The organism is Cellulomonas fimi, assembly GCF_028583725.1.
Classification (GTDB): domain Bacteria; phylum Actinomycetota; class Actinomycetes; order Actinomycetales; family Cellulomonadaceae; genus Cellulomonas; species Cellulomonas fimi_B.
Window position 1 is genome coordinate 1,204,365 of sequence record NZ_CP110680.1, and the last position, 114,180, is coordinate 1,318,544.

103 protein-coding genes, 5 pseudogenes and 2 riboswitches (2 of these 110 running past the window's edge) are annotated in these 114,180 nt (G+C 74.4%); of the genes and pseudogenes, 67 read left to right on the top strand and 41 right to left on the bottom strand.

Going from position 1 to position 114,180, the window contains the following annotated elements; all coding sequences use genetic code 11:
* On the top strand, positions 1-272 hold the final stretch of the coding sequence (locus OOT42_RS05565) for a hypothetical protein (protein WP_273653911.1). 358 nt of this gene lie to the left of the window's left edge; only the last 272 of its 630 coding nucleotides appear in the window; the start codon falls outside the window, past its left edge; it ends in the stop codon at positions 270-272.
* Positions 273-275: 3 nt separating this feature from the next.
* Here the strand turns inward: OOT42_RS05565 and coaA are convergent, their stop codons facing one another.
* Positions 276-1,226: a type I pantothenate kinase gene (gene coaA, locus OOT42_RS05570; protein WP_273654786.1), complete on the bottom strand. Its 951-nt coding sequence runs from the start codon at positions 1,224-1,226 to the stop codon at positions 276-278.
* 177 nt (positions 1,227-1,403) lie between these two features.
* On the opposite strand from coaA, the gene glmS reads away from it, so the two are divergent.
* Both glmS and OOT42_RS05580 read left to right on the top strand, forming a co-directional pair.
* Positions 1,404-3,260 carry a glutamine--fructose-6-phosphate transaminase (isomerizing) gene (glmS, locus tag OOT42_RS05575; RefSeq protein ID WP_273653912.1) on the top strand — a complete coding sequence of 619 codons (1,857 nt, stop codon included), beginning with the start codon at positions 1,404-1,406 and terminating at the stop codon, positions 3,258-3,260.
* Positions 3,261-3,291: 31 nt separating this feature from the next.
* Entirely contained in the window at positions 3,292-3,645 is a 354-nt protein-coding gene (locus tag OOT42_RS05580; protein WP_273653913.1) for a holo-ACP synthase, read from the top strand.
* 3 nt (positions 3,646-3,648) lie between these two features.
* Here the strand turns inward: OOT42_RS05580 and OOT42_RS05585 are convergent, their stop codons facing one another.
* Complete coding sequence (locus OOT42_RS05585) at positions 3,649-5,154, bottom strand: hypothetical protein (RefSeq protein WP_273653914.1); 1,506 nt, start codon at positions 5,152-5,154, stop codon at positions 3,649-3,651.
* Between the two features lie 67 nt (positions 5,155-5,221).
* A complete protein-coding gene (locus OOT42_RS05590) occupies positions 5,222-6,208 on the bottom strand; it encodes an LLM class F420-dependent oxidoreductase (protein ID WP_273653915.1) in 987 nt (328 codons plus the stop codon).
* 30 nt (positions 6,209-6,238) lie between these two features.
* On the opposite strand from OOT42_RS05590, the gene OOT42_RS05595 reads away from it, so the two are divergent.
* The 7 genes from OOT42_RS05595 (at position 6,239) to OOT42_RS05625 (ending at position 12,464) form a co-directional block, all read left to right on the top strand.
* Entirely contained in the window at positions 6,239-7,783 is a 1,545-nt protein-coding gene (locus OOT42_RS05595) for an NAD(P)H-hydrate epimerase (RefSeq protein ID WP_273653916.1), read from the top strand.
* Complete coding sequence (locus OOT42_RS05600) at positions 7,780-8,415, top strand: nucleoside/nucleotide kinase family protein (protein WP_273653917.1); 636 nt, start codon at positions 7,780-7,782, stop codon at positions 8,413-8,415. Before OOT42_RS05595 ends, OOT42_RS05600 begins: the two co-directional genes overlap by 4 nt.
* Before the next feature lie 196 nt (positions 8,416-8,611).
* Positions 8,612-9,883: an alanine racemase gene (alr, locus tag OOT42_RS05605; protein WP_423775965.1), complete on the top strand. Its 1,272-nt coding sequence runs from the start codon at positions 8,612-8,614 to the stop codon at positions 9,881-9,883.
* Complete coding sequence (gene tsaE, locus OOT42_RS05610; RefSeq protein ID WP_273653918.1) at positions 9,880-10,431, top strand: tRNA (adenosine(37)-N6)-threonylcarbamoyltransferase complex ATPase subunit type 1 TsaE; 552 nt, start codon at positions 9,880-9,882, stop codon at positions 10,429-10,431. Before alr ends, tsaE begins: the two co-directional genes overlap by 4 nt.
* Positions 10,432-10,435: 4 nt before the next feature.
* Complete coding sequence (tsaB, locus tag OOT42_RS05615; protein ID WP_273653919.1) at positions 10,436-11,125, top strand: tRNA (adenosine(37)-N6)-threonylcarbamoyltransferase complex dimerization subunit type 1 TsaB; 690 nt, start codon at positions 10,436-10,438, stop codon at positions 11,123-11,125.
* A complete protein-coding gene (rimI, locus tag OOT42_RS05620; RefSeq protein ID WP_273653920.1) occupies positions 11,122-11,607 on the top strand; it encodes a ribosomal protein S18-alanine N-acetyltransferase in 486 nt (161 codons plus the stop codon). The genes tsaB and rimI overlap by 4 nt, the downstream gene beginning before the upstream one ends.
* On the top strand, positions 11,604-12,464 hold the full coding sequence (locus tag OOT42_RS05625; protein WP_273653921.1) for a sulfurtransferase: 861 nt from the start codon (positions 11,604-11,606) through the stop codon (positions 12,462-12,464). Before rimI ends, OOT42_RS05625 begins: the two co-directional genes overlap by 4 nt.
* Before the next feature lie 76 nt (positions 12,465-12,540).
* Here OOT42_RS05625 and OOT42_RS05630 read toward each other — a convergent pair whose 3' ends face one another.
* On the bottom strand, positions 12,541-13,182 hold the full coding sequence (locus tag OOT42_RS05630; RefSeq protein ID WP_273653922.1) for a malonic semialdehyde reductase: 642 nt from the start codon (positions 13,180-13,182) through the stop codon (positions 12,541-12,543).
* Positions 13,183-13,269: 87 nt separating this feature from the next.
* On the opposite strand from OOT42_RS05630, the gene tsaD reads away from it, so the two are divergent.
* On the top strand, positions 13,270-14,322 hold the full coding sequence (gene tsaD / locus OOT42_RS05635; RefSeq protein ID WP_273653923.1) for a tRNA (adenosine(37)-N6)-threonylcarbamoyltransferase complex transferase subunit TsaD: 1,053 nt from the start codon (positions 13,270-13,272) through the stop codon (positions 14,320-14,322).
* Positions 14,323-14,332: 10 nt separating this feature from the next.
* Here tsaD and OOT42_RS05640 read toward each other — a convergent pair whose 3' ends face one another.
* Both OOT42_RS05640 and OOT42_RS05645 read right to left on the bottom strand, forming a co-directional pair.
* On the bottom strand, positions 14,333-14,836 hold the full coding sequence (locus OOT42_RS05640) for a hypothetical protein (RefSeq protein WP_273653924.1): 504 nt from the start codon (positions 14,834-14,836) through the stop codon (positions 14,333-14,335).
* Positions 14,833-15,222: a PadR family transcriptional regulator gene (locus OOT42_RS05645; protein WP_273653925.1), complete on the bottom strand. Its 390-nt coding sequence runs from the start codon at positions 15,220-15,222 to the stop codon at positions 14,833-14,835. The genes OOT42_RS05640 and OOT42_RS05645 overlap by 4 nt, the downstream gene beginning before the upstream one ends.
* A gap of 128 nt (positions 15,223-15,350) precedes the next feature.
* Here OOT42_RS05645 and OOT42_RS05650 point away from each other — a divergent pair, with 128 nt between their 5' ends.
* On the top strand, positions 15,351-17,999 hold the full coding sequence (locus OOT42_RS05650; RefSeq protein ID WP_273653926.1) for a PKD domain-containing protein: 2,649 nt from the start codon (positions 15,351-15,353) through the stop codon (positions 17,997-17,999).
* Between the two features lie 123 nt (positions 18,000-18,122).
* Here OOT42_RS05650 and OOT42_RS05655 read toward each other — a convergent pair whose 3' ends face one another.
* Both OOT42_RS05655 and OOT42_RS05660 read right to left on the bottom strand, forming a co-directional pair.
* Positions 18,123-19,271 carry a glutamate--cysteine ligase gene (locus tag OOT42_RS05655; RefSeq protein WP_273653927.1) on the bottom strand — a complete coding sequence of 383 codons (1,149 nt, stop codon included), beginning with the start codon at positions 19,269-19,271 and terminating at the stop codon, positions 18,123-18,125.
* Positions 19,271-20,458: a class I SAM-dependent methyltransferase gene (locus tag OOT42_RS05660; protein WP_273653928.1), complete on the bottom strand. Its 1,188-nt coding sequence runs from the start codon at positions 20,456-20,458 to the stop codon at positions 19,271-19,273. The genes OOT42_RS05655 and OOT42_RS05660 overlap by 1 nt, the downstream gene beginning before the upstream one ends.
* Positions 20,459-20,737: 279 nt before the next feature.
* On the opposite strand from OOT42_RS05660, the gene groES reads away from it, so the two are divergent.
* Entirely contained in the window at positions 20,738-21,034 is a 297-nt protein-coding gene (gene groES, locus OOT42_RS05665) for a co-chaperone GroES (protein ID WP_124343398.1), read from the top strand.
* 95 nt (positions 21,035-21,129) lie between these two features.
* Here the strand turns inward: groES and OOT42_RS05670 are convergent, their stop codons facing one another.
* Positions 21,130-21,426 (bottom strand): WhiB family transcriptional regulator, encoded by a 297-nt coding sequence (locus OOT42_RS05670; RefSeq protein ID WP_124343837.1) that lies wholly within the window; start codon positions 21,424-21,426, stop codon positions 21,130-21,132.
* 261 nt (positions 21,427-21,687) lie between these two features.
* Between OOT42_RS05670 and OOT42_RS05675 the strand changes: the two genes are divergently transcribed.
* From OOT42_RS05675 to guaB, 3 genes are all read left to right on the top strand, one after another.
* Positions 21,688-22,635 carry a MerR family transcriptional regulator gene (locus OOT42_RS05675; RefSeq protein ID WP_273653929.1) on the top strand — a complete coding sequence of 316 codons (948 nt, stop codon included), beginning with the start codon at positions 21,688-21,690 and terminating at the stop codon, positions 22,633-22,635.
* Positions 22,636-22,941: 306 nt separating this feature from the next.
* Positions 22,942-23,640, top strand: a complete 699-nt coding sequence (locus OOT42_RS05680; RefSeq protein ID WP_273653930.1) for a response regulator transcription factor — start codon at positions 22,942-22,944, stop codon at positions 23,638-23,640.
* A 100-nt stretch (positions 23,641-23,740) separates the two neighbouring features.
* On the top strand, positions 23,741-25,258 hold the full coding sequence (gene guaB / locus OOT42_RS05685) for an IMP dehydrogenase (RefSeq protein WP_273653931.1): 1,518 nt from the start codon (positions 23,741-23,743) through the stop codon (positions 25,256-25,258).
* Positions 25,259-25,282: 24 nt separating this feature from the next.
* Here the strand turns inward: guaB and OOT42_RS05690 are convergent, their stop codons facing one another.
* Complete coding sequence (locus OOT42_RS05690) at positions 25,283-26,002, bottom strand: exonuclease domain-containing protein (RefSeq protein ID WP_273653932.1); 720 nt, start codon at positions 26,000-26,002, stop codon at positions 25,283-25,285.
* Positions 26,003-26,185: 183 nt separating this feature from the next.
* On the opposite strand from OOT42_RS05690, the gene OOT42_RS05695 reads away from it, so the two are divergent.
* The 8 genes from OOT42_RS05695 (at position 26,186) to OOT42_RS05730 (ending at position 35,020) form a co-directional block, all read left to right on the top strand.
* Positions 26,186-27,310 carry a GuaB3 family IMP dehydrogenase-related protein gene (locus tag OOT42_RS05695; protein WP_273653933.1) on the top strand — a complete coding sequence of 375 codons (1,125 nt, stop codon included), beginning with the start codon at positions 26,186-26,188 and terminating at the stop codon, positions 27,308-27,310.
* A 253-nt stretch (positions 27,311-27,563) separates the two neighbouring features.
* Complete coding sequence (locus tag OOT42_RS05700; protein WP_273653934.1) at positions 27,564-28,325, top strand: DeoR/GlpR family DNA-binding transcription regulator; 762 nt, start codon at positions 27,564-27,566, stop codon at positions 28,323-28,325.
* Entirely contained in the window at positions 28,322-29,269 is a 948-nt protein-coding gene (gene pfkB, locus OOT42_RS05705; protein WP_273653935.1) for a 1-phosphofructokinase, read from the top strand. Before OOT42_RS05700 ends, pfkB begins: the two co-directional genes overlap by 4 nt.
* A gap of 1 nt (position 29,270) precedes the next feature.
* Complete coding sequence (locus tag OOT42_RS05710; RefSeq protein WP_124343829.1) at positions 29,271-29,726, top strand: PTS sugar transporter subunit IIA; 456 nt, start codon at positions 29,271-29,273, stop codon at positions 29,724-29,726.
* Complete coding sequence (locus OOT42_RS05715; RefSeq protein WP_273653936.1) at positions 29,723-31,255, top strand: PTS fructose transporter subunit IIC; 1,533 nt, start codon at positions 29,723-29,725, stop codon at positions 31,253-31,255. Before OOT42_RS05710 ends, OOT42_RS05715 begins: the two co-directional genes overlap by 4 nt.
* 53 nt (positions 31,256-31,308) lie before the next feature.
* Positions 31,309-31,605 carry an HPr family phosphocarrier protein gene (locus tag OOT42_RS05720; RefSeq protein WP_273653937.1) on the top strand — a complete coding sequence of 99 codons (297 nt, stop codon included), beginning with the start codon at positions 31,309-31,311 and terminating at the stop codon, positions 31,603-31,605.
* Positions 31,602-33,347: a phosphoenolpyruvate--protein phosphotransferase gene (gene ptsP, locus OOT42_RS05725; protein WP_273653938.1), complete on the top strand. Its 1,746-nt coding sequence runs from the start codon at positions 31,602-31,604 to the stop codon at positions 33,345-33,347. Before OOT42_RS05720 ends, ptsP begins: the two co-directional genes overlap by 4 nt.
* Before the next feature lie 59 nt (positions 33,348-33,406).
* Entirely contained in the window at positions 33,407-35,020 is a 1,614-nt protein-coding gene (locus tag OOT42_RS05730) for a succinic semialdehyde dehydrogenase (protein WP_273653939.1), read from the top strand.
* A 109-nt stretch (positions 35,021-35,129) separates the two neighbouring features.
* Here the strand turns inward: OOT42_RS05730 and OOT42_RS05735 are convergent, their stop codons facing one another.
* The 3 genes from OOT42_RS05735 to OOT42_RS05745 form a co-directional block, all read right to left on the bottom strand.
* Entirely contained in the window at positions 35,130-36,422 is a 1,293-nt protein-coding gene (locus OOT42_RS05735) for an acetate/propionate family kinase (RefSeq protein WP_273653940.1), read from the bottom strand.
* Positions 36,419-38,524, bottom strand: a complete 2,106-nt coding sequence (gene pta, locus OOT42_RS05740; protein WP_273653941.1) for a phosphate acetyltransferase — start codon at positions 38,522-38,524, stop codon at positions 36,419-36,421. Before pta ends, OOT42_RS05735 begins: the two co-directional genes overlap by 4 nt.
* A gap of 188 nt (positions 38,525-38,712) precedes the next feature.
* Positions 38,713-41,199 carry a phosphoketolase family protein gene (locus OOT42_RS05745; protein WP_273653942.1) on the bottom strand — a complete coding sequence of 829 codons (2,487 nt, stop codon included), beginning with the start codon at positions 41,197-41,199 and terminating at the stop codon, positions 38,713-38,715.
* A 297-nt stretch (positions 41,200-41,496) separates the two neighbouring features.
* Between OOT42_RS05745 and OOT42_RS05750 the strand changes: the two genes are divergently transcribed.
* The 3 genes and pseudogenes from OOT42_RS05750 to OOT42_RS05760 form a co-directional block, all read left to right on the top strand.
* Entirely contained in the window at positions 41,497-42,417 is a 921-nt protein-coding gene (locus OOT42_RS05750) for an SURF1 family protein (protein ID WP_273653943.1), read from the top strand.
* Between the two features lie 15 nt (positions 42,418-42,432).
* Positions 42,433-43,230, top strand: a complete 798-nt coding sequence (locus OOT42_RS05755) for an SDR family NAD(P)-dependent oxidoreductase (protein ID WP_273653944.1) — start codon at positions 42,433-42,435, stop codon at positions 43,228-43,230.
* Positions 43,231-43,331: 101 nt separating this feature from the next.
* Positions 43,332-43,526: pseudogene (locus OOT42_RS05760) on the top strand (winged helix-turn-helix domain-containing protein); the annotation flags it as partial.
* A gap of 599 nt (positions 43,527-44,125) precedes the next feature.
* Here OOT42_RS05760 and OOT42_RS05765 read toward each other — a convergent pair.
* The 5 genes from OOT42_RS05765 to OOT42_RS05785 form a co-directional block, all read right to left on the bottom strand.
* Entirely contained in the window at positions 44,126-44,452 is a 327-nt protein-coding gene (locus OOT42_RS05765) for a type II toxin-antitoxin system HicB family antitoxin (protein WP_273653945.1), read from the bottom strand.
* Positions 44,449-44,700, bottom strand: coding sequence for a toxin HicA (locus OOT42_RS05770; protein WP_273653946.1), 252 nt, complete (start codon positions 44,698-44,700; stop codon positions 44,449-44,451). The genes OOT42_RS05765 and OOT42_RS05770 overlap by 4 nt, the downstream gene beginning before the upstream one ends.
* Positions 44,701-44,789: 89 nt before the next feature.
* Positions 44,790-45,221: an alternative ribosome rescue aminoacyl-tRNA hydrolase ArfB gene (arfB, locus tag OOT42_RS05775; RefSeq protein ID WP_273653947.1), complete on the bottom strand. Its 432-nt coding sequence runs from the start codon at positions 45,219-45,221 to the stop codon at positions 44,790-44,792.
* Positions 45,222-45,228: 7 nt separating this feature from the next.
* Positions 45,229-46,962 (bottom strand): ABC transporter ATP-binding protein, encoded by a 1,734-nt coding sequence (locus OOT42_RS05780; RefSeq protein ID WP_273653948.1) that lies wholly within the window; start codon positions 46,960-46,962, stop codon positions 45,229-45,231.
* Positions 46,959-48,767 (bottom strand): ABC transporter ATP-binding protein, encoded by a 1,809-nt coding sequence (locus tag OOT42_RS05785; RefSeq protein WP_273653949.1) that lies wholly within the window; start codon positions 48,765-48,767, stop codon positions 46,959-46,961. Before OOT42_RS05785 ends, OOT42_RS05780 begins: the two co-directional genes overlap by 4 nt.
* Positions 48,768-48,911: 144 nt before the next feature.
* Here OOT42_RS05785 and guaA (OOT42_RS05790) point away from each other — a divergent pair.
* The 7 genes and pseudogenes from guaA (OOT42_RS05790) to OOT42_RS05815 all read left to right on the top strand — a co-directional run.
* Positions 48,912-49,382, top strand: a pseudogene (guaA, locus tag OOT42_RS05790) (glutamine-hydrolyzing GMP synthase); the annotation flags it as partial.
* Positions 49,383-49,619: 237 nt separating this feature from the next.
* Positions 49,620-51,021, top strand: a pseudogene (gene guaA, locus OOT42_RS05795) (glutamine-hydrolyzing GMP synthase).
* Between the two features lie 29 nt (positions 51,022-51,050).
* Positions 51,051-51,428 carry a DUF3817 domain-containing protein gene (locus tag OOT42_RS05800; RefSeq protein ID WP_273653950.1) on the top strand — a complete coding sequence of 126 codons (378 nt, stop codon included), beginning with the start codon at positions 51,051-51,053 and terminating at the stop codon, positions 51,426-51,428.
* Between the two features lie 186 nt (positions 51,429-51,614).
* Positions 51,615-52,226 (top strand): annotated as a pseudogene (locus tag OOT42_RS20290) (glycosyltransferase); the annotation flags it as partial.
* 31 nt (positions 52,227-52,257) lie between these two features.
* Complete coding sequence (locus OOT42_RS20295) at positions 52,258-52,575, top strand: glycosyltransferase (protein WP_423775966.1); 318 nt, start codon at positions 52,258-52,260, stop codon at positions 52,573-52,575.
* A gap of 200 nt (positions 52,576-52,775) precedes the next feature.
* The gene (locus tag OOT42_RS05810) at positions 52,776-53,267 is read left to right on the top strand and encodes an aromatic ring-opening dioxygenase LigA (RefSeq protein ID WP_273653951.1); all 492 of its coding nucleotides are present in this window, start codon (positions 52,776-52,778) and stop codon (positions 53,265-53,267) included.
* A gap of 214 nt (positions 53,268-53,481) precedes the next feature.
* Positions 53,482-53,970: an aromatic ring-opening dioxygenase LigA gene (locus OOT42_RS05815; protein ID WP_273653952.1), complete on the top strand. Its 489-nt coding sequence runs from the start codon at positions 53,482-53,484 to the stop codon at positions 53,968-53,970.
* A gap of 110 nt (positions 53,971-54,080) precedes the next feature.
* Here OOT42_RS05815 and OOT42_RS05820 read toward each other — a convergent pair whose 3' ends face one another.
* The 3 genes from OOT42_RS05820 to OOT42_RS05830 all read right to left on the bottom strand — a co-directional run bounded on the left by OOT42_RS05820 (position 54,081) and on the right by OOT42_RS05830 (position 56,297).
* Positions 54,081-54,263 (bottom strand): hypothetical protein, encoded by a 183-nt coding sequence (locus tag OOT42_RS05820; protein WP_273653953.1) that lies wholly within the window; start codon positions 54,261-54,263, stop codon positions 54,081-54,083.
* A 505-nt stretch (positions 54,264-54,768) separates the two neighbouring features.
* Positions 54,769-55,428 carry a LiaF domain-containing protein gene (locus tag OOT42_RS05825; RefSeq protein WP_273653954.1) on the bottom strand — a complete coding sequence of 220 codons (660 nt, stop codon included), beginning with the start codon at positions 55,426-55,428 and terminating at the stop codon, positions 54,769-54,771.
* Positions 55,383-56,297: a PspC domain-containing protein gene (locus OOT42_RS05830; protein ID WP_273653955.1), complete on the bottom strand. Its 915-nt coding sequence runs from the start codon at positions 56,295-56,297 to the stop codon at positions 55,383-55,385. The genes OOT42_RS05825 and OOT42_RS05830 overlap by 46 nt, the downstream gene beginning before the upstream one ends.
* Positions 56,298-56,457: 160 nt before the next feature.
* On the opposite strand from OOT42_RS05830, the gene OOT42_RS05835 reads away from it, so the two are divergent.
* The 5 genes and pseudogenes from OOT42_RS05835 to pcrA all read left to right on the top strand — a co-directional run bounded on the left by OOT42_RS05835 (position 56,458) and on the right by pcrA (position 62,125).
* Positions 56,458-57,789 (top strand): ATP-binding protein, encoded by a 1,332-nt coding sequence (locus OOT42_RS05835; RefSeq protein ID WP_273653956.1) that lies wholly within the window; start codon positions 56,458-56,460, stop codon positions 57,787-57,789.
* Complete coding sequence (locus tag OOT42_RS05840; protein WP_273653957.1) at positions 57,786-58,457, top strand: LuxR C-terminal-related transcriptional regulator; 672 nt, start codon at positions 57,786-57,788, stop codon at positions 58,455-58,457. The genes OOT42_RS05835 and OOT42_RS05840 overlap by 4 nt, the downstream gene beginning before the upstream one ends.
* A 74-nt stretch (positions 58,458-58,531) precedes the next feature.
* Positions 58,532-58,879, top strand: a complete 348-nt coding sequence (locus OOT42_RS05845; RefSeq protein ID WP_273653958.1) for a hypothetical protein — start codon at positions 58,532-58,534, stop codon at positions 58,877-58,879.
* Between the two features lie 68 nt (positions 58,880-58,947).
* Positions 58,948-59,430 carry a DUF456 domain-containing protein gene (locus OOT42_RS05850; RefSeq protein ID WP_273653959.1) on the top strand — a complete coding sequence of 161 codons (483 nt, stop codon included), beginning with the start codon at positions 58,948-58,950 and terminating at the stop codon, positions 59,428-59,430.
* A 138-nt stretch (positions 59,431-59,568) separates the two neighbouring features.
* Positions 59,569-62,125 (top strand): annotated as a pseudogene (pcrA, locus tag OOT42_RS05855) (DNA helicase PcrA).
* A gap of 230 nt (positions 62,126-62,355) precedes the next feature.
* Here the strand turns inward: pcrA and OOT42_RS05860 are convergent.
* The 3 genes from OOT42_RS05860 to OOT42_RS05870 all read right to left on the bottom strand — a co-directional run bounded on the left by OOT42_RS05860 (position 62,356) and on the right by OOT42_RS05870 (position 63,954).
* Positions 62,356-62,895: a Clp protease N-terminal domain-containing protein gene (locus OOT42_RS05860; RefSeq protein ID WP_273653960.1), complete on the bottom strand. Its 540-nt coding sequence runs from the start codon at positions 62,893-62,895 to the stop codon at positions 62,356-62,358.
* Complete coding sequence (locus tag OOT42_RS05865) at positions 62,895-63,104, bottom strand: RNA polymerase subunit sigma-70 (protein ID WP_162352664.1); 210 nt, start codon at positions 63,102-63,104, stop codon at positions 62,895-62,897. Before OOT42_RS05865 ends, OOT42_RS05860 begins: the two co-directional genes overlap by 1 nt.
* Positions 63,105-63,276: 172 nt before the next feature.
* A complete protein-coding gene (locus OOT42_RS05870; protein WP_273653961.1) occupies positions 63,277-63,954 on the bottom strand; it encodes an AAA family ATPase in 678 nt (225 codons plus the stop codon).
* Between the two features lie 56 nt (positions 63,955-64,010).
* Here OOT42_RS05870 and OOT42_RS05875 point away from each other — a divergent pair, with 56 nt between their 5' ends.
* The 6 genes from OOT42_RS05875 to OOT42_RS05900 all read left to right on the top strand — a co-directional run bounded on the left by OOT42_RS05875 (position 64,011) and on the right by OOT42_RS05900 (position 69,783).
* Positions 64,011-64,379 (top strand): TraR/DksA family transcriptional regulator, encoded by a 369-nt coding sequence (locus tag OOT42_RS05875; RefSeq protein WP_273653962.1) that lies wholly within the window; start codon positions 64,011-64,013, stop codon positions 64,377-64,379.
* Between the two features lie 155 nt (positions 64,380-64,534).
* A complete protein-coding gene (locus tag OOT42_RS05880) occupies positions 64,535-65,839 on the top strand; it encodes an OmpA family protein (protein ID WP_273653963.1) in 1,305 nt (434 codons plus the stop codon).
* Entirely contained in the window at positions 65,836-66,102 is a 267-nt protein-coding gene (locus OOT42_RS05885; protein WP_273653964.1) for a hypothetical protein, read from the top strand. The genes OOT42_RS05880 and OOT42_RS05885 overlap by 4 nt, the downstream gene beginning before the upstream one ends.
* A 134-nt stretch (positions 66,103-66,236) precedes the next feature.
* A complete protein-coding gene (sucC, locus tag OOT42_RS05890) occupies positions 66,237-67,418 on the top strand; it encodes an ADP-forming succinate--CoA ligase subunit beta (protein WP_273653965.1) in 1,182 nt (393 codons plus the stop codon).
* A gap of 35 nt (positions 67,419-67,453) precedes the next feature.
* On the top strand, positions 67,454-68,335 hold the full coding sequence (sucD, locus tag OOT42_RS05895; protein WP_273653966.1) for a succinate--CoA ligase subunit alpha: 882 nt from the start codon (positions 67,454-67,456) through the stop codon (positions 68,333-68,335).
* A 146-nt stretch (positions 68,336-68,481) separates the two neighbouring features.
* On the top strand, positions 68,482-69,783 hold the full coding sequence (locus tag OOT42_RS05900) for a DUF6350 family protein (RefSeq protein ID WP_273653967.1): 1,302 nt from the start codon (positions 68,482-68,484) through the stop codon (positions 69,781-69,783).
* Positions 69,784-69,793: 10 nt separating this feature from the next.
* On the opposite strand, the gene OOT42_RS05905 is transcribed toward OOT42_RS05900, so the two are convergent.
* Entirely contained in the window at positions 69,794-70,423 is a 630-nt protein-coding gene (locus OOT42_RS05905) for a hypothetical protein (RefSeq protein WP_273653968.1), read from the bottom strand.
* Positions 70,424-70,529: 106 nt separating this feature from the next.
* Here OOT42_RS05905 and purN point away from each other — a divergent pair, with 106 nt between their 5' ends.
* Positions 70,530-71,204 carry a phosphoribosylglycinamide formyltransferase gene (gene purN / locus OOT42_RS05910; protein WP_273653969.1) on the top strand — a complete coding sequence of 225 codons (675 nt, stop codon included), beginning with the start codon at positions 70,530-70,532 and terminating at the stop codon, positions 71,202-71,204.
* 90 nt (positions 71,205-71,294) lie between these two features.
* A riboswitch (ZMP/ZTP riboswitch) is annotated at positions 71,295-71,383 on the top strand.
* Positions 71,384-71,417: 34 nt separating this feature from the next.
* Entirely contained in the window at positions 71,418-73,043 is a 1,626-nt protein-coding gene (gene purH, locus OOT42_RS05915; RefSeq protein WP_273653970.1) for a bifunctional phosphoribosylaminoimidazolecarboxamide formyltransferase/IMP cyclohydrolase, read from the top strand.
* 65 nt (positions 73,044-73,108) lie between these two features.
* On the opposite strand, the gene OOT42_RS05920 is transcribed toward purH, so the two are convergent.
* Positions 73,109-74,413: an NAD(P)/FAD-dependent oxidoreductase gene (locus tag OOT42_RS05920; RefSeq protein WP_273653971.1), complete on the bottom strand. Its 1,305-nt coding sequence runs from the start codon at positions 74,411-74,413 to the stop codon at positions 73,109-73,111.
* Positions 74,414-74,449: 36 nt separating this feature from the next.
* On the opposite strand from OOT42_RS05920, the gene OOT42_RS05925 reads away from it, so the two are divergent.
* Positions 74,450-74,854 (top strand): DUF3017 domain-containing protein, encoded by a 405-nt coding sequence (locus OOT42_RS05925; RefSeq protein ID WP_273653972.1) that lies wholly within the window; start codon positions 74,450-74,452, stop codon positions 74,852-74,854.
* A gap of 55 nt (positions 74,855-74,909) precedes the next feature.
* Here the strand turns inward: OOT42_RS05925 and OOT42_RS05930 are convergent, their stop codons facing one another.
* Complete coding sequence (locus OOT42_RS05930) at positions 74,910-75,902, bottom strand: aquaporin (protein WP_273653973.1); 993 nt, start codon at positions 75,900-75,902, stop codon at positions 74,910-74,912.
* 261 nt (positions 75,903-76,163) lie between these two features.
* On the opposite strand from OOT42_RS05930, the gene OOT42_RS05935 reads away from it, so the two are divergent.
* From OOT42_RS05935 to OOT42_RS05970, 8 genes are all read left to right on the top strand, one after another.
* Positions 76,164-77,381 (top strand): NADP-dependent isocitrate dehydrogenase, encoded by a 1,218-nt coding sequence (locus OOT42_RS05935; RefSeq protein WP_273653974.1) that lies wholly within the window; start codon positions 76,164-76,166, stop codon positions 77,379-77,381.
* 128 nt (positions 77,382-77,509) lie between these two features.
* Complete coding sequence (locus OOT42_RS05940) at positions 77,510-78,502, top strand: malate dehydrogenase (protein ID WP_273653975.1); 993 nt, start codon at positions 77,510-77,512, stop codon at positions 78,500-78,502.
* 23 nt (positions 78,503-78,525) lie between these two features.
* A complete protein-coding gene (locus tag OOT42_RS05945) occupies positions 78,526-78,798 on the top strand; it encodes a DUF167 domain-containing protein (RefSeq protein ID WP_273653976.1) in 273 nt (90 codons plus the stop codon).
* Positions 78,799-79,323: 525 nt separating this feature from the next.
* Positions 79,324-79,743, top strand: a complete 420-nt coding sequence (locus tag OOT42_RS05950; RefSeq protein WP_273653977.1) for a hypothetical protein — start codon at positions 79,324-79,326, stop codon at positions 79,741-79,743.
* Positions 79,740-81,365 carry an FG-GAP-like repeat-containing protein gene (locus OOT42_RS05955; protein ID WP_273653978.1) on the top strand — a complete coding sequence of 542 codons (1,626 nt, stop codon included), beginning with the start codon at positions 79,740-79,742 and terminating at the stop codon, positions 81,363-81,365. Before OOT42_RS05950 ends, OOT42_RS05955 begins: the two co-directional genes overlap by 4 nt.
* A 345-nt stretch (positions 81,366-81,710) precedes the next feature.
* On the top strand, positions 81,711-87,635 hold the full coding sequence (pulA, locus tag OOT42_RS05960) for a pullulanase-type alpha-1,6-glucosidase (protein WP_273653979.1): 5,925 nt from the start codon (positions 81,711-81,713) through the stop codon (positions 87,633-87,635).
* 205 nt (positions 87,636-87,840) lie between these two features.
* Positions 87,841-88,572: a hypothetical protein gene (locus OOT42_RS05965; RefSeq protein WP_273653980.1), complete on the top strand. Its 732-nt coding sequence runs from the start codon at positions 87,841-87,843 to the stop codon at positions 88,570-88,572.
* A 210-nt stretch (positions 88,573-88,782) separates the two neighbouring features.
* Entirely contained in the window at positions 88,783-90,258 is a 1,476-nt protein-coding gene (locus tag OOT42_RS05970; RefSeq protein ID WP_273653981.1) for an alpha-lytic protease prodomain-containing protein, read from the top strand.
* 99 nt (positions 90,259-90,357) lie between these two features.
* On the opposite strand, the gene OOT42_RS05975 is transcribed toward OOT42_RS05970, so the two are convergent.
* Together OOT42_RS05975 and purU are read right to left on the bottom strand one after the other, a co-directional pair.
* Positions 90,358-91,740 (bottom strand): PHB depolymerase family esterase, encoded by a 1,383-nt coding sequence (locus OOT42_RS05975; protein WP_273653982.1) that lies wholly within the window; start codon positions 91,738-91,740, stop codon positions 90,358-90,360.
* A gap of 175 nt (positions 91,741-91,915) precedes the next feature.
* Positions 91,916-92,791, bottom strand: a complete 876-nt coding sequence (gene purU, locus OOT42_RS05980) for a formyltetrahydrofolate deformylase (RefSeq protein WP_273653983.1) — start codon at positions 92,789-92,791, stop codon at positions 91,916-91,918.
* Positions 92,792-92,838: 47 nt separating this feature from the next.
* Here purU and OOT42_RS05985 point away from each other — a divergent pair, with 47 nt between their 5' ends.
* Together OOT42_RS05985 and OOT42_RS05990 are read left to right on the top strand one after the other, a co-directional pair.
* Entirely contained in the window at positions 92,839-93,336 is a 498-nt protein-coding gene (locus OOT42_RS05985; RefSeq protein WP_273653984.1) for a GNAT family N-acetyltransferase, read from the top strand.
* Between the two features lie 3 nt (positions 93,337-93,339).
* Positions 93,340-94,116, top strand: a complete 777-nt coding sequence (locus tag OOT42_RS05990) for an aminoglycoside 3'-phosphotransferase (RefSeq protein ID WP_273653985.1) — start codon at positions 93,340-93,342, stop codon at positions 94,114-94,116.
* Here the strand turns inward: OOT42_RS05990 and OOT42_RS05995 are convergent.
* Positions 94,042-95,022, bottom strand: coding sequence for a DMT family transporter (locus OOT42_RS05995; protein WP_273653986.1), 981 nt, complete (start codon positions 95,020-95,022; stop codon positions 94,042-94,044). The genes OOT42_RS05990 and OOT42_RS05995 overlap by 75 nt on opposite strands.
* Before the next feature lie 40 nt (positions 95,023-95,062).
* Here OOT42_RS05995 and OOT42_RS06000 point away from each other — a divergent pair, with 40 nt between their 5' ends.
* From OOT42_RS06000 to OOT42_RS06025, 6 genes are all read left to right on the top strand, one after another.
* Positions 95,063-95,665: a MarR family winged helix-turn-helix transcriptional regulator gene (locus OOT42_RS06000; protein ID WP_273653987.1), complete on the top strand. Its 603-nt coding sequence runs from the start codon at positions 95,063-95,065 to the stop codon at positions 95,663-95,665.
* Positions 95,666-95,674: 9 nt separating this feature from the next.
* Complete coding sequence (locus OOT42_RS06005) at positions 95,675-96,055, top strand: VOC family protein (protein ID WP_273653988.1); 381 nt, start codon at positions 95,675-95,677, stop codon at positions 96,053-96,055.
* A 62-nt stretch (positions 96,056-96,117) separates the two neighbouring features.
* A riboswitch (ZMP/ZTP riboswitch) is annotated at positions 96,118-96,207 on the top strand.
* Positions 96,208-96,306: 99 nt separating this feature from the next.
* The gene (glyA, locus tag OOT42_RS06010) at positions 96,307-97,596 is read left to right on the top strand and encodes a serine hydroxymethyltransferase (protein ID WP_273653989.1); all 1,290 of its coding nucleotides are present in this window, start codon (positions 96,307-96,309) and stop codon (positions 97,594-97,596) included.
* A 10-nt stretch (positions 97,597-97,606) separates the two neighbouring features.
* The gene (locus OOT42_RS06015; protein WP_168678282.1) at positions 97,607-98,488 is read left to right on the top strand and encodes a bifunctional methylenetetrahydrofolate dehydrogenase/methenyltetrahydrofolate cyclohydrolase; all 882 of its coding nucleotides are present in this window, start codon (positions 97,607-97,609) and stop codon (positions 98,486-98,488) included.
* Positions 98,489-98,607: 119 nt separating this feature from the next.
* Positions 98,608-99,093 carry a VOC family protein gene (locus OOT42_RS06020; protein WP_273653990.1) on the top strand — a complete coding sequence of 162 codons (486 nt, stop codon included), beginning with the start codon at positions 98,608-98,610 and terminating at the stop codon, positions 99,091-99,093.
* 68 nt (positions 99,094-99,161) lie between these two features.
* Positions 99,162-99,974, top strand: a complete 813-nt coding sequence (locus OOT42_RS06025) for an exodeoxyribonuclease III (protein WP_273653991.1) — start codon at positions 99,162-99,164, stop codon at positions 99,972-99,974.
* Between the two features lie 49 nt (positions 99,975-100,023).
* On the opposite strand, the gene OOT42_RS06030 is transcribed toward OOT42_RS06025, so the two are convergent.
* Positions 100,024-101,352 (bottom strand): MFS transporter, encoded by a 1,329-nt coding sequence (locus OOT42_RS06030; RefSeq protein ID WP_273653992.1) that lies wholly within the window; start codon positions 101,350-101,352, stop codon positions 100,024-100,026.
* A 56-nt stretch (positions 101,353-101,408) separates the two neighbouring features.
* Here OOT42_RS06030 and OOT42_RS06035 point away from each other — a divergent pair, with 56 nt between their 5' ends.
* Complete coding sequence (locus OOT42_RS06035) at positions 101,409-102,047, top strand: winged helix-turn-helix domain-containing protein (protein WP_273653993.1); 639 nt, start codon at positions 101,409-101,411, stop codon at positions 102,045-102,047.
* On the opposite strand, the gene OOT42_RS06040 is transcribed toward OOT42_RS06035, so the two are convergent.
* From OOT42_RS06040 to OOT42_RS06080, 9 genes are all read right to left on the bottom strand, one after another.
* The gene (locus OOT42_RS06040; protein WP_273653994.1) at positions 102,044-103,267 is read right to left on the bottom strand and encodes an ABC transporter permease; all 1,224 of its coding nucleotides are present in this window, start codon (positions 103,265-103,267) and stop codon (positions 102,044-102,046) included. The two genes, OOT42_RS06035 and OOT42_RS06040, sit on opposite strands and share 4 nt — an antisense overlap.
* A complete protein-coding gene (locus OOT42_RS06045; protein WP_273653995.1) occupies positions 103,264-104,082 on the bottom strand; it encodes an ABC transporter ATP-binding protein in 819 nt (272 codons plus the stop codon). The genes OOT42_RS06040 and OOT42_RS06045 overlap by 4 nt, the downstream gene beginning before the upstream one ends.
* On the bottom strand, positions 104,079-105,110 hold the full coding sequence (locus OOT42_RS06050) for an efflux RND transporter periplasmic adaptor subunit (RefSeq protein WP_273653996.1): 1,032 nt from the start codon (positions 105,108-105,110) through the stop codon (positions 104,079-104,081). Before OOT42_RS06050 ends, OOT42_RS06045 begins: the two co-directional genes overlap by 4 nt.
* 166 nt (positions 105,111-105,276) lie before the next feature.
* The gene (gene galK / locus OOT42_RS06055) at positions 105,277-106,503 is read right to left on the bottom strand and encodes a galactokinase (protein WP_273653997.1); all 1,227 of its coding nucleotides are present in this window, start codon (positions 106,501-106,503) and stop codon (positions 105,277-105,279) included.
* Entirely contained in the window at positions 106,500-107,645 is a 1,146-nt protein-coding gene (gene galT, locus OOT42_RS06060) for a galactose-1-phosphate uridylyltransferase (RefSeq protein WP_273654788.1), read from the bottom strand. Before galT ends, galK begins: the two co-directional genes overlap by 4 nt.
* 35 nt (positions 107,646-107,680) lie before the next feature.
* Positions 107,681-108,505 carry a DeoR/GlpR family DNA-binding transcription regulator gene (locus tag OOT42_RS06065; protein ID WP_162352630.1) on the bottom strand — a complete coding sequence of 275 codons (825 nt, stop codon included), beginning with the start codon at positions 108,503-108,505 and terminating at the stop codon, positions 107,681-107,683.
* Between the two features lie 105 nt (positions 108,506-108,610).
* Positions 108,611-109,771: an Mrp/NBP35 family ATP-binding protein gene (locus tag OOT42_RS06070; RefSeq protein ID WP_273653998.1), complete on the bottom strand. Its 1,161-nt coding sequence runs from the start codon at positions 109,769-109,771 to the stop codon at positions 108,611-108,613.
* 80 nt (positions 109,772-109,851) lie between these two features.
* Entirely contained in the window at positions 109,852-110,430 is a 579-nt protein-coding gene (locus tag OOT42_RS06075) for a DUF1003 domain-containing protein (protein ID WP_273653999.1), read from the bottom strand.
* The gene (locus OOT42_RS06080; protein WP_124343977.1) at positions 110,423-111,730 is read right to left on the bottom strand and encodes a magnesium transporter MgtE N-terminal domain-containing protein; all 1,308 of its coding nucleotides are present in this window, start codon (positions 111,728-111,730) and stop codon (positions 110,423-110,425) included. Before OOT42_RS06080 ends, OOT42_RS06075 begins: the two co-directional genes overlap by 8 nt.
* Positions 111,731-111,801: 71 nt before the next feature.
* On the opposite strand from OOT42_RS06080, the gene OOT42_RS06085 reads away from it, so the two are divergent.
* A complete protein-coding gene (locus OOT42_RS06085) occupies positions 111,802-112,479 on the top strand; it encodes a general stress protein (protein WP_162352627.1) in 678 nt (225 codons plus the stop codon).
* A 3-nt stretch (positions 112,480-112,482) separates the two neighbouring features.
* Here the strand turns inward: OOT42_RS06085 and OOT42_RS06090 are convergent, their stop codons facing one another.
* Positions 112,483-114,039, bottom strand: coding sequence for an aminopeptidase P family protein (locus tag OOT42_RS06090; RefSeq protein ID WP_273654000.1), 1,557 nt, complete (start codon positions 114,037-114,039; stop codon positions 112,483-112,485).
* Positions 114,040-114,108: 69 nt separating this feature from the next.
* On the opposite strand from OOT42_RS06090, the gene OOT42_RS06095 reads away from it, so the two are divergent.
* Positions 114,109-114,180, top strand: partial view of a PHP domain-containing protein gene (locus OOT42_RS06095; protein ID WP_273654001.1) — the beginning only. The gene runs 771 nt beyond the window's last position; the window shows 72 of its 843 coding nt (coding positions 1-72); it begins with the start codon at positions 114,109-114,111; its stop codon lies beyond the right edge, outside the window.

The following is a 114,180-nucleotide window of genomic DNA, read 5'->3' on the forward strand; positions in this document are numbered from 1 at the left end:
GCCGCCGGGAGGGCGACCTCGCGCCGCTCCTCGCGGCGCTCGAGCGCCCGTCGCAGGAGCCGTCGGGCGCGTGCGAGACGTCCGGTGCCGTGCCGACGGTGCTGTGGCTCGTCGACGCGCTCGGGCGTGCGGTGCGTCCGGTGTGGCCGACCGACGCGTGCGGTGCGCCCGTCGCGGACGTGCTGTCCGCGCTCGACGCCCTGGACGAGACGGACACGACCGCGTTCCCCGTGGAGCGGGTCGCGCCGACCGGGCCGCCGTCGGGCCGCTGAGCGTCACAGCTTGCGCAGGCGCACCCGCTCGACGGAGTGGTCGGAGCCCTTCGTGAGCACGAGCGTCGCGCGGCTGCGCGTCGGTAGGATGTTCTGCTGCAGGTTGGGCGCGTTGATCGAGTCCCAGATGTGCTCGGCGCGCTCGACGGCCTCGTCGTCGGACAGCGACGCGTACCGGTGGAAGTACGACTCGGGCTGCGCGAACGCGGTCTCGCGCAGGCGCAGGAACCGGTCGACGTACCACTGGCGGATGTCGGTCGTGCGCGCGTCGACGTAGATGGAGAAGTCGAAGAAGTCGCTCACCGCCAGGTTCGACGTGCCCTCGCTGGTCGGGCGCGCGGGCTGCAGCACGTTGAGCCCTTCCACGACGAGCACGTCAGGCCGGTTCACGACGATCTCCCGGCCGGGGACGATGTCGTACGTCAGGTGGTCGTAGACGGGGGCCCGGACCTCGGGGCGCCCGGCCTTGACCTTCGAGACGAACCGCAGCAGCGCGCGCCGGTCGTACGACTCGGGGAAGCCCTTGCGGTCCATGAGGCCGCGGCGCTCGAGCTCGGCGTTCGGGTAGAGGAAACCGTCGGTGGTGACGAGCTGGACGCGCGGCGTCGCGGGCCAGCGCGCCAGCAGCTCGCGCAGCAGGCGCGCCGTCGTGGACTTGCCGACGGCCACCGACCCGGCGACGCCGATGACGAACGGGGTCCCGCCGACGTCCTCGCGCAGGAACGTGCTCGACGCGGCGTGCAGGCCGCGGGTGGCCTCGATGTGGAGGTCGAGCAGGCGCGAGATCGGGCGGTAGATCGCGTCGACCTCGGCCAGGTCGATCGGGTCGCCGAGCCCCGCGAGACGGTCGACGTCCGCGTCGGTGAGGGGGAGCGGTGTCGAGGCGGAGAGCCGACGCCACGCGTCGCGGTCCAGGTCGACGTACGGCGTGGCCGGGGTGAGCGACGGTGGCACGGGACGATTGTGCCGGACGTCGGCGGTGGTGCCGGCCCGGTCGGTGACACGCGCCGCACGAGCGGCGACGCGCAGGCGCTCGTGGACGGTCACGCGTCCGCCGGGGCGTCGTGCGCACACCGTGACGGTCCCCACGCGCCCCCGGGAGCCCGTCGCGCGGCGGATAGACTCGCGGCCATGTGTGGAATCGTGGGCTACGTCGGGTCTCAGACAGCGAGCGACCGTCCCCTGGAGGTCGTGCTCGAAGGTCTGCGGCGCCTGGAGTACCGCGGGTACGACTCGGCCGGGGTGGCGCTCGTCAGCCCCGAGGGTGAGCTGGAGACCGCGAAGAAGGCCGGCAAGCTCGCCAACCTCGTCGAGGAGCTCGACGCCCACCCGCTCGACGCGGCGACCGCGGCGATCGGCCACACGCGCTGGGCGACGCACGGCGGCCCGACCGACGTCAACGCGCACCCGCACGTCTCGGGCGGCCTCGCACTGATCCACAACGGGATCGTCGAGAACTTCGCGACGCTCAAGGCCGAGCTCCTCGCGCAGGGCGTCGAGTTCACGTCCGAGACCGACACCGAGGTCGCCGCGCACCTCGTCTCGCGCGCCTACGACCGCACGGGCGACCTCACGCAGGCCGTCACCGAGGTCGCGCGCACGCTGCACGGCACGTTCACGCTGCTCGCGGTGCACGCCGACGCCCCCGACGTCGTCGTCGGTGCCCGGCACGACTCGCCGCTCGTCGTCGGCCTCGGCGAGGGGGAGAACTTCCTCGGCTCCGACGTCGCCGCGTTCATCGCGCACACCCGCGAGGCGCTCGAGCTCGGCCAGGACCAGGTCGTGACGATCACGCCGACCGAGGTCACCGTCACCGGGTTCGACGGCAAGCCCGCCGACGCGCGCCGCTACACCGTCGACTGGGACGCCGCCGCGGCCGAGAAGGGCGGCTTCCGCTCCTTCATGGACAAGGAGATCCACGACCAGCCGCACGCCGTCGCGGACACGCTGCTGGGCCGCACCGACGCGCACGGCCGCCTGGTGCTCGACGAGATCCGCATCGACGAGTCGGTGCTGCGGTCCGTCGACAAGATCGTCGTCATCGCGTGCGGCACCGCCGCCTACGCCGGGCACGTCGCGAAGTACGCCATCGAGCACTGGTGCCGCATCCCCGTCGAGGTCGAGCTGGCGCACGAGTTCCGGTACCGCGACCCCGTCGTCAACGAGCAGACCCTCGTCGTCGCGGTGTCGCAGTCGGGCGAGACGATGGACACCCTCATGGCCGTCCGGCACGCGCGCGAGCAGGGCGCCAAGGTGCTGGCCATCGTCAACACGCACGGCTCGACGATCCCGCGCGAGTCCGACGCCGTGCTCTACACGCACGCCGGCCCGGAGATCGCGGTCGCGTCGACCAAGGCGTTCCTCGCGCAGATCACGGCCGCGTACCTGCTGGGCCTCTACCTGGCGCAGCTGCGCGGCAACAAGTTCGCCGACGAGGTCGCGTCGATCCTCGCGGAGCTGCGCGCCATGCCGGACAAGATCCAGCAGGTCATCGACCGCTCGGGCCGCGTCCGCGAGATCGCCCGCTGGATGGCCGACACGCAGTCGGTGCTGTTCCTCGGCCGGCACGTCGGTTTCCCCGTCGCGATGGAGGGCGCGCTCAAGCTCAAGGAGCTCGCCTACATCCACGCCGAGGGCTTCGCCGCCGGCGAGCTCAAGCACGGCCCGATCGCGCTCATCGAGCCCGGCCAGCCCGTGTTCGTCGTCGTCCCGTCGCCGCGCGGGCGCGACTCGCTGCACTCGAAGGTCGTCTCGAACATCCAGGAGATCCGCGCGCGCGGCGCCCGCACGCTCGTGATCGCCGAGGACGGCGACGAGGCCGTGCGCCCCTACGCCGACGAGGTGTTCTACGTGCCGCAGGCGCCCACGCTCCTCGCGCCGCTGCTCGCCGTCGTGCCGCTCCAGGTGTTCGCGTGCGAGCTCGCGACCGCGAAGGGCCTCGACGTCGACCAGCCGCGCAACCTCGCCAAGTCCGTCACCGTCGAGTGACCCGGCGGATCCTCGACCGCGGGGAGCGCGCGTGATCGTCGGCGTCGGCATCGACGTCGTCGACATCGCGCGGTTCGTCGACACCCTGCACCGCGTCCCCGCGCTGCGCGCGAAGCTGTTCACGCCCGCCGAGCGGGAGATGCCCGAGACGTCGCTCGCCGCACGGTTCGCCGTCAAGGAGGCGCTCGCGAAGGCCCTCGGCGCCCCGCCCGGGCTGCACTGGCACGACGCGCAGGTGCCGCGCACGGCCGGCGCGCAGCCGGTGCTCGAGGTCACCGGGACCGTCGCGGCCCGGGCCGCAGAGCTCGGCGTCGCCCGGTTCCACCTGTCGATCTCGCACGACGCGGGCATCGCGTCCGCGGTCGTGGTCGCCGAGCGCGACTGACGCTCAGAGGTAGAAGCCGGTCGGCGACGCCGGTGGCACGGACGTCGCCGCCGGGCCGCGCAGCGCGACGGACAGGCCGCCGAGGGCCAGCGGACCGGTGAGCCAGAGCATCCCCGTGGCGGGGCAGCGCCGGACGTCCCCGTCGGGCACGGGCGCGCCGATCGGCGTGGCGAGCAGGTGGTGGGCGGCGTACGACGCCGCGAGCGGTCCCCGGAGCCACGTGTCCGACCAGCAGCGGCACGCCGCACCGGCGGCCTCCTGCTGCGCGGCGAGCGACCGGGCGCGTCGCCGCGCGCGGCCGGCCGTCACGTGGCGGGTCACGACGCGCGCGGCGAGCACCGCGAGCGTCACGACGAGCGCCGTCGTCCCGAGCGGCACGAAGAACGCGACGTCGGAGGAGTAGTACCCGGCGGTCCCGGCGTCGCCCCCGACGGCCGCGGCGATGCCCGCCCCGGCGCCCATGCCGACGGCCCAGCCGACGATCGCGGCGAGGATGCCCACCACGACGTACAGCGTCGCGTGCGGGTGACCCTGCGAGGGGCCGTCGCGGTCCGCGTCGTAGGTCCAGCCGCGCATGCCGCGCCAGAGCCGGGACTCGGCACGGCTCAGCCCGGGCAGCGGCATCAACCGGACCCACAGCGCGACCGCACCCCAGAACGGCAGCGCGTGCGGACGGCCCGTGGTGACCCACGTCGCCGCGGTGACGGCGACCAGGCCGAGCACCGCGGCCACCGTCACCAGGACGTGGTGGCGGGTGCTGCGCGGGTTCAAGGAGCGCAGGCGTGCCCGGAGCTCGGTCGACTCGCCCGTGAGCATCGCGGCGGCACGCAGCAGCAGGCGGGCGCCCGCCGTGTCGCCCCGTGCGACGAGGCCGTCGGCGACCGTGAGCGCCATCCGTCCGGGCGCGACGGGGTCGACGGCGACCGTCGCTCCCGCCCACGCGCCGACGACCTGCCCGAGCGCGTCGTGGTCCTCGCGTGGGCGGTGCGTGATCTCCGCGACCGCCGCGCGCGCGACGGTCGCGGTCGAGGCACGGCCGCTCGCGCACACCTCGACCCAGGCGCGGTCGGCGGCGGCGACGTCGCCCCGGGCGTCCGCTGCCGCGGCGACGAGACGCGCCGAGGCGACCGCGGGTCCGTACCGGCTGGTCGTGGTGAGCAGCCAGCGCCAGGCGTCGTCGGCACCGAGCGCGGCGTGGACGGCGGCGAGCACCAGGTGACCGCCGTCCACCGCGTCGCCGTCGGGCGGTGCGACCCCGGCCACGTCGAGGACGCCGCGCGCCTCGTCGGGTCGCCCCAGCACCAGCAGGTCGGCCGCGTGCGCGACGGCGTCCCACCGTGCCTCGTCGGCAGGCACGGCCCCGGGCGGGGTGGCCTCGTGCAGGGCGACAGCGAGCGCCGGCTCGTCGGCCTGTCGCGCGGCCACGGTCCACGCGGCGACGGCGTCGGGCGAGCCTCCGGCCGACGGCGGTGCAGCGGTCGGCCAGCGGGCGGTGCTCGGTGAGGTCACGTCCGGGACATCGGCCGGCGCGCCGCCGGTCTTGACCGCGGCGCGCCGGTGACCGGCGTGGCGCGGCTCAGCGGAGGGCGGGGACGACCTCGCGCTCGAAGAGCTCGATGCCCGAGCGGTCGTAGGCGGCCTCGGCGAAGTACGTGATCGCGTAGGTCATGCCCAGCGTCTCGAGGTGCTTCAGCTTCTCGACGAGCTGCTCCGGGGTGCCGACGAGCACGCCCTTGCGGAACTCCTCGGCGACCTCGGGGGCCTTGTTCGGCACGGTCAGCGACAGGTGCTCCTCGACCCAGGCCATGCGGTCGTCGACGTCGGCCTCGGTCTCGCCGATGACGACGTTGAAGTTCGACGAGCGCGTGATCTCCTCGAACGGGCGGCCGATCGCCTCGCAGTGGCCGCGCAGCACCTCGGACTTGTGCGTGAACACCTCGGGGTGGCCGTCGAAGTTGGTGAACTGCGCGTGCTCGGCCGCGATGCGCAGCGTCTTCTGCTCGCCGCCGCCCGCGATCCACAGCGGCGGGCCGTCGACCTGGAGGGGCAGCGGTGCGAGCTGCGCACCGTCGACCTGGTAGTGCTTCCCGTCGAAGGTGGCGACGCCGTTCGTCCACAGCTGCTTGAAGATCTGCACGCCCTCGTCGAGCATCGCGAGCCGCTCGCCCGCGCGCGGGAAGCCGTAGCCGTAGGCGCGCCACTCGTGCTCGTACCAGCCGGCGCCGATGCCCATCTGGACGCGCCCGCCGGAGATGACGTCCGCGGTGGCAGCCACCTTCGCGAGGTACGCGGGGTTGCGGTACGCCATGCACGTGCACATCTGGCCGAGCTTCACGCGCGACGTCGTCGCCGCGTACGCGTTGATGAGGCTCCACGCCTCGTGCGTCGCCTCGCCGTTGGGCTCGGGCACCGCGTGGAAGTGGTCGTAGACCCAGATCGAGTCGAACGCGTCGCCCTGGTCGGCGTGCTGGGCGAGGCCGTTCATGACGGACCAGTGGTCACGGGGCTCGATGCCGGTGAGGTCCTGCCGCCAGCCCTGGGGGATGAAGAGTCCGAAGCGCATGCTCGGCACGTTACCTGCGGGCGCGCCAGGATGAGACTCGTGCTGCTGTCGTGGAACGCCGCCTCCGTCCGTGCGGCCGAGGAGCCGCTGCTCGCCGCGGGCGTCCCGCTGATGGAGCGGGCGGCGTTCGCGCTGCACGTCGCGGTCGTGCGCGAGGTCGTGCGGCGTCGCGCGCGCTTCGGCGGGGCTCGGGTCGTCGTCCTCGCGGGAGCCGGGAACAACGGGGGAGACGCGCTGCACGCGGGTGCGCTGCTCGCGCGGCGCGGTGCGCGCGTGCTGGTGCTCGCGACGGCGGACCGGCTGCACGACGGCGGTCTGGCGGCGCTGCGTGCCGCGGGCGGCACGGTCCGGACCCTGGCGGACGACGCGTCCCCCGCGCGCGGTCCCTGGCCGACGGTGGCGGTCGCGGACGCGGTCGACGAGGTCGTCGCGGCGGACGCCGTGCTCGACGGCGTGCTCGGGATCGGTGCGCGCGGCGGCCTGCGCGGACCGGTCGCCGCGCTGGCCGAGGAGGTCCGTGCCGCGACCGCCCACACGGACGGCCCGGTCGTCGTCGCGGTCGACCTGCCGTCGGGCATCGGCGTCGACGACGGCGCGCGCCCCGGACCGGTGCTCGACGCGGACCTCACGGTGACGTTCGGCGGCGCGAAGCCCGGGCTGCTGCTGCCGCCCGGCGCGGCGGCGGTCGGGCGGGTCGAGGTCGTCGACCTCGGGCTCGACCTGCCGGACCGTCCCGACGTCGTGTCGCTCGGCCCGGACGACGCCGCCGCGCTGTGGCCCGTGCCGGCGCGCGACGCGCACAAGTACTCGCGCGGCGTCGTCGGGGTGGTGGCGGGCACCCGCACCTACCCGGGTGCCGCGGTGCTCACCGCGTCGGGCGCGGCGCTCGCGGGCGTCGGCATGGTCCGCTACGTCGGCGACGCCGGTGACGCGGTCCTCGCCGCCCGGCCCGAGGTCGTCGTCGGCCCGGGTCGCGTGCAGGCGTGGGTGCTGGGCCCGGGGGTCTCGCCCGACGACGCGGCCCAGCGGCGGCGCGTCCAGCGGGCGCTCGAGGGTGTCCTGCACCGCGGGGAGGCGGCGGTCGTCGACGCCGGCGCGCTGGACCTGCTGCCTGAGCGCGTGGGCGCGCACGTCGTCCTGACGCCGCACGCCGGGGAGGCGGCCCGGCTGCTCGCGCAGCGCGGCGTCGACGTCGAGCGGGCCGACGTCGAGGCGGAGCCGCTGCGGTGGGCGCGCGAGACGCACGACCGCACCGGTGCGACGGTGCTGCTCAAGGGCGCGACGACCGTCGTCGTCGGGTCGCACGGCGTCGTCTACGCGCAGTCCGACGCGCCCCCGTGGCTCGCGACCGCCGGTGCGGGCGACGTGCTCGCCGGGCTCCTCGGGGCGCTGCTCGCGGGCCGTGTCGAGGACGTGCACGGCGACCCGACGCTCGCCCCCGCGCTCGCGGCGACGGCCGCGCTCGTGCACGGACGCGCCGCCGAGCGGGCCAGCTCCGGCGGGCCGGTCACCGCGCTCGCGGTCGCGCACGCCCTGCCCGGGACCGTCGCCGACCTGCTCGGGCGGGCCGCGTGACGGCCTCCGCCACGACGCTCGACCGCGACCTCGCGGCGCGCGTCGACCGGCTGCTCGCGACCGGCCGCCGCACGCTGCTCGGCATCGCGGGCGCACCCGGCGCGGGGAAGTCGACGCTCGCCGCGCAGGTCGCCGCCGCGTACCCCGACGTCGCGGTCGTCGTACCCATGGACGGCTTCCACCTGGCGCAGACGGAGCTCGAGCGGCTCGGCCTCGCCGACCGCAAGGGCGCGCCCGACACGTTCGACGCGGCCGGTTTCGTCGCGCTGCTGCGGCGCCTGCGCGACCCGCACCCCGACGAGGTCGTGTACGCGCCCGAGTACCGCCGCGACCTGCGCAACGGGGTCGCCGGCGCGATCCGCGTGCCGTCCGACGTGCCGCTGGTCGTCACGGAGGGGAACTACTTGCTGCTCGACGCGCACGGGTTCGCGCCCGTGGCCGGGCTGCTCGACGAGGCGTGGTTCGTCGCCCCCGACGACGACCTGCGGCTCGCGCGGCTCGTCGCCCGGCACGAGGCGTTCGGCAAGCCCGCCGACGCGGCGCGCGCGTGGGCGCACGGACCCGACGAGCGCAACGCCCGTCTGGTCGCGGCGACCGCGCCGCGCGCGGACGTGCTGGTCCGCCCGTCGTGAACGGCCGCGGCGCCCCGTCCCCTGCACCGCGGCCCCCGACCCGGTGCCGCAGACCGCCGACCCGGGTCTGGTGACCGCTCGCGGGCCGGTTCCGGTCACCGGCCCCGGGTCGGCTGCGCGGAGCCGAGCCGAGGCGGGGTGCGGCGTCGGTCGGAGCGGACGGGCGGACGCGGGCGCGGGTGCGACACTGGGCGCCGTGAGCCAGTTCCCCGCGCGTGCCGTCGTCGACCTCGCCGCGATCCGCGGCAACGTCCGCAGCCTCGCGGCCCACGCGCCGACCGCGCAGGTCATGGCCGTCGTCAAGGCCGATGCCTACGGCCACGGGCTCGTGCCGTGCGCGCAGGCGGCCGTCGAGGGCGGCGCGACGTGGCTGGGGGCGGCGCAGGTCGCGGAGGCCGTCGCGCTGCGGCGCGCGGGGATCGTCGGGGCCCGCGTGCTCACCTGGCTCTACGCGCCGGGGGCACCGCTGCGGGAAGCCGTGGAGGCCGACGTGGACGTGTCCGTCGCCGCCGCGTGGGCGCTCGACGAGGTCGTCGCCGCCGCGCGCGCCGCCGGCCGGACCGCGCGGATCCACCTCAAGGTCGACACCGGGCTCGGCCGCAACGGCCTGACGCCCGCCGATCTCGACGCGCTGCTCCCGGCCGCCCTGCGCGCGCAGGCGGAGGGCGTCGTCGAGGTCGTCGGCGTGTGGTCGCACCTCGCGTTCGCCGACGAGCCCGCGCACCCGACCGTGCGTGCGCAGGCCGGGGTGTTCGCCGACGCCGTCCGGGCCGTCGAGGCCGCGGGCGCGCACGTCGAGGTCCGTCACCTCGCCAACTCCGCCGCGACGCTCACCGACCCCGCGGTGCACCACGACCTCGTGCGGCCCGGCATCGCTGTCTACGGGCTGTCGCCCGTACCGCAGCTCGGCGGGCCCGAGGACTTCGGGCTCGTGCCCGCGATGACGTTCGAGGCCGAGCTCGCGACCGTCAAGGCCGTCCCGGCGGGCCACGGCATCTCCTACGCGCACCAGTACGTGACCCCGCACGACACGGTCGTCGGCGTCGTGCCCGTCGGGTACGCCGACGGTGTGCCGCGGCACGCGTCGGGCACGCAGGACCGGTCCGGCGGGCCGCTGCGGGTCGGCGGGCGCACCCTGGGCGTCGCCGGGCGCGTGTGCATGGACCAGGTCGTCGTCGACCTCGGCCCGGACGCGCGCGACGTCGCCGGGGACCGCGTCGAGCTGTTCGGCACCGGGCGCGACGGTGGCCCGACCGCCGAGGACTGGGCGCGCGCCGCCGGCACCATCTCGTACGAGATCGTCACGCGCGTCGGCGCCCGGGTGCCGCGTGTGCACGTCGACAGCGACGCGGAGCGCACCGGCGCCGCCGGGACGCCCGCCGCGAGCGAGCGCGGCACGACCGACGCCGGGACGCCCGGCACCGTCGCGGGCGACACGCCCGCCCTCACCACGGAGGTGGCCCGATGACCGACGCCGTGACCACCGGCCCGACGGCCACGGTGCACCTGCCCGACAGCGACGCGACGCGCGCGTACGGCCGCGCGCTCGCGGAGGTGCTGCGCGCGGGCGACCTCGTCGTCCTCACCGGCGACCTCGGCGCGGGCAAGACGACGCTCACGCAGGGCATCGGCGTAGGGCTTCGCGTGCGCGGCCAGGTCGCGTCGCCGACGTTCATCATCGCGCGCGAGCACCCGCCCCTCGCGCGCGAGGACGGCACGCGCGGGCCCGGCCTCGTGCACGTCGACGCGTACCGGCTGTCGTCGCTCGACGAGGTCGACGCGCTCGACCTCGACTCGAGCCTCGACGAGGCCGTCACGGTCGTCGAGTGGGGCGAGGGGTGGGTCGAGGGTCTCGCGGCCGACCGGCTCGAGGTCACGGTCGTGCGCCCGCGCGGCGGGGTGGACCCCGCCGACGACGAGGACGCCGCCGCGGGCGAGCGGGTCGTCACGGTGCGGGCGGTCGGCGACCGCTGGGCGGGCGTCGCGCTCCCCGGCGCGGACGCGGTGGCAGGCTGACGCCGTGCCCGTCCTCGCACTCGACACCTCGGCGGCCGTCGCGGTCGCCCTCCTCGACGACTCCGGCGCGGTCCTCGCCGCCCGCAGCGACGACCAGCCGCGCCACCACGCGGAACTGCTCGCGCCCATGGTCGCCGCCGTGCTGGCGGACGCGGGCGTCGACCGCTCGGAGCTGACGTCGGTCGTCGTCGGCACCGGTCCCGCGCCGTTCACCGGGCTGCGGGTCGGGCTCGTCACGGCGCGCACGCTCGGGCTCGCGCTCGGGGTGCCGGTGCACGGCGTGCCCAGCCTCGACGGCGTCGCGGTCGCCGCGTCGCGCGTCCTCGACGCCGGCTCCACCGTGCTGGTCGCGACCGACGCGCGCCGCCGCGAGGTCTACTGGTCGCTGTACCGCGTCGACGGTGCGGGCGGCGTCGAGGTGCTGGTCGCACCCGAGGTGGGCGCCGCGGACGACGTCGCGGCGGACGAGCGTGCCGCGGGTGCCGTCGTCGTCGGGCGCGGCGCGCTGCTGTACCCGGTGCTGGGCGCGGGCGACGACCTCGAGGATCGCGGTCTGGTCGACCCCGACCCGGCGGCGCTCGCGACGCTCGCCGCGCAGCGGTCCGCACGCGGCCAGGACCTGCCCACGACGCCGCTCTACCTGCGCCGTCCCGACGTGACCCCCGCCGCGAGCCGCAAGCGCGTGCTCGGATGAGCGCGGGAGCGCCGGGCGTCGTGGTCCGTGCGCTGACGCCGCAGGACGTGCCGGCACTGGTCCGGATGGAGGACGAGCTCTTCGGTGCGGGCGCGTGGTCGGCGCAGTCGCTGCTCGAGGAGATCGTCGGGCCCGGCCGCTGGTACGTGGGGGCGCAGGACGGGTCCGGCGCGCTCGTCGGCTACGCCGGGCTGTGGTTCGACGGCGAGGACGTGCAGGTCATGACGGTCGGCACGGATCTCGCGCACCAGGGCCGGGGGATCGGGCGCCTGCTGCTGACCGCGCTGCTCGACCACGGGCGGACGCTCGGCGCCCGGTCGGCGCTCCTGGAGGTCCGTGTCGACAACGCCCCCGCGCTCCGGCTGTACGAGAGCGAGGGGTTCGAGCGACTCGGCCTGCGGCGCGGGTACTACCAGCCGGAGAATGCGGACGCATGGACCATGCGGCTCGACCTGCGCCGCGACGAGGGGGAGGCACCATGACGGAGCAGCGGACGGTACGAGCGACGACCCGCGAGGCGGTGCTCGTCGACCCGGTCGAGCTGGCGGCACGGCTCGCCGGCGACGAACCGCCCGTGCTGCTCGACGTGCGCTGGGCGCTCGGGCGTGACGACGGCCACGAGCAGTACCTCGCCGGCCACCTGCCGGGTGCCGTCTACGTCGACCTGGACACCGAGCTCGCGTCGATGCCGAGCCCGGAGGAGGGGCGCCACCCCCTGCCGGCGGTCGCGGACCTGGAGGTCGCGGCGCGGCGCTGGGGCGTGCGCGACGACCGTCCTGTCGTCGTCTACGACGACGCGGGCGGCACGTCGGCGGCGCGCGCGTGGTGGCTGCTGCGCTGGGCGGGTCTCGCGGACGTGCGGCTGCTCGACGGCGGCCTGGCCGGGTGGGCGGCGGCGGACCTGCCGCTCGAGGCGGGTCCCGTGACCGCCGAGCCGGGCGACGCGGTCCTGTCGACGGGGGGGCTCCCGACGATCGACGCCGACGAGGCTGCGACCTGGGACGGGCCGCTGCTCGACGCGCGCGCGCGTCCGCGGTTCCTCGGCGAGGTCGAGCCCGTCGACCCCCGCGCCGGGCACATCCCGGGTGCGGTGAGCGCCCCGACGGCCGAGAACCTCACGGAGGACGGCGTGTTCCTGCCCGACGACGCGCTGCGGGAGCGCTTTCGTGCGCTCGGCGTCGACGCGGGCGCACCCGTCGCCGTCTACTGCGGCTCCGGCGTCACGGCGGCGCACGAGGTCGCGGCGCTCGCGGCCGTCGGCATCGACGCGGCGCTGTACCCCGGCTCGTGGTCGCAGTGGTCGAACGACCCGGCGCGACCGGTCGCGACGGGGGAGTGAACGACGGCGCCGGCGGTCGGGGGACCGCCGGCGCCGGGACGCGTCGCGCGCGCGTCGGTCGACGCGCCGCGGGGTCTCAGACGGTGCGCGTCGTCTGCGCGTAGGTGAGCCGCGCGGCGCGCGGGTACGTCGTGCCCTCGCCGTCGCGGTGGCCGACGTTGACGACGAACAGCGACCGCCAGCCGGTGCCGGCGAGCAGGTCGGCGTCGATGGCCTCCGCGTCCATGCCGCCCATGGGGCCGGCGTCGAGGCCGGCGGCGCGCAGGCCGACGATGAAGTACCCGGCCTGGAGGAGCGCGTTGGTGCGGGCCATCTGCTCGCGCTGCTCGACCTGCGGCTCGAGCGCGTCGGCGAGCGCGGCCATGTGCGGCGCGAGGACGGGCAGGTGCGCGTGGAAGCCGGGGTCGGCGGCGAGCACGATCGAGACCGGGGCGGCGAGGACGCGCTCGCGGTTGCCCTCGTTCATGTGCGCGGCGAGGCGCTCGCGGGCCTCGCGGCTGCGGACGACGAGGAGGCGCAGCGGGATGGTGTTGAGGGCGGTGGGGCCCCACTTGACCAGGTCGTACACGGCGGCGATCTGCTCGTCGGTGACCTCGTCGGTGGTGAAGGCGCCGACGGTGCGGGCCTCGCGGAACAGGAGGTCGGCCACGTCGTCGGAGACGGCGAGGTCGGGCGTCGGGAAGTCGAGGCCGTCCAGGACGGTCGTGTCGGTGGTCATGTGTCGTTGAATCATCAACCAGTCTTCGGGATTCCGCACCGCGGCCGTGACGCTGGTCACGTGCGTCGCCCGCCTATCCTGGGGACCATGTCTGCGACCGGCGCCCCGCCCCTCGTCCTCGGGATCGAGACGTCCTGCGACGAGACCGGCGTCGCCCTCGTCCGCGGCCACGACCTGCTCGTCGACGCGGTCGCGAGCTCGGTCGACGAGCACGCGCGCTTCGGCGGGATCATCCCCGAGATCGCGTCGCGCGCCCACCTCGAGGCGATGGTCCCGACGATCGAGCGCGCGCTCGCGACCGCGGACGTGTCCCTCGGCGAGGTCGACGCGATCGCCGTCACCGCGGGTCCCGGCCTCGTCGGGCCGCTCACCGTCGGCGCGTCCGCCGCCAAGGCGCTCGCCCTCGCGCTCGACAAGCCGCTGTACGGCGTCAACCACGTCATCGGGCACGCGGTGGTCGACGAGCTCGTCGACGGCCCGTTCCCGGAGCGCGTCATGGCGCTCGTCGTGTCCGGCGGGCACTCGTCGCTGCTGCTGATCGACGACACCGTGAACGTCACCGAGCTCGGCTCGACGCTCGACGACGCGGCCGGCGAGGCGTTCGACAAGGTCGGCCGCCTGCTCGGCCTGCCGTACCCGGGCGGCCCGCACATCGACCGCCTCGCGCGCGAGGGCGACCCGCACGCGATCCGCTTCCCGCGCGGGCTCACCGCGCCCAAGGACCAGGCGAAGCACGCGACCGACTTCTCGTTCTCGGGCCTCAAGACGGCCGTGGCCCGCTGGGTCGAGGCGCGGCAGGACGCGGGGAAGGAGATCCCGCTGCCCGACGTCGCCGCGTCGTTCGCGGAGGCCGTGGCCGACGTCCTCACCGCGAAGACGATCGCCGCGTGCCGGGCGCACGGCGTCTCGACGCTCGTCGTCGGGGGCGGGTTCTCCGCGAACTCGCAGCTGCGCGACATGGCCGCGAAGCGCTGCGCCGAGGCCGGGATCGACCTGCGCATCCCGCCGATCCGCTACTGCACGGACAACGGCGCGATGATCGCGGCGCTGGGCTCGGCCGTCGTGCGTCGCGGCCTGCCGCCGTCGTCGCTCGACCTGCCGGTCGACTCGTCGATGCCGCTCACGCAGGTGCTCGTCTGACGCCGACGCCTCAGGCGGGCGACCACGCGCGCCACGCGCGCGACCCCAGCACGAACGTCACCGCGAACACGCCCGCGCCGAGCACGAGCCACTGCCAGGACACGGACGTCTCGATCCCCAGTGCGTCGGCCGTCGCCGTGTACTCGGTCGTCGCACCCAGCGTCGTCCGGGTGAGCGTGCCGCCGCCGAGGTCGAGCAGCGTGTCGAGCGTGCCGAGCGCGTACGCGAACCCGAGGTAGACCAGAGCGCCCACGGCGAGCCCGGCCCACACCCCGCCCGTCGCCCAGCGTGGCGTGCGCCGGCCGAGCTCGGCGAGGTAGCCCTCGGCGAGCACGCGCGGGTGGCCGAGGCCGGCGACGGCGGCGCGCATGCCGATCTCCTCGGCGGTCGCCGTGACCTCGCGCCGGACGTCGCGGACCAGCGCACGGTCCTGGGGGTGGTCCTGGACGGCCCAGGAGAAGCGCGTGAGGTAGGCCTCGCGGACCAGGCGGTCGCGCAGCGTGAGGGTGGTCATCGGGTCCTCCGGGAGGGGTTGTCGGTGGGCGCCGGTGCGGCGTCGGGGTCGGTCGGGAGGTCGGCGTCGAGGACGCGTGCGACGGTGCCGGCGAGGCGCTGCCACGAACGCTGTGCGCGCGCGAGCTCGGCGGTGCCGGCGTCGGTCGGCACGTAGTACTTGCGGGCCGGTCCGGACGACGACGCGACGAGCCGCGACGAGACGCGCCCCTCGCGCTCCAGCCGGTTGAGGACGGGGTAGAGCGTCCCGGCGCCGAGGTCGGTGAGACCGGCCTCCTGGAGGCGCGTGACGAGCTCGTAGCCGTACGACTCGCCGCGGCCGAGCACGGCGAGCACGAGCATCGGCAGCACGCCCTTGAGGAGCTGGGGGTCCCGGTCGTCGTCCACGTGTCGAGACTATGCCCAGTAGTAGGCAATGACAAGTACCGGGCGATGACATCACCCGGTGACCCTTTTCTGGGTGATTGACACGGTTTGCCCGTCGGGTTGCACTGGACGCGAGCCCAGGAGTCGCCATGCCCTCGCAGCCCCCCGCGCGGCACAGCCGCCGCGCCCACCCGTCGCCCGCACCCGCGCACGCCCTGCCGACGGTGCACCGCGACGTCCGACGCCGCCGCCGCGTCGCCGTCACGCTGCTCCTCGTCGCGGGACTCGTCGGCTGGGGGCTCGTCGCCGTCCCCGCTACGGCCGCGGACCCCGAGCCCTTCACGTTCGTCGTGCTGCCGGACACCCAGAACTACGTGAGCACGTCCGCCAACCAGGCCACGATGGGCGTGCAGACGCAGTGGATCGCCGACCACGCCGACGACCTCGACGTCGCGTTCGTCTCCCAGGTCGGCGACCTCGTCGGCGTCGACACCGCCGACGTGCAGTGGCAGCGCGCGTCGCAGCACATGGCGGTCCTGGACGCGGCGGGGGTGCCGAGCGCGGTGCTGCCCGGCAACCACGACATGGACCTCACGACGGGCGAGGCGCCGCTCTACCGGCAGTACTTCCCGCCGAGCCGGTACGCGAACGCGTCGTGGAACGGCACCACCGCGTCCTACGGCGGCTACCTCGGCCAGCACCTGTTCGGGCCCGACCCGGTCGACCGGCAGAACATGGACTCGTTCGCGCTGTTCACGGCGGGCGGCATGGACTTCCTGCTGCTCAGCCTCGAGATGAACGCGCCCGACTCCGCGCTCGACTGGGGCCGGCGCGTGCTCGCCGCCTACCCCGAGCGGCGCGCGATCGTCGCGACGCACTCCTACGTCGACACCGCGGGCGGGCTGACGACGCAGGTCGCGCGCGCCGACGGCGGCAACAGCGGCCGCGCGATCTGGGAGGAGCTCGTGCGCCCTTCGTGCTCGGTGTTCCTCATCGTCTCCGGCCACTTCAGCGAGGGCGACCTGGGCGAGGCCCGCCGCACCGACACCAACGCGTGCGGGCAGCCCGTGCACGCGGTGCTGACCGACTACCAGGACCGCGCCAACGGCGGCGACGGGTGGCTGCGGTACTACACGTTCGACCCCGCGGCCGACGAGATCCGCGCGACGACGTACTCGCCGACGCTCGACCGCTACGAGACGGACGCCGACAGCCGGTTCACGCTGCCCTACGCGATGACCGGCACGCCGCCCGACCCCGAGCCGGGACCGCTCGCCTCCGACGCGTTCGGGCGCACGGTCACGGGCGGCTGGGGGAGCGCCGACACGGGCGGTGCGTGGTCGGTCGGCGGCGGGAGCGCGCGGTTCGCGGTCGGCGGCGGGACGGGCCAGCAGTCGCCGCTGCCGGGCGGCACGGTGACCGCGACCCTCGGCGGGGTGTCGTCGACCGCGACCGACGTGACGACGACCCTCGCGCTCGACCGCATCCCGAGCAACGCGCTCTACGCGACGGTCTCCGGACGCGTCGTCGGCTCCGGCGACTACGGCGCGCGCGTCAAGGTGCTCGCGGGCGGCGCCGTCCAGCTGCACACCGAGCGGTCCGGCACGGTCCTGACGGGCGGCACGCTGCCCGGCGTGACGCTCACCGCGGGCGAGCGTCTGCGGGTCCGCACCCAGGTCGAGGGCACGTCGCCGACGGTCGTGCGCGTACGGGCGTGGGAGGACGGGCAGCCGGAGCCGACGACGTGGCAGTCCACCGCGACCGACGCGACCGCCGCGCTCCAGGGCGCCGGCGGCGTGCGGCTCATGACGTACGTGAGCTCCACGACGACCGGCGGTGCGCTCACGACCCGCTGGGACGACCTGCTCGTGACGCGGATCGGCGGAACGCCCCCGCCGCCGCCGCCCCCGAACCAGCCGCCGACGGCGGCGTTCACGGTCACGACGAGCGGCCTCACGGTCGCGGTCGACTCCGCGGGGTCGACGGACGCCGACGGGACGGTCGTGCAGCGCACCTGGTCGTTCGGGGACGGCGGCACGGCGACCGGCACGACGGCCTCCCGCACGTACGCCGCGGCAGGCACCTACACCGTGACGCTGACGGTCACGGACGACGACGGCGCCACCGCGACGACGACCCGCGCGGTCACCGTCACCGCCCCGCCACCCGCGACGACGCTCGCCGCCGACGTCTTCGCCCGGACCGTCTCCGGCGGCTGGGGGAGCGCCGACACCGGCGGCCCGTGGACCGTCGCCGGCGGCTCGGCGCGGTTCTCGGTCGGCGGGGGCTCGGGCGGCATGGTCGTGCCTGCGGGCGCGACCCTGACCGCGACGCTCGGCTCCGCGGCGGTCGCCTCGACCGCGGCCGACGTGCACGCGACGCTCGCGCTCGACGCCGTGCCGAACGGCCCGCTCTACGCGACGGTGTCCGGGCGGGTCGTCGGGTCCGCCGACTACGGCGCGCGCGTCAAGGTGCTCGCGGGCGGCGGCGTGCAGCTGCACACCGAGCGGTCCGGCACGGTCCTCACGGGCAACACGCTGCCGGGCGTCGTGCTCACGTCGGGCGCGCGCCTGCACGTGCGGGTCCAGGTCGAGGGCACCGCTCCGACGACGGTCCGCACGCGCGCGTGGCTGGACGGCACGACGGAGCCGGCGACGTGGCAGTACACCGCGACGGACTCCACGGCGGGCCTGCAGACCGCGGGCGGCGTGCGCCTCATGGCCTACCTCAGCTCGTCGGCGACGAACGGCCCCGCGACGGTCCGCTGGGACGACCTGACCGCGACCCGCCTGCCCTGACGCCCCGGGACGTCCGCCGATCCCCGTCCGCCCCGCCGCCGCTCTACCCGCACGACCCGCGACCCGGGTCCGGCTACCGCGCGGGCGGCCCGACCGGTCACCAGACCCGGGTCGAGCGCACGGCTACAGCGGGCGGCCCGCCCTCATCTCCGCGACGAGCGAGCGGACGACCGCGTCGAGCTCGCCCGCGTTGCGTCGCGCGACGGCCCGTTGCCGCTGGTAGGACGCGCCCCGCCGGAGGATGACGCGCACCTGGTCGAGCTCCTCGCTGCACCCGAGCCGCTCGGCGACGGGCGCGAGCTCCTCGAGCCACCGGCCGACCGCGTCGGTCACGAGCTCCTCCTCACCGGCGGCGTCGGTGATGATGATCGCGTCCATGCCGTAGCGGGCCGAGCGCCACTTGTTCTCCTGCGCGAACCAGGGCGGCAGGGCGGGCAGCGCCTCGCCGCGGTCGAGCATCGACGAGAAGTGCTCGACGAAGCAGTGCGTGAGCGCGGAGATCGCGGTCAGCTCGAGCAGGTTGGTCGCGCCGTCGGCGACGCGCATCTCGAGCGTCCCGAACCGCGGCGACGGCCGGATGTCCCAGCGCACCTCGTCGAACTGGTCGATGACGCCCGTGTGCATCATGTCGCCGACGTACTGCTCGAGCTGCTCCCACCGCTCGAACCCGAACGGCAGGCCGGCGGTCGGGAGCTGCTGGAACAGCAGCGCGCGGTTGGAGGCGTACCCGGTGTCCTTGGCACCCCAGAACGGCGACGACGCGGACAGCGACTGCAGGTGCGGGAAGACGGTGAGCATCGCGCGTGACAGCGGCAGGACCTTCGCGCGGTCCTCGATGCCGACGTGCACGTGCACGCCGTAGATGAGCATCTGCCGGCCCCACCACTGCGTGCGGTCGATGAGCGTCGCGTACCGCTGCTTGTCGGTGACCTTCTGCTGTGCCCAGTTCGCGAACGGGTGCGTGCCGCCGCCCATGAGCTCGATGCGCAGGGGCTCGGCCGCGGCGCCGACCTCGTCGAGCGCGCGGCGCAGGTCCGCGCCCGCCTCGCCGACCGTCCGGCACACGCCCGACGCGATCTCGACGGTGTTGAGCAGCAGCTCCTGCTTGATGTGCGGGTGCTCGGTGCCGTCGACGGGCCGGACGGTGTCGAAGATGGCCTGCGCGGCCTGCCGCAGGTCGCCGGAGTCGGCGTCGACGAGCGCGACCTCCCACTCGAGCCCGACGGTGGACCGCTCGGACCGGGCGAACGGCAGCGCGACGGGCGCGGCCATCAGACGCGCTCCACGACGAGCACCTGCTGGTGCCCGGCGACGCGGGTCAGCACGACGGTGGCCTCGGCGTCGCCGCGCAGGTCGAGCTGCTTGCGCAGCTGCTCGGGGACGACGGCCGTGCCGCGCTTCTTGATGGTCAGCCTGCCGACGCCCCGCTCGCGCAGGTACGTCCGCAGGCGCTTGAGGCCGAACGGCATGGTGTCGAGCACGCGGTACGCCGTGGCGACGGGTTCGTCGTGCAGCTCGTCGGACGTCACGTAGGCGATCGTGGGGTCGACGAGCGTCCCGCGCACCCGGTGGGCGACGTCGCCGACGAGCCCGGCGCGGATGACGGCGCCGTCAGGCTCGTAGAGGAACTCGCCGACGGGTCCGGCGGCCGCGTGCGCGGGGCCGTCGGGGCCCGCGCGCAGCGTGTGCGCCGCGCCGGCGGAGAGGACGAGCGCGGACCGCCCGGGCCCCTCGGGCGCGAGGGGCCCGAACCAGAGGCCGACCTCGACGACGTCGCCGTCGACGGACACCCACTGCGCCTGAGCGTCGGCGGGCAGCGCGGAGTGCGGCACCCCGGGTCCGAGCTTGAGCCCGAGCGCGGGGACCTGCTCGCGCAGCGCGAGGACGGCGTCGAGCGGCGGCGCGTACGCGCCCGGGTCGAAGACGCGGCTGCCGGACGACGTGCGGCGCGCGGGGTCGGCGTAGACGCCGTCGACGCCCTCGGCGGCGAGGTCGAGCGTGAGCCCGTCGGCGTGCCGGACCTGCGTGTCGGGGAAGTGCCGGAGGTTGACGGTCGCGATCGCGGCGGTCGCCTCGTCGACGTCCGTGGCCAGCACCGCGAGCCCGACGCCCGCGAACGCCATCGCGTCGGCGCCGATCCCGCACGTGAGGTCCGCGACCCGCGTCGTGCCCGCGTCGCGGTACCGGCGGGCGTGGTGCGCCGCGACGGTGAGCCGCGTGGCCTGCTCCAGGCCGGCGGCGGTGAACAGCATCCCGTCGGCGAAGTCGCCGAGCTTGGCGCGTGCACGCGCCCGCAGCCGCGACTGGGTGAGCGCGGCGGCGACGAGCGTCGGGTCGAGGCCCTCGGCGTGCAGGCGCGCGGACAGCGCCATCGCCCGCTGCTCGTCGTACGGCGGGAGCGCCGAGAGCAGGGCCCAGCCCTGGGGGCTGAGCAGCGCGGTGAGGCCGGCGGCGTCCATGCGGGCGATCCTTGCACGGCCCGACGGGCGGCGCGGCGGGCCCGGTGCGACGAGAGGCGCGGGGCGGCGCCGGTCGACGCCGTCGGGGCCCGCGAGCGCGGCGCCACGCGCGGAGATTGGCACTCGCCTTGACCGAGTGCTAACGCGTTCCTAGAGTGAGGAGCTGGCACTCTCCTGGTGAGTGTGCCAGCTGCGCACCTGGTCACGGCACCCGCGACGACGTGAGCCGGTGCGCTCGGACAGCTCGAATACGACTCACATGCGAAGGGGAGGTCCGCTGTGTCGGTCTCCATCAAGCCCCTCGAGGACCGGATCGTCGTCAAGACGCTCGACGCGGAGACGACGACGGCCTCGGGTCTCGTCATCCCGGACAGCGCCAAGGAGAAGCCCCAGGAGGGCGAGGTCCTGGCGGTGGGTCCGGGTCGTGTCGACGACAACGGCAACCGGATCCCGCTCGACGTGGCCGTCGGCGACAAGGTCATCTACTCGAAGTACGGCGGCACCGAGGTCAAGTACGCCGGCGAGGAGTACCTGATCCTCTCGGCCCGCGACATCCTCGCGGTCGTCGTCAAGTGATCTGACGGTGCCCGGCGCCCGTCGCTGACGGCGCCGGGCACCACGAAGGCCCCCGACCATCGGTCGGGGGCCTTCGTCGTCCTCGGGTCCGCGGGTCAGACGACCGCGCGACGTCCGCTGCGCTGCGCCAGGATCGCGGCCCGCTCGTCCTCCGACAGGCCGCCCCACACGCCGTAGGGCTCGCGCACCGCGAGCGACTGCTCACGGCACTCCTTGAGCACCGGGCACGTGGCGCAGATGGCCTTGGCGGCCTCCGCGCGGCGCCGACGCGCCGACCCACGCTCGCCCTCGGGGTGGAAGAAGAGGTCCTGGTCGGCGTCGCGGCAGGCGCCTTCGAACTGCCACTCCCACAGGTCCATCACCGGTCCGGGCAACCGCGAGATCTCCGCCATGCGTCCTCCTCAGTCATTCCGAGTCCGTGGGCCGTGGGCTCCAGCGCGCTCGGTGGCTCGGTTGTCAGGCACCCCGCACGGTGGTGCGGGTGGTGCGATGGGCTGAACGCTACAACCGCGCCAGAAGTTGTTCAAGACTGCTTCGCACGATCGTGTGATGACGCGGTTGTGGGCGGACGCCCAGGTCGGCTGACGCGGTCCGGCCTTCTCGGCGCCGCCGTCACCGCACGACGACCCGCGCCGCACTGGCACAATCGCGTCATGCCCGCCGACGAGGACGTCTCGACGCCCACGACCACGGCGCCCGACGCGGGAGCGCCCGCGCTCGCCGTCGCGGCCGTCGCGCGCCGGCTCGGTGTGGCGCCCGCGACGCTCCGCACGTGGGACCGGCGGTACGGGCTCGGTCCGTCGGAGCACTCCGCGGGCGCGCACCGCCGGTACAGCGCGACCGACGTCGAGCGGCTGCTCGTCATGCGGCGGCTCACCCTCGACGGCGTCGCGCCCGGCGAGGCGGCGCGCCTCGCGCTCGCGACCGACGTCACCGCCGAGCACGGGCACCGCGTCCGGCCCGTCGCCCCGCACCCCGACGCCAGCCCGACCGCGGTCGTGGACGCCGCGCTCGCCGACGACGCGGACCGCTGCGCCCGCCTCCTCGCGCTCGGTCCCGGGACACCGGGTGCGGTCGCCCGCTGGTGGACCGACCTCGTCGAGCCCGCGCTGACCCAGCTCGCCCGGCGGACCGTCGTCGACCGTCCTGGCGTCGACGCCGCGCTCACGGTCCGGGCGGCCGCGTCCGCCGCGCTGCGCGACGCGACGGCCGACCCGCCCGCCGCGGGCAGCCCCGTCGTGCTCGTCCTCGTGCCCCCGGGGGAGGAGCGGCCTCTCGTCGCGCACGCGCTCGCCGGTGCGCTCGTCGAGAGCGGCGTCGACGGCCGGCTCGTCGGCGGTCCCGTGACCGCGCACCACGCGTCCGAGCTCGTCGCGATGACGCGCGCGCGGGCCGTCGTCACCGTCGGGCGGCGCACCGAGCCCGACCTCGACGTCGTCGTCCGGCTCGCGCACGACCGTCGCGACCTGCCGCAGTTCGTCATGCTGCCCGACAGCGCACACCGTCACGTCCCCGTCGAGCCGCACGTGCACCGGGCCCGCACGTTCACCGGGCTGCTCCACGAGGTGCTCGCGGTCGCCGCGCCCGCCGACGGCAGCTGACCACGTCCGGCGGGTCCCACGGCCTCCCGGGCCCGTCTGGGGCGTCCTCACCCGGCCGGGCGAGGGGCCGTCGACCCGCCGGGTGTCCCCCGTACGGCCCAGTGGACATTCCCCTCCAGGAGCCCCCGCGGCGGGAGGAACCGGGGCAGGGGAGGCGCCGGAGTGCCCCGGCGGGCTAACGTCTGCGTGCGCGTCGACCGATATCCGTGGCGAATCAACCGTTCGGATGACGGACAGGTCGGCAGGGGCCGCGCCGCCCGTCGGAGCAGACGGGCGTACGAGACGGTCTGGGCAACAGGAGGAACGATGGCGGGAGTCGTGGTCTGTCACGGCTCAGCGGTGATCCGCGAGCGCCTGGTGGTGACCTCCATCGGTGTGCCCGCTCTCACTCCGGTGCGAGCGGCGGCGTCGGTGGACGAGCTGATCACGCTGGCACGCAGGGTCCCGCCGACGGTCGTCCTGCTGGACGCGCACCTGCCGGCACCGGGAGCCACCGAGGCGATCCGACGGCTGCGTGCCGTCTCGCCGTCGGCGGCGGTCGTGCTGCTGGCCAACCCCGACGACTCCGTGGCGCTCGACCGGGCGCTGCAGCTCGGTGCGCGCGGGTTCCTCGCGCCCGACGTGGGTCGCGCGGAGCTGTCGGCGGTGGCCGCGCACGTGCTCGCGAGCGCGGTGCTGCCGGTGCAGGGTCCGCGGGCGACGGTCGAGGTGCCGACGCCGATCGGCGGGTCCGGTCTGGACGGTTCGCGCCCCGCGGGCGGTGCGGTCGACGGCAACGACGGCGCTCCGGCGTCCTCCGAGCCCGGGCCGGCGCCGCTGACGAAGCGCGAGGTCGAGGTGCTGGTCGGCATGAGCAACGGACGGTCGAACGCGCAGATCGGCGCCGAGCTGTTCCTCTCCGAGGACACGGTGAAGACGCACGCGCGCCGGCTGTTCCGCAAGCTCGGCGCGAAGGACCGCGCGCAGGCGGTCGCGATCGGGCTGCGCCGGGGTCTCATCCGCTGACGGCGGTGGCCGCCGGGTCGCCGTGCGGTCGAGTGGGCCGGGCGTCCGGGGGGCGGACCGGGGGGCCGGTGCCGCCCGCCGCGCGACGTATCCTGGACGGATGACGGGCACCCCCTCGCCGGCCGACCCCTTCGCGCGGATCGGGCTCACCTACGACGACGTCCTGCTCCTCCCGGGGGAGACGGACGTGATCCCCAGCGAGGTGGACACGACCTCGCGGCTCACCCGTGAGATCTCGGTCCGCGTCCCGCTGCTGTCGGCGGCGATGGACACCGTGACCGAGTCGCGCATGGCGATCGCGATGGCGCGCCAGGGCGGCATCGGGATCCTGCACCGCAACCTCTCGATCGAGGACCAGGCGCACCAGGTCGACCGCGTGAAGCGCTCGGAGTCGGGCATGGTGACCGACCCCGTCACGGTCTCGCCCGACGCGACGCTCGCCGAGCTCGACCGCCTGTGCGGCACGTACCGCGTGTCGGGCCTGCCCGTCGTCGACGCGCAGGACCGCCTCGTCGGCATCATCACCAACCGCGACCTGCGCTTCGTGCCCGCCGCGGAGTTCGAGCACCGCCGCGTGCACGAGGTCATGACGGCGATGCCGCTCGTGACCGCGCCCGTGGGGATCGCGCGCGACGACGCCGCCGCGCTGCTCGCGAAGCACAAGATCGAGAAGCTGCCGCTCGTGGACGACGCCGGCGTGCTGCGCGGCCTCATCACCGTCAAGGACTTCGTGAAGTCCGAGCAGTACCCCGACGCGACCAAGGACGGCGAGGGCCGCCTCGTCGTCGGCGCCGCGATCGGGTTCTTCGGCGACGCGTGGGAGCGCGCGACGGCCCTCGTCGACGCGGGCGTGGACGTGCTCGTGGTCGACACCGCCAACGGGCACGCCCGGCTCATGCTCGACATGGTGCGCCGGCTCAAGTCCGACCCGTCGACGCGCGCGGTCCAGGTCATCGGCGGCAACGTCGCGACGACGGCGGGCGCGCAGGCACTCGTCGACGCGGGCGTCGACGCCGTGAAGGTCGGCGTCGGGCCGGGCTCGATCTGCACGACGCGCGTCGTCGCAGGCATCGGCGTCCCGCAGGTCACCGCGATCTACGACGCCGCGCAGGCGTGCAAGCCCGCCGGGGTCCCGGTCATCGGCGACGGCGGCCTGCAGTACTCGGGCGACATCGCGAAGGCGCTCGTCGCGGGTGCCGACACCGTGATGCTCGGCTCGCTGCTCGCGGGCTGCGACGAGTCGCCGGGCGAGCTCGTGTTCGTCAACGGCAAGCAGTTCAAGCACTACCGCGGCATGGGTTCGCTGGGCGCGATGGCGTCGCGCGGCCGCGTCTCGTACTCGAAGGACCGCTACTTCCAGGCCGACGTCACGACGGACGAGAAGATCGTCCCCGAGGGCATCGAGGGTCAGGTGCCGTACCGGGGGCCGCTCGCGGCCGTCGCGCACCAGCTGATCGGCGGCCTGCACCAGTCGATGTTCTACGTCGGCGCGCACACGATCCCCGAGCTGCAGGCCAAGGGCCAGTTCGTGCGGATCACCGCCGCGGGGCTCAAGGAGTCGCACCCGCACGACATCCAGATGACGGTCGAGGCCCCGAACTACAGCTCGCACCGCTGACGCCCCGCGACGCCCGGGGCGCTGCTACCAGAGCGTGCCGACGGGCTCGCGCGCGGGCCACGTGGGTTCCGCGCCGGGGCCGTCGAGGCCCTTCTCGGTGCGCCACGCGTTGAAGCTCTCGGCCCACGCGCGGTGCGCCGTGACCTGGTACTCGTGCAGCGTGTCGAGGTCCAGGTCCGCGAGGTGCGGGAAGCGCCCGACGATCCGCTCCAGGACGTCGAGGGTCGCGACGACGTCGACGTCGGCGTTGTGCAGGTCGCCCGACTCGACGACCTCGTAGACGCCGCACAGATCGACGAGCTTGCGCTTGCCCTCGCGCTCGCGGTCCTCCGCGCGGTCCAGCACGAGCGGGTCGATCACGGGCCGGGCGGCGCCCAGCAGGCGGTCGGGGAGCGTCGGGAGGCGGTGGCGGCGCAGCTCGGCGTCGAGCAGGCACAGGTCGAACGCGGCGTTGTAGGCGACGACGGGGACGCCGGCGCGGAACGCCTCGGCGAGCGCGGTCGCGATCTCGTCGAGCGCCCCCTTCGGGGCGACGCCGTGGGCCTTCGCGTGCTCGGTGCTGACGCCGTGGATCGACGCGGCGGCCTCGGGGATCTCGACGCCCGGGTCCAGCAGCCAGGTGCGCACGTGGGTGCCGTCGGCGTCGCGACGGACGAGGGCGGCGGTGACGATGCGGTCGCGGTCGACGTCGAGCCCCGTGGTCTCCGTGTCGAAGCCCAGCAGGGGTCCGTCGTTCCAGCCCATCGCGCGTCCTTCGTCCGTGGTGCTCGCCCGTCGGGCACCGGCCCGCCGGGCGGCGGGCCCGTCGTGCTGCCCGCTTCGCCAGGATCGCACCGACCACCGACAGCGGCGTGCACCGACACGACCGCGCCGACCGCCGCGCGGCCGCCGACGAGGAGGGGGCGGTGGCGCCGGTAGCCTGGTGCGGTGAGCAACGAGATCGAGATCGGGCGCGGCAAGCGCGGACGGCGGGCCTTCTCCTTCGACGACGTGGCGGTCGTCCCGTCGCGGCGGACGCGCGACCCCGAGGAGGTCTCGGTCGGCTGGCAGATCGACGCCTACCACTTCGACCTGCCGGTTCTCGCGGCGCCGATGGACTCGGTGATGAGCCCGTCGACCGCGGTCGCGCTGGGCCAGGCCGGTGGTCTCGGCGTGCTCGACCTCGAGGGCCTGTGGACCCGGTACGAGGACCCGGCGCCGCTGCTCGCGGAGATCGCGACGCTCGACTCGGCGCGCGCGACGGCCCGTATGCAGGAGATCTACTCGGCGCCGATCCAGCCCGAGCTCGTGAGCCAGCGGCTCAAGGAGGTCCGCGCGGCGGGCGTGACGGTCGCGGGCGCGCTGTCGCCGCAGCGCACGCAGGAGCTGTGGCGGACCGTGGTCGACGCGGGCGTCGACCTGTTCGTCATCCGCGGCACGACGGTCTCGGCCGAGCACGTGTCGGGCCGCGCGGAGCCGCTCAACCTCAAGCGCTTCATCTACGAGCTCGACGTCCCGGTGATCGTCGGCGGCGCGTCCACCTACACGGCGGCGCTGCACCTCATGCGCACGGGCGCGGCGGGCGTGCTCGTCGGGTTCGGCGGGGGAGCGGCGCACACGACGCGCGTGTCGCTCGGCATCCACGCCCCGATGGCGACGGCCGTCGCGGACGTGGCGGCGGCGCGGCGCGACTACCTCGACGAGTCGGGCGGCCGGTACGTGCACGTGATCGCTGACGGCGGCGTGGGACGCTCGGGCGACCTGGTGAAGGCCGTCGCGTGCGGTGCGGACGCGGTGATGCTCGGTGCGGCGCTCGCGCGTGCGACCGAGGCGCCGGGCCGCGGCTGGCACTGGGGCCCGGAGGCGCACCACCCGCACCTGCCGCGCGGCGAGCGCGTCGAGGTCGGCACGGCGGGCTCGCTGGAGCAGATCCTGTTCGGCCCGGGTCACACCGCGGACGGGACGCTCAACCTCGTGGGTGCGCTCAAGCGCGCGATGGCGACGACCGGGTACTCGGACCTCAAGGAGTTCCAGCGCGTGGAGGTCGTGGTCTCGCCGTACCAGCCGCACTGACGCCCGGCCCCGCTCACGAACGCCCGTCCCCGCACGTGTCCGTCCGTGTCCGGTCGGCGTCCGGAAGCGCGCCGGATCGGGTGCGCGGCGCGTGATCGACCGGATAGCGGGCATCGGGATGCCCGAGTTTGCCCAGGTCGACGTCTGTTTGAGTCCGAATGGGCCCGAATCTCTTGACATGGCAGGGTGAGAAGCGGACTCTGGACGCATCAGACATCGCGACGGACGCGGTGTCCGGCACGACGGAGGCAGCGTGTACGCACCGGAGCGGCACCAGCAGATCCTGGCTCGCGCCCGCGCCGAGGGCCGGGTCGACGTCACCGCCCTCGCGGACGAGCTCGACGTCACCCCCGAGACCATCCGCCGGGACCTCACCGCCCTCGAGCGTCACGGCCTCGTCCGGCGCGTGCACGGCGGCGCGATCCCCGTCGAGCGGCTCGGCTTCGAGCCCGGCATCGCGGACCGCGAGGGCCTGCTGGCGGGGGAGAAGGAGCGCATCGCCAAGGCCGCGCTCGACGAGCTGCCCGACGGCGGTGCCGTCATCTTCGACGCCGGCACCACGACCGTGCGCCTCGCCGAGCTGCTGCCCACCGACCGCGAGCTCACCGTCGTCACGCACGCGCTGCCCGTCGCCACCGTCCTCGCGACCCGGCCCGGCATCACGCTGCACCTCGTCGGCGGCACCGTCCGCGGCCGCACGCTCGCCGCGGTCGGGACCTGGGCCGTGCAGGCGCTCGCGGACATCCACGCCGACGTCGCGTTCGTCGGCACCAACGGCCTGTCCGTCGAGCACGGGCTGACGACGCCCGACCTCGCCGAGGCCGCGGTCAAGCGCGCGCTGGTCACCAACGCGCGGCGGACCGTCGTGCTGGCGGACCACACCAAGCTCGGGCGCGTCGACTTCGCGCACGTCGTGCCGCTCTCGGCCGTCGACACGCTCGTCACCGACACGGGTGCGGAGCCCGAGCTCGTCGACGAGATCGAGGCCGCCGGGACCCGGGTGGTGCGCGCATGATCCTCACGCTCACCCCGAACCCGAGCCTCGACCGTGCGCTGCAGGTCGACCGGCTCGTCGTCGGCGAGGTCAACCGCGCGGACGCCGCGTGGGTGCACCCCGGGGGCAAGGGCATCAACGTGTCGCGCGTGCTCATGGCGCACGGCGTCCCGACGCTCGCCGTCCTCCCCGCCGGGGGCGCCGACGGTGCGCGCCTCGTCGAGCTGCTCGGCGAGCAGGGCGTCCCCGCGCTCCCGGTCCCGGTCGCCGAGGACACCCGCACCAACCTCACGCTCGTCGAGGCGGGTGGCGCGACGACCAAGGTCAACGCGCCCGGCCCCCGGCTCACCGACGACGAGGTCGACGCGCTGCTGCGGGCCGTCGAGCAGCAGCTGACCACGCAGCCCGCGGCGCTCGTCAGCGCGGGCTCGCTGCCGCGGGGCGCGTCGGAGTGCTTCTTCGTCCAGGTCGCGGGCCTCGCCGCCCGGCACGGCGTGCCGTTCGCGCTCGACACGTCCGGGCTCCCGCTGACGCGGGCGGTCCGGTCCGGCGGGCTCACGCTCGTCAAGCCCAACGACGACGAGCTCGCCGAGCTCGTCGGCCATGAGCTCGTGACCGTCGGCGACGTCGTCGACGCCGCGCGCGAGGTCATCGAGGCGGGCACGCGCGCCGTGCTCGTCAGCCTCGGGGCGCACGGCGCGCTGCTCGTCACCGCGCGGCACCACTGGTGGGCCGGCGGCCCGCCGCTCGTGCCGCTGTCCACGGTCGGCGCGGGCGACACGACCCTCGCCGGCTTCATCGCCGGGGACGGCGACTCCGCGACCCGCCTCCGCCGCGCCGTCGCGTTCGGCAGGGCCGCGGTCCTGCTCCCCGGGACCGCGGTCCCCACCCCCGACCAGATCGACACCGACGCCGTCCAGGTCGTCGAGAACCCCGACCCCCGTACCGCGCTGAAGGAGCTGTGACGTGACCACCCCCCTCATCACCGCCGACCTGGTCGCCGTCGACCTCGTCGCCACGGACCGCGACGACGCGACCCGCCAGCTCATCGACCTGCTCGCCGCCGCCGGGCGCGTGACCGACGCCGACGGGTTCCACGCCGACGTGCGCGCCCGCGAGGCGCAGATGGCGACCGGCATGCCCGGAGGCATCGGCCTGCCGCACGCCCGCTCGGCGCACGTCACCGTGCCGAGCCTCGCCGTCGGCAAGGTGCCCGGCGGCGTCGACTTCGGCGCCCCCGACGGCCCCGCGACGCTCGTCTTCCTCATCGCCGCGCCCGACTCCGGCGACAGCGCGCACCTGCAGATCCTCGCCGCGCTCGCCCGGCGGCTCGTGCACGAGTCGTTCCGGACGTCGCTCAAGGACGCGCCGGACGCCGCGACCGTCGCCGAGATCGTCACCCGAGAGGTCGTGCCGGCATGAAGCTCGTCGCCGTCACCTCGTGCCCCACGGGGATCGCGCACACCTACATGGCCGCCGAGGCCCTCGAGCAGGCCGGCCGCGCCGCCGGTCACGAGGTCGCCGTCGAGACGCAGGGGGCCGCGGGCTCGATGCCGCTCGACCCGCGCGTCATCGCCGACGCGGACGGCGTGATCTACGCCGCCGACCTCGAGGTCAAGGACAAGGACCGCTTCGCCGGCAAGCCGTTCGTCGACGTCGGGGTCAAGAAGGCCGTGCACGACGCCCCGGGCGTCATCGCCGCCGCGGTCGCGGCGGTCGAGTCCGGGGTGCCCGCGCCCGCCGCGACCGGCCATGCCCCCGGGACCGGCCCGACCGGCCCGACGACCAAGGTCGACGCGAACGCCGGGGTCGGCACGCGCGTCCGGCAGTGGCTCATGACGGGCGTGTCGTACATGATCCCGTTCGTCGCCGCGGGCGGGATCCTCATCGCCCTGTCGTTCATGCTCGCGCAGCTCGCGTGGGGCGACGAGGGCGTCGTGCTCGTCACCGAGGTGCCCGTCGACGACCTCATGACGTCGTTCAACGTGGCGTCGCTGCAGGACTGGGCGGTGCTGCTGTTCCGGACCGGTGGTGTCGCGTTCGGGTTCCTCGTCCCCGTGCTGTCGGGCTTCATCGCGTACGCGATCGCCGACCGCCCCGGCCTCGTGCCCGGCTTCGTCGGCGGGTCCGTGTCCGTGCTCGTCGGCGCCGGCTTCCTCGGCGGCCTCGTCACCGGCTTCCTCGCCGGGTTCGTCGCCCTCTGGATCGCGCGCTGGAAGGTGCCCAAGGGCGTGCGCGGCGTGATGCCCGTCGTCGTGATCCCGCTGCTGTCGTCGTTCGTCGTCGGCCTCGTGATGTTCGTGATCATCGGCCGGCCCATCGCGTCCCTCATGGACGGTCTGAGCTCGTGGCTCAACGGCCTGTCCGGCTCGAACCTCGTGCTGCTCGGCGTGCTGCTCGGCGCGATGATGGGCTTCGACCTGGGCGGCCCGATCAACAAGGTCGCGTACACGTTCGCCGTGACCGGGCTCGCGACCGAGGGCCTCGACGCCGACGCCACGCAGTACAAGGTCATGGCCGCCGTGATGGCCGCGGGCATGGTCGCGCCGCTCGCCATGGCGCTCGCGACCGTCGTCCGCAAGAAGCTCTTCACGCACGCCGAGCAGGAGAACGGCAAGGCCGCGTGGCTGCTCGGGGCGTCGTTCATCTCGGAGGGCGCCATCCCGTTCGCCGCCGCCGACCCGTGGCGCGTCATCGTGTCGTCCGTCGCCGGCTCCGCCGTGACCGGCGGGATCGTCATGGCGTTCGGCTCGACGCTGCGCGCCCCGCACGGCGGGATCTGGGTGCTGCCGCTCATCGGCAACCCGGTCGGCTTCGTCGTCGCGGTCCTCGTCGGGATGGTCGTCATGGCCGCGATCGTCATCGCGCTCAAGAGCGCCAAGCCCAACCCGCTGGTCGAGGCCGAGCAGGCCGCCGACGAGCAGGCGGCCCTCGTGGGCCAGACGGCCTGACGCCACCCCCCACACCCGGAGACACCGGCACGATCACTCGGAGGACCAGCACCATGGCTCAGCGCACCGCCGTCGTCGCGTCCCGCGTCGGGCTGCACGCCCGCCCCGCGATGATCTTCACCAACGCCGTCGCCGCGACGGGCGTCCCGGTGACCATCGCCCGGCCGGGCGGCGAGCCCGTCGACGCGAGCAGCATCCTGTTCGTCATGTCGCTCGGCGTCCCGCACGGCGAGGAGGTCACGCTCAGCACCGACGACGGCGCCGAGCGCGTGCTCGACGACCTCGTCACGCTGCTGGAGACCGACCTCGACGCGGAGGACGCCCCGACGGCCTCCGCCACGGGCTCGTGAGCACGCCGACCACGCCGGCGGCCGCCACGGAGCCGGCCGCGCGCGAGGCCGACCGCGTGCTGCGCGGCGTCGGTGTGGGCCGGCGGGGCGTCGTCGGGCCGGTCGCCCAGGTGCAGCCGCCGCCGCACGTCGACGACGACGCGCCGCTGCTCGTCGACGGCGTCCCGGCCGACGCCGCGACCGCGCACCGGGTCGTGGACGAGGCGTTCACGCGGGTCGTCGACGACCTGCGCGAGCAGTCGTCGCGGGCGACCGGCACCGTGCGGGACGTGCTCGCGGCGACCGCGCAGATGGCCGACGACAAGGCGCTGCGCAGCCAGGTCCTCACCCGGATCTCCGCGGGCGACCACGTCGTGCACGCGGTCGACGGGGTCGTCGCCATGTTCGCGACGATGTTCCAGCAGGCCGGCGGCTACCTCGCGGAGCGCGTCACCGACCTGCACTCGGTCCGGGACCGGGTCGTCGCGCAGGCCCTCGGCCTGCCCGCGCCGGGCGTGCCGCACCTCGACCGGCCGTCGGTCGTCGTCGCCCGGGACCTCGCGCCCGCCGACACCGCCGCGCTCGACCTCGACAAGGTCCTCGCGATCGTCACCGAGCTCGGCGGACCCACGGGCCACACAGCGATCATCGCGGGCCAGCTCGGGCTGCCGTGCCTCGTGCAGGTGCCCTTCGCGACGACCCTCGAGGACGGCACGGAGGTCGCGGTCGACGCGGCCGCCGGCACCCTCACCCTCGACCCCGACGACGCGCTGCGCGCCGAGCTCACCCGCCGCAGCGAGGTCGAGGACGCGCTCGCGTCCGACACCGCACCCGGTGGCACCGCCGACGGGCGCGCCGTCCAGCTGCTCGCCAACATCGGCACCGCCGAGGACGCCGAGCGCGTGTCCGGCGCGGCCGTCGAGGGCGTCGGGCTGTTCCGCACCGAGGTGCTGTTCCTCGAGCGCACCACCGCGCCGACGCGCGAGGAGCAGTCCGCCGTGTACGCGCGGGCGCTCGCCGCGCTGGGGGAGCGCAAGGTCGTCGTCCGCACGCTCGACGCAGGCGCCGACAAGCCGCTCGCGTTCGCGACGCAGGCCGACGAGGAGAACCCGGCGCTCGGCGTGCGCGGCTACCGGCTGGTCCGGAACGACCCCGACCTGCTGGAGGTGCAGCTCGCCGCACTCGGTGCCGCCCAGTCGGAGACGGGCGCCGCGCCGTGGGTCATGGCGCCGATGATCGCGACCGCCGCCGAGGCCCGCGACTTCGCGACCCGCGCCCGCGCGCACGGCCTGTCGACGGTCGGCGTCATGGTCGAGATCCCCGCGGCGGCGCTGCGGGCCCGCGAGATCCTCGCCGAGGTGGACTTCGTGTCGCTCGGCACCAACGACCTCGCGCAGTACACGATGGCGACCGACCGCCTGCGCGGCGAGCTCGCCGACCTGCTCGACCCGTGGCAGCCCGCGGTCCTCGACCTCGTCGACGCGACCGCCCGCGCGGGCCAGGAGCTGCACAAGCCCGTGGGGGTGTGCGGCGAGTCGGCGTCGGACCCGGTGCTCGCGCTCGTGCTCGTCGGGCTCGGCGTCACGAGCCTGTCGATGTCCGCGGGCGCCGTGCCGGCCGTCCGGTACGCGCTGCGCCACCACACCGGTGCGCAGTGCGCCACGATGGCGGCCGCGGCGCTCGCGGCGGAGTCGGCGGAGACCGCGCGGGCGGCCGTCGTCGCGATGCTCGTCCCGGAGGTGCGCGCCACGCTCGGGGTCTGAGCGGCGACACCGGCCCGTGGCGCGCTCGGGCGACAGGAGCCGCGCGTACCCTGACGCGCATGGCGCACGACGGACACACCGAGCTCCACGACCCCGAGACGGACCCGCTCGCGACGTACGTGCTCGAACCCGAGGACGTGCGCACCCTGCTCGCCCGCGTCGTCGCCGGGCCGGGAGCCGCGACGCGCACGTCGCACGCACCGTTCACGGGCGGCCCGATCGCGGCCGTCCCGCTGTCGACCCCGGCCGACGTGGAGCGCGCCGCCCGCACCGCGCGCGCCGCCCAACGGCTGTGGGCCGCGACGCCGCTGCGCACCCGCACCGCGGTGCTGTCGCGCGTGCACGACCTCGTCCTGGCGCGGCAGAGCGACGTCCTCGACCTCATCCAGCTCGAGACCGGCAAGGCCCGCGTGGCGGCGTTCGAGGAGGTCTGCGACATCGCGCTCGTGTCGCGGCACTACGCCGCGCGCGCCGCGCGGTACCTGCGCACGCGCCGCGTCCCCGGCCTGATCCCGGGTCTCACGGCGGTCCGCGTGCTGCGGCACCCCGTCGGCGTGGTCGGGATCGTCGCGCCGTGGAACTTCCCGCTCACCCTGACCCTCGGTGACGTCCTGCCGGCGCTCGTCGCGGGCAACGCCGTGATCCTGCGGCCCGACCCGCAGACCGCGCTCACCGCGCTGTGGGCCGCGGAGCTCCTGGAGGAGGCCGGGCTGCCCGACGGGCTGCTGCAGGTCGTCGTCGGCGACGGGCCGACCGTCGGCGCGGCGGTCGTCGAGCACGTCGACCACGTGAGCTTCACCGGGTCGACCGCGACCGGACGCGTCGTCGCCGCGAGCGCGGGGGAGCGGCTCGTGCCCGTCACGCTCGAGCTCGGCGGCAAGAACCCGATGTACGTCGCGGAGGACGTCGACGTGGAGCTCGCCGCGGAGGGCGCGGTGCGCGCGTGCTTCGTCGGCACCGGCCAGGTGTGCGTGAGCATCGAGCGGGTCTACGTCCGTGAGGAGGTGTTCGACGCGTTCGCCGACGCGTTCGCGCGCCGCACGCGCGCGCTGCGGCTCGGTTCCGGCCTGGACTACCGGTCCGACGTCGGGTCGCTCACGTCCGCCGCCCAGCTCGCGACGGTCGTCGAGCACGTCGAGGACGCGATCGGCCACGGCGCGACCGTGCTCGCCGGGGCCGTGCACCGCACCGACGTCGGCCCCTACTTCTACGAGCCGACGATCCTCGTCGACGTGCCCGACGAGGCGCGGCTGCACCGCGAGGAGACGTTCGGGCCCGTCGTCGCGCTGTACCCGGTCGCGTCGGACGACGAGGCCGTCGCCGCGATGAACGACAGCGACCTCGGCCTCAACGCGAGCATCTGGACCTCCGACACGCGCCGCGGCGCCGCCCTGGCCCGCCGCGTGCGTGCGGGGACCGTCAACGTCAACGAGGGCTACGTCGCGACGTGGGGCTCGGTCGGCGCGCCGCAGGGCGGCGTCGGCGACTCCGGCCACGGGCACCGGCACGGGCGTGAGGGCCTGTGGGAGACGACGCGCGTGCAGACCGTCGCCGTGCAGCACGGCGTGCACGCGGGACTCGGCCTGCACCGCCTGTTCGACCTGGGCACGGAGACGTGGCCCCGGGTCTACACCGAGGTGCTGCGCGCGATGAAGGCGGCCCGCCTGCCCTGACGGCCCACGAGGCCCCGCCGTGTGCCGAGCGCGCCGTCACGCGCGCCGGGAGTCCTCGGCACGCGTCTGAGGGCGCGTTCGGCGCGGATCGCGCCGGGGCGGGGTCCCGTCAGGCGTGACCCGCGGCCGCGGGGGCCGGGTCCGTCTCCTCCGACGTGCCCTCGAGGCCCGCCTTCTCGATCGTCGCGATCGCGAGGCGCGCGATCGCGAGCTCCTCGTTGGTCGGCACGACCATCACGCGCGTGCTCGTCCAGTCGGGCGAGATCGTCGTCGGCTCCTTCTTGCGGCCCGCGTTGCGCTGCGGGTCCACGGCGATGCCGAACGGCTCCAGCCCGGCGAGCGCGAGCGCGCGCACGACCTCGTCGTTCTCGCCGACGCCCGCCGTGAAGGTGATGACGTCGACGCGACCCAGGACGGCCATGTACGCGCCCACGTACTTGCGCAGGCGGTGGATGTAGACGTCGAGCGCGCGCTGCGCGCTCGGGTCGCCCTCGTCCACGAGCCGGTGGATCTCGCGGAAGTCGTTCTCGCCCGCGAGCCCCTTGAGGCCCGAGCGGCGGTTGAGCAGGTCGTCGATCTCGTCGACGGACATCCCCGCGTTGCGCTGCAGGTGGATGAGGACGGCCGGGTCGAGGTCGCCCGAGCGCGTGCCCATGACCAGCCCTTCGAGCGGGGTCAGGCCCATCGACGTCTCGACCGCGACGCCGCCGCGCACCGCCGACGCCGACGCGCCGTTGCCGAGGTGCAGGACGATCTGGTTGAGCTCCTCGACGCGGCGACCCAGGACGCGCGCGACCTTGCCGGACACGTACTCGTGCGACGTGCCGTGGAAGCCGTACCGCCGCACGCCGTAGGCCGTGGCGACCCCCTGGTCGATCGCGTACGTCGCGGCCGCGTCGGGCAGCGTGTGGAAGAACGCGGTGTCGAACGCGACGACGTGCGGGACGTCCGGCAGCAGCTCGCGCGCGACCTGGATCCCCGTGAGGTTCGCGGGGTTGTGCAGGGGCGCGAGCGGCGCGAGCGCGTCGATGCGGGCGATGACGTCGTCGTCGACGAGCGCGGGGCCGGTGAAGTCCGACCCCCCGTGCACGACACGGTGCCCGACGGCCACGACGTGCGCCGCCCCGAGGTCCGGACCGATCTCGTCGAACAGCGCCAGGACGGTACGCAGGCCCGCGCCGTGGTCGGCGACGGGCTCGTCGCGCTGCGTCGTGCTGCCCGCGAACGTGTGCTTGATCGTCCCGACGTCCTCGCCGATGCGCTCGACGATGCCCGACGCGATCGCCTCCCCGCCGACGGGGTTGACCAGCTGGTACTTGATCGACGACGACCCGGAGTTCACGACGAGGACGCTGCCGTGCGCGCCGAGCGCGCTGTGCGGGCGGGGCTGGGTGATGGTCATCGGGCGACGGCCTCCGAGGTCGTGGGTGCGCCGGCCGGTGCGTCGGCCTGCGCCTGGATCGCCGTGATCGCGACGGTGTTGACGATGTCCTGGACGAGCGCGCCGCGGGACAGGTCGTTCACGGGCTTGTTCAGGCCCTGGAGCACCGGGCCGACGGCGATCGCGCCGGCCGACCGCTGCACGGCCTTGTACGTGTTGTTGCCCGTGTTGAGGTCCGGGAAGACGAACACCGTGGCCCGGCCCGCGACGGCCGAGTCGGGCAGCTTCGTCTGCGCGACGGACGCGTCGACGGCGGCGTCGTACTGGATCGGCCCCTCGACGGACAGGTCGGGGCGGCGCTCGCGGACGAGCGCGGTCGCGGCGCGCACCTTGTCGACGTCGGCGCCGGTGCCCGACGCGCCCGTCGAGTAGGACAGCATCGCGATCCGCGGCTCGATGCCGAACTGCACGGCGGTCGCCGCGGACGAGATCGCGATGTCGGCGAGCTGCTCGGCGGTCGGGTCGGGGATCACCGCGCAGTCGGCGTAGACGAGCACGCGGTCCTCGAGGCACATGAGGAAGCAGGACGACACGCTGTTCGTGCCGGGGGCGGTCTTGATGATCTCGAACGACGGCTTGATGGTGTGCGCCGTGGTGTGCGCGGCGCCCGAGACCATGCCGTCCGCGAGGCCCAGGTGCACCATCATCGTGCCGAAGTACGACACCGACGGGACGATCTCCCGGGCCCGCTCGAGCGTCATGCCCTTGTGCGCGCGGATCTGCGTGTACTCCGCGGCGAACCGCTCGAGCCACTCGGGGTCGTGCGGGTCGACGAGGTCCGCGTCGGCGAGGTCGAGGCCCAGCTCGGTCGCGCGGCTGCGGATGACGGCCGGCTCGCCGAGGATCGTCAGGCGCGCGACGCCGCGGCGCAGCAGCGTGGACGCGGCCCGCAGGATCCGGTCGTCGTTCCCCTCCGGGAGCACGATGTGCTTGCGGTCGGCGCGGGCCCGGTCCAGCAGCGCGTACTCGAACATGAGCGGCGTGACGACCTCGGGCCGCGCGACGTCGAGCGCCCCGAGCAGCGCGGTGCCGTCGACGTGCTCCTCGAACAGCGCGAGCGCGGTGTCGACCTTGAGCTGGCTGTCCGCCGACAGGTGGCCGCGCGTCGAGGCGGCGGCGCTCGCCGAGCGGAACGACCCGAGCGTCGTGCGGATGATCGGCAGCCGCGTGCCGAGGCCGTCGATGAGCCGCATGACGACGGGCGACGGCTCGAAACCGCCGTTGAGGATGATGCCGGCGAGCGACGGGAAGCCCTCGGCGGCGTGCGCGATGAGCAGGCCGAGGAGCACGTCGGACCGGTCGCCCGGGGTGATGACGACGGCGCCGTCGGCGATCCGGTCGAGCAGGTGCTCGACGGACATGGCGCCGACGAGCACGTCGAGGACCTCGCGCGACAGCAGCTCCTCGTCGCCGGCCATGAGCGACCCGCCGACGGCCTCCATGAGCTGCCGCACGGTCGGGGCGGTGAGCAGCGGGCTCTCCGGCAGCGCGAACGTCGGCAGGCCCGTGCCGCCCTCGACCTCGGCCTTCACGGCGTCGAGGGCCGCGGGGCCGCACCGGTTGACCGTCACGGCGAGGACCTGCGCGTGCTCGTCGCGCATGGCCCCGACGACGATGTCGACGACCTGGTGGATCGCCTCCGGCGTCCGCCCGGACCCGTTGACGACGAGCACGACGGGCGCGCCGAGGTTCGCGGCGATGCGGCCGTTGTAGGTGAGCTCCGTCGGGCCCGCGACGTCCGTGTAGTCCGAGCCGACGACCACGACCGCGTCGCACCGGCGGGCGACCTCGTGGTAGCGCTGGACGATCTTGCCGAGGGCCGCCTCCTGGTCGGCCAGCACCTCCTCGTACGTCACGCCGACGCACTCGTCGTACGCGAGGTCGACGCCGTCGTGCGCGAGCAGCAGCTCGAGGACGTAGTCGGGTGTCTTGGTGGAGCGGGCCACCGGCCGGAACACCCCCACCCGCTGCACCGTGCGCGAGAGCAGGTCGACGAGGCCGAGCGCCACGACGGACTTGCCGGAGTCCCCCTCGGGGGAGGTGAGGTAGATGCTGCGGGCCACGGGGGCTGCTCCTGGTGCGTGGGCCCCGGGGTGCCGGGGATGGTGCTGGTGCGGGGTCGTGCTCGTGCTCCGGACGGTGCGGGCGGGTCGCGGCGGTTCGCGGTGGCGTCGGCGCGACCCGCCCGGGTCCGGTGGTGGCCCGTGGGTGACGGGCCGGGTGCGAGGGCGGCGGGCCCTCGCGTCAGTCGCTACTCGTTGTCACCGCCGGTCGAGACGGTCGCCGACTGCTGCGGGCCGCCCTGCTCCGTGGCGGTCTCGCCCGCGTCGGGCCACACCCAGTCGCGGACCTCGGGCAGGTCGTCGCCGTGCTCGCGGGTGTACTCGCGGGCCTCGATGCGCTTGTCGACCATGCGCTGACGCAGGCCGGCGTACGCGGTGCCCAGGTGCGGCACGCGGTCGATGACGTCGATGACGAGGTGGTACCGGTCGAGGTCGTTGAGCATGACCATGTCGAACGGCGTCGTCGTCGTGCCCTCCTCCTTGTACCCGCGCACGTGGATGTTCGCGTGCCCGTTGCGGCGGTACGTGAGGCGGTGGATGAGCCACGGGTAGCCGTGGTAGGCGAAGATCACCGGCCGGTCGGCGGTGAACAGGCCGTCGAACTGCGTGTCCGACAGGCCGTGCGGGTGCTCCTTCTCGTCCTGCAGCCGCATGAGGTCGACGACGTTGATGACGCGGACCTTGAGGTCGGGCAGCTCGCGGCGCAGGATGTCCGCCGCCGCCAGCACCTCGAGAGTCGGCACGTCGCCCGCCGCGGCGAGCACGACGTCCGGCTTCTCGCCCGCGACCTCCGTGCCGGCCCACTCCCAGATGCCGAGGCCGCGCGTGCAGTGCGCGATCGCCTCGTCCATCGTGAGGAAGTTCGGCGCGGGCTGCTTGCCGGACACCACGACGTTGACGTACTGCCGGCTGCGCAGGCAGTGGTCGTACGTCGACAGCAGCGTGTTCGCGTCCGGCGGCAGGTACACCCGGACGACCTCGGCCTTCTTGTTGACCACGTGGTCGATGAAGCCGGGGTCCTGGTGGCTGAAGCCGTTGTGGTCCTGCCGCCACACGTGGCTCGACAGCAGGTAGTTCAGCGACGCGATGGGCCGGCGCCACGGGATGTCGTTCGTGACCTTGAGCCACTTCGCGTGCTGGTTGAACATCGAGTCGATGATGTGGATGAACGCCTCGTAGCAGTTGAACAGCCCGTGGCGGCCGGTGAGCAGGTAGCCCTCCAGCCAGCCCTGGCACTGGTGCTCCGACAGCATCTCCAGCACGCGACCCGCGCGGGACAGGTGCTCGTCGACCTCCTCGCCGTAGAAGTCCGCGTTCCACTGCTTGTCGGTGGTCTCGAAGACCGCCTGCAGCCGGTTCGACGCGGTCTCGTCGGGGCCGAAGATCCGGAAGTTGTCGGGGTTCTGCTTGATGACGTCCGTGAGCCACTGGCCCAGGACGCGCGGCGCCTCGCTGATCGACCCGGCGGGCGTCGGCACGTCGACCGCGTAGTCGCGGAAGTCCGGCAGCCGCAGGTCCTTGAGCAGCAGGCCGCCGTTCGCGTGCGGGTTGTCGCTCATCCGCAGGCCCTCCGGCGGGGCGAGCGCGCGGATGTCGTCGTTGAGCCGCCCGGTCGCGTCGAAGAGCTCCTCGGCCTTGTACGACGCCAGCCACTGCCGCAGCACGTCGAGGTGCTCGGGGGTGTCCCGCGCGTTCGACAGCGGCACCTGGTGCGCGCGCCACGAGCCCGTCGTCTTCTTGCCGTCGATGTAGCCCGGGCCGGTCCAGCCCTTCGGGGTGCGGAAGACGATCATCGGCCACATCGGGCGCTCGTCCTTGCCCGCGCGGGCCTGCTCCTTGATCTCGGCGATCTCGTCGAGCACCTCGTCGAGCAGCGCCGCGAACCGGCCGTGGAACGACGCGGGCGACTCGTCGTCGAAGCCCGCGACGAACACGTGCGGCTTGTGCCCGTAGCCGACCATGAGCGACTCGAGCTCGTCGTCGCTGATGCGCGCCAGGACCGTCGGGTTCGCGATCTTGTACCCGTTGAGGTGCAGGATCGGCAGGACGACGCCGTCCTTCACGGGGTTGACGAACTTGTTCGAGTGCCAGCTCGTCGCGAGCGGGCCCGTCTCCGCCTCGCCGTCACCGATGACCGTCGCGACCAGCAGGTCCGGGTTGTCGAAGGCCGCGCCGTACGCGTGCGACAGCGCGTAGCCGAGCTCGCCGCCCTCGTGGATCGAGCCCGGGGTCTCCGGGGCGACGTGCGACGGGATGCCGCCCGGGAACGAGAACTGCCGGAACAGCCGGCGCATGCCCTCGTCGTCCTCGGTGATGTCCGTGTAGACGTGCGAGTACACGCCGTCGAGGTACGCGGCCGCGACGAGGCCCGGACCGCCGTGGCCCGGGCCCGTGACGTAGATCGTGGACTGCCGGCGCTCCGCGATGACGCGGTTCAGGTGCGCGTACAGGAAGGTCAGGCCGGGCGTCGTGCCCCAGTGGCCGAGCAGCCGCGGCTTGACGTGGTCACGCGTCAGCGTCTCGCGCAGCAGCGGGTTGTCGAGCAGGTAGATCTGCCCCACGGACAGGTAGTTGGCCGCCCGCCACCACTGGTCGATGCGTTCCAGCGTCTCCGCGGAGACAGTCTCGCCGGACCCCCTGCGCCAGGTGGTCTCGGCCGACGTCGCAGTGCTCATGCTCGCTCCCCATCGTCGTCCGGCTGCTTCCTCGCCGGTGCCCCCGCTGCCAGCGTTCCCTGGGATCGCACCGAGTTCCGGGACTTCCGACCTACGGTCGGGGAACGACGACACGCCCACGTGTCATACAACCGCAGAACAGCCGCGGATGCAGGTGGTGACGTTCGTCTCGTCCGGTGCGTCGTCGGGTGTCCGCGCGCAGGTCAGCCCGTGTTGGTGTGGTCGTCACCGGCGTCCCGGCGGGGTCACGGCGGGCGCCCGTCCGGGTCGCTGCGGCCGCCGGGTTACCGTGGCCCGGTGACCGAGCAGGAGGCGCCGACGACGACGTGGTGGCAGGCCGCGCGTCGCCCCCGGATGCTCCTGCTGCTCGTCCTGCTCCTGGGCGCGGCCGCCGTGTGCGCACGGCTCGGCGCGTGGCAGCTCGACCGTGCCGAGGTGCGCGGCGCCCGTGCGGAGGCACGGCACGTCGCCGAGCAGGTCGCCGCCGACCCCGTGCCGCTCGACGACGTGCTCGCGCCGCAGACCGCCTTCCACGGCGACATGGTCGGGCAGAAGGTGTCCGTGACCGGCACGTACGACGCGACCGGCCAGCTCCTCGTGCCGGAGCGCGCGCACGACGACGTCACCGGCTACCTGGTCCTGACGCCGATGCGCGTGCCCGGCGCCTCGGCCGACGGCGGCGACGCGGTGCTGCCCGTCGTCCGCGGCTGGGTCGCGGCTCCGTCGGACGCCGACGCGCCGCCGACCGGGCCGGTCGACCTGGTCGGCTACCTCCAGGTGTCCGAGTCCGCGGGCAGCGGCGTGCGCGACGGCGAGACCGACGCCATCAGCTCGCCCGAGCTGCTCAACGTCTGGGGCGGTCCGATCTGGACCGGCTACCTCGTGGTCGCGTCGTCGGACCCCGCACAGTCGCCCGACGTCGTGCTGCTCGACCCGCCGCGCTCGCCCGGCGCGGGGCTCAACATCCAGAACCTCGCCTACGCCGCGCAGTGGTGGATCTTCGGTGGCTTCGCGGTCGCCCTGTGGTGGCGGCTCGTCCGCGACGAGGCGGAGGGGGACCGCCGCCCGCCGGAGGTCGAGGGGGAGCCGGGGCCCGACCCGGAGCCGGAGCCGCTGCCCGGGGACGACCTCGGGGCTGAGCGCGCACCACTACGCGACGACCAGCCTGAGCGGCACCCGCACGCCGAGCCCGACGGTGGGCGGTCGCCCGTCGCGTGACCTAGCGTCGGTCGCATGACCGTCCTGGACCTGAGCGGCCGGACCGCGCTCGTGACCGGCTCGACGCAGGGCATCGGCGCCGCGATCGCGGCGGGCCTCGCCCGGGCGGGCGCTCGCGTCGGGATCAACGGTCGCTCGCGGGAGTCGGTCGACGCGGCGGTCGCGCGGATCGGCGACGACGTGCCCGGCGCGGACCTCGTCGCGGCACCCGGCGACGTCGCGACCGACGACGGCACGGCCGCCGTGCTGGAGCGGCTGCCCGACGTCGACGTGCTGGTCAACAACCTCGGCATCTTCGAGGCGCGGCCCGCGCTCGAGGTCACCGACGACGAGTGGCGGCGCTACTTCGAGGTCAACGTGCTCACCGCGGTCCGGCTCACGCGTGCCTATCTGCCCGGCATGACGTCCCGCGGCTGGGGCCGCGTGCTCATGATCGCGAGCGACTCCGCCGTGGTGATCCCGGCCGAGATGATCCACTACGGCGTCTCCAAGACCGCGCTGCTCGGCGTCGCGCGCGGCTTCGCGAAGGAGGCGGCCGGCACCGGTGTCACCGTGAACTCCGTCATCGCCGGCCCGACGCACACCGGCGGCGTCGAGGACTTCGTCTACCAGCTCGTCGACCGGTCGCTGCCGTGGGACGAGGCGCAGCGCGAGTTCATGCGCCGGCACCGCCCGCAGTCGCTCCTCCAGCGGCTCATCGAGCCCGAGGAGATCGCGCACCTCGTCGTCTACCTGTCGTCGCCGCTCGCGTCGGCGACCACCGGTGGCGCCGTCCGCGTCGACGGCGGCTACGTCGACTCGATCCTGCCGTGACGCCCGCGCGCGACGGGACCCGTCAAGGGTCGCCCGCGCGGCGTCAAGGATCCGTCAGGACGCACGGCACCGCGCCGACCGCGGCGTAGACCTGCGGGTGCGTCCTCGTCCGCAACCGCGGCCGCCTGGTCTCCCGCCGGCAGCTCCTCCAGGACGTGTGGGGCCCTGGTTACTCCGACGAGACCCACTACCTGCGCGTCTACTCCGCCCAGCTCCGCCGCAAGCTCGAGGACGACCCGTCCCACCCCCGCCACCTCATCACCCACCCGGGCCTGGGCTACACCTTCGAACCGTGAGGCCCGACCGCCGTCGCGTTGACCACGCACGTCTCACCCGAGCCCGGCGAAGGTCTGCCAGCGCCGCGAGGCGGTCCCGCTGACTCGCTTCGACGTGACATGCCACCGTCCGGCGCAGGTGACGCAGGGGTGCACAGCCACGGGCGTGGTCTGTCCGACCGCCCGACGCTTCGCCTGGATGCGCGCGAGCGCGCGGGCCGCCTCGCGCGCGGAGTGGTAGGGGACCTTGGTGCAGTCGGGCACGGGGAACTCTTCCGGGGAAGAGTGCGCGCCGGGTCTCTACCCGGTCCGCACCTGGGCCTGCCCGATATGCGCGGCGCCGATGAGCGGCCAATGCCATGTCGCGAGCAGGCTACCGTCGGCGCGAAGATCGGCGGGCCGTTTCAGGACCCCGATCCGAGCCGTCTGAGGAGTGATCCGACGCGCCCGCGACGGCAGCTCCCAGGCTCGCCCGCCTGGATGCCGTGGTGCTCGCTAGCCCGGGGTGATGACGGGGCCGGAGGTGCAGCGCGGGAGATCGCTCGGCGAGTTCTTCGGTCACCAGGGCTTCGCGCGGCTGGACGCCTTCGTATCGGTGGCCCGCGGCGAGACGAGGAACGTCACCCCGCAAGGCGAGCCGTGACGAGGCGGTTGAGCGAGACACCCTGCTCAGCGGCTTCGGTGGCGAGACGCCGATGGACCTCGGGCGGGATGCGGACCTGGAAGCGCCCGGAGTACGAGCGGTCGGCGAGGGAGAGGGGGATCGGTTCGGCGCTCGCTCGCAGCTCGTCGAGCACGTCCTGGAGGAGGGCCTCGACACCGTGCAGGGCGCCCGTCCGGTCGGCGTCGAGCCACGACAGCGAGGGGAACTCGGCGACCGTCGCGACGTACGCCTCGTCCTCCGCGGACCAGGTGATGCGGTACGTGTAGTGGTCTGCCGTGGTCATCGTTCCTCCGTCCCGAGCCGGTCGAGCGCCGCCAGCACCTGGCGGACCTGGTACGGCTTCGCATTGCCGTGGAAGTCCTGGGTGTTCACGCGCGGGTCACCAGGCCACGGTGTCTTGTACACCTGGTGGGAGGACCCGCGCTGCCGAGGTTCGCCGAAGTAGTGGCGACAGACTCGTTCGAGGTCGGCGAACCGCACGTTCTTGGGATTGAGCCGCATGGCGCTGACGAGTCGGTCGACATCCGGCACCCGTCCATGGTGCCACTATTGGCACTATGGCTCAACGGTGCGAGCAGCGTTCGGCCAGCGTCGACGCCCCTCCAGCAGCGGACGCGGCCTCAGCCGCCGAGGCGGGGGCGGCGGCGGAGCTCCTTGACCGCGCGGCGCTGACGCTCGCCCGCGGCGCGGCGTTCGCGGGAGGCGCGGCTCGGGCGAGTGGCTCGGCGCGGCGGACCCGGGGGAGCGAGGGCCTCGTCGAGGAGCGCGACGACACGCGTGAGCGCCGCCTCGCGGTTGCGGAGCTGCGAGCGGTGCTCGGACGCGGCGACGGTGAGGACGTCGCCGCGCAGCCGTGTCGCGAGACGTGCGCGGACGCGCGCCTCCTGCTCGGCCACGGCCCAGAGCACGGCGGAGACGTCGACGGAGAGCTCGACGCGCGAGTCGGCGGTGTTGACCCCCTGGCCGCCCGGCCCGCTCGACCGCGAGAAACGCCACGAGAGGGCGTCGTCGGGAAGGACGACACCCCCTCGCAGGGCGATCGGCGCGGTCACCGGCACGTCACTCGTGCTGCCACGAGTGCCAGAGCGCGGCGTAGTCGCCACCAGCGGCGACGAGCTCGTCGTGCGGGCCGATCTCGGTGATCCGCCCGGCGTCGACGACGGCGACGCGGTCGGCGTCGTGCGCGGTGTGCAGCCGGTGCGCGATCGCGACGACGGTCCGGCCCTCGAGGACGGCCGACAGCGACCGCTCGAGGTGCCGCGCTGCGCGCGGGTCGAGCAGCGACGTCGCCTCGTCGAGCACGAGCGTGTGCGGGTCGAGCAGGACGAGCCGCGCGAGCGCGATCTGCTGCGCCTGGGCCGGGGTGAGCGGTGTTCCGCCGGACCCGACCTCGGTCGTCAGCCCTTCGGGCAGCGCGGACACCCAGTCCCACGCGTCGACGGCCCGCAGCGCGTGCTCGAGCTCGACGTCGGTCGCGTCCTCCTTCGCCAGGCGCAGGTTGTCGGCGAGCTCGCCGACGAACACGTGGTGCTCCTGGGTGACGAGGGCGACGTGCCGGCGCAGGTCCTCGAGCGGCAGCTCGACGAGCGGCACACCGCCGACGGTGACCGACCCGCCCGTGGGCGGGTGGATGCCGGCGAGCATGCGGCCGAGCGTCGACTTGCCGGCGCCGGACGGGCCGACGACGGCGAGCCGCTCGCCGGACCGCAGGTCGAGGTCGATGCCGTGCAGCACGTCGTGGCCCTCGCGGTACGCGTACCGGAGGTCGCGCGCCGACACGTCCTCGTCGACGGGCTCGGCCGTGCCGGGCGTGCGGTCGGGCGACACGAGCTGCACGCCCACGATCCGCGCGAGCGACGTGGCTGCCACCTGGATCTCGTCGACCCAGAAGATCAGCTCCCACACCGGCCCGCTGACCTGGTACGTGTACATGACGATCGTCGTCACCGCGCCGAGCGACGCGTACCCCTGCGACACCAGGTAGCCGCCCCAGACCAGGACCGCCGCGGGTGCGAGCACGAAGGCCAGGTCGATGCCGGGGAACAGCACGGTGCGCAGGTCGAGCGTGACCTTCTCGGCGGCGAACGCCTCGCGCAGGTCGGCGTCGACGCGGGCCTGACGGCGCGGGCCGAGCCGCAGCGCGTCGACGGTGCGCGCGCCCTCGACGGACTCGGTGATCGTGCCGTTGAGCGCCGCGTACGACGCGGACTCCCGCTGGTAGGCGGGCGTCGCGCGCTTGAGGTACCAGCGGACGACCAGCAGCATCCCGGGGACGCCGACGAACATCGCGACAGCGACGAGCGGCGACAGGATCACGCTCGCGACGACGGTGAGCGTGATCGTCACGACCGCGACGATCACGCGCGGCACGCCGAAGCGGACCGCGTGCTGGAGCCGGTTGACGTCGTTCGTCGTGCGCGCGACGAGGTCGCCCGTGCCGGCGCGCTCGACAGTCGACAGCGGCAGCGACGTGACGGTCGAGATGAACTCCTCGCGGAGCTCGGCGAACACCTGCTCGCCGAACACCATCGACCGGCGCTGCGCGAACCGGATGAGGACCGTCTGCGCGAGCACGGCCAGCACGCCCACCCCGATGAGCGTGTTGACGTACGACACCGTGGTCCCGTCGGTCACCGCGTCGACGAGCCGCCCGAGGATCCACGGACCGGCGAGCCCGGCGACCGCGGCGAGCGTGTGCAGCGTCGCGATGCGTGTGAGGTCGGTGCGGTGCGTGCGGAACAGGCGGCCGGTGTACGCGCGCACCGCCGCCGAGTCGGCGATGGGGAGCTTCACGGTCGTCCTCCTGCGGGCGAGACGACGGCGAGGTCGTCGGTGACGGCCACGCCGTGGGGCGGGGTGTCGCTGTCGAGGTCGCGGCCGACGACCCGGCGGTAGGCGGCGGCGACGGCCGGTCCGGCGGCGCCGTCGAGCAGCTCGGCGTGCGCGCCCCGGGCGACCAGGCGGCCGTCCTGGACGAGCTGCACCTCGTCGACGTGGTCGAGCACGAGCGGCGACGCGGTGACGACGAGCGTCGTGCGGCCGCGCCGGTGGTCGGCGAGCCGGGCGGCGATGCGCGCCTCGGTGTGCGCGTCGACCGCGCTGGTCGGCTCGACGAGCACGAGGATCTCCGGGTCCAGGAGCAGTGCCCGCGCGAGTGCGATGCGCTGCCGCTGGCCGCCGGACAGCGACCGGCCCTTCTCGGGCAGCTCGCCGGCGAGGCCGTCGGGCACGGAGTCGAGCACGTCGTGCGCGTCGGCGAGGGCGATCGCGTCGAGCAGCCGCTGCTCCTCGCCGGACCCGTGCACGTCGAGCTCGTCGCCGAGCGCGCCCGAGAAGAGGTGCGGCGTGGCCTCGGCGACGACGACGCGCGTCCGCACGTCCTCCTTGTGCAGGTCGGCGAGCAGCACGCCGCCGAGACGCACGGGCGTGTCCTTCTCGGCGTCGTCGTCGAACCGGCCCATGCGGGTCGCGATCGCGGCGGACTCGTCGGGGTCGGCGCTGACGAGCGCGACGACGCGCCCGTGCTCCAGCACGACGCCGCTCGTCTCGTCGACCAGCGGCGACCCGGCCGGCGGCGCCTCGGCGGTGCCCGGACGCGCACCCGTCGCGGGCACGACCTGCAGCACCTTGACGACCTTGCCCGCGCCCACGTGCGCGCGCGTCGCCGACTGCAGGAACATCGTCGCGTTCTGCACCGGCCACGCGAGGAACGCGGCGTACCCGTAGGTCGCGACGAGCTGACCGGGCGTGATGGTCCCGTCGAGCGCCATGTGCGCACCGAGCCAGATGAGCACGGCGACGAACAGGCCGGGCAGCAGCACCTGGAGCGCGTCGAGCCACGACTGCGTGACCGCGACCTCCTCGCCGCGGCGGCGCACGCGCTGCGACTGCTCGCGGTAGCGCGCGTTGAAGACGCCCTCGCCGCCGATGCCGCGCAGGATGCGCAGGCCGGAGACCGTGTCGGCGCCGAGCGTCGTCAGGCGGCCGGACGCCTCGCGCTGGGCGACCTGACGCTTCTGCAACGGCTTGACGAGCAGGCCGAGCGCGGCGGCGACCGTCGGGAGGCCGAGCAGCACGACGAGCCCGAGCGGGACGGAGACGCGGAGCATGAGGAGCGCGGCGACGCCGTAGGCGACGAGGCTGCCGATGAACCGGGCGGCGATCGCGTAGATCTCGCCGACGCGCAGCGCGTCGTTCGCGACCGCGGAGACGACCTCGCCGGTCGGCAGCTCGGCGGTGATCGCGTGGCCCGAGCGCGCGACGGTGCTCCCGACGAGCTGCGACGAGGTGAAGGCGGCGCGCAGCCAGTTCTGCACGTCGAAGCGGTGACCGATCGCGCCGGCGGCGGCGCTGACGATCCCGAGCGCGGCGAGCGAGCCGGCGGCGCGCCACAGGTCGGGACCGAAGCCGTGCTCGAGACCGCCGTCGATGGCGCGGCCGGTGAGGTAGGGGAGCAGGGCCTGGCAGGCGAACAGCACGATCCCCAGCAGCACGGCGACCAGGAGGATGCCCCACTGCCGACGGGCGAGCCACCAGAGGTAGGCGACGGGACCGGTCAGCGGCGGGGTGCCGGGGTCGGAGAGGGGGAGCGAGCGCACGAGCGTCAACGTTACGGCCGGGTACCGACACGGCTCGAACGCTTATCGGTGCTTGTCGGACACCTGCGGCGCGGGCCGGCGTGACGTCCGCCACCGCGCGGACGACCGGGCCGAGGACGGCGCCGCGACGACTACCCTGGGGGCGTGACCCAGACGCCTGAGCCGCTGTCGCCTGCGCACTCCCCGGTGCCCCCCGCGCACCGTCCCGTCCTCGTCGTCGACTTCGGCGCCCAGTACGCGCAGCTCATCGCGCGACGGGTCCGTGAGGCGAACGTGTACTCGGAGATCGTCCCGCACACGGCCTCGGTCACGGACCTGCTCGCGAAGGACCCGGCGGCGATCATCCTGTCCGGCGGCCCGTCGTCGGTGTACGCGACCGGTGCCCCGTTCGTCGACCCGTCGCTGTTCGAGGCGGGCGTCCCCGTGCTCGGCATCTGCTACGGCTTCCAGGCGATGGCGCAGGCCCTCGGCGGCACCGTCGCGCAGACCGGTCAGCGTGAGTACGGCGGCACGGCCGTCGAGGTCACCGACGCGGGCACCGTGCTGGCGGGCAGCCCCGAGCAGCAGACCGTGTGGATGAGCCACGGCGACGCCGTGCACGCCGCGCCCGAGGGGGAGGATGCCCCACTGCCGACGGGCGAGCACCCCGAAGGTAGGCGACGGGACCGGTCAGCGGCGGGGTGCCGGGGTCGGAGAGGGGGAGCGGCGCACGAGCGTGTCGTTACGGGCGGTGCCGACGCGGCTCGAACGCTTATCGGTGCCCTGTCGAGACCACCTGCGGCGCGGGCCGGCGCGACGTCGCCGCCGGCGCGGACGTGGGCAAGGACGGCGCCGCGACGACTACCCTGGGGCGTGACCCAGACGCCTGAGCCGCTGTCGCCTGCGCACTCCCCGGTGCCCCGCGCACCGTCCGTCCTCGTCGTCGACTTCGGCGCGGTACGCGCAGGCTCATCGCGCGACGGGTCCGTGAGGCGAACGTGTACTCGGAGATCGTCCCGCACACGGCCTCGGTCACGGACCTGCTCGCGAAGGACCCGGCGGCGATCATCCTGTCCGGCGGCCCGTCGTCGGTGTACGCGACCGGTGCCCTGTTCGTCGACCCGTCGCTGTTCGAGTTCGAGGTCCTCGCGACGAGCGCCGGCAGCCTGGTCGCCGCGTTCGAGGACCGCGAGCGCCGCCTGTTCGGCGTGCAGTGGCACCCGAGGTCAAGCATCCTCGCCGCTCGGCCAGAAGGCGCTCGAGAACTTCCTCTACGAGGGTGCGGGCCTCGCGCCCGACTGGAACCCGGGCAACGTCATCGCCGAGCAGGTCGAGCGCATCCGGGCGCAGGTCGGCGACGCGCGCGTCATCTGCGGGCTGTCCGGCGGCGTCGACTCGTCCGTCGCGGCCGCGCTCGTGCAGAAGGCCGTCGGGGACCAACGACCTGCGTGTTCGTCGACCACGGCCTGCTGCGGTCCGGTGAGGCCGAGCAGGTCGAGAAGGACTTCGTCGCCGCGACGGGCGTGCACTCAAGGTCGTCGACGCGCGCGCGAGCGGTTCCTGCACGCGCTCGCGGGCCACACCGACCCGGAGACCAAGCGCAAGATCATCGGCCGCGAGTTCATCCGCGTGTTCGAGGACGCCGCGCGCGAGGTCGTCGAGGACGCGGGTGCGCACGGCGAGGCCGTGAAGTTCCTCGTCCAGGGCACGCTCTACCCCGACGTCGTCGAGTCGGGCGGCGGCGAGGGCGCGGCGAACATCAAGTCGCACCACAACGTCGGCGGTCTGCCCGACGACCTGCAGTTCGAGCTCGTCGAGCCGCTGCGCACGCTGTTCAAGGACGAGGTGCGCGCGGTCGGCCTCGAGCTCGGGGTGCCCGAGGTCATCGTCTGGCGCCAGCCGTTCCCGGCCCCGGCCTCGGCATCCGCATCATCGGCGAGGTCACCGCGGAGCGCTCGACATCCTGCGCGCGGCCGACGCGATCGCGCGCGAGGAGCTCACGAAGGCCGGGCTCGACCGCGACATCTGGCAGTGCCCCGTCGTGCTGCTCGCCGACGTCCGCTCGGTCGGCGTCCAGGGCGACGGCCGCACGTACGGCCACCCGGTCGTCGCGCGGCCCGTGTCGTCCGAGGACGCGATGACCGCCGACTGGACGCGCCTGCCCTACGACGTGCTCGCGACCATCAGCACGCGCATCACGAACGAGGTGCCCGAGGTCAACCGGGTCGTCCTCGACGTCACGAGCAAGCCGCCGGGCACGATCGAGTGGGAGTGACCGACGTGACGACGGGAGGACCGGAGCAGGTGAGCACGACGGAGACGACGAAGCCCTGGGTGAAGCGCGCCCGCGGGGCGGCCCAGCGGTACCGGGTCCTGGCGTGGATCACCGGCACGATGCTGCTGCTGCTGTGCGTCGAGATGCTCCTGAAGTACGTCCTGAAGGTGCCGGGGTTCAACGTCGAGGGCGACCCGCGGTCCGAGGCCGCACGGATCATCGCCATGGTCCACGGGTGGGTCTACGTGATCTACCTCGTCACCTGCTTCGACCTCTGGTCGACGATGCGGTGGCGGCTCGGCCGGCTCGTGACGCTCGCGCTCGCGGGCGTCGTGCCGGTCATGTCGTTCGTGCTCGAGCGCCGCGTGCACCGCGAGGCCGTCGCGGCCATCGACGCGCGCGCCTGACCGGGGCACCCGTGCGGATCGTCCACGTCTCCGACTGCTACGCGCCGCGCACGGGCGGCATCGAGTCGCAGGTCGGCGACCTCGCGGCCCGGCAGGCGGAGCAGGGGCACGACGTGCACGTCCTCACGGCCACGCTCGGGTCGGCGGGGGAGCGCGGCGGCGTGGTCGACCTGGAGCACGGCGTGCGTGCACCGGCTCGGAGCGCGCCTGCCGTTCGACCTGCCGATCAACCCGACCGCCGGGCCCCGTCTGCTGCGGTCGTCCTTCGACGACCTGCGCCCCGACGTCGTGCACGTCCACGCGGGCGTGCTGTCGCCGTTCGCGTTCGACGGCGCCCGGCTCGCGATCGACGCCGGGCTCCCGACGGCGATCACCTGGCACTGCATGCTCGACGGCACGGTCCCGGCGATGCGCGGTGCCGTGCGGCGGACCCGCTGGTCCGACGCGCCCGTCGCCCTGTCGGCCGTGAGCTCCGCCGCCGCCGCGCGCGTCGAGGCGGTGTTCGAGACGCCCGTCGCGGTCGTGCCGAACGGTCTGGACCTCGACGCGTGGGCACCCGACGCGGACGCCACGACGCCCGCCGCCGACGACGACGCCGCCCCGGTGCGTCTCGTCTCGACCATGCGGCTCGCGCCCCGCAAGCGCGCCGTGCCGCTCGTCGAGCTCGTCGGCGCCGCCGCTCGGCGCCTCCCGCACGGTCGGCTGCACCTGTCCGTCATCGGGTCCGGCCCCGCGGCGGGCCGGGTCCGGTCCGCCGTGTCCGCGCAGGGGCTGGACGACGTCGTCGACCTGCGCGGCCGCCTCACGCGCCCCCAGGTGCGCGCCGCCTATGCGCACGCCGACGTGTTCCTCGCGCCGGCCGAGCCTCGAGGCGTTCGGGATCGCCGCGCTCGAGGCCCGGACCGCCGGTCTCGCGGTCGTCGCGCGGCGCGGCACCGGCATCGCGGAGTTCGTCACGGACGGCGTCGACGGGCTCCTCGTCGCGGACGACGCGGAGATGACCGAGGCCGTCGTGCACCTCGCGAAGGACGGCCGGCTGCTCGCGGGCATCCGCGCGCACAACCGCGCGGTCCGCCCGCCGTTCGGCTGGGACGACGTGCTCGGCGCCGCGCTCGCGGAGTACGAGCGCGCACGCGCAGTGCGCTGACCGGCACTTTCGATACTTCTTTGTTGCAGACGCACTGAACCGATTCGTCGTCGGTCCCGTTGTCACATCGTGGACAACTGCGCGCACAGAACACGTGACAGCGGCTAGCGTCACGAACGCCGCGCGGTGCATGTCCTCGCCGGGGTCCCGTCCACGTGACCCCGGACCGTCCGTGATACCGACCCGACAGGGGGACCACCATGTCCGCACGTGCACACCGTCGTCCCGTCGCCCGCCTCCTGGGCACCCTCGTCCTCGCGCTCGGCGCGCTCCTCGCCGTCTCCGGCGTCGCCACCTGGATCGGGATCGGGGCGAGCCTCGCGCAGGAGGAGATCCACGTCTCGGAGGACGCGCCCGCCTTCGCGGGCCAGCTCGTCGACACCCCGTGGGAGGCCTGGGCGCAGACCGAGGCCATCAAGGGCCACGCGTTCGCGGAGTCCGGCGGCCGCACCTACGCCGAGTTCCTCGACCGCGACGACCCCGCCCGCCCGATGGTGCAGACGGCGGCGTTCCTGCGGGCGTCGCTCATGACGTCCGTGACCGCGTTCGGCGTCGCGCTGCTCGTCGTCGGCGTCGGCACCGGGTTCCTGCTCGTCGGCGGGGCGCTGCGGTCGCTCGCCGCTCCGCCGGCCGACGCCGGGACGGCGCCCGGGGCGTCCGACGACGCACGACCCGCCGCCGTTCCCGCCTGACCGTCGGCCGCCCCGCGGCGACCGCCCGCCCGCCCGGACCCGGCCGCGACGCGAACGGCGCGGCGTGCACGCAGCCCGCTGTGGGCGTGTCGTCCCCTTCCTCCCCTCCTCACCTGGGGATACGCTCGACAGGCACGGTGCTGTCTCGTGAGCTCGGCCTGTCGGGCCCGGGTGTCCGGGCCCGTTCTGTCAGTGGTGCAGAAGGGATCGGGAAATGTCGAGTGCTGCTGTGGGGGAGCGGTCGGGCGCGGTACGCGTCGTCGGCCTCATCACCTTGATCCTGGGCGTCGTCTTCATCGTCGCCGGGGGAGTCACGTGGGGAGCGGTGTCGAGCAACCTCGCCGCCGAGAAGATCACGGTGTCCGACGACGCGTCCGCCTTCCAGGGGCAGCTCGTCGACACGCCCTGGGAGGCGTGGGTCCAGGCGGACATCATCAACACGCACGCGCTGGAGGCGTCGGGCGGCAAGACGTACGCCGAGCTCGACCGGGAGGACCCGACGCGGGAGACCGTCATGACGGCGTCCTTCCTGCGGGCGTCGCTGTTCACGTCGGTCGTCGCGTTCGGCGTCGCGCTGTTCGTGTTCGGGGTCGGCGTGACCGTCGTCCTCATCGGGTGGGCGCTGCGTCGGCTCGGCACGGGGCCGCGGACCGTCGTGACGGACACGGCCCAGACGGCGCCGCCGGCGACCGCGAGCGCCTGACCGGCGCGCCGCACCGCAGCGGCGTCCCGGCGACGAAGGTCCGGTCCGCGAGGTGGGGACCGGACCTTCGCGCGTGCGGGCGGCCGTGGCGGGGGTGCGGCCGCCCGACGTCAGCCCCGCGGGGTCGAGGCCGTGCTGCGGGAGTGACGCGCGGCCGACACCAGCGACCCGACCAGCAGGGCGGCGCCCGCGACGGCCAGCAGCACGATCAGCGCGAGCCCCACGTCGATCGTCAGCCCGGACGCCCACGCGAGGATCCCGACGCCGATCGCCGCGAGGACGAGGCCCCACACGACCGTCCCCACGCGGAGCGCGCGCGCGCGGCTCCTCGTCGGCCGTGACGGCCGCGGGCGTCGGCACCTGTGCCGGCGCCGCGCGCGTGCGGGTGCCGGCTGAGGTGCCGGGCGGGGTGCGGTCGTCGGCGTCGACAGGCCCGCGAGCTCGTCGATCAGCGGGGGCCGGGAGTCCTGCGCCGACGGGAGCGGGCGCGTCGCTCCCGCGTCCGCACCGGGTCGTGACGACTCGTCGCCCGCCGCGACGCCGCCCTTGTCGAGCACGGGCAGCGGACGGGTTTCGTCCGCCGGGGCAGCGGCTGGGTCTCCTCAGCGCCGGCCAGCGGCTGGGTCTCCTCAGCGCCGGCCAGCGGCTGGGTCTCCTCAGCGTCGGTGAGCGGCTGGGTCTCGTCCGCGTCGGTGAGCGGCTGGGTCTCGTCCGCGTCGGTGAGCGGCTGGGTCTCGTCCGCGTCGGCCGGGGGACGGGTCTCGTCCGTGCCCGGCTGCGGGCGGGTGTCGTCGGTGCTCATGACTGCTCCTCGATGATCCGGATCTCGCCCGCGCCGACGCTGACGTGCAGCTGGAGCTGGGCGGTCTCGCCGTTGCGGACCTGCTCGTCCTCGAAGGTCTGCTCGGAGATGCCGAGCCCGTCGACGGAGCGCGTCTCGCCGTCGAGCTCCCAGCGGACGGTCCCGACGCCTGCCTTCACGTCGGCCGCGACCGCGGCGTCGGCGGGCACGACGACGGTGAGGTCGCCGGCGCCGAGCGACACCGGGACGTCGAGTGTCGAGCCCGTCAGCGGGACGGTCGTGAGGTCGACGACCGCGTCGCCGAACCCGAGGTCGAAACCGTCGGCGGCGGAGCGGCGGGTGTCGACGACGTAGGTGCCGCTGTCGGCCCGCCGGTGCGAGCCGGAGGTCCAGACCCAGTCGTTCGTCGTGGCCGCGCCGACGGGCAGGGCGACGAGGATGCCGACGATCGCGAGGGCGCCCAGGGCGCCGCTCCGGCGGCCGCGCAGGCCCGAGACGATGATCCCGAGGCCGGCGAGGACGACGCCGATGCCGAGCGCGGTGAGCGCGACGGGGCCGTCGAAGTCGCCGGTGCGGTCGGCCATGAGGAGCACCGCGAGGCCGATGAGGCTCAGCGCGACGACCGAGCCGACCATGCCGACGCCGGGGCCGAGCACGCGCGGCTTGCGCGGCGCGGGCGGCGGCGGGGGCACGAGCGGGACGGGCGGGGCGGGAGGTGCCGGCGGGGTCGGGCCGTAGCGGTAGGGACCGGACGTGCCCGGTGCCGGGTACGGGCCGTAGGGGCCGTACGGCGCGGGCCGGTGCCGGGGCCTGCCGGCGTCGCGCCGAGCGGTGCGGAGCCATGGACGGGTGCGCTCGTCGTGGGCGTCGCGGGTCCGGTCGCCGCGGCGGCGCGGCCCGGGGCCGGCTGCTTGACCCACGGGTCGGCGGGCGCCGTCGCGGCGGGCGGGGTGGGCGCGTACGGCGCGGGGCCGTACACGGGTGCGGGGTTGGCGCGCCGGTTGGCAGCGGTGACGATCAGGGCGATCACGCCGGCGATGAACGCGACCCACAGGAGGCCCTGGAGCCACCCCGGCGGACCGTCCCAGAACCAGAACCAGTGGTCGCCGCGCGCGAGGCCGACGATCGCGACGCCGAGCGCACCGAGCAGCGCGACGTCGAACCGGCCCGCGACCATCTCCTCGAGGTGGATGCGGCCGTCGGACTGCTCGGGCAGCAGCGCCCACGCGACGCCGTAGACGACGAGCCCGAGCCCGCCGAGCAGGATCGACGCGGCGAACAGGCCGCGGACCAGCAACGGGTCGAGCCCGAAGCGTCGCGCGAGGCCGTCGCAGACGCCGCCGATCCAGCGGTCGTCGCCCCGGAACATCCCGGTGCGGCGCACGGCGGCGAAGAACCCGCCCGTGGCGGGGGTGCGCGGGCCGGGGTCGAACGGTGGCGGGGTGCCGTAGGGCGCCGACGGAGCGCCGTGCGTCCCCGGCGCGTCCGGGCCGGCAGGTCCGCCGGCAGGGGTGTTCGTGTCCATGGCTCGATCCTGTCCCGACCGGGTGCCCCGGCGGGATCGGGTGCTCCCCTGACCCGACCCTGATCCTTGGGGGTCCCGGGCCCTGATCCTCGGGGGACGCGTCCCTGATCCTGGCGCCGGAAGGCCGTGAGCACCCCCGTCGACGTGTGACGATCGGTGCGTGACCTCCGCACCCGCCCCGTCGCGCCCCGCCGGCGCCGCCGCGCGCCGCGTCCGGCTGCCGCTGCGCCGGCCCGAGCGTGGTCGCTGGTTCGGGGGTGTGGCCATCGGTCTCGCGGCGCACCTCGACGTGCCCGTCGGGCTCGTGCGGTTCGCGTTCGTGGTCCTCACGCCCGTCGCGGCCGTCGGGCCCGCGCTCTACGTCTTCTGGTGGCTGACGGTCCCGGCGGGCGACCCGGCCGCCGCGGCGACGGAGGGGCGGCCGACCGCGCTGACCCGGCTGGCCCGCCGGCAGCACGACGCGGACCCCGCCCGCCGGCTGCCGCTGGCCACGATCGCCACGGGCGTCGCGCTCGTCGTCGGCGCGATCGCGCTCGTCGCCACGCGGCAGGGTGCCGACCTCAACATCGACTGGCTGCTGCCGTCGCTCGTCCTGCTCGCGGGCCTCGGGCTCGCGTGGAGCCAGCTCGACCACGTACCGCGCGAGCGGTGGCGGACCGAGACGGGCCGCCCGACCGTTGGCGTGCTGCGGCTGCTCGGTGGCGTCGTGCTCGCGGGCGTGGGCGGTCTGCTGCTCGTCGCGCAGATGACGGGCAGCGGCATCGAGCCGGCGGCGTTCGTGCAGGCGGCGGTCGCCGCCGTGGCCGTCCTGGCGGGCGTCGGCCTGGTCCTCGCGCCCTGGTGGCTGCGGCTGGTGCGCGCGCTCGGCGACGAGCGGGCGGCCCGCGCGCGCGAGTCGGAACGTGCGGACATCGCCGCGCACCTGCACGACTCGGTGCTCCAGACCCTCGCGCTCATCCGCGCCCGGGCCGACGACGCCGCCGAGGTCGCGCGCATGGCGCGTGCGCAGGAGCGCGAGCTGCGCGAGTGGATGTACGACGAGCGGCCCGCGCCGGGCACGTCGGTCGCCGCGGTCGTGAAGGACGTCGTCGCGGAGGTCGAGGACTCGCGGTCCGGCCCGACGGGCGACCCGGTCGCGATCGACGTGGTCGTCGTCGGGGACCGCGTGCCGGACGCCGACACCGAGGCGCTCGTGCAGGCGACGCGCGAGGCGCTCGTCAACGCCGTCGTGCACGGGCGGCCGCCGGTGTCGCTGTACCTCGAGGTGCGGGCCGACGCGGTCGAGGTGTTCGTCAAGGACCGGGGCGACGGGTTCGACGTGGACGCGATCGGACCCGACCGGTTCGGGGTGCGGGAGTCGATCATGGGCCGGGTCCGCCGTCGTGGCGGCACGGCCGAGGTGACGAGCCGCCCGGGTCGCGGCACCGAGGTGCACCTGCTGGTGCCGGTGCGCGCGGTCGCGGGTGCGGCCGAGGGAGGGGAACCGAGATGAGCACGGACACCACCGGCGGGGCCGTGGACGTCGTCCTGGTCGACGACCACCACCTGTTCCGGACCGGGGTGAAGGCGTCGCTCGACGCGGGCGTGCGCGTGGTCGGCGAGGCCGACGACGTCGAGTCCGCGGTGCGCGTGGTGCACGAGCTGCAGCCGCCGGTCGTGCTGCTCGACGTGCACCTGCCCGGCGGCGACGGGGGTGGCGGTGCCGAGGTGATCCGCCGGTGCACCGACCTGGGCGTCACGACGCGGTTCCTCGCGCTGTCGGTCTCCGACGCGGCCGAGGACGTCGTCGCGGTGATCCGGTCCGGTGCGCGTGGCTACGTGACGAAGGCGATCGACGGCAGCGAGCTGTCCGACGCCGTGCGCCGGGTGGCGGGCGGGGACGCGGTGTTCTCGCCGCGGCTCGCGGGGTTCGTGCTCGACGCGTTCGGCGCGGCCGCGGGCGACGTGGCGACGGGCGACGACGAGCTCGACCGGCTGTCGGCGCGTGAGCGGGAGGTGATGCGGCTCATCGCGCGCGGGTACACCTACCGTGAGGTCGCCGCGGAGCTGTTCATCTCGGTGAAGACGGTCGAGACCCACGTGTCGGCGGTGCTGCGCAAGCTCCAGCTGTCGAGCCGGCACGAGCTGACGCGGTGGGCGGCGGCGCGTCGTCTGCTGTGACGTCGCTCCGTGTGACGCGATCGATCTGACGCAACGTCAGAAACGGCTCCGGGCTCCGACTAGGCTCGGGAGGCATGGAACTCCTGCAGCACATCCTCCTCTTCCTGCACCTCCTGGGCTGGGCGATCGTGCTCGGCGGCACGCTCGTGACGATGCGCGACAACCGGCTCCCCAAGGGCGCGCTGCACGGGATCCTCACGGCTCTCGTCACGGGCATCCTCATGGTCGGCCTCGCGTCGGCCAGCGACGAGCTCCGCGACCCGAACAACGTCAAGGTCACCGTCAAGCTCGTCATCGCGCTCGTCGTGACGGGCCTCGTGGTGTTCGGCACGCGTCGTCCGGAGAAGGTCACGAAGGGGCTGCTCGGCGGCGTCCTCGGCCTCACGGTGCTCAACGTCGCGATCGCGGTCCTCTGGCGCTGACCCGCGTCGACGGCCGCGCGCGGGCGTCGCACCGCGGCGCGGCCTGACGGCGGCTAGGGTCTGCCGCCATGGGTGTGGTCGGAGAGGTCCTGATCGGCGTCGTCGTGCTGGTCGGGTTGTTCGGGGTCGTCGTCCAGGTGCTGCCGGGCGGCCTCCTCGTCGCAGGGGCCGTCATCGCCTGGGGCGTGATCACGGGCGGCGTCGCCGGCTGGACGGTCGTCGCCGTCGCCGTCCTCGCGACCGGGCTCGCCGCGGTCGGCAAGTACCTGCTGGCCGGCCGGCACCTCCAGCGTCGGGGTGTGCCGAACAGCACGCTCGTGTGGGGCGGGCTGCTGGGCGTCGTCGGGTTCTTCGCCGTCCCGGTCGTCGGCCTGCCGCTCGGCTTCGTCGTCGGCACCTACGCCGCCGAGCGGATCCGGCTGCGCGAGCACGGTCCCGCGTGGAAGGCGACCGTGGCGGCGCTGCAGGCCACGGGCCTGACGATCCTGGTGGAGCTGGCGGGGGCGCTCGTCGCGACGGGCGCGTGGTGCGTCGGGCTCGCCGTCACCTGACCGCGCGGCCGTCACGCCGGTCGTCGTCTGCCGCCCGCCCGGTCCGGAGTCCGGGCCCGCGACCTCCGGGCGTGACCCCGTCCGGCCTGTGCGCGGCGGGCGTCGGGTGTCGGCGGCGACGCCTAGGCTGGTGCCGTCATGACATCGCTGTTCGAGAGCCTCTCCCTGCCCGTGCCCGGTGGCGCCGTCCCGTCGCGCCGGACGGCCGGTGAGCCGTCCGGTCTGCCCGCCGTCGTGCCCCCGCGCGGCGACGACGTCGACGCCCAGGAGCGCGACGCCCGCCGCCAGGAGCGCGCGGACGCGCTGCTCGTCGGGCTCAACCCGCAGCAGAAGGAGGCCGTCGTCCACAGCGGCGGACCGCTGCTCATCGTGGCGGGCGCCGGCTCGGGCAAGACGCGCGTGCTGACGCACCGCATCGCGCACCTGCTGGCCACGCGCCGGGCGCGCCCGGGCGAGATCCTCGCGATCACGTTCACCAACAAGGCCGCGGCGGAGATGCGCGAGCGGGTCGAGCACCTCGTCGGCCCGTCGGCCCGGAACATGTGGGTCTCGACGTTCCACTCGGCGTGCGTGCGGATCCTGCGGCGCGAGGCCGTGACGCTCGGTCTGCGGTCGAGCTTCTCGATCTACGACGCCGCCGACTCGCAGCGCCTGCTCACGCTCGTCGCGCGCGAGCCTCGACCTGGACCCGAAGAAGTACCCGGCGAAGGCGCTCTCGGCGAAGATCTCCGCGCTCAAGGACGAGCTCGTCGACCCCGAGACGTTCGCGGCGACGAACGGCGGGGGAGCGGCGAACGACTTCGACACCGCGCTCGCGCAGGTCTACACGCGCTACCAGGCGCGGCTGCGGCAGGCGCAGGCGCTCGACTTCGACGACCTCATCATGTCGACCGTCCACCTGCTGCAGGGGTTCCCGGCGGTCGCCGAGCACTACCGCCGACGGTTCCGGCACGTGCTCGTCGACGAGTACCAGGACACCAACCACGCGCAGTACATGCTCGTGCGCGAGCTCGTCGGGCACAGCGGCTCGGCGGCGGGCGCGGACGGCGAGGAGGTGCCGCGCGGCGAGCTGACCGTCGTCGGCGACGCCGACCAGTCCATCTACGCGTTCCGCGGTGCCTCGATCCGCAACATCCTCGAGTTCGAGGCCGACTACCCCGACGCGCGCACGATCCTGCTGGAGCAGAACTACCGCTCGACGCAGACGATCCTGTCGGCCGCCAACGCGGTCATCAGCCGCAACCCCGGCCGCAAGCCCAAGCGGCTGTGGACCGACTCGGGGCAGGGCGCGCAGATCGTCGCGTACGTCGCGGACACCGAGCACGAGGAGGCGCGCTTCGTCGCGCAGGAGATCGACCGCCTCGGCGACTCCGACGGCGTGCGCCCCGGCGACGTCGCGATCTTCTACCGCGCGAACGCGCAGTCCCGTGCGCTCGAGGAGGTGCTCATCCGCGTCGGCCTGCCGTACAAGGTCGTCGGCGGCACGCGCTTCTACGAGCGCAAGGAGATCAAGGACGCCGTCGCGTACCTGCGCGCGATCGCGAACCCCGACGACGACGTCAACCTGCGCCGGATCCTCAACGTGCCGAAGCGCGGGCTGGGCGACCGGTCGGAGTCGATGGTCGCGTCGTTCGCGGAGCGCGAGCGCATCTCGTTCGGTGCTGCGCTCGACCGGCTCGACGAGGTGCCCGGCCTCGGGACGCGCGCGATCACGGGCCTGTCGTCCTTCGCGGCGATGATGTCCGACCTGCGCGTCCTCGCGTTCCAGGGCGCCGGACCCGCCGAGGTGCTCGGTGCCGTGCTCGACCGGTCGGGCTACCTCGCCGAGCTGCGTGCGAGCGAGGACCCGCAGGACGCGTCGCGCGTCGAGAACCTCGCGGAGCTGCACGCCGTCGCCACCGAGTTCGAGCAGAGCGACCCCGACGGCGACCTCGCGGACTTCCTCGAGCGCGTCTCGCTCGTCGCGGACTCGGACCAGATCCCGACGCCCGACGGCGGCGACGAGGACGACGATGCGCCGCGTCAGCCCGACCAGGGCGTCATCACGCTCATGACGCTGCACACCGCGAAGGGCCTCGAGTTCCCCGTCGTGTTCCTCACGGGCATGGAGGACGGGACGTTCCCGCACATGCGGTCGCTCACGGACACCGACCAGCTCGCCGAGGAGCGCCGGCTCGCCTACGTCGGCCTGACCCGCGCGCGTGAGCGGCTGTACATCTCGCGCGCGGCGGTGCGGACCGCGTGGGGCGTGCCGAACGAGTTCCCGCCCAGCCGGTTCCTCGACGACCTGCCCGAGGAGTTCGTCGACTGGCGACGGCGCGAGTCCTCGACGTCGTCGCTGCGCGGCGGCTGGGGATCCGGGTTCGGGTCCGGCGGCTACGGGTCCGGTCGCGCCGGGTCGGGCGGCTACGGCTCGGGCTCCGGGTCGGGCGGCTACCGGTCCGGCGGGCGGACCGAGCGGGCGAAGGAGACGAAGCCCAGCCTGCCGTCGACGGGCGCGAAGTTCGGGTCCGCGACGCCGCGTGGCGACGTCCCGACGCTCGCGATCGGTGACCGCGTGACGCACGACGCGTACGGGCTCGGCACGGTCGTCGGGCTCGAGGGCGCCGGGCCGAACGCCGTGGCGAAGGTCGACTTCGGCACCGAGGGCACGAAGCGACTGCTGCTGCGCTACTCACCCGTCACGAAGCTCTGAGTCGACGCGGCCCGGTCGCCGCGTCGATCCGCGTGATCGCCGCCGTCGGCGTGGACCGGGGCGTCCCGGCCTCGGAGCGGAGGCGTGCCGCCGACGGCCGGGCGGACGGTGGGGCGGACGATCCGTACGGCGACCGCACCGGCGGCGAGGCCGACCTCGCGTGGTGACGGACGGTGCGGGCCGTCGGGACGGTGGGGTCGCACGTCGGTGCCCGTGGCCGGCGCAGGCCGTCAGGCCGCGTCGGCCCAGGTCGCCTGCACGGCGCGCTCGACGGCGTCCCGGTCGACGCCCGCGGCACGCAGGGCGCGGCCGGAGCCCGCGGTGTCGAGGCGTGCCGCCGCGAGCAGGAGGTGGCCGGTGTCGATGCGGCGGTGCTTGAGCCGGACCGCCTCGCGCAGCGAGACCTCGAGGAGCTTCTTCGCGTCGGCGTCGAACGGCAGGTGACCGCGCCGCCCGCCGGGGGCGGGCGCGTCGAGGGCGCCTTCGCCGAAGGTCGCCTCGACCTGCTCGCGCACGGCGTCGAGGTCGATGCCGAGCCCGGCGAGGGCCTCGGCGTCGAGCGTGTCCGTCGACTGCGCGCGGACCGCACGCTCGAGCGCTGCGGGCTCGACACCGGCGCGGGCGAGGGCCCGGTGCGCGACGGCATCCCCCTGGGCGACGGTGCCGAGCAGCACGTGCTCCGAGCCGATGTGGTCGGCGCCGAGCCGGCGGGCGACGGTCTGGGCCTGCTCGACGGCGGTGCGGGCGTCGCGGGTGAAGCGCTCGAACATCAGGGGTACCTCTTCCCGTACTTCTTGTGGACGGCCTGCCGGGTGACGCCGAGCGCCTCGGCGATGTGCTGCCACGGCCAGCCGAGCCGCCGGGCGCGCTCGACGTGGAGCGCCTCCAGCCGGTCGGCGAGCACGCGCAGCGAGCGGACGGCGCGCAGACCCTCGGCGGGGTCGTCGCCGGCGGCGGCGGTCAGGAGCTCGCTGGACATACCGTCAACTTACGTTGACGCACGGGAGGGTGTCAACAGATGTTGACGGCATGGTGCCGTCGGTACCGGCGGGCCAGGAGCGCGGCGGGCGGCGGGCGGCGGGCCGTGGCCGGGCGAGCGGGCGGTAGGCCGGCGCGCTCGGCCTACCGCGACGGGCGCAGCGGGCCGACGGTCACGGTGCGACCACGTGAGGTCGCGCCAGGTCGGTGTTGTCCACGACGACGGTGGCTCGCGTGCGCGGCGCGACGTCGCGCAGGTACAGGAGCTGCCCGTCGCGGTACCGCGCGTTCGCCGGGTCGTCCGGGTCCGCAGGGCACCCGTCCCGCACGGCCATCCGCGCGAACGTCACCTCGAACGGCACGTGCAGGTACACCGAGAAGTCCCAGCAGGCGGCGAGCCGGCGACGGTGCAGGAAGATCCCGTCGACGACCAGCACCGCGTCGTCGCTCGCGGTGAGCAGCGGTGCGTCGACCGGCCGCTCCGACGCCACGTCGTGCACCGCCGTGCGGTAGCGACGCGAGCCGCCCGGTCCGAACGGCGCCAGCAGCTCGCGCAGCAGCGCGTCGTCGTCGTACGAGTCGCGGTAGAACCCCTCCGGCGACGTCCGCCCGCGCGCGTACCGCTCGGCGGCGGGTCGGTGGAACCCGTCGGCCGACGCGCGCACGACCGCACGTCCGCGGGCCGTCAGGGCCTCGGCCAGCTCGTCGGCGAGGACCGTCTTGCCCGACCCGTCCACGCCGTCGACGCCCACGAGGACCGGTCGACCGCGTCGCGCCGGGTCCGGCACACGCCCGGCGAGGTCGCGGAGCAGCTCGGCTCGGGCAGGGGACGGGACGGGGCGCGACGGCATGGTCGCGACCGTAGCGACCGCGCGCGGGTGTCGGAGGTGCGCGGCACCGTGGGTGCATGGACGCCACGACGGACCAGGTGCGCGCGCGGCTCGCGGCCGTGCGTCAGGAGGCCGAGCTCCGGCTCGCGGCGCTGCGCGAGGACCACACCGCGGTGGTAGACGCGTCGCGCGACAGCAACGCGGACGACGAGCACGACCCGGAGGGCGCGACCATCGCGTTCGAGCGCGCCCAGGTCGACGCGCTCGCCGCGGCCGCGTCGGAACGGCTCGCGGAGGTGGACCGCGCGCTCGCCCGGCTGGACGCGGGCACGTACGGGACGTGCGCGTCGTGCGGGAGGCCGATCCCGCCGGCACGCCTGGAGGTCCGTCCGACCGCCACGACCTGCGTCGACTGCGCCGCCGCCGGCCACACGACGGGCCGGTGACACGTCCGGGTGACGTCCGGCGCGTCCTGCCCGCGTCCGGGTGACGCGGCGCCTCCCGGGGGCGTCCGGACGGCTGTCGACCAGGGCAAGTCGGGCATACTGCCGGGGCCGCCGCCGTCCGCGTGACCGGCTCCCCGACGCCAGGAGGCTCCGCCGTGCCCGTCCGTCGTCCGACGACCGTCCTCGTCGCCGCCACGACCACCGCCGGGCTCCTCGCGGCCTGCACCTCGGGCGGCGCCGATCCCGCGCCGACACCGTCGTCCACACCGTCGGCCTCCGCGGCAGCCGTCGAGCCGGTGGTCGTCACGACCGTGCTCGACGGTGAGGAGGTCGAGCTCCAGGTCGGTCCCGTCGCGGTGCACGGCGACGTCGCGGTCCTGCGGGTCGCCGCGCCCACGACGACGCCGTTCCTCCGGATGGCCCTGTGGGACGTCTTCGAGAACCTGGCGAGCCCGGGTCCGAGCGGCGTGCGGCTGGTCGACACCGAGGCGGGGGTCGTGCGGCCGGTCGCGCGCGACGAGCGGGACCGCGCCGTGATGTCGAGCAACGGCACGCCGGGCGGCCCGGCCACGGAGGCGGCGGACGAGGCCGCCGACGGGGACGAGGTCGTGTACGCGGCGTTCGCCGCGCCCGACACCGAGCGGGTCGACGTCATGCTCCCCGAGGGCGGGTGGGTCGCGGACGTGCCGGTGGTGAGCGCGGCCGCGGCGGGCGACCTGACGGTCCCGCCGGACGAGCTGCTCGAGGACGGCGTCGCGACGGCGCCCGTCTTCACGCTCGAGGCGTACACCGACGCCGTCGGCGGGCAGGTCCGTGCGCGCGAGACGGCCGAGGCCGTGACCGTGCAGGTCGCGTCCGACGTGCTGTTCGCGGTGGACTCCGACCAGCTCGGACCCGAGGCGGAGTCCGCGCTCGCCGCTGCGGCCGCCGAGGTCGCGGCGTACCCGGGCGGCAGGCTGACCGTGGTCGGGCACACCGACGACGTCGCGGACGACGCCTACAACCTCGACCTGTCGCAGCGGCGCGCGGCGACGGTCGCGGCGCGGCTCGCGCAGGTCGCCGACCTGTCGGCGTTCGACGTGGCCGTCGACGCGAAGGGCGAGAGCCAGCCCGCGGTCCCCGGGACGTCGGCCGACGCCCGCGCGCTGAACCGCCGGGTCGAGATCGTGCTCGTGCCGCAGGGGGAGGCGGAGGCGGTCGAGGCGGCCGCCGGCGCGCTGCCCCCGACGGACGGTCCCGTCGCCCCCGGGCCGGAGGGCGTCACCTACCAGGCCGACGACGACACGCTGGCGGTGCGCCTGCCCGAGGTGCGTCGCGAGGGCGGGTACCTCGTCGGGGGGTTCTCGAGCTCACGCACGTCGCGGGCGAGAGCGAGACGATCGACGGGGTCCTGTCGAGCGGCGCGTGGGACGCCCGGGGCGAGTTCGACGCGTCGCTGCAGTTCGCCGCGACGAACGTGACGCTCCTCGACGGCGACCGCCGGACGTACCCGCTCGACTACGTGCGCCGGACGGTGGGCGACCGCACGATCCGCGAACCGCTGGCCGACCGGCTCGTCAACGTCGTGCCGGTCGGGGGGACGCGGACCGTCACCGTCGTGTGGCCGGACACGGGGCAGGAGAGCGTGACGGTCGACGTGCCGGTCCGCTACACGAAGAGCGGGGACATCCCGTACGCCGGACCGCCGTTCCGGCTCACCGACGTGCCCGTCGTCGACGGCTGACGGACAGCCCGACGTCACGCACGCCACATCTCTCGATGTGAAGATATCTCCGCCCCAGGGCTACGATCGGCGACGGCGCTGCGGCCGGACCGTGGTCGCGCCAGGCCGGTCGGACGAGAGGAACCGGGACCGAAGTGGACCTGTTCGAGTACCAGGCACGTGACATCTTCGAGAAGCACGGGGTGCCCGTGCTCGGCGGCATCGTCGCCACGACTCCCGACGAGGCCCGCGACGCGGCGTCCCGCCTGCTGCCCGCCGAGGGCGGCGTGGTCGTCGTCAAGGCGCAGGTGAAGACCGGCGGCCGCGGCAAGGCCGGCGGCGTCAAGCTCGCCCGCTCCGCCGACGAGGCCGCCGAGAAGGCCGGCGAGATCCTCGGCATGGACATCAAGGGCCACACCGTGCACCGCGTGATGATCGCGGCCGGCGCGAAGATCGCCCAGGAGTTCTACTTCTCCCTGCTGCTGGACCGCGCCGAGCGTCGCTACCTCGCGATGGCGTCGGTCGAGGGCGGCATGGAGATCGAGCAGCTCGCGGTCGAGCGCCCCGAGGCGCTCGCGAAGGTCGCCGTCGACCCGCGCACGGGCATCGACCAGGCCAAGGCCGACGAGATCGTCGCCGCGGCGGGCTTCGCGCCCGAGATCGCCGGCAAGGTCGCGGACGTCCTGCAGAAGCTGTGGACCGTCTACCGCGAGGAGGACGCGACGCTCGTCGAGGTCAACCCGCTGGTCCTCACGGAGGACGGCGACGTCGTCGCGCTCGACGGCAAGGTGACGCTGGACGCGAACGCCGACTTCCGGCACGCGGACCACGAGGCGCTCGAGGACAAGGCCGCGGCCGACCCGCTCGAGGCCGCCGCCAAGGAGAAGGACCTCAACTACGTCAAGCTCGACGGTGAGGTCGGCATCATCGGCAACGGTGCGGGGCTCGTCATGAGCACGCTCGACGTCGTCGCGTACGCGGGCGAGGCCCACGGGGGCGTGAAGCCCGCGAACTTCCTCGACATCGGTGGCGGCGCGTCGGCCGAGATCATGGCCGCGGGGCTCCACATCATCCTCACGGACCCGCAGGTCAAGTCCGTCTTCGTCAACGTCTTCGGCGGCATCACCGCGTGCGACGCGGTCGCGAACGGCATCGTCGCGGCGCTCGAGATCCTCGGCGACGAGGAGAACAAGCCGCTCGTCGTGCGCCTCGACGGCAACAACGTGCTCGAGGGCCGCCGCATCCTCGCCGAGGCCGGCCACCCGCTCGTCACGCTCGCCGACACGATGGACGGCGGCGCCGACGAGGCTGCCCGCCTCGCCCACGCCGCCGCCTGACACCCGCCTCGAGAAGCAGAGAGAAGCAGACAGACATGGCGATCTTCCTCACCGAGGCGTCCAAGGTCATCGTCCAGGGCATGACCGGCTCCGAGGGCACCAAGCACACGACGCGCATGCTCGCGTCCGGCACGAACGTCGTCGGCGGCGTCAACCCGCGCAAGGCCGGGACGACGCAGTCGTTCGGTGACGTCGACGTCCCGGTCTTCGGCTCGGTGGCCGAGGCCATCGAGAAGACGGGCGCCGACGTGTCCGTCATCTTCGTGCCGCCGGCCCACACCAAGGGCGCGGTCGTCGAGGCCGTCGACGCGGGCATCCCGCTCGTCGTCATCATCACCGAGGGCGTCCCGGTGGCCGACACCGCGGAGTTCTTCGCCTACGCGCAGGAGAAGGGCGTCCGCCTCGTCGGCCCGAACTGCCCGGGTCTCATCAGCCCCGGGAAGTCGAACGTCGGCATCATCCCCGCGGACATCACGGGCCCCGGCAAGGTCGGGCTCGTCTCGAAGTCCGGCACGCTGACCTACCAGATGATGTACGAGCTGCGGGACTTCGGGTTCTCGACGGCGATCGGCATCGGCGGCGACCCGATCATCGGCACGACGCACATCGACGCGCTCGCCGCGTTCGAGGCCGACCCCGAGACCGAGATCATCGTCATGATCGGCGAGATCGGCGGCGACGCCGAGGAGCGGGCCGCGGCCTTCATCCAGGCCAACGTCACCAAGCCGGTCGTCGGCTACGTCGCGGGCTTCACCGCGCCGGAGGGCAAGACGATGGGCCACGCGGGCGCGATCGTGTCCGGCTCGTCGGGCACCGCGCAGGCGAAGAAGGAGGCCCTCGAGGCCGCCGGCGTCAAGGTCGGCAAGACCCCGTCGGAGACGGCGGCGCTCGCGCGCGAGCTGCTCACGCGCTCCTGAACGACGCGACGACACCCCCGCACCCCGTCCCGGGTGCGGGGGTGTCGTGCGTCCGAGCCGACGCGCCGAGCCCGCCGCGCCGCGAGTGACCGACTCGCCGGGTCGAGGTGCCGGGCGGTGCGTCCGGCTCCGGCGACGATGTCCGGATGAGCGCCGCAGGACCCCGCGCGGGACGACCGCCCGCCACGACGACCCGACCGGGCCGCCGCACGGGCACCGGCGACCCTGGCCGGTCCGCGTTCTTCACGAGCGCCCTCGACGGTGCCCCGCGGTGGGCGACCGGCGCGCTCGCGGCGCTGCAGGCCGCCGTGCTGTCGCTCGCCGCGCTCACGATCCCGGCCGTCGCGGCCTTCGTCGCGACGTCCGCCGACCCGAGCAACGCGGGCGTCGCGTGGCCGCAGGCCGTCGGCGTCGGCGCGGCGGTGTGGCTGCTGGGGCACGGGGTGCCCGTGACCGTCGCGAGCACGACCGTCACGCTCGTGCCGCTCGGCGTGAGCCTGCTCGCGCTGTTCACCTGCTACGCCTCGGCGCGGCGCTCCGGCGTCGCGACCCGGTCCGCCTACGCCGCCGCGGTCGCCGCGTACGCCGCCGCCGCGGGTCTCGTGGCGCTGCTCGTCGGAGGCGGGGCGGGCGCCGCGGGGCGCGCGGTCGTCGGCGGCGTCGTGGTCGGCGCGCTCGGGCTGGGCGGCGGCCTCCTGCGCCGGCCCGAGGCGCCCTCGCTGCGTGTCGTGACGCGGCCGGCGTGGTCCCGGGTCGCGCCGTGGGCGCGGGTCGGCGGCACCGGGGGAGTGCTCGCCGTCGCGCTGCTGGTCGCCGTGTCGGCCCTGGTCGTGACGCTGTGGGTCGTCGCCGGTCGTGCCACGGTCGGTGACGTGGTGCGCGGCCTCAACCTCGACGCGGTCGGCGGCGTCGTGCTGGCCGTCGGCGAGCTCGCCTTCCTGCCGAACCTCGTCGTCTGGGCGCTCGCCTGGCTCGCGGGGCCGGGCTTCGCGGTCGGGCTCGGCAGCACGTTCTCGTCGACCGAGGTCGTGCCCACGCCGCTGCCGGCCGTCCCGATGCTCGGCGGGCTGCCCGCGCCGGACCTCGTCGGCCCGGTGACCGCGGGCGCCCCGGCGGTGCTGGTCATCGTCGGCCTCGTCGCAGGCTGGTACCTGCACCGCCGGCTGCGTCCGGCGACCGCGTGGCACGCCGCCGCGGCGTGCGGGGTGACCGCGGGGACCGCGGGCGTCCTGGTCGCGGTGCTCGTCACGCTCGCGAGCGGCGCGGCGGGTCCGGGTCGCATGGCGTCGGTCGGGGCGCACGGCTGGGCGGTCGGCGGGATGGTCGCGCTCGGCGTGCTCGTCGGCTCGGCGCTCGTCGCGGTGCTCGGCGACCCGTTCGTGCGGGCGGCCGTCCGCCGGGTCCTGCGGGTCCGCGACCGCGACGGCGTGGTCCCGGCCGAGGACTGACGCTCGGGCGTCAGCCGGGGTCGACGGCGGGAGCGGGCGGCTGTAGCCCGTCGGTGAACGCGCGCTCACACTGCTTCTGCGCGGTCACGGTGAGCGCGCCCGCCATGCAGTCCTCGCGCTCCTGCAGGAGCGGCGAGATCGACAGGGCCGTCAGGACCGCGAGCGACCACACGGCCGACATCGTGACCAGCACCGCGAGCATGGTCGGGAGACCGCCGCGCGCCCGGGCCCGCACCGCCGTCACGAGCGCGCGGACGCCGAGGACGAGACCGGCGAGCGCGAACGCGACCGCGGCCGCGCGCCACGGCATCGGCAGGGTCGCGACGAGGACCGACCCCAGCAGCAGGACGCCGACGGTGCGCGACTGCTCGGCGGCCTTGAGGGTGCCCACCGGGTCGGGCGGTGCGGCGGCGGCCTCACGCCGCTCCGCCTCGGTGGGGACCCGCTGCGGGTGCGCCGGCCACGGGGTACCGGGCACCGGGCCGGCGGGGCCGCCCGCGGGGGGCAGGCCGTCGGCAGGCGTGCCGTCGACGCGCGCGCCCGCGTCGTCCTGTCCGCCCGGCTGCGTGCCGGTCGCGTCGGGCCCGTCGGACGCACCGGTCCGCGGGCGGTCCTCCGGCGGCGCGTACGGGTTGCTCACCGTCGCATTCTCCCTCACCCCGACGACCCGCGGCGCGTGCGCCCACCGGCGCTCGCGCGACTGAGAGGGCGGCGGACGTCGCGCGGGCCCGGGGTAGGGTCGGCGCGTGACGCCGCCCGCCGACCCCACCGCCACCCGCCCCGGCCCGCAGGAGGACCGTCCGGCCACGCGAGCCGCGGGACGGCTCGTCGTCCTCGTCTCGGGCACGGGCTCCAACCTGGCGGCGCTGCTGGACGCGCACGACGACCCGGCCTTCGGCGCGCGGGTGGTCGGCGTCGTGTCCGACCGGCCGGGCATCCGGGCGCTCGACATCGCCCGGGAGGCGGGCGTCCCGACGGCCGTCGTGTCGCTCAAGGACTTCCCCGACCGTGCCGCGTGGGACATCGGGATCGCCGAGGCCATCGCGGTGTTCGCCCCTGACCTCGTCGTCGAGGCGGGGTTCATGAAGATCCTCGGGGCGCCGTCGCTCGACCGGTTCGGCGGCCGCATCGTCAACACGCACCCCGCGCTGCTGCCGTCCTTCCCGGGCGCGCACGGCGTGCGCGACGCGCTCGCGTACGGCGTCAAGGTCACGGGGTGCAGCGTCATCGTGATCGACGAGGGCGTGGACAGCGGTCCGATCGTCGCGCAGGAGGCGGTCCCGGTGCTGCCCGGCGACGACGAGGAGTCGCTGCACGAGCGCATCAAGGTCGTCGAGCGCCGGCTCCTCGTCGAGTGCGTCGGCCGGATCGCCCGCGAAGGGCTGCGTGTCGACGGGCGCACGGCGGTCATCGGCGCCTGACGCGCCCCACGCGGGGTCCCGGCCCCTGCCCGCGGCGGCCCCCGAGGCGGCGACCGCTCGCTCGACCGCACCGCGCCGCCCGGTAGACTCGACCCCGGTCGTGACTGGCGCAGGTGGGTGCAACCACCGGGGAGCGACCGCAGTGCCCCCGCCACGCACCGCCCGCCTGGGTGCCTGGGTCCCTGAACCGACCCACCCGACCGGGAGCTGCCGATGTCCTCCGTGCCCGCCGCCGCGACCCCCTCCGCCTCCGACGACGCGACGCGCCGTCCCGTGCGTCGCGCGCTCGTCAGCGTCTACGACAAGACCGGCCTGACCGACCTCGCCGCCGCGCTGCACGCCGCGGGTGTCGAGATCGTCTCCACCGGCTCGACGGCCGCGACCGTCGCCGCGACCGGTGTGCCCGTGACCCGCGTCGAGGACCTCACCGGGTTCCCCGAGTGCCTCGACGGGCGCGTCAAGACGCTGCACCCCCGCGTGCACGCCGGGATCCTCGCCGACACGCGCCTGCCCGAGCACGTCGCGCAGCTCGAGGAGCTCGGCGTCGCGCCGTTCGAGCTGGTCGTCGTCAACCTCTACCCGTTCACGGCCACCGTCGCGTCGGGCGCGAGCCCCGACGAGTGCGTCGAGCAGATCGACATCGGCGGCCCGTCGATGGTCCGCGCGGCGGCGAAGAACCACCCGAGCGTCGCGGTGGTCGTCGACCCGGCCCGGTACGACGACGTCGCGGCTGCCGTGGCCGCGGGCGGGTTCACGCTCGCCGAGCGGCGGGGTCTGGCCGCGCAGGCGTTCGGCCACACGGCCGCGTACGACGTGGCCGTGGCCGGCTGGTTCGCGTCGGACTACGCGCCCGACGCGTCGGACGACGCGTTCCCCGCTTTCACCGGGGCGACCTGGACGCGGTCCGACGTGCTCCGCTACGGGGAGAACCCGCACCAGGCGGCAGCGCTCTACGTGACCGCCGACGGTGCGGCGGGCCGCGGGCTCGCGGGTGCGCGGCAGCTGCACGGCAAGCAGATGTCGTACAACAACTACGTCGACGCCGACGCCGCGTGGCGCGCCGCGCACGACCACGACGGCCCGGCCGTCGCGATCATCAAGCACGCGAACCCCTGCGGCATCGCCGTCGGCTCGGACGTCGCCGACGCGCACGCCAAGGCGCACGCGTGCGACCCGGTCTCCGCGTTCGGCGGCGTCATCGCCACGAACCGCCCGCTGACCCTCGCGGCGGCGGAGCAGATCGCGCCCGTGTTCACCGAGGTCGTCGTCGCGCCGGAGTTCGAGCCCGAGGCCGTCGAGGTGCTGACCCGCAAGAAGAACGTCCGTCTGCTGCAGGTGACGCCGCTCGACGCCGCCGCGGTCGCGACCGAGCAGCGCGCCGTGACGGGCGGCCTGCTGGTGCAGCAGGTCGACCGCGTCGACGCGTCGGGCGACGACCCGACGACGTGGACGCTCGCCGCGGGCGAGGCGGCCGACGACGCGACGCTCGCCGACCTGGTGTTCGCGTGGCGCGCGGTGCGCGCGGTGAAGTCGAACGCGATCCTGCTCGCGGACGGCGGCGCGTCCGTCGGCGTCGGGATGGGACAGGTCAATCGCGTGGACTCGTGCCGCCTCGCCGTCGAGCGGGCCAACACGGGCGACGTCGAGCGGGCGCGCGGCGCGGTCGCGGCGTCGGACGCGTTCTTCCCGTTCGCCGACGGGCTCCAGGTGCTGCTCGACGCGGGCGTGCGCGCGGTCGTCCAGCCCGGTGGGTCCGTGCGCGACGAGGAGGTCGTCGCGGCGGCGCAGGCCGCGGGCGTGACGCTCTACCTCACGGGCACGCGTCACTTCGCGCACTGACATCCGGGCGCGCGGCGCCGCTCCCGTCGACGGGGCGGCGCCGCGTCGTCCGCCGCGGCGGCGGCTCAGACCAGTGCGGCCTCCCGCAGCCCGCGACCTGCGTCGCGCGCGGTGTCGCGGTCGAGCTCGGGCAGCGTCGCGGCGCCGAACAGCCGGCGGGCCGCCCCGACGTCCCTCGGCCGGTCGACGGTGAGGACGGCGCTGCACGTGCCGGTCCCCGGGCGGAACCACAGGGCGGTCCAGCCGCCACCGTCGGCGGGGTCGCCGCGCAGCTCGACGTCATCGCCCGGCTCGGGGAGCCCGAACAGCGCGAGCTCGTGGCCGAGCTGCGTCGAGAACACGTACGGCGCGGGGTCGTCGACCGGTCCGCCGGCGCCGAGCAGGTCGGCGGCGAGGACGGCCGGGGTGCGCAGCGCGCCGTCCCAGTGGCCGCCGGGCACCCACCCGTGGCGCGGCGACCGGCGCAGCGTGACGTCGCCGACCGCGCGGACGTGCCGCGGCGCCCCGATGACGGCGAGCGTCTCGTCGACGCGCAGCGCGCCGTCGGGCTCCCGTGGCAGCGCGTCGCCGAGCCACGCGGTCGCCGGGCGTGCACCGACCGCGGCGAGGACTGCGTCGGCGACGAGCTCGGTGCCGTCGGCGAGCCGCACGCGGTCGGGCTGCACGTCGACGACCTGGGCTCCGGTGAGCAGCCGGACGCCCGCGGCCGCGTACCAGGGGGCCGTCAGCGCACCCACCGACGCCCCCAGCGCCGCGGACAGCGGCGTCGTCGCGGCCTCGACGACCGTCACCTCGCCGCCCGCGGCCGCGACCACGCCCGCGACCTCGGCGCCGATCCAGCCCGCGCCGACGACGACGAGCCGCCGGCCCGCGCCCACCGCGGCGCGGAGCACCTCGGCGTCCGCCCACGTGTGCAGCGTGAGGGCGGCCTGCCAGCCGGCGGGCAGCACGGCGCGCGCGCCCGTCGCGACGACGAGCGCGTCGGCGTCGAGGTCACCGACGTCCGTCGCCACCGCGGGCCGGTCGCCCGTGACGCGCACGCCGCGGGCGGGCCGGGACAGGTGGACCTCGTCGGCGAGCGTCACCAGGTCAGCCCCGACCTCGTCGGTGAGCCACGTCGGGGCCGTGCGGTCGAGCAGGTGCTTGGACAGCGGGGGACGGTCGTAGGGCGCGACGCCCTCGCTGCCGAGGACCACGACGCGCCCGTCGAAGCCGCGCTCGCGCAGCGCCGCCACGGTCTGCGTCGCCGCGAGCCCGGCCCCGACCACGAGCACCTCGCGCGGCGGCACCCCGGTGGCGCCGGACTCCTCGGGCGCGGTCCGCGCCGCGGAGCGGTGGGCGGGTGCGGCGGCTGTCGTCCGGGACGTCACTCGCGCAACGGTAGTCTCCCGTCGGGAGGCTGATCGATGGTGCAGGAGCGGGTCGGACCGCAGTGGCCGCGGATGACGGACGAGTCGTCGTCGGCGGAGCCCGGCCTGCCGCCGTCCACCGGGCCGATCCCCGTGGAGGAGGCCCCGCTCGACCCGCGGGCCATCGCGCGCGCGTCCCTCGACGCGGCACGCAACGCGTCGCTGTGGTGGACGAGCGCCGGCGTGGTGCTCTCCGTGGTCGTCGCGTTCGTCGTCGGCGCCCGCGCCGGTGCCTACACGCTCGCGGGCGTCATGGCGGTGTGCGGTGTCGTGCGTGCCGTGCGGTCCTCGCCCGGGCCGGTCGCGATCTCGGTCCGGTCCAAGACGATCGACCTGCTCGTGCTGTTCGGCGCCGCGCTGTGCCTGGGCGTCCTCGCGCACTCCCTCCCGCCCGGCGCCTGATCGCTGACGCACGAAGGGCCCGGCTCCTCGCGGAACCGGGCCCTTCGTCGCGTCGTCAGGCCTTGCGGTCCTCCACGACGAGCACGTCGTCGGTCGTGACGTAGACGTCGTCCTCCTCGAAGAGGTTGTCCTCGACCGGCTCCGACGCGAACGCGCGGTAGACGAGCGCGGCGATCGCGGCGCCGAGCAGCGGCGCGGCCCAGAACAGCCAGATCTGCTCCCACGCCCACGACTCGGAGAAGATCGCGGTCGCGACCGAGCGGGCGGGGTTGAGCGAGCCGTTCGTCACGGGGATGGCGACGAGCAGCAGCGCCGCGAGCGTGAGCCCGATCGCGACGGGGGCCGCGCCGGAGGACGTCGCCCGACGGTCCGTGACGCCGAGGATCACGCCGACGAACACGGCGGTCACGACGAGCTCGATGAGGCCCGCACCGATCCACGAGAAGCCCTCGCCGGCCTGAGCGGCGATCGGCGAGTGCTCGGCGAAGCCGTTCGACGTGGCCGAGAAGAACCCGCGCTCCTGCGCCGCCAGCGCGGGGAGCGTGGTGACGACGACGAACAGCACCGCCGTCGCGGCGGCCGCGCCGACGAGCTGCGCGAGCCAGTAGGGGAGCAGGTCGCGCCACGAGGTCCGGCCGGCGAGCACCGCACCGAACGTCACGGCGGGGTTGAAGTGGCCGCCGGACACGTGGCCGACGGCGGCGATGCCGGCGAAGACCGCGATGCCGAACGCGAGCGCGACCGCGAGCGGGCCGGCCTGCGTCACCGCGGCGTACAGCGCGGTGCCGACACCCGCGAGGACGAGCACGAACGTGCCGAACGCCTCGGCGCCGAGCCGGGCCAGCAGGCCGGGGCCCGAGGTGACGACCGTGCCGGCGGGCACGACGTACGCGTCGACCTCCTCGTCGCTGCCGGCCGCCGGGACGGGCGGCACGGACGGCGTTCCGGGGGTGTCGCCGGGCTTCGCGAAGCCGGTCGCGGGGGCGGGTCCGGCGGCGGCCTTCGCGTCGGGCGCGCCGGCGGTCTGGTCAGGCGTGTCGTGGGACATGTCGGTCCTGTCGTGAGTACGTGTCCGCGGGCGCGTGCGCGGGCCGGGCCGGCCAACCCGCTGCGCCGTTGCTGATGGGGGCCAGCATGCCAGCCCCGCCTGAGCAGGGGCGCGGTATCGCGCAGCCGTCCGTTCACCGAGATGTCTTGACGTCGAGTAATCTTGTCCGCGGAAACCGCCGGCCGACGCGTGCCCCCGCGTGCGCGTGGCCCCGGCCCCCGGGCCCGCCAGGGCCCTCCCCACGGCACAGGAGACCCCCGCATGGCGAAGATCAAGGTCGTCGGCCCGGTCGTCGAGCTCGACGGCGACGAGATGACGCGCATCATCTGGCAGTTCATCAAGGACCGCCTGATCCACCCGTACCTCGACATCGACCTGCGCTACTACGACCTGTCGATCCAGAACCGCGACGCCACCGACGACCAGGTGACGATCGACGCGGCGCACGCCATCAAGGAGCACGGCGTCGGCGTCAAGTGCGCGACGATCACGCCCGACGAGGCGCGCGTCGAGGAGTTCGGCCTCAAGAAGATGTGGGTCTCGCCCAACGGCACGATCCGCAACATCCTCGGCGGCGTCGTCTTCCGCGAGCCGATCATCATCAGCAACATCCCGCGCCTGGTCCCGGGCTGGAACAAGCCGATCATCATCGGCCGTCACGCCCACGGCGACCAGTACAAGGCGACGAACTTCAAGGTCCCGGGCGCGGGCACGCTGACCCTCACCTACACGCCGGCCGACGGCTCGGAGCCGATCCACCAGACGGTCGTGACGTACCCGGCCGAGGGTGGCGTCGCGATGGGCATGTACAACTTCAACGAGTCGATCCGCGACTTCGCGCGCGCCTCGTTCGCGTACGGCCTGCAGCGCGGGTACCCGGTGTACCTGTCGACGAAGAACACGATCCTCAAGGCCTACGACGGCCAGTTCAAGGACATCTTCCAGGAGGTGTTCGACACCGAGTTCAAGGCGGAGTTCGACGCCGCCGGGCTGACCTACGAGCACCGCCTCATCGACGACATGGTCGCCGCGGCCATGAAGTGGGAGGGCGGCTACGTCTGGGCGTGCAAGAACTACGACGGCGACGTGCAGTCCGACACCGTCGCGCAGGGCTTCGGCTCGCTCGGCCTCATGACGTCGGTCCTCATGACCCCGGACGGCAAGACCGTCGAGGCGGAGGCCGCGCACGGCACCGTCACGCGCCACTACCGCCAGTACCAGGCGGGCAAGCCCACGTCGACCAACCCGATCGCGTCGATCTTCGCGTGGACCGGCGGCCTCAAGCACCGCGGCAAGCTGGACTCGACGCCCGAGGTCACGCAGTTCGCCGAGACCCTCGAGGACGTCGTCATCAAGACCGTCGAGAGCGGCAAGATGACGAAGGACCTCGCGCTGCTCATCGGCCCGGACCAGGCCTGGCTGACGACCGAGGAGTTCCTCGCCGCGCTCGACGAGAACCTCCAGGCGCGCCTGGGCTGATCCCGGCACGCACGACGACGAAGGGCGGCATCCCCTGGGGGTGCCGCCCTTCGCGCGTGCCCGGGTCCGGGTAGCGTGCGGGTAGCCCCGACCGGGGCCGCCGCCGTCGTCGTCCCCGAGGAGCAGCCGTGCCCGCCAGCCAGCCTGTCAACGTCACCGTCACGGGAGCCGCCGGCCAGATCGGCTACGCGCTGCTGTTCCGGGTCGCGTCCGGACAGCTGCTCGGCCCCGACACACCCGTCCGGCTCCGGCTGCTCGAGGTCCCGCAGGCCGTCAAGGCCGCCGAGGGCACCGCGATGGAGCTCGACGACTGCGCGTTCCCGCTGCTCGCGGGCATCGACATCCACGACGACGCGACCGCCGCGTTCGACGGCGTGAACGTCGCGCTGCTCGTCGGCGCGCGTCCGCGCACCGCGGGCATGGAGCGTGGCGACCTGCTGTCCGCCAACGGCGGGATCTTCGGCCCGCAGGGTGCGGCGATCAACGCGGGCGCGGCGGACGACGTGCGCGTCCTGGTCGTCGGCAACCCGGCCAACACGAACGCGTGGATCGCCGCGCAGCACGCCCCCGACGTGCCCGCCGCGCGCTTCACGGCGATGACGCGGCTGGACCACAACCGGGCCGTCGCGCAGCTCGCCGCCCGCACGGGCGCGTCCGTCGACGACATCCGCCGGGTCGCCATCTGGGGCAACCACTCGGCGACGCAGTACCCCGACGTGTCGCACGCGACGATCGGTTTCCGGCCCGCGCGCGAGGCCGTGGGCGACGACGCGTGGCTGAGCGACACGTTCATCCCGACCGTCGCCAAGCGGGGCGCCGCGATCATCGAGGCGCGCGGCGCGTCGTCGGCCGCGTCGGCGGCGAACGCCGCGATCGACCACGTGCACACGTGGGTGCACGGCACGCCCGAGGGCGACTGGACCTCGGCGGGCATCGTGTCCGACGGGTCGTACGGGGTGCCCGAGGGGCTCGTCTCCTCGTTCCCGGTGACCTCGTCGGGCGGCGAGTGGCAGATCGTGCCCGACCTCGACATCGACGACGCGTCGCGCGCGCGGATCGACGCGTCCGTCGCCGAGCTCGTCGAGGAGCGCGAGGCGGTCCGCGCGCTCGGCCTGGTCTGACGACGGGACGGCGCCTGGCGAGCATGCGCGTCGCGATCCGCGTGCGGCCCGGGGCGTCCCGCACCCGGGTGGGCGGCCTGCACGGCGACCGGCTCGTCGTCGCCGTGCAGGCGCGTGCGGTCGACGGTGCCGCGACGGAGGCGGCGCTCGGCGCGCTCGCCGACGCGCTGGGGGTGCGGCGCAGGCACGTGTGGTTGGTGTCGGGTGCGACGAGCCGCGACAAGGTCGTGGAGGTCGACGACGACGCCGTGCCGGACGACGTGGAGCCGCGGCTCGCGTCCTTGCGCGCCGGCTGACGGGACGCGCGGCGGGACTGCCGCCGCCGGCGGTGGGCGACCCTGCGCCGACGACACGCGCGCGGAGGCCCGAATCGCTGCGGCGGCAGTCACAGACCCGTTAACCTCGCTCGCCGAGGGGTATGTCTCTCGCGTGCAGCAGGGGGCCAGCGGTCGTGGCCGCCCTGTCCTCGGGCCTGTTCCGTGGTGCCCGCGCGGACCGTTCTCCCACGTCATCGGCCATGCGGCGGACGACGCTCGCAGCCGTCGCGGCGGCGGGCGCCACCGGCACGGCGGTCGTGGACGTGTGACTGCGGGGTCGCGCCGGTCGCTCGGTCGGGCGCCGGTCCGGCCGCCTCGGTCGAGCACCCGGCGCCCGTGCGACACGGAGCACGACCCGCGGACGGCAGCACGGACCGGTGGAACGAGGCGTTCGCGGATCGGAGCGTGGGTGTGAGGCGAGTGACGGGTGTGGCCGGCGCGGCAGCCGTGGTGGCTGCGGCGGCGGTGGTGTGGGCGAGCGGTGCGGGGGCTGCGGACGCTCCGGTGGAGGTGCAGTCGTCGTTGGTGGAGGACTTCGCCTACCCGGGTGCGGACGCGATCCTGGAGGAGCACGGGCTGAAGGTGTTCACCGGTGACGGGCACGTCGTGCCGGTGTCCTCGGGGGCTGTGGGCGGGTCGTGCGCTCCGGGTCTGATCCAGGTGGAGACGTTGGTCGAGGAGGAGCCGTACGGGTCGTACTACTGCTTCCGGACGTCGGGGACGCGGGGCTTCTTGACCCTGGAGGTGCCGCACACGTTCCTGCTGCGCGGTGGTGACAAGCCGGTGGAGGCGACGGCCGAGCTCGCGAGCGGGGCCGAGGAGACGTACGAGGTCGCGCCGAACACGTCGATCGCGGTCGACCCGGGTGAAGGCTCTGACATGCCGCAGGCGATCCTCGTCGAGCTCCGGTTCGGTGCCTGGTGAGCGGGCGCGAGGGGCGTCGGCCTCTGGGCCGCACGGGCCGGGTGTGGGCGGTGCGCGCGGGTGTCGTCGCGCTGGTGCTGGGCGGCGTCGGCGTGCCGAGCGCCTACGCGATCGCGGGGGCGACGCCGACCGGCGCGGTCGCCGCGGCGACGGTGAAGCTCGACGTGACGGTGGCCGACCACGAGGCGCGGGCGTGCTCGGGTGCGCTGGTGAACCGGCGCTGGGTGGTCACGGCGAAGTCGTGCTTCCAGCCGGCTCCGGGCGCGCCGGTGGTGACCGGGACGCCGGCGTGGACGACGAAGGCGACGGTCGGCCGGGTGGACCTCACCGGGACGGCCGGCCGTGTGGTGGCCGTCGACTGGCTCGAGCCGCACCCTGACCGGGACGTCGTGCTGGCGCGTCTGGCGGAGCCCGTCGACGGCGTCGCGACGGTCGGTCTGGCCTCGACGGCACCCGCCGTGGGGCAGGAGCTGACCGTCGCCGGCTACGGGCGCACGGCGACGTCCCTCGTGCCGGACACCGCGCACGCGGCGACGTACACGGTCACCGCGGTGGCCGCCGGCACGATCGACATCCAGGCGACCGGTGCGGGCTCGACGATCTGCAAGGGCGACGCGGGCGGTCCCGCGCTCCGGGCGACCGCGACCGGCGTGGAGCTCGTCGCGATCCACCACACCGCCTACCAGGGCGGCTGCCTCGGCTCGGCCACCACGCGCCAGGGAGCGACCGAGACGCGGGTCGACGTCCTGCGCGACTGGATCGGCCGGACGATCAACGCGAGCGGCATCGACCTCGACGGCAACGGCCGGGCCGACGTGTTCTGGGCCAGCCCGAACGACGGCCGCTGGCGGGTGTCGGCGGACGGCACGGCGCCGTGGTCCGTCATCAACGGCGCGGGCGTCCTGCCGGCGAGCTGGTACCGGTTCGGCGACCTCAACGGTGACGGGAAGGACGACGTCTTCCTGGCGCACCCCGACGGCCGGTGGCTCGTGTCGTACAGCGGCACGTCGGGCTGGGTGCAGACCGGCAAGGACCCGAACGCCGCCGGCAACGTGAAGCTGGGCGACCTGAACGGCGACGGGAAGGACGACATCTTCTGGGCGTGGGCGGCCGACGGGAACTGGCGGGTCACGTACGACGGCGGCGCGACGAACTGGTCGATCATCAACAACGGCGGTGCGATCGGCACGGAGCGCTTCCAGCTCGGCGACGTCAACGGCGACGGCAAGGACGACGTGTTCCTGCCGAACTCGGACGGTCGCTTCCTGGTGTCGTACAGCGGGACGAGCGCGTGGACCTCGCTCGGCTCGGACACCAACCCGCAGGGCAACGTCAAGCTCGGCGACATGAACGGCGACGGCAAGGACGACATCTTCTGGGCGTGGCCCGTCGACGGGAACTGGCGGGTGCTCTACCAGGGCGAGTCGAACTGGAAGATCATCAACAACGGCGGCGCGCTCGGGACCGAGCGGTTCCAGCTCGCGGACCTCGACGGCGACGGCAAGGACGACGTCTTCCTCGCGAACTCCGACGGCCGGTGGCTGGTGTCGTACGGCGGCACCACGGGCTGGCACACGCTCAACGGCGACGGCGAGAGCGCGGGCCAGGTCGTGGTCCGATGACGGTGGCCGCTGCTGCGCCTGTGGTGGCCGAGGTGGCACCCGTGGCGTGACGCGTCGGCGGCGACGCCGGCAGGACGCCGACGGCGACCCGCGTCGGCCCGGGACACCCCGGGCGGGCGCGGGTCGTCCGCGTCCCGGGACCCTCCGGCAGGGCGCCGTGGTCGGGCTGACGCGGTCGGCGCGCGCCGCCGGGAGCCGCGTGCTGAACTGGTGCGCGTTCGAGGGGGGTGTCCGGTCCGTGTCCGCTGGACCGATTGGCCCGAAACCCTTGCTGCAACTTGCAGCAAGAATGTACGGTCGCGACGTCCCGCCACACCGCTGTGCCGGGTCGACGAAGGAGTCGCCATGTCGCGCCGCCCATCCGCCCCTCCGAGAGCCCGCGTCACCCCCGTCCCCGCCCGCCGAGCCGTCGCGGGCGCCACCGCGCTCGCCCTCGCCACGGGTCTCGTCGGCACCGCCGCGCTGGTCACGGCCGCCCCCGCGACCGCCGCGGCGACCAGCGCCGCGCTCGTCGGCAGCCTCCAGTCGGAGCTCGGCTGCACAGAGGACTGGCAGCCGGCCTGCGACGCGACCGAGCTGGTCCCCGTCGGCGACGGCACGTTCACCGCGGACTTCGAGGTCCCCGCGGGCACGTGGGAGTACAAGGTCGCGCTCGACGACGCGTGGGACGCGTCCTACGGGGTCGACGGCTCGGGCGACAACAGCCCGCTCGTCCTCGCGGGCGCGACGACGCTGCGCGTGACGTACGACGACGCGACGCACCGCACGTCGGTCACACCCCTGGGCCTGGCCGGCGGCTACACGGACGAGGACGCGGACCTCGTCGCCGAGCCCGTGCGCGACCCGGGCGCCGGCAAGAGCTTCTACTTCGTCATGACGGACCGGTTCGCGAACGCGGACCCGTCGAACGACACCGGCGGGCTCACGGGTGACCGCCTGACGACGGGCCTCGACCCGACCGACAAGGGCTTCTACCACGGCGGCGACCTCGCGGGTCTGCGCGAGCGGCTCGACTACATCGCGGGCCTCGGCACGACGGCGATCTGGCTGACCCCGTCGTTCAAGAACAACCCCGTGCAGGGCACCGGCGCGGACGCGTCCGCCGGGTACCACGGGTACTGGATCACCGACTTCACGCAGATCGACCCGCACCTCGGCACCAACGCCGAGCTCGAGGCGCTCATCGACGACGCGCACGCGCGCGGCATCGACGTGTACTTCGACATCATCACGAACCACACGGCGGACGTCATCGACTACGCCGAGGGGACGTACGACTACGTCGAGCAGGACGACGTCCCGTACCGCACGGCCGACGGCACGGAGTTCGACCCGGCCGACTACGCGGGCACGGACGACTTCCCGACGCTGGACCCGGCGACGTCGTTCCCGTACACGCCGGTGATCGACCCGGCCGACGCCGACCGCAAGGTCCCGGCCTGGCTCAACGACCCGACCGTCTACCACAACCGCGGGAACTCGACCTGGACCGGTGAGTCGGTCACGTACGGCGACTTCTCGGGCCTGGACGACCTCATGACCGAGGACCCGCGCGTCGTGCAGGGCTTCGAGGACGTCTACGAGGCGTGGGTCGACCTCGGCATCGACGGCTTCCGCATCGACACCGCGAAGCACGTGAACTTCGAGTTCTGGGAGCAGTGGGCGACCGCGATCGGCGAGCACGCCGCGTCGGTCGGCAACCCGGACTTCTTCATGTTCGGCGAGGTCTACGACGCCGACCCGGCGAAGCTCTCGCCGTACATGCGCCGGACCGACATGAACGCGGTGCTCGACTTCACGTTCCAGTCGGCCGCCGCGGGGTACGCGGGCGGGTCGTCGTCGGCCGAGGCGCTGTCGACGCTGTTCGCGGGCGACGACTACTACACGACGCCGACGTCCAACGCGCAGGCGCTGCCCACGTTCCTCGGCAACCACGACATGGGCCGCATCGGCCACTTCGTGAAGAACGCCTCGGACCCGCAGGCCCGCTCGCAGCTCGCGCACGCGCTCATGTACCTGACGCGCGGCCAGCCGGTCGTCTACTACGGCGACGAGCAGGGCTTCGTCGGTGACGGCTCGCTGAACGGGACCGACAAGGACGCACGCCAGTCGCTGTTCGCGACGCAGGTCGACGAGTACGCGGACCAGGCGCTGCTCGACGGGACGACCGCGGGCTCGGTGGACCGCTACGACACCGACACGGTGCTGTACCGGACGATCGCCGACCTCGCGGCGCTGCGGGCCGAGACGCCCGCGCTGCGCACGGGTGCGCAGATCGAGCGGTACTCCGACGCCGGCGTGTACGCGTTCTCGCGTGTCGACGAGGCGGAGAAGGTCGAGCACCTCGTCGCGCTCAACAACGGCACGGCCCCGGCGACGGTCGCGGTCGACACGCTCACGCCGGGTGCGACCTTCACCGGGCTGTACGGCACGACGGGCACGGTCACCGCCGCGGCCGACGGCACGGTGTCGCTCACGATCCCGGCGCTGTCCGCGGTCGTCCTGCGGGCCGGCACGACCGTCGGTGCGCCCGCGACGGCCGGTGCGATCACGCTCGACGTGCCCGGTGCGGGCGGGGCGGTCACCGGTGTCGCGCCCGTGGGCGCGGACGTCGCGGACGACGTGTGGAGCCAGACGTCGTTCGCCTACCGCGTCGTGGGCGACGACGCGTGGACCGCCCTCGGCACGTCCGAGACGACGAGCCCGCGCGTCTACCACGACGTCACGGGCCTGGCCCGCGGCACCCTCGTCGAGTACCGCGCGGTCACGGTCGACGCGGCCGGCCACCGGTCCGCGGCGTCGAGCTTCGGGAGCGTCGGCATCCGCGTCGACGGGGACGTGGACGAGGGACCCGACCCGGGCGACCTCGTGGTGTCGGTGCCGGGCAGCCACAACAGCGAGATGGGCTGCGCGGGCGACTGGGCGCCGGCGTGCGAGACCACGCGCCTGACCTACCGCGCCGACGGCGTCTACGCGGGCACGTTCACGCTCCCCGCGGGCACCTACGAGTACAAGGTCGCGATCGGCGGCTCGTGGACCGAGAACTACGGCGCGGGCGGTGTGCGCGACGGCGCGAACGTCACGTACACGCTGGCGGCGCCGACCGCGGTGACCTTCTACTACGACCCGGTCACCCACTGGTTCACGTCGACGGCGCAGGGCCCGATCCTCACGGTCCCGGGCTCGCACAACTCCGAGGTGGGCTGCGCGGCCGACTGGTCGCCCGACTGCCTCAGGACCTGGCTGCAGGACCCGGACGGCGACGGCACCTTCACGTTCACGACGGACGAGATCCCCGCGGGCGCGTACGAGGCCAAGGTCGCGCACGGCCTGTCGTGGGACGAGAACTACGGCGCCGGCGGCGCCCCGGGCGGCGCGAACATCCCGTTCACCGTCCCCGGCGGCAAGCCCGTGACGTTCTCCTACGTCCTCGCGACGCACGTCCTCACCATCGAGGTCACGGACCCGCCGCTGCCCGGCACGGGCGAGGAGCGGGCGCACTGGATCGACGCGGAGACGATCGCGTGGCCCGCCGAGTGGGCGACCGACCCGGCCGCGTCCACGTGGCACCTGTACGGGTCGCCGGACGGCTCGCTCGCCGTGACCGACGGTGCGGTGGCCGGCGCTGGCGGCGACCCGGTGGCGCTCACCTACGACGCCGACGGGCTGAGCGACGCGCAGCTCGAGCGCTTCCCGGCGCTCGAGGGCTACCTCGCACTCCACGTCGACGCGTCCGACGACCAGGTCCGTGAGCTCCTGCGCGGCGAGCTGCTCGTCACGCAGGAGGCCGCCGACGGCGCGCTCCAGGCGGCGACCGGGGTGCAGATCCCGGGCGTGCTCGACGACCTGTACGCCGACCAGGCGGACGACCGGACGCTCGGCACGACGTGGCGCAAGGGCGTCCCGACGCTCGCGCTGTGGGCGCCGACGGCCCAGGACGTGAACCTGCTGCTCTGGCCGGCGAACCGGTCGGGCGCGGTCGACACGTCCGCCGAGCCGCAGACCGTCGAGGCGAAGCGCCAGAAGGACGGCTCCTGGACGGTCGACGGCAAGAAGCAGTGGTCCGGCGCCGCCTACCTGTGGGAGGTCACGGTCTACGCCCCGACGACGGACGCCGTCGAGGTCAACCGCGTGACCGACCCGTACTCGGTCGCGCTCACGCTGAACAGCACGCACTCGGTGCTGGTCGACCTGGCGGACAAGCAGTACCGCCCGAAGCAGTGGGAGAAGGCGAAGCAGCCGGTCGTGCGGCCCGTCGACCAGACGATCTACGAGCTGCACGTGCGCGACTTCTCGATCAGCGACCCGACCGTGCCGGAGGCGCAGCGGGGGACGTACCTCGCGTTCGCCGGCGAGGGCGCCGGGCGCCAGCACCTGCGTGAGCTCGCCGACGCCGGGCTGACGACCGTGCACCTGCTGCCGACGTTCGACATCGCGACGATCCCCGAGGACCGCGCCGACCAGGCCGTGCCGCAGTGCGACCTGGCCTCCTACGCCCCCGACTCCGACCAGCAGCAGGCGTGCGTCACCGCGGTGGCCGCGCAGGACGGCTTCAACTGGGGCTACGACCCGCTGCACTGGACGACGCCCGAGGGCTCGTACGCGGTCGACGCCGACGGGGGCGCGCGCGTCGCGGAGTTCCGCACGATGGTCGGTGCGCTGCACGCCGACGGCCTGCAGGTCGTGCTCGACCAGGTGTTCAACCACACCGCGGCGAGCGGCCAGGACCCGAAGTCGATCCTCGACCGCGTCGTCCCCGGCTACTACCACCGGCTCAACGCGACTGGTGCGGTCGAGACGTCCACGTGCTGCCAGAACGTCGCCACCGAGCACCGCATGGCGGAGAAGATGATGGTCGACTCGGTCGTCACGTGGGCTCGCGACTACAAGGTCGACGGGTTCCGCTTCGACCTCATGGGCCACCACTCGCGGTCCACGATGGAGGCGGTCCGGGACGCGCTCGACGACCTCACGCCGAAGAAGGACGGCGTCGACGGCCGCAAGGTCTACCTGTACGGCGAGGGCTGGAACTTCGGCGAGGTCGCCGACAACCGGCTCTTCTACCAGGCCACGCAGGGGCAGCTCGGTGGCACGGGCATCGGCACGTTCTCCGACCGGCTCCGTGACGCCGTCCGCGGCGGCGGCCCGTTCGACGAGAACCCCCGCATCCAGGGCTTCGGCTCCGGGGCGTACACCGACCCGAACGGCGACGCCGTCAACGGCTCCGAGGCGGACCAGCTGGCCCGCGTCCAGCACGCGGCCGACCTGGTGCGACTGGGGTTGGCCGGCAACCTGCGGGACTACGAGCTCCTCGCGTCGGACGGCACGGTCAAGCGGGGTGACGAGCTCGACTACAACGGCCAGCCCGCGGGCTACGCGGACTCGCCCGAGGAGGTCGTCACGTACGTCGACGCGCACGACAACGAGACGCTGTTCGACGCGCTGACGTACAAGCTCCCGCAGGCGACGACGATGGCCGACCGCGTCCGGATGAACACCGTGTCGCTGTCGACCACCGCGCTCGCCCAGACGCCGAGCTTCTGGCACGCGGGCGCCGACCTGCTGCGCAGCAAGTCCCTCGACCGGAACTCCTACGACTCGGGCGACTGGTTCAACCTGTTCGACCCGTCGAAGCAGGACAACGGGTTCGGCCGCGGCCTGCCGCCGCGTCCCGACAACGAGGCGAAGTGGCCGTTCCAGCAGCCGCTGCTCGCGGACCCGGCGCTCAAGCCGGCGCCTGCGGACATCGCGGCGGCCTCGGCGGCGGCCGACGACCTGCTCCGGCTGCGGTTCTCGACGCCGCTGTTCCGGCTCGGGTCGGCGGACCTCATCGAGCAGAAGGTCACGTTCCCGAACTCGGGTCCGCAGGCCACCCCCGGCGTCGTCGTCATGCACGTCGCCGACCAGGGCGGCTGGGACCGCGACACCCGGCGCTGGGACAAGGACGTCGACAAGAAGCTCGACGGGCTCCTCGTCGTGGTCAACGCCTCCGACGAGGCGACGACGCAGACGATCGCGGCGCTGAAGGGCGACAGGTACACGCTGTCGACGATCCAGGCCCGCGGCAGCGACCCCGTCGTCAAGGGCACCACGTGGGACACGGCGACCGGCACGGTGACCGTGCCCGCCCGGACGGTCGCGGTGCTCGTCGAGAAGGACTCGGGCCACGGGCACGGTCCGTCGCACCACTGGTGGGACGACGTGCGTGACTGGTTCGGCAACGGTCCGGCAACCTCGTGGAGGTGGTTGTCCGGCTGGTTCGGCGGCTGATGTGGTCGCGGGGCGGGCGATCCGCAGCGCCCGCCCCGCGCCGCCGGACATGAAGGGCCCGCGCCTGAGGAGGGGCGCGGGCCCTTCGTCGTGCCCGGGAGAGTGACCCGCGCCGACGCGGTGCGCGTTCCCGCCACGCGGAGGCCCGTCGGTGGAGCAGGATCGGCTCCAGGCTCGACGAGGAGGTGCCCGGACGTTGCGGTCGGTGTCGCGCCTCGTCGTGGGCGTCGTGCTCGCGCTGGTCACGGTGCCGCTCGTGTCCGGTGCCGCGCGCACGGTCGACGTGCGCCCGCCCGCCGACGTGCTCGACTTCTTCGAGCGCCGCGCGGCGGCCGCGTACGGGGAGATGTCCGTCGGCCTCACGTCGGACGGGCAGGGCGACGGGGCGACGGCGGACGCGCGCGACGGCGCGGTCGTGACGTTCGGGTCGCCCCGGACGGTGCACCGCTTCACGCGCGCCTTCACGCACGGCGACGCGACGGGCGTGATCGCCGAGCCGGACGGCACGTGGGTCGCGCCGGCGTTCGAGGACGGCGTGCCGAGCGCCGTCGTCCTGGTCTGGCGCCCGCCCGGGTCGCGCACCCCAGAGATCGCGTCGGTCGAGGGGAGTCCCGAGCGGGCGGCGCAGCTCGCCGGCGCGCCCGACGCACCGCTGGTGGTCGACGCGCCGCGCGGTGCCTGGTTCACGTGGCACGGGGACCGGCTGGAGGGCCTCGACGGCTCGCGGGTCGGGGCCGACGTCCTCGCCGGGCGTCTGGCGTCGGAACCGCCGCCCGGTGGCTCCGACGTGTTCGTGCCGGGCCTCGTCCTCTTCCAGCCGCAGGGGATCGCGACCGTGATCGCGGTCGTCCTGGCGTTGGTGGGCGCGGGCGTGCTGCTCCGACGTCGCCGAGCGACGTCACGACGGCCGGACGACGTCCCGTCATCGGACCGCTGACTGCTGGGTCGCCCCCCGACCCGGTCGGGTTCTCGCGCGGCGCATGCAGCCACACGGCACTGACCTGGGTGTTCGCCACGTCGTTCAGGGCCGGCTCGATCGCGCCCTCCGCGGGGGTTCCACTCTTTCGATACCGGCGGGTAGCATCCGAGTCGCAATGCCAATGACATCAGTCATCCGCCTATTCACCGGAGCTGTGACATGAGACGCATGCACTCGAAGACCCTCGTCACCCTCGGGCTGGCCGCCACCCTGGTCCTCGCCCCCGCCGTCGCCCAGGCCGCCACGAGCGACCCCGACGTCGGCGCCCCCGCCCCTGTCACCCCGCCCAAGGCCGCGGCCGGCGTGCTCGACGCGATGAAGCGCGACCTCGGCCTGTCGGGGAGCGCCGCCCGCGCCCGGCTCGCGTTCCAGGCCGGCGCCGCGGAGACCGAGCAGCACCTCTCGACCCGCCTCGGCGCCGACTACGCAGGCGCGTGGGTCGACCCGAAGGCCAACGTCCTGCACGTCGCCGTGACGGACGCCGCCGACGGCCCGGCGATCCGCGCGGCCGGTGCCCGGCCGGTCGTCGCCCGGCACTCGCTCGCCGACCTCGACCGCTACAAGGCCGGGCTCGACGCCGCGCTCGCCCCCGCCGCCTCGACCGTCCCGTCGTGGTACGTCGATGTCGCGACCAACTCCGTGGTCGTCAACGCCACCGCCGGCGCCGTCGCGCAGGCCCGTGACCTCGTCGCTGCTGCCGGCGTTCCCGCGGACGCGGTCAAGGTCCTCGAGACCACCGAGGCGCCGCGCACGTTCATCGACGTGATCGGCGGCAACGCCTACTACATCGGCGGTTCGTCGCGCTGCTCGGTCGGCTTCGCCGTCACGGGCGGGTTCGTGACCGCCGGGCACTGCGGCCGCACGGGCGCGACCACGACCAGCCCGTCCGGCACGTTCGCCGGGTCGAGCTTCCCCGGCAACGACTACGCGTGGGTGCGGGTCGCGTCGGGCAACACGCCGATCGGCGCCGTCAACAACTACAGCGGCGGCACCGTCGCCGTCGCGGGTTCGACGCAGGCCACCGTCGGCTCCTCGGTCTGCCGGTCCGGCTCCACGACGGGCTGGCGCTGCGGCACCATCCAGGCGTTCAACGCGACGGTCAACTACGCGCAGGGCAGCGTGTCCGGCCTCATCCGCACCAACGTGTGCGCCGAGCCCGGTGACTCGGGCGGCTCGCTCGTCGCGGGCAACCAGGCGCAGGGCATGACGTCGGGCGGCTCCGGCAACTGCTCCTCGGGCGGCACGACGTACTTCCAGCCCGTCAACGAGGCCCTGTCCGCGTACGGCCTCACGCTCGTCACGTCGGGCGGCGGCCAGAACCCGCCGCCCGCGACCTGCTCCGGCTACGCGCGCACCTACACGGGCTCGCTCAGCACCGGGCGCTCCGCGATCCAGCCGAGCGGCTCCTACGTCACGGTGTCGTCCAGCGGCACGATCCGGCTCTGCCTCGACGGCCCGACCGGCAGCGACTTCGACCTCTACCTGCAGAAGTGGAACGGGTCGTCGTGGGCGTCGGTCGCGTCGGCCACCTCGTCGAACGCCGACGAGACCATCACCTACAGCGGGACCGCCGGCCAGTACCGGTACGGCGTCTACGCCTACGCGGGCTCCGGCTCGTACACCCTCGGCGCCACGACGCCGTAGGGCGCTGACACCCCGTCGTCACGACGTCGGGGACGCACGACGACGGGCCCGCACCGCAGGGGGGTGCGGGCCCGTCGTTCGCGTCAGGACCGGGGAAGGTCAGCCCTGCGCGCAGAGACGACCGTCGAGCGTGAGGTCCAGCGGCGGCGGGTTGCTGCCCGAGTGGGTCGCGTTGAAGCCGATCTGGACGCTGCTGCCCGCGGGGATCGTCGCGTTCCACGGGGCGTTGGCGGCGACGACGCGGTCGCCGGTCTGCGTGACGACCGAGCTCCACGCCTGCGTGACCTGCTGGCCGGCGGTCCAGCGCCACGTCAGCTGCCAGCCGTTCAGGTCGGATGCCCCCAGGTTCTTGATCGACACGTTGGCCGTGAAGCCGGTGTTCCACTGGTTGACCGTCCACGAGACCGAGCAGCCGCCTGCGCTCGCGGTGGGCGTGGGGGTGGCCGTCGGCGTCGTCGTCGGTGTGGGCGTCGGGGTGGTCGGCGTCGGGGTCGGGGTCGTGGGGGTCGGCGTGGGCGTCGTCGCCTGGTCGAGCCCGAAGAACCGGATCGCCGCCGCGGCGTCCACCGGCAGGTTGTGGCCGACGCCGGACAGGCTGTTCGCCTCGATCGGCGCGCGGTCGCCCGTGCCGCCGAACCGCGAGCGGGTGTTGCTGCCGATGGTCTCCCTCGACGAGGGCGTCGCCGAGACGCCCAGCACGTTCGTCCACTGCTCGACCGCCTCGCCGTGCTGCACGTAGCTGAGCGTGTCGTCCTGCGTGCCGTGCCACAGCTGCACGCGCGGCCGCGGACCGGTGTAGCCGGGGTAGGCGGCGCGGGCGAGGTCGCCCCACTGCTGCGCCGTGCGCGTGAGCCGGCCCTGTGCGCAGTCGCTGTTCCAGCCCGCCTGCGACGTCGTGCCCGGCGGCGGACCGGACGTCGAGAAGCACGTGGCGGGCACGCCGGCGAACGCCGACCCGGCGGCGAACACGTCGGGGTACGTCGCGAGCAGGACCTGCGTCATCATCGCGCCCGACGACGTACCCGTCACGAACACGCGACCGGTGTCCGTCGTCCACCGCTGCTGCACGTGGCGGACCATCGAGACGATGCTCGTCGGGTCGCTCGCGCCACCGTGCCGGAGGGCCTCGCTCGAGGAGACGTCGAAGCACGAGCCGGGCCGGTTGGTCGACGGGTACACGACGATGTAGCCGTAGCGCGTGGCGAGCTCGTCGAACTGCGCGCCCGAGTACATCGCCTGGGCGGACCCGGTGCAGTAGTGGTTGACGACGAGGACCCCCGGCCGCGGCGGCAGGTTGTCGGGCACGAACAGGAACATCCGCAGCCCGCCGGGGTTGCTGCCGAAACCCGTCACCTCCTGCAACGACGCGGCGCGCGCCGGTGCCGCGGAGGTGAGCATCGCGGCGAGCAGGCCCACCAGTGCGGCGGACAGGGCCGCGAGCACGGCCAGCGATCGGCGCAGGGGTGCGCGCGTCGACGTCATCGAGTCCTCCTCGACCCATGGGAGCCGGCCCACGCGAGAGGAGGGCGGCTCGTCGAGCATCGGTGAGCACGTGGGGGCGGTCAACGCGGGGCAGCGGGGCGAAACGATTCGTCGTGCGGCCCTGACCTGCGACGTCGCGCACCGGGCGCGATCGCCCGGCACGCGGCGGAGGCCGTCAGCGGAAGACGATCGTCCGGTGCCCGTCGAGCAGGACGCGGTGCTCGGCGTGCCACCGCACGGCCCGTGCGAGGGCGCGCCGCTCGACGTCCTGCCCGAGCGCGACCAGGTCGTCGACGGACCGCGTGTGGTCGACGCGCTCGACGTCCTGCTCGATGATCGGCCCCTCGTCGAGGTCGCCCGTGACGTAGTGCGCGGTCGCGCCGATGAGCTTGACGCCGCGGTCGTGCGCCTGCGCGTAGGGGCGCGCGCCCTTGAACGACGGCAGGAACGAGTGGTGGATGTTGATGACGCGACCCTCGAGCCGGCGGCACAGGTCGTCGGACAGGATCTGCATGTAGCGGGCCAGCACGACGAGCTCGACGTCGAGCTCCTCGACGAGCTCGAGCAGCCGGGCCTCGGCCGCGGCCTTGGTGGCCGACGTGACGGGCACGTGGTGGAACGGGATGCCGTAGAACTCGGCGAGCGGCGCGAGCGTCGTGTGGTTCGACACGACGGCGACCAGGTCCACGGGCAGCTTTTCGGACCGCTGCCGGAACGCGAGGTCGTTGAGGCAGTGCGCCGCGGTCGAGCCCATGACGAGCGTGCGGACCGGGCGCCCGACGACGTCGAGGGCCCACGTCATGTCGAACGTGCGCGCGACGGTCGCCATCGCGCCCGCGAGCACCTCGCGCGGCGCGAACGCCGACACCTGCACCCGCATGAAGAACAGCCCCGACAGCGGGTCCCCGAACTGCTGCGACTCGGTGATGTTCCCCCCGTGGTCCGCAAGCACGCCCGCGACGGCCCGGACGATGCCGGGGCGGTCGGGGCACGAGAGGGTCAGGACCCAGTGGGTGGGCTCATCTGCATGCTGAGACACGGTGTCGGACACGAGCCCGAGAGTAGTGCGCCCGCGCGGACGGCTGAGACGATGGCGGCATGACGCAGGCCGACCTGGACATCCGTACGGTCACCCTCGACGACGCCGGAGAGCTCCTCACGCTCCGCCGCGCCGCGTTCGTCACCGAGGCCCAGCAGTACGGGGACCCGAACATCCCGCCCCTCACGCAGACCCTCGACGAGCTGCGCGACGACCTCGGCGCCGACGGCGTCATCACGCTCGGCGCGTGGTCCGGCCACCGGCTGATCGGGTCGATCCGCGTGGTGATCGAGGGCACGAAGGCGACGCTCGGACGGTTCGCCGTCGCGCCCGACCTGCAGGGCAAGGGCGTCGGCACGCGCCTGCTCATGGCGATCCTGCCGATCCTCCCCGACGGCATCGAGGAGGTCTGGGTCTTCACCGGGCGCGACTCGCTGCACAACATCGCGCTCTACGAGAGCCAGGGCTACGAGCACCAGCACGACCAGACCGCGGGCGACCTCACGTATGCGTACCTGCGCAAGATCCTGGGGGACGACGACCGCGCCGAGGCCTGACGCGTGCCGTCCTCCTCGGGGCCGGTGCCCGTCGCGGGTCGCGAGCTCGCGGGCCGTCCCGTCGACCCGACGGTCGTGCCGCACGTCGTGCAGGGCATGGGCGGGGTGCGCGAGGTCGTCTGGCGCAACGAGCTCGGCGGCCTGACGTTCCTGCTCGACGAGCCCGAGCGGTTCGTGAAGTGGGTGCCGGCGGGTGTGCCGCTCGACCTCGACGCCGAGGTGGCGCGCCTGCGCTGGGCCGCGCCCTTCACGCCCGTGCCGACGGTGCTGGAGGCCGGGTCCGACGACGAGGGGTCGTGGCTCGTCACGCACCCGCTCGCCGGTCGCAGCGCGGTCGACCCGCGGTGGGTCGCGGAGCCGCTGACGGCGGTGCGGGCGATCGGCGCGGGCCTGCGCGCGATGCACGACGCGCTGCCCGTCGACGACTGCCCGTTCGACTGGGGCGTCGAGGCGCGCGTCGCGGCGGCCGACGCACGCGAGGGCGGACCGTCGGCGGAGCGCGCCGCGCTCGGGCCACCGCCGCCTGTCGACCGGCTCGTCGTGTGCCACGGCGACGCGTGCGCGCCCAACACGCTGCTCGCCGACGACGGCACCTGGCTGGCCCACGTCGACCTCGGCACGCTGGGCGTCGCGGACCGCTGGGCCGACCTCGCGGTCGCGACCTACAGCACGCTCTGGAACTACGGCCCGGGGTTCGAGGAGCCGCTACTGGACGCGTACGGGGTCGCGCTGGACCCGGTGCGCGCCGCCTTCTACCGCGGGCTCTGGGACGCGACCTGACGTCTCCGCGGCGGTCACGGCGCCGGCGCGGCGGTCGCGACGTGCCCGCACCGCGCGGTCGACCGCGGGCTGGCCGAGCAGCACGCCCGCGAGCACGACGACGATCCCGGCCACCTGCAGCGGGCCGAGGTGCTCACCCGCGAGCAGCACGCCGACCAGCACGCCCGCGACGGGGTTGAGCAGCCCGACGAGCCCGACGGTCCCGGCGGGCAGGCGACGCAGGCCGCTGAACCACGCGAGGTAGGCGACGGCGGTCGCGACGAGCGACACGTACGCGAATCCCGCGACCGCGCGCCCGTCGAGCGCCGGGGGAGCGCCCTCGACGGCGACCGCGAACGGGACCAGCACGAGCCCGCCCGCGACGAGCTGCCACGCGGTCGACGACACGACGTCGACCCCGCCGGCCCAGCGCGTGGCGAGCACGAACCCGACGCTCGACATGAGCATCGCGGCGACGGACGCGACCACGCCGAGCGGCCGGATCTCCCCGCCGCCCGTGAGCAGCATCGCGGCGACGCCGACGACGCCGAGACCGGCACCCGCGAGCGCGAGCACGCGCGGCTTCTGCGCGAGCAGCGCCCACGCGACGAGCATCATGACGACGGGCGACGTGGCCATCACGGTCGACGCGACCGACGACGGCAGGAGCTGCGCGGCGACGTAGATCAGCGCGAAGAACGCGCCCATCGAGAGCGTGCCGAGCACGAGCGACCGCCACCACCACGAGCCGCGGGGGAGGCGTCGGACGACGAGCAGCAGGACGAGGCCCGCGGGCAGCGCGCGCAGGACGGCACCCCAGAGCGGGGCGTCGGCGGGGAGCGCGTGCTTGGTGACGTAGTAGGTGGTGCCCCACGTGAGCGGCGCGATCGCCGTGACGAGCGACCAGCGCAGCGATTTCTCTTCCACGGAAGACAACATACCTTCCATGGAAGATAAGATCGACCCCATGACGCAGATCGACTCGACCGTGCGTGACGGCGCGCACGACGACGGACCGGCCGCAGGTGACCGTCTCGACCGCATCCAGGCCGCGTGGCGCCGCGAACGGCCCGACCTCGACGTCCGCCCGCAAGGTGTCATCGGCCGCCTGAGCCGCGTCGCCAACCACGTCACCGACGAGCTCGTCGCCGTCTACCGGCAGCACGGTCTCGGCGAGGGCGACTTCGACGTCCTCGCGACCCTGCGCCGGGCCGGCGCGCCCTACGAGCGCACGCCCGGTGACCTCTGCGCGAACACCCTCGTGACGAGCGGTGCCATGACCAAGCGCGTCGACCGGCTCGAGGCCGCGGGCCTCGTCACGCGGCGCGTGTCCGACGAGGACGCCCGCGCGCGCGTCATCGCACTCACCCCGCGGGGGATCGAGGTCATCGACGCCGCCTTCACCGACCACATGACCAACGAGCGCCGCCTCCTCGACGCCCTCGACCCGGCCGACGTCGACCTGCTCGAGCACCTCCTGCGCCGCTGGCTCGCCGTCTTCGAGACGCCGGACGAGGTCGGTGGCCGCGAGGGAGACGGGCACCGCCCCGGTGCGGGCTCGCGGCCCTAGGCTCGCCGGATGATCCGGCTGCGCGACGTCACCTTCCTCGTCCACGACCACGACGAGGCGCTGACGTTCTTCGTCGACGCCCTCGGGTTCACGGTCCGCCAGGACGAGACGTTCCCCGGCGGGTGGCGGCGTGTCGTCGTCGGGCCCCCCGACGGCGGCACCGGGCTCGTGCTGGCGCCGGCTCGCGACGGCGACCCGGTCGGCCGCCAGGCGGGCGGCGACGTCGCGTTCTTCCTGGAGACCGACGACTTCGCCGCCCAGCACGCGCGGATGCTCCGCCACGGGGTGCGGTTCCGCGAGGAGCCACGGCACGAGCCCTACGGCACCGTCGCGGTGTTCGAGGACCTGTACGGCGGTGCGTGGGACCTCATCGAGCCGCCCGCCCGCTGACACCCGTCGACACCGACGGGGAGCGGATACCTCTGACGACCCGTGCGCGGGTGTTGCTAGGCTCTGCTGGTCGCGACTGGCGCAGCGGGTGGGTCACCACCGGGGAGCGACGAGCAGCAGCAGACTTCGGGTCGGACGCCTGGGCCCACGGTCACCACACCAGCGAGAGTGTGTGCGTGCCCGCCCGCGTGCCGGTGCCACCTCTCCCGTCACGAGAAGATCCGTCCGCTGATGCCCCAGGGAGTCGCCCGATGAGCGCCGACAAGACCCCGATCCTCGACCAGAACATCTCCGAGCTCGACCCGGAGATCGCCGCCGTCCTCGACGGCGAGCTCGCCCGCCAGCAGGGCACGCTCGAGATGATCGCCTCCGAGAACTTCGTCCCGCGCGCGGTCCTGCAGGCGCAGGGCTCCGTGCTCACCAACAAGTACGCCGAGGGCTACCCGGGCCGCCGCTACTACGGCGGCTGCGAGCAGGTCGACATCGCGGAGAACATCGCGATCGACCGCGCGAAGGCCCTGTTCGGCGCCGAGCACGCCAACGTCCAGCCGCACTCGGGCGCCACCGCCAACGCGGCCGTGCTGCACGCGCTCATCAACGCGGGCGACAAGATCCTCGGCCTGGAGCTGGCGCACGGTGGCCACCTCACGCACGGCATGAAGATCAACTTCTCCGGCAAGCTGTACGACGTCGCCGCGTACGGCGTGGACCCGCAGACGTTCCGCATCGAGCCCGAGGCGATCCGCGCGGCCGCGCTCGAGCACCGCCCCGACGTCATCATCGGCGGCTGGTCGGCCTACCCGCGGCACCTCGACTTCGCCGCGATGCGCGAGATCGCCGACGAGGTCGGCGCGAAGCTCTGGGTCGACATGGCGCACTTCGCGGGCCTCGTCGCCGCGGGCCTGCACCCGTCGCCCGTCCCGCACGCGGACGTCGTCTCGTCGACCGTGCACAAGACGATCGGCGGCCCCCGCTCGGGCTTCATCCTGAGCAAGCAGGAGTACGCCAAGAAGATCGACTCCGCGGTGTTCCCGGGTCAGCAGGGCGGCCCGCTCATGCACGTCATCGCCGCCAAGGCGGTGTCGTTCAAGGTCGCCGGCACCGAGGACTTCAAGGACCGCCAGCAGCGGACGATCGACGGCGCGCGCATCATCGCGGACCGCCTGACCGCGACCGACGTGTCGAACGCGGGCGTCTCCGTCCTCACGGGCGGCACGGACGTGCACCTGGTGCTCGTCGACCTGCGGCACTCGGACCTCGACGGCCAGCAGGCCGAGGACCTCCTGCACGCCGCGGGCATCACCGTGAACCGCAACGCCGTGCCGTTCGACCCGCGCCCCCCGCGCGTCACGTCGGGCCTGCGCATCGGCACGCCCGCGCTCGCGACGCGCGGCTTCGGTGACGCCGAGTTCACCGAGGTCGCCGACATCATCGCGACCGCGCTCGTCGGCGGTGCGTCGACCGACGTCGAGGCGCTGCGGGCCCGTGTGGCCAAGCTGGCCGAGGCGTTCCCGCTGTACTCCGGCCTCCAGCAGTACTGAGGCGGCGCACATGACGGCACAGATCCTCGACGGCAAGGCCACGGCGGCGCGCATCAAGGGCGAGCTCGCGGAGCGCGTCGCCGCCCTCGCGACCCGTGGCATCCGCCCGGGCCTCGGGACGCTGCTCGTCGGCGACGACCCCGGCTCGCGCTGGTACGTCGAGGGCAAGCACCGTGACTGCGCCGAGGTCGGCATCGCGTCGATCCGGGAGGACCTCCCGGCCGACGCGACGCAGGAGGACATCGAGGCGGCGGTCCGTCGGCTCAACGAGGACCCGGAGTGCACCGGGTTCATCGTGCAGCTGCCGCTGCCGCGCGGGATCGACACGAACCGCGTCCTCGAGCTCATCGACCCCGACAAGGACGCCGACGGCCTGCACCCGACGAACCTGGGGCGGCTGGTCCTGCGCGTCAACGAGCCCGTCACGAGCCCGCTGCCGTGCACCCCGCGCGGCATCGTCGACCTGCTGCTGCGGCACGACGTCGACCTGCGCGGCGCGGACGTCGTCGTCGTCGGGCGGGGCGTGACCGTCGGCCGGTCGATCGGGCTGCTGCTCACCCGACGGGAGATCAACGCGACCGTCACGCTCACGCACACGGGCACCGAGGACCTCGCGGAGCACACCCGCAACGCCGACGTGATCGTCGCCGCGGCGGGCGTGCCGGGAATCATCACGGCCGACATCGTCAAGCCGGGCGCCGTCGTCATCGACGTCGGCGTGTCCCGCGCGACCGACCCGGAGACCGGCAAGAGCCGCGTCGTCGGCGACGTCGACCCGGGCGTCCTCGAGATCGCGTCGTGGGTGTCGCCCAACCCGGGCGGCGTCGGTCCCATGACGCGCGCGATGCTGCTGAGCAACGTCGTCGACACCGCGGAGCGCCTCGCGGGCTGATCCGCCCGCCCGGTCCGACATCGGCCCCGGTACCCCGATGAGTGCGGGTACCGGGGCCGGTCTGTCGGGAGGAGAGTGGTCGACGACCGTCGACCCGCCGACTCCCGGGAGGACCCGTCATGGGCATCGTCCAGCCGCACCTCTGGTACCACGACAACGCCGTCGAGGCCGCCGAGTTCTACGTCTCGGTCTTCCCGAACTCGTCGATCACGAACATCGTCCACGCGCCCGCCGACATGCCGGACGTCAAGAAGGGCGACCCGTTCCTCGTCGAGTTCGTGCTCGACGGCATGCCGGTCACGGCCATCTCCGCCGGCGCCTCGCTCACGCTCAACGCCGCGTTCTCGTTCCTCGTCGACGTCGACGACCAGGAGACGCTCGACCGCTACTGGGACGCGCTGCTCGAGGGCGGTGGCGAGGAGGTCGCGTGCGGCTGGCTCACCGACCGGTTCGGCCTCTCGTGGCAGGTCGTCCCGCGCCAGCTCGCGCAGTGGACCATGTCGCCCGACGCCGACCCGGAGGGCGCCGCGCGCGCGACGCAGGTCATGCTCACGCAGAAGAAGCTCGACATCGCCGCGCTGGAGGCTGCCTACCGCGGCGAGTGACCCGCCGCTCGCCGCAGGCCCGGCCGGAGGGGGCCGGGCCTGTCGGCGGCGTGGGGTTGGATGGTCCGGTGCTCACGATCGCCAGCGTCAACGTCAACGGCATCCGCGCGGCCTACAAGCGCGGCATGGGGGAGTGGCTCGAGGCGCGCAAGCCCGACGTCCTGCTGCTGCAGGAGGTCCGCGCGTCCGACGAGATCCTCGCCGACCACCTGTCCGCGAGCGAGTGGCACCTTGCGCACGAGGCGTCCGAGACCAAGGGCCGGGCCGGCGTCGCGATCGCGTCACGGCTGCCCATGGACGCGGTGCGGATCGGCCTGAGGACCGGGGTCACGGGTGACACCGGGCGGTGGGTCGAGGCGGACCTCGCGGTGCCGTCGCACGACGGCGCCCCCGCGCGCAAGCTCACGGTCGTCTCGACGTACATCCACTCGGGCACGCTCGGGACCCCGTCGATGGACGAGAAGTACGCCTTCCTCGACCACGTCACCGCGCGGCTCGGGGACCTGTCGCGAGACGGCGGGTACGCGGTCGTCGCGGGCGACCTCAACATCGCGCACCGCGAGGCGGACATCAAGAACTGGAAGGGCAACCTCAAGGCCGCGGGGTTCCTGCCGCGCGAGCGCGCCTACCTGGACCGCTGGTTCGACGACCTGTCGTGGCACGACCTGGGCCGCGAGCTCGGTGGTGAGGGGCCTGGCCCGTTCACCTGGTGGTCGTGGCGCGGCAAGGCGTTCGACAACGACGCGGGGTGGCGGATCGACTACCAGCTCGCGACGCCGGACCTCGCGGACGCCGCGGTGAGCGCGACGGTCGACCGGGCGGCGACGTACGCCGAACGGTTCTCGGACCACGCACCGCTGGTCGTCGAGTACGACCTCTGACGGTCCTCGTCGCCGACGGCCGGTGCGGCGCGCGGGACGTCGAGCGGCCTCACGTCGTCGGCGTCGTCGCGTCCTCGTCCGTCGGCGCCTGACCCGTCGGGGCGTCGTCGGGGCGCGGCAGGTCACGCATGCCGAGCAGCGGCGAGAACACGACGGGGATCGTCGACAGCAGCGCACCGCCGACGCACACCCACAGGGTCGGCACGACGCCGATCTGCGTGCCGAGCCACCCGCCGAGGATGCCGCCGAGCGGCATGGTGCCCCAGACGAAGAACCGCACGGACGCGTTCATGCGCCCGAGCAGCGCGGGCGGGCACAGCCGCTGCCGGAACGAGACCTGCGCGACGTTGTAGACGACGACCGAGAAGCTGAACAGGAAGCCGCCGGCGATGAGCATGACCTGGGCGGGCACGTCGACGACGACGGCGAGCGGCGGCAGCGCGGCGGCGGGCACGAACAGCAGGGCGGACAGGGGGATGATCCGCCCTTCGCCGACGAGGCGCGCGAGCCGGTCGGCGGCGACAGCGCCGAGCAGCCCGCCGATCGCCCCGGCAGACATCACGGTGCCGAACGCGGCGGTGTCGAGGCCGAGGACGCGCAGCGCGTAGATCGCGCTGAGGGCGCCGGCGGCCGTGCCGAAGAGGTTGCCGATGCCGGTGCACGCGACGATGCGCCGCAGCAAGGGCTGGTGGACCACGAACCGCACGCCTTCGGCGATCTCGACGCGCAGCGGCCGGCGCGTCTCGGGTGCAGGCGGCTGCTCGCGGTGCCGGATGCGCCCGACGGCGACGGCGGAGACGAGGTACGTGACGACGTTGACGGCCATGAGCACGGGCGCGGCGACGACGCGCAGCAGGGCGCCGGCGATCGCGGGGGCGACGACCATCGCGACGGACTGCGTCGACTGGAGCTTGGAGTTGCCCTCGACGATGTGGTCGAGGCCGACGAGCCACGGGACGTAGCTCTGGTGGGCGACGTCGAAGAACGTGCTGCACACGCTGATGACGAGCGCGGCGCCGATGAGCAGCGGCATGGAGGCGTGCCCGGTGAGGGCGGTCACGACGACGACGCCGAGGACGAGCGCGCGCACGAGGTCGGCGTTGATGAGGACGTTGCGCTTGCGCATCCGGTCGACCCATGCACCCGCGGGCAGGCCGATGACGAGGAAGGCGAGCGTCTCGGCGGCGCTGAGGACGCCCATCTCCCACTCGCTCGCCGCGAGGGTGTCGACGGCGAGGACGGGGAGCGCGATGACGGTGAGCTGCGTGCCGAGCTGGCCGAGCGCGTCTCCGGCCCAGAGCCGGCGGAAGTCCGCGTGGTGGATGAGCGACCGGCGCGGGGTGGCCGGTGCCGTCGCGGGAGCGGGTGGGGTGGTCACGGGTCCAGGGTGGCGTCAGTGATTGGGAAAAGTCAATCAGTGTGCGACAGTGGGGCATGAGCACCCACGACGCGCACGCGACGGCGGAGGTTCCTGCGGCCGGCGCCCACACCGTCCAGGCCGGGTCGCTCCCGCCCGAGCCGCCGGACCTCACGGCCGACCGCGACGCCGACGCCCGGGCGCTCGCCAGCACGCTGCGGCTGCGCATCCTGCGCCTGTGCCTCGACGAGCCGCGCACCAACCGCGAGATCGCCGACGCCCTGGGCCGCAACCCTGCCACGGTGCTGCACCACGTCCGCACCCTCGTCGACCGCGGCTTCCTCGTGGCCGAGCCGCCGCGGCGCGGCACGCGGGGAGCCCGCGAGGTTCCGTACCGCGCGACCGGGCGGACGTGGCAGCTGCGCGACGACCAGCCCGGGATGGGCCGCACCCTCCTGGACGCGTTCCTCGAGGAGGTCGCGCTCGTCGACCCGGACACCGTCAACATGACGCGCCTCGGTCTGCGGCTCGACGCCGACGGGTACGCGGAGCTCGTCTCGCGGCTCGGCGCGCTCGCGGACGAGTTCGCGGCGCGGCCCGCGACCCCCGGCGGGACCGCGTACTCGATGTTCGTCGCCGTTCACGAGGACGTCACGCGTGACGCCCACCGCGGCGCCGGCCGTCCCGCCGACCCGTCGGGCCCCGCGGAGCCCTAGTACCGGATCGCGTCGATCACCTTGACCCGGACCGCGACGAGCGCCGGGACGAGCCCGGCCAGGGCGCCCACGAACGTCGCCGCGGCCATCCCGACCAGCGCCGCGGAGAACGGGAACGGCGGCATGTCCTGGATCCCGCCGCCGAACACGCGGTCGACGGGGATGTTCTTCACGATCGCGACCGCCAGCACGACGCCGACCAGCCCGGCGACGACCGTCGCGACGACCGACTCGAGCATGACGCCGAAGAACACCCGGCTCGACGTCGCGCCGAACGAGCGGCGGATGCCGATCTCCCGGATGCGGTGCCGGACCGTGACGAGCGCGATGTTCACCAGACCGAGCCCGCCGAGCAGCAGGGCGAACCCGCCGACGCCGATGCCGACCCACTTCGTCGCCCCGTCGATCGCGCTCGCGTCCCAGTCGTTGTCGCTCGACCACACCTCGAAGCCGGGGACGGCCGCCTGGACGTCGCGGCGGATCTGCGCCTGGAGCGCGCGGTGCTCCTCGCGCGGCACCCAGGCCATGAGCTCGGGCATCGGCCGCCAGGCACCCATGCTCGCGGACGCGTCGTCCCCGGCGGCGGTGAGCCAGCGCTCGTACTGGCCGTAGAGCACGAACGCGCTCGGCATCATGTCCGGGTACGGGTCGGCGGTGACGCCGATGATCGTCGCCAGCACCGGGTGGTCGCCGCCGATCTCGACGGTGGGGTGCGACGACAGGTCCTCGAAGCCGAGGGTGCGCAGGAAGGTCTCGTTGACGACGAGCGAGGGCGCGTACGCGTCGGCGTCGCGGCTCGTGAACCACCGGCCCTCGTCGGGTACGAGCCGCATGAGCGTCCCGTACTCGGCGTCGACGGCCTGCATGTCCACCGGCTGCGTGCCGTCGGGGAAGCGCGCCTCGAGCGGCGTGTAGAGCCGGCGGCTCGCGTGCTCGATCCCGTACCGCTCGAGCGTCTCGCGGTACGTCGCGTCGAGCCGCGCGGTGTCCGCCTGCGCGCTCTCGGTCCGGGGACTGGCGCTGAACGTGATCGTCACGGAGCGACCGGTCTGGCGCTCCTGCTGCTCGCTGAACGACTGGCTGAGCATCGACACGACGGCGGTGACGCCCGTGATCGCGGTGACGGCGCACGCGACGCCGATGAGCGCGAGCAGCACGCGCAGCTTGTGGATCCGCAGCTCGTCCCAGGCCTCGACGAGCGCCCCGACGATCCCGGTCATGCGCGGACCTCCTGCACGTCGTCGTCGGCGCTCGGGCTCGCGGCCGTGCCGGGCAGGAGCCGTCGCTCGACCGCCCCGCCCCGGTCGGCCACCTGCGTCGGCACGTCACCGACCCAGTGGGACCCGGTGTCGAGGGTGATCGGCACGAGCACCCCCTCGGCGAGGCGGTACTGCCGTTCGGCACGCGCGGCGACGGCGAGGTCGTGCGTGATGGTCACGAGCGCCGCCCCGGTCTGGGAGGCGATGTCGTCGAGCAGGTCCATGACCTCGCCGCCCGTCTCGACGTCGAGCGCGCCCGTGGGCTCGTCGGCCAGGATGACGCGCGGCCCTCGGACCAGCGCCCGGGCGATCGCGACGCGCTGCTGCTCGCCGCCGGACAGCTTCTCCGGCATGGTGTCCAGCCGGTCGCCGAGCCCGACCCGGTCGAGCATCTCCGCGGCGAGCCGCGTGCGGCCCCAGAACTGCCGGCCGCGCGCGTACAGCAGCGGCGCCGTGACGTTCTCCAGCGCGGTGCGGCCCGGCAGCAGGTTGAACTGCTGGAAGACGAAGCCGAAGTCCCGCCCGCGGCGGAGCGTGCGGGTGCGGCTCGACAGCCGCTGGATCGGCACGCCCTCCAGCAGGTACTCGCCCGTCGTCGGGGCGTCGAGCAGGCCCAGGATGTTGAGCAGCGTCGACTTGCCCGTGCCCGACCGCCCGACGATCGCGACGTGCTCGCCCGCGTCGACGGCCACCGTCACGCCGCGCAGGATGTGCAGCATCCGGTCGTCGGGCAGCCGGACGGACCGCGTGACGTCGGTCAGCTCGAGGAGGCTCATCCGCCGCACACCGTCGGGTCGTACTGCGCCGGGTCGGAGCAGTCGACCTCGCCGTCGGCGCCGCCCGGCACGGGGATGAACTGCAGGACGGTGTCGCCGAGCGCGAGGCCCTCGGTGATCTGGACGCTCGTGCCGTCGGTCAGCCCGAGCTTCACGGCGCGCTGCTCGGGCTCGTCGCCCTCGGCCGCGACGACCCAGACGTTGCCGTTCTGGACGCTGCCCTGCACGGCGGTGACGGGGACGACGACCGCGTCCTTCGCCTCACCATTGGTGACCTGGAGGGACGCGCCGAGGCCGGCGAACGCGGTCACGCCCGCGGGGATCGCGCAGGCGAGCGTCCCGGACCCGGAGGTCGTCGTCCCGTCCTCCGGCTGCTGACCGCCGGGCGCGGCGGAGGTGCCGATCCGCAGGCCGGTGCACTCGAACGGCGCGGGGCCGCCGTTGAGCGTGACCTGGGCGGTCGTCGGGGCGCCGATGAGGCGGTACTGCTGGTCGGGCGTGAGGGTCCCGCTCACCGAGAGCGTGCCGGGCGACACCTTGCCGACCTCGTCGCCGACGGACAGGACCTGGTCCTTGAGGGTGGGCATCGCGAGCGTGCCGGCGACCGGGGCCTTGACGACCTCGACGGTGACCTTGGGCTTGCGCTCGGTCGTCGTCTGCTCGCCCGTCACCGGGTCGGTCTTGACGATCGGGTCCTGCGGCGTCTCCTGGCGGATCTCCAGCAGCGGGGTGCCCGCCTGCACCGCGGCACCGTCGGCGACGAGCAGCTTCGAGACGGTCCCGGCGAGCGTCGCGCGGACGACGACGGCGGGGTCGGCGACGACGGCGCCCTGGACGGTGACGACGTTGGTGATCGTGCCCGTCTCCGCCTCGACGGTCGGCTCGGACACCGAGCCCGTCGGGGTGAGCGCGTCGCTCGTGGTGTCGAGGTCGGCCCCGTCGAACGCGATCCGCACGAGCGCGACGGCGATGACCGCCCACACGAGCAGTCGGAGGGCGGGGAAGATGATCCGGCGGGTGACGCCCACGGGCGGACTCCTCGCATGCAGGTGGTCGGGTGCGGAGGAACCGTACTGACGCCGTCCCGGGACACGGATCCACCCGGGGGATGACAACGGTGTTACTCCGCGCCGAACACTACTGCGGAACGCGTACTAGTGCCACCACCTGCACGATCGCCGTCGGTGAGTGCCGTCAGGCGGCCGGGCCGCCCGGGAGCGCGACGGAGAACGCCGGGGCGCGGAGGCCCTCGGCCGCGAAGGCCGCGTCGACCGCGGTCGCCACCGTGGGCACCGCGTCCGCCTCGACGAGCGCGATCGCCGACCCGCCGAAGCCGCCGCCCGTCATGCGCGCGCCGAGCGCGCCCGCGGCCCGCGCGGCCTCGACGGCGACGTCGAGCTCGCGGCACGACACCTCGTAGTCGTCCCGCAGCGATGCGTGCGACGCGTCCATGAGCGGTCCGACGTCCCGCAGGCGGTCGGCGTCGAGCAGCGCGACGAAGTCCTGCACGCGTGCGATCTCCCGCACCACGTGCCGCACGCGCCGGACCTGGACGGTGCCCTCGTCGGAGCCGTCGTCGAGCGAGGCGAGCGCGTCGTCGAGCGCCTCCGGGGCGATCTCGCGCAGCGTGCCCAGACCCAGCCGGGCGGCCGCCGCCTCGCACGCCGCACGTCGCGCGGCGTACTGGCCGTCGACCAGCGCGTGCGCGGCGCGGGTGTCGACGACGAGCAGCGCGAGGCCGTCCGCGGCGAGGTCGAACGGCACGTGCCGGACGGACCCGTCGAGGCAGTCGAGCAGCAGCGCGTGGCCGTCGCGGGCGCGCAGCGACGCCGCCTGGTCCATGCCGCCGGTCGGGGCGCCCGCGATCTCGTTCTCCGCGCGCACGCACGCCGCCGCGAGGCGCGCACGGCCGGCGTCGTCCGGCTCGCCCGCGGGACCCGCGAGGCCGAGCCCGTGCGTCGCGTCGAGGGCCACCGCGACCGCCGACTCCAGCGCGGCCGACGACGACAGCCCCGCACCGAACGGCACGCACGAGTCGACCGCGACGTCGAACCCGCCGACCGCGTGACCCGCCTCGCGCAGCGCCCACGCGACGCCGGCGACGTACGACGGCCAGCCGTCGACCGCGCCGGGCGCGACGTCGGCGAGGCGCACCTCGCGCAGCCGGCCCGCGTCCTGCGCGGACACGAGGCGCACCAGGTCGTCGTCACGGCGTCGCACCGCGACGTACGTGCGGTGCGGCAGCGCGATCGGCAGGCAGAGGCCGCCGTTGTAGTCGGTGTGCTCGCCGATGAGGTTGACCCGGCCCGGTGCCGACCACGTGCCGTCCGGGTCGGTGTCGAACGACGCCGTGAACAGCGAGCGTGCGCGCTGCGCGCCCTCCGCGCCCGGCCACGCCTCGACCCACGTCAGCGCGCTCATGCGAGGTCCTGCAGGCGCGCCGCGATCCGCTCGGGCGTCGTGTCGTTGACCCACGCGCCCAGGCCCGACTCGATCCCTGCGAGGTACTTGAGCTTGTGCGGCGCACGCAGCACCGAGAAGACCTGGAGGAACAGCCGCGACACGTCCCGACCGTCGTGCACGGGTGCCTGGTGCCAGCCCGCGATGTACGGCAGCGGGATGGCGGACTCGTCGTCGACGAAGAACAGGTCGAGGCGGCGCAGCAGCTCGAGGTAGACGTCGGCGAGGTCGGCGCGCTCGGCGTCGGTGAGCGCCGGCAGGTCGGGGACGTCACGACGCGGCGCCAGGTGGACCTCGACGGGCCAGCGCGCCGCGAACGGCACGTACGCGACCCAGTGCTCGGACTCCAGCACGACGCGCGTGCCCGCGCGCAGCTCGGCGTCGAGCAGGTCGCGGCCCAGCAGCCGCCCGGTCGCGTCGTGGTGCGCCCGCGCCTGCGCGACCATCGCCGCCGTGCGCGGTGCCTGGTACGGCAGCGCGTAGATCTGGCCGTGCGGGTGGTGCAGCGTGACGCCGATCTCCTTGCCGCGGTTCTCGAACACGAACACCTGCTCGATGCGCGGCAGGGCACCGAGCACCTCGGTGCGGTCCGCCCACGCCTCGACGATCGTGCGCATGCGGCGCGGACCCACGGTGCGCAGCGACTGCGTCGGGTCGGACGAGAAGCACACGACCTCGCAGCGGCCCGCCGCGGGACGGACCGTCCACAGCTCCTCGCCGTCCGACGCCGTCGGCTCGTCGACGACCCCCGGCACCGCGAGCAGCGACGGGAACCGGTTCTCGAACACCACGACGTCGTAGTCCGTGTCCGGGATCTCGCCGTCCTGGTACGTCGCGCCCGGTCGTGCCGGCGCCAGCGGGTTCGCGTCGGCCGGCGGCAGGAACGTGCGGTTCATGCGGTGCGCGGCGATCGCGACCCAGTCGCCCGTCAGCGGGTCCTGCCGCAGCTCCGGGCCGGTGATCGGGTGCGCGACGCCGTGCTCGTCGACGACGGGTGCGAACCGGTCGGGGAGCGGGCGCGGGTCGTCGAGCCGACGCGTCGCGGCGCCCGAGACGTAGGGCTCGCTGTCGTCGAAGTAGACGAGCTCGCGGCCGTCGGCCATGTGCGTGACCGTCTTGCGGACGGCGGGGGTGGTGCTCACGGGCGCTCTCCGGGGGTGGTGGTGGCGGGCGTGGTCGTGGGGACGAGCTGGAGGCGGGTCGCGTCGGCGACGGCACGCCGGGCGTCGTCGGGCAGACCCTCGTCGCTGAGCAGGACGTCGACCTCGTCGAGGGTCGCGATGCGTGCGAGACCGGTGACGCCCCACTTGGTGTGGTCGGCGAGCACCGTGGTGGCCGCTGCGGCGGCGATCAGCGCGCGGTTCGTGGCGGCCTCGGCGAGGTTCGGCGTCGTGAGGCCGTCCGCGTCGACGCCGTGCACGCCGAGGTAGGCGCGGTCGACGCGCAGGCGTGCGAGCGTGGCGTCGGCGACGGGGCCGACGAGCGCGTCCGACGGGGTGCGCACGCCGCCCGTGAGGATGACCTCGAGCCGGTCGTCGCCGGGGGTCGCGCGGTGCAGCACGTCCGCGGCGCCGACCGCGTTGGTCACGACCGTGAGCGGGCGCAGCGCGGGGGTCGCGGCGACCAGCTCGGCGAGCAGGTGCGTCGTCGTGCCCGCCGACAGCGCGATCGACTGGCCGGGCTCGACCGTCGCGAGCGCGGCGCGGGCGATCGCGCGCTTCTCGTCCTGCGCCCACGTGCGCTTGGCCTCGAAGCCCGGCTCGTCGGTGGGTCGCCCGCCGGCGTCGGGTGCGACGGCCCCGCCGTGCACGCGGCGCACCAGGCCGGCGCGCGCGAGCTCCGCGATGTCGCGCCGCACGGTCATGTCGGAGACGTCGAGGCTCACGACGAGGTCGGCCACCCGGGCCGCACCGTGCGCCCGGACGACCGCGAGGATGTGCTCCTGCCGCTGGCTCGCCAACACCCCGACATCATCACACACAACCGAACAACATCAAACACCCGACGGCCGGCGTGCCGGACGTGGAGGAGGACGGTGTCGCCCGTGCCCGGCCGTCGCGCGCGCTCGTCAGCGAGCGGTGGGCGTGAGGCCCAGGGATCGTCCCGCGAGGTTGCGCCGGCGGGCCGACAGGCCACGGGCGACCTCCCGGAGCGCGCGGGCGGCGGGGGAGTCGGGCGCGGAGAGCACGACCGGCGTCCCCGCGTCTCCGGCCTCGCGCAGCGTCACGTCGATCGGCACCTGACCGAGCAGCGGCACCTCCCCGCCCGTCAGCCGGCCGAGGTTCTCGGCGACCCGCGCACCGCCACCCGCACCGAAGAGCTCGAGCCGCGACCCGTCCGGCTGCTCCAGCCACGACATGTTCTCGACGACGCCCACCACGTGCTGGCGCGTCTGCACGGCGACGGACCCCGCGCGCTCGGCGACCTCGGCCGCCGCCGCCTGGGGGGTCGTCACGACGACGATCTCGGATCCCGGCAGCAGCTGCGCGACCGAGATCGCGATGTCGCCCGTCCCGGGCGGCAGGTCCAGGAGCAGGACGTCGAGGTCGCCCCAGAACACGTCGGCGAGGAACTGCTGCAGCGCGCGGTGCAGCATCGGCCCGCGCCACACGACGGGCTGGCCGGGCGGCACGAACATGCCGATCGACACGACCTTCACGTCGTGCGCGACGGGCGGCAGCAGCATGTCGTCGACCTTGGTCGGCGGACGCGTCACGCCCAGCATGCGGGGGATCGAGAAGCCGTAGATGTCGGCGTCGACGACCCCGACCCGCAGCCCGTCGGCCGCGAGCGCGACCGCGAGGTTCGCCGTGACGGACGACTTGCCGACGCCGCCCTTGCCCGACGCGATCGCGTACACCTTGGTGAGCGACGTCGGCTTCGCGAACGGGATCTCCGGCTCGGCGTCCGTGCCGCGCAGCAGCGTGCGCAGCGCCTGCCGCTGCTCGGCCGTCATCACGCCGAGCTCGACGACGACCTCCGCGACGCCCTCGACCGCCTGCACGGCGGCCGTCACGTCCCGGGTCAGCGTCTCCTTGAGCGGGCAGCCGGGTGTCGTCAGGTCGACGCCGACCCGCACGCGCGCACCCGCGGGCGTCGCGTCCACGTCCGCGTCCACCGACCGGACCATGCCGAGGTCGGTGATCGGGCGGCGGATCTCGGGGTCGAGGACCGTCGCGAGCGCGCCGCGGACGGCGGCGTCGAGGGTCGTCGGGTCGGGCTGGGGCATGCCCACATCGTAGGTGGCGCCCGGGGACCGGCCGGGACGAGGGTCCCGTGCGAGACGGCCGCACGGCGACCGCGGCCGGGTCAGACCGGTCGGTCGGTCCGCTCCTGCTCGGCCCGTTCCTGCTCGGCCCGTTCCTGCTCGGCCCGTTCCTGCTCCGCGCGCTCCCGCTCCTCGCGCTCGGCCTCGCGCTCCTCGGCGAGCTCCTCGAGCAGGTTGCGCAGCTCGGAGCGGACGAAGTCGCGCGTCGCGACCTCGGACAGCGCGATGCGCAGCGCGGCCACCTCCCGCGCGAGGAACTCGGTGTCCGCGAGGTTCCGCTCGGCGCGCTGCCGGTCCTGCTCGAACTGCACGCGGTCCCGGTCGGTCTGCCGGTTCTGCGCGAGCAGGATGAGCGGCGCGGCGTACGACGCCTGGAGCGACAGCACGAGCGTCAGCGCGGTGAAGCCGAGGTCGGCCTTGTCGAACTGCAGGCCTTCAGGCGCGAGGGTGTTCCACCCGATCCACACGGCGCAGAACACCGTGAGCCAGATGATGAACCGGGGCGTGCCGAGGAACCGCGCGATCGACTCCGACCACTGGCCCTGCCGCTCCGAGTCGACGCGCGGGCGCCGGAGCAGGACCCGCCGCGTCTCGCGCGGCAGGTCGAGCCGCTCAGCCACGACCGACCCCTGGCTGGGCCGTCGGGGTCGCCGGGAGCGTGACGCGCGGTTCCTCGTCGGTCTCGCGCCAGTCCTCGGGCAGCAGGTGGTCGAGCACGTCGTCGACGGACACCGCGCCGAGCAGGCGCTTCTCCTCGTCGACGACCGGCAGCGCGAGCAGGTTGTAGGTCGCGAGCTGTCGCGTGACCGACATGAGAGCGGCGTCCGCGGGGATCGCCTCCACGTCGGTGTCGACGATCGAGCCGATCGACTCGTGCGGGGGCTCGCGCAGCATCCGCTGGAGGTGGACGACGCCGATGAACCGCCCCGTCGGCGTCTCCAGCGGCGGGCGTGCGACGAACACCATCGACGCCAGAGCGGGCGCGAGGTCCTGCCGGCGCACGTGCGCGAGGGCCGCCGCGATCGACGTCTCGGGCCCGAGGATCACGGGCTCGGTCGTCATCAGGCCACCCGCGGTGTTGTCCTCGTACGCGAGGAGCCGCCGGACGTCCTTCGCCTCCTCGGGCTCCATGAGCTCGAGGAGCTCGGCCGCCTGCTCGTCGGGCAGCTCGCCCAGCAGGTCGGCGGCGTCGTCGGGCTGCATCGCCTCGAGGACGTCGGCGGCACGCGCCAGCGCCAGGCCCTGGAGGATCGCCACCTGGTCGTCCTCGGGCAGCTCCTCGAGCACGTCGGCGAGGCGCTCGTTGTCGAGGGCGGACGCGACCTCGAGGCGGCGGGTCGTGCCGAGGTCGTGCAGCACGTCGGCGAGGTCGGCGGCCTTGAGGTCCTCGTACTGCGCGAGCAGCAGCTCCGCGCCCTGCGCGCTCGTGGACGTGCGGCCCAGCGCGATGACGCCCTCGACGGGCACGAGCAGCGTCTCGCCACGACGGCGCAGCAGCCCGGGCTTGCCGGCCGGTCGGCGCCGGACGAAGACCTTCGTGACGAGCCAGTCGCCACCCCGCTGGAGCTCGATCGCGACGTCCTCGACCGTCGCCTGACCGGACCCGTCCGCGAGGTCGACCGTGCGGTCCAGGAGCTCGCCGACGACGAGCGTCTCGGTGGAGCGCTGCTCGAACCGCCGCATGTTGACGAGGCCGGTCGAGATGACCTGCCCGGCGTCGACGGCCGTCACGCGCGTGAGCGGGAGGAACACGCGACGCCGGCCCGGGACCTCGACGACGAGCCCGACCGCGCGCGGCGCACCCTTGGGGCGGACCAGCACGACGACGTCGCGCACCCGCCCGACCTCGTCGCCGAGCGGGTCGAAGACGGTGGTGCCGGCGAGGCGCGCGACGAAGACCCTGGTCCCGACGCTGCTCACGGTCGCAGCCTAACGGGGTGCGACCGCATCGGCTGGTGGCATCCGTGCGCGCCGTGGGGGAGGATCGCGGCATGTCGTTCACGGGTCCGCGCGTCCCCCGCACCCCCACGCCGCCGCAGGGCGAGACGGTCGCGTCGTACGCGACCTACCTGGAGGCGCAGCGTGCCGTCGACCACCTGGCCGACAAGGCGTTCGCCGTGCAGCTCGTGACGATCGTCGGCACCGACCTGCGCATGGTCGAGCGCGTCACCGGGCGGCTGTCCTACCCGCGCGTCGCGCTGGGCGGGTTCGTGTCCGGCGCCTGGTTCGGCCTGTTCGTCGGCCTGCTGCTGTCGCTGTTCACCGCGCCGGGGTCGAGCAGCCCGTTCATCCCCGCGATCCTCATCGGCGGCGCGTTCGGTCTGCTGTTCTCCGTCATCACGTACTCGTTCTCGCGCGGGCGCCGCGACTTCACGTCGTCGAGCCAGATCGTCGCGTCGTCCTACGCGGTGCTGTGCCAGACGGAGCAGGCGCACAAGGCCCGGGAGCTGCTGCGCGAGGTCGGCGGCGTCCAGTCCGGCTGGCCCGCGCGCCCCGCGGTGACCCCGCCGACGCCGGTGTCCGACCCGGCGGCGTCCTACCCGCCGCCGGCGCCGTCGACGGCCCCGCCCGCCGCGTCGCCGAGCGTGCCGCCCGTCGCGCCGCCCGCACCGCAGACGCCGGACCCGCAGCCGCCGACGCCCCCCGCGGGCGACGCCGACGGCCGCTGAGCGTCAGCGCCCGAGCAGTCCCTGCATCCACGCCTCGACGGCGTCGGGGTCGCGCGGCAGCGCCGCGGACAGGTTCTCGTTCCCGTCCGCGGTGACGAGCACGTCGTCCTCGATCCGCACGCCGATGCCGCGGTACTCCTCGGGCACGAGCAGGTCGTCGGACTTGAAGTACAGGCCGGGCTCGATCGTGAACACCATGCCGGGCTGCAGCTCCGCGTCGAGGTAGAGCTCGGCGCGCGCCTGCGCGCAGTCGTGCACGTCGAGGCCCAGGTGGTGGCTCGTGCCGTGCACCATCCACCGGCGGTGGTGCTGGTTCTCGGGCTTGAGCGAGTCCTCCGCGGAGATCGGCAGCAGGCCCCACTCCTCGAGCCGCGCAGCGATGACGCGCATCGCGGCGTCGTGCACGTCGCGGAACCTCGTCCCCGGCCTCGCGACGGCGAACGCGGCGTCGGCGGCGTCGAGCACGGCCTGGTAGACGCGGCGCTGGACCTCGGTGAACGTGCCGTCGACGGGCAGCGTGCGCGTGACGTCGGCGGTGTAGAGCGAGTCGACCTCGACGCCCGCGTCGACCAGGACGAGGTCGCCCGCGCGGACCGGGCCGTCGTTGTCGATCCAGTGCAGCGTCGTCGCGTGCTCGCCGGCGGCGGCGATCGTCTCGTAGCCGACCGCGTTGCCCTCCTGGCGGGCGTGCCCGACGAACGTGCCCTCGATGACGCGCTCGCCGCGGCGGTGCTCCTGCGCGGCGGGCAGCGCGCGCACGATCTTCTCGAAGCCCTCGATCGTGGTGTCGACCGCGAGGCGCATCTGCTCGACCTCGTACGCGTCCTTGAGCAGGCGGAGCTCGGACAGCGCCTCGGCGAGCTTCTCGTCGCGCGCACCCGCGGCCTCGGTCGCGCGGATCTCCGCGACGACCTCCTCGACGGCCTCGTCGACGTCCGGCACGACGAGCACCTGCACGCCGTCGGCGCCGGCGTCCTTCGCGAGCGCGTCGCGCAGGTCGTCGAGGTGCGCGGTCGTGATGCCCGTGACCGTCTCCACGTCCTCGAGCGTCGGCCGCGCGCCGACCCAGAACTCGCCGTAGCGCGCGTCGGAGAAGAACTCCGCGGTGTCGCGGCCCGCGAGCGGGCGCAGGTAGAGGACCGCGCGGTGGCCCGACCCGCCGTCGCCCTCGCCGTCGGGCACGGGGTGCAGGACGAGCACGGCGTCGGGCTCGTGCTCGACGCCCAGGCCGGTGAGGTGCGCGAACGCCGAGTGCGGCCGGAAGCGGTAGTCGGTGTCGTTCGAGCGCACCTTGAAGGTGCCGGCGGGGACCACGAGCCGCTCGCCGGGGAACTGCGCGGACAGCGCCGCTCGGCGCCGCTCGGTGTGGTCGGCCGCAGGACTGCGCGTCGCGGTCGACGCGGGGCGCTCCCCCCAGCCGGACGTCACGAACCGCAGGAACTCGGCCGAGCCCGGGCGCTGCGACCGGTTGCTGCCGCGGTCCGCGAGGGGCTGCTCGGCGGTCTCGGTCGACGTCTCGACGGCGGGTCGGGCGGTCTCGGGCGTGGGCTCGGTCGTCATCGCGCCATTGTCCCATCGGCGGCGACGACGACCACGGGACGTGCCCGCCGGCCGCACTACGGTGTCCGGATGCGCATCGACCTGCACACCCACTCGTCGGCGTCCGACGGCACGGACGCGCCCGCGGACCTCGTCGCGGCG

What these genes read in the sequence shown, in the direction of transcription:
- glmS (WP_273653912.1), top strand. Translation starts at nt 1,404, where the DNA reads ATGTGTGGAATCGTGGGCTACGTCGGGTCTCAGACAGCGAGCGACCGT.
- OOT42_RS05590 (WP_273653915.1), bottom strand. Translation starts at nt 6,208, where the DNA reads ATGCGCTTCGGACTCTTCATCCCCCAGGGCTGGCGGCAGGACCTCACC.
- OOT42_RS05595 (WP_273653916.1), top strand. Translation starts at nt 6,239, where the DNA reads ATGAGACTCGTGCTGCTGTCGTGGAACGCCGCCTCCGTCCGTGCGGCC.
- tsaE (WP_273653918.1), top strand. Translation starts at nt 9,880, where the DNA reads ATGACCGACGCCGTGACCACCGGCCCGACGGCCACGGTGCACCTGCCC.
- rimI (WP_273653920.1), top strand. Translation starts at nt 11,122, where the DNA reads ATGAGCGCGGGAGCGCCGGGCGTCGTGGTCCGTGCGCTGACGCCGCAG.
- OOT42_RS05625 (WP_273653921.1), top strand. Translation starts at nt 11,604, where the DNA reads ATGACGGAGCAGCGGACGGTACGAGCGACGACCCGCGAGGCGGTGCTC.
- OOT42_RS05630 (WP_273653922.1), bottom strand. Translation starts at nt 13,182, where the DNA reads ATGACCACCGACACGACCGTCCTGGACGGCCTCGACTTCCCGACGCCC.
- tsaD (WP_273653923.1), top strand. Translation starts at nt 13,270, where the DNA reads ATGTCTGCGACCGGCGCCCCGCCCCTCGTCCTCGGGATCGAGACGTCC.
- OOT42_RS05640 (WP_273653924.1), bottom strand. Translation starts at nt 14,836, where the DNA reads ATGACCACCCTCACGCTGCGCGACCGCCTGGTCCGCGAGGCCTACCTC.
- OOT42_RS05650 (WP_273653926.1), top strand. Translation starts at nt 15,351, where the DNA reads ATGCCCTCGCAGCCCCCCGCGCGGCACAGCCGCCGCGCCCACCCGTCG.
- OOT42_RS05655 (WP_273653927.1), bottom strand. Translation starts at nt 19,271, where the DNA reads ATGGCCGCGCCCGTCGCGCTGCCGTTCGCCCGGTCCGAGCGGTCCACC.
- OOT42_RS05660 (WP_273653928.1), bottom strand. Translation starts at nt 20,458, where the DNA reads ATGGACGCCGCCGGCCTCACCGCGCTGCTCAGCCCCCAGGGCTGGGCC.
- OOT42_RS05670 (WP_124343837.1), bottom strand. Translation starts at nt 21,426, where the DNA reads ATGGCGGAGATCTCGCGGTTGCCCGGACCGGTGATGGACCTGTGGGAG.
- OOT42_RS05675 (WP_273653929.1), top strand. Translation starts at nt 21,688, where the DNA reads ATGCCCGCCGACGAGGACGTCTCGACGCCCACGACCACGGCGCCCGAC.
- OOT42_RS05680 (WP_273653930.1), top strand. Translation starts at nt 22,942, where the DNA reads ATGGCGGGAGTCGTGGTCTGTCACGGCTCAGCGGTGATCCGCGAGCGC.
- guaB (WP_273653931.1), top strand. Translation starts at nt 23,741, where the DNA reads ATGACGGGCACCCCCTCGCCGGCCGACCCCTTCGCGCGGATCGGGCTC.
- OOT42_RS05690 (WP_273653932.1), bottom strand. Translation starts at nt 26,002, where the DNA reads ATGGGCTGGAACGACGGACCCCTGCTGGGCTTCGACACGGAGACCACG.
- pfkB (WP_273653935.1), top strand. Translation starts at nt 28,322, where the DNA reads ATGATCCTCACGCTCACCCCGAACCCGAGCCTCGACCGTGCGCTGCAG.
- OOT42_RS05715 (WP_273653936.1), top strand. Translation starts at nt 29,723, where the DNA reads ATGAAGCTCGTCGCCGTCACCTCGTGCCCCACGGGGATCGCGCACACC.
- OOT42_RS05720 (WP_273653937.1), top strand. Translation starts at nt 31,309, where the DNA reads ATGGCTCAGCGCACCGCCGTCGTCGCGTCCCGCGTCGGGCTGCACGCC.
- OOT42_RS05730 (WP_273653939.1), top strand. Translation starts at nt 33,407, where the DNA reads ATGGCGCACGACGGACACACCGAGCTCCACGACCCCGAGACGGACCCG.
- OOT42_RS05735 (WP_273653940.1), bottom strand. Translation starts at nt 36,422, where the DNA reads ATGACCATCACCCAGCCCCGCCCGCACAGCGCGCTCGGCGCGCACGGC.
- OOT42_RS05745 (WP_273653942.1), bottom strand. Translation starts at nt 41,199, where the DNA reads ATGAGCACTGCGACGTCGGCCGAGACCACCTGGCGCAGGGGGTCCGGC.
- OOT42_RS05755 (WP_273653944.1), top strand. Translation starts at nt 42,433, where the DNA reads ATGACCGTCCTGGACCTGAGCGGCCGGACCGCGCTCGTGACCGGCTCG.
- OOT42_RS05765 (WP_273653945.1), bottom strand. Translation starts at nt 44,452, where the DNA reads ATGACCACGGCAGACCACTACACGTACCGCATCACCTGGTCCGCGGAG.
- OOT42_RS20295 (WP_423775966.1), top strand. Translation starts at nt 52,258, where the DNA reads ATGCGCACGCCGACGTGTTCCTCGCGCCGGCCGAGCCTCGAGGCGTTC.
- OOT42_RS05810 (WP_273653951.1), top strand. Translation starts at nt 52,776, where the DNA reads ATGTCCGCACGTGCACACCGTCGTCCCGTCGCCCGCCTCCTGGGCACC.
- OOT42_RS05815 (WP_273653952.1), top strand. Translation starts at nt 53,482, where the DNA reads ATGTCGAGTGCTGCTGTGGGGGAGCGGTCGGGCGCGGTACGCGTCGTC.
- OOT42_RS05830 (WP_273653955.1), bottom strand. Translation starts at nt 56,297, where the DNA reads ATGGACACGAACACCCCTGCCGGCGGACCTGCCGGCCCGGACGCGCCG.
- OOT42_RS05840 (WP_273653957.1), top strand. Translation starts at nt 57,786, where the DNA reads ATGAGCACGGACACCACCGGCGGGGCCGTGGACGTCGTCCTGGTCGAC.
- OOT42_RS05845 (WP_273653958.1), top strand. Translation starts at nt 58,532, where the DNA reads ATGGAACTCCTGCAGCACATCCTCCTCTTCCTGCACCTCCTGGGCTGG.
- OOT42_RS05850 (WP_273653959.1), top strand. Translation starts at nt 58,948, where the DNA reads ATGGGTGTGGTCGGAGAGGTCCTGATCGGCGTCGTCGTGCTGGTCGGG.
- OOT42_RS05860 (WP_273653960.1), bottom strand. Translation starts at nt 62,895, where the DNA reads ATGTTCGAGCGCTTCACCCGCGACGCCCGCACCGCCGTCGAGCAGGCC.
- OOT42_RS05865 (WP_162352664.1), bottom strand. Translation starts at nt 63,104, where the DNA reads ATGTCCAGCGAGCTCCTGACCGCCGCCGCCGGCGACGACCCCGCCGAG.
- OOT42_RS05870 (WP_273653961.1), bottom strand. Translation starts at nt 63,954, where the DNA reads ATGCCGTCGCGCCCCGTCCCGTCCCCTGCCCGAGCCGAGCTGCTCCGC.
- OOT42_RS05875 (WP_273653962.1), top strand. Translation starts at nt 64,011, where the DNA reads ATGGACGCCACGACGGACCAGGTGCGCGCGCGGCTCGCGGCCGTGCGT.
- sucD (WP_273653966.1), top strand. Translation starts at nt 67,454, where the DNA reads ATGGCGATCTTCCTCACCGAGGCGTCCAAGGTCATCGTCCAGGGCATG.
- OOT42_RS05900 (WP_273653967.1), top strand. Translation starts at nt 68,482, where the DNA reads ATGAGCGCCGCAGGACCCCGCGCGGGACGACCGCCCGCCACGACGACC.
- purH (WP_273653970.1), top strand. Translation starts at nt 71,418, where the DNA reads ATGTCCTCCGTGCCCGCCGCCGCGACCCCCTCCGCCTCCGACGACGCG.
- OOT42_RS05925 (WP_273653972.1), top strand. Translation starts at nt 74,450, where the DNA reads ATGGTGCAGGAGCGGGTCGGACCGCAGTGGCCGCGGATGACGGACGAG.
- OOT42_RS05930 (WP_273653973.1), bottom strand. Translation starts at nt 75,902, where the DNA reads ATGTCCCACGACACGCCTGACCAGACCGCCGGCGCGCCCGACGCGAAG.
- OOT42_RS05935 (WP_273653974.1), top strand. Translation starts at nt 76,164, where the DNA reads ATGGCGAAGATCAAGGTCGTCGGCCCGGTCGTCGAGCTCGACGGCGAC.
- OOT42_RS05945 (WP_273653976.1), top strand. Translation starts at nt 78,526, where the DNA reads ATGCGCGTCGCGATCCGCGTGCGGCCCGGGGCGTCCCGCACCCGGGTG.
- pulA (WP_273653979.1), top strand. Translation starts at nt 81,711, where the DNA reads ATGTCGCGCCGCCCATCCGCCCCTCCGAGAGCCCGCGTCACCCCCGTC.
- OOT42_RS05970 (WP_273653981.1), top strand. Translation starts at nt 88,783, where the DNA reads ATGCACTCGAAGACCCTCGTCACCCTCGGGCTGGCCGCCACCCTGGTC.
- OOT42_RS05975 (WP_273653982.1), bottom strand. Translation starts at nt 91,740, where the DNA reads ATGACGTCGACGCGCGCACCCCTGCGCCGATCGCTGGCCGTGCTCGCG.
- OOT42_RS05985 (WP_273653984.1), top strand. Translation starts at nt 92,839, where the DNA reads ATGACGCAGGCCGACCTGGACATCCGTACGGTCACCCTCGACGACGCC.
- OOT42_RS06000 (WP_273653987.1), top strand. Translation starts at nt 95,063, where the DNA reads ATGACGCAGATCGACTCGACCGTGCGTGACGGCGCGCACGACGACGGA.
- OOT42_RS06005 (WP_273653988.1), top strand. Translation starts at nt 95,675, where the DNA reads ATGATCCGGCTGCGCGACGTCACCTTCCTCGTCCACGACCACGACGAG.
- glyA (WP_273653989.1), top strand. Translation starts at nt 96,307, where the DNA reads ATGAGCGCCGACAAGACCCCGATCCTCGACCAGAACATCTCCGAGCTC.
- OOT42_RS06015 (WP_168678282.1), top strand. Translation starts at nt 97,607, where the DNA reads ATGACGGCACAGATCCTCGACGGCAAGGCCACGGCGGCGCGCATCAAG.
- OOT42_RS06020 (WP_273653990.1), top strand. Translation starts at nt 98,608, where the DNA reads ATGGGCATCGTCCAGCCGCACCTCTGGTACCACGACAACGCCGTCGAG.
- OOT42_RS06035 (WP_273653993.1), top strand. Translation starts at nt 101,409, where the DNA reads ATGAGCACCCACGACGCGCACGCGACGGCGGAGGTTCCTGCGGCCGGC.
- OOT42_RS06040 (WP_273653994.1), bottom strand. Translation starts at nt 103,267, where the DNA reads ATGACCGGGATCGTCGGGGCGCTCGTCGAGGCCTGGGACGAGCTGCGG.
- OOT42_RS06045 (WP_273653995.1), bottom strand. Translation starts at nt 104,082, where the DNA reads ATGAGCCTCCTCGAGCTGACCGACGTCACGCGGTCCGTCCGGCTGCCC.
- galK (WP_273653997.1), bottom strand. Translation starts at nt 106,503, where the DNA reads ATGAGCGCGCTGACGTGGGTCGAGGCGTGGCCGGGCGCGGAGGGCGCG.
- galT (WP_273654788.1), bottom strand. Translation starts at nt 107,645, where the DNA reads ATGGCCGACGGCCGCGAGCTCGTCTACTTCGACGACAGCGAGCCCTAC.
- OOT42_RS06070 (WP_273653998.1), bottom strand. Translation starts at nt 109,771, where the DNA reads ATGCCCCAGCCCGACCCGACGACCCTCGACGCCGCCGTCCGCGGCGCG.
- OOT42_RS06085 (WP_162352627.1), top strand. Translation starts at nt 111,802, where the DNA reads ATGTCGTTCACGGGTCCGCGCGTCCCCCGCACCCCCACGCCGCCGCAG.
- OOT42_RS06090 (WP_273654000.1), bottom strand. Translation starts at nt 114,039, where the DNA reads ATGACGACCGAGCCCACGCCCGAGACCGCCCGACCCGCCGTCGAGACG.